The following is a 115,343-nucleotide window of genomic DNA, read 5'->3' as shown; positions in this document are numbered from 1 at the left end:
ACCGGTTTCACGCCTAACGGCGGAACAGACCCAATACCACTTCCTCTCCGGTTTCACCGCCAAGCTGGCCGGTACCGAACGCGGTATTACCACGCCTACCCCCACCTTCTCGGCCTGTTTCGGTGCCGCGTTCCTGGCGCTGCACCCAACGCAGTACGCTTCGGTGCTGGTAAAACGCATGGCAGCCGCCGGAGCGCAGGCTTATCTGGTAAATACCGGCTGGAACGGCAGCGGCAAGCGCATTTCGATCAAGGATACCCGCGGCATTATTGATGCCATCCTGAGTGGCGAGATCGAACAGGCAGAAACCTTTACGCTGCCGATCTTTGATCTTGCAGTACCGCTGGCCCTGCCGGGCGTGGATCCATCGATCCTCGACCCACGTAAAACCTATGCTGATGAAGCGCTGTGGCAAGAGAAAGCGCAGGATCTGGCACAGCGCTTTATCGATAACTTCAGCAAGTATACCGTGACTGAAGCTGGCAAAAAGCTGGTGAGTGCCGGGCCAAAACTGTAACCCCATCCGCAAGGGTGTTTAATCGAAGGTTCCGCGCGGGCTGAACCTTTTTTATCGCAATAAATTTGCCTGATCGATACTCCCCGGGATATCCCTCCTTAACAACCGCGGCGGCTTTATGCAGTGCTCGCCAGTGACTTTAATCACAAAACATAAATGTTAACGTTAACTTTTGTGATTAACATCGCAATCAGACAGGTTTTCGGGTTTATCTTGTTAAAAGTTAACGTTAACAATAAGGCTAACCTCATCCATCAGGGCTTTCACATGAACCGCGAAACCAAGAAGGATTATCTGCTCCTCAGTGGCCTGCTGTTCTTTTTCTTCTTCACCTGGTCCTCCAGTTTTTCGCTGATCTCCATTTGGCTGAACCAGAAGATCGGCTTGAAAGGCGCTGAAACTGGCCTGATCTTCTCGGCCATTTCGCTGATCGCCCTCTGCGCCCAGCCGCTATACGGTTTTATTCAGGACAAACTCGGGCTACGTAAACACCTGCTGCAATTTCTCGGCATGATGCTGCTGCTCACCGGGCCGTTCTTTATCTACGTTTACGCCCCGCTGCTAAAAACCAATCTGTTACTTGGCGCTTTAACCGGTGGGCTGTTTATCGGGGCGACCTTTTTCGCCGGTATTGGCGCGCTGGAGTCTTACACCGAACGCGTCAGCCGCATTATCGGCTTTGAATTTGGCCGTGCACGCATGTGGGGCTCGCTCGGTTGGGCCTCTGCCACCTTCTTTGCCGGTTTTATCTTTAATATCAACCCGAATATCAACTTTTGGCTGGCCTCCGCCTCTGCCGTGATTTTTTTGCTGTTGCTGAGCCAGATTCGTGAGTTGAAACCCAATGCCATGGCGGGTCTGGAATTCGATAAACTGGAGAACTTGCAGTTGCAAGATGCGCTAGCCTTGCTGCGCTTGCCTAACTTCTGGGCACTGGTGGTATTTGTGCTCGGTATCAGCGTTTACAACGTGTTTGACCAACAGTTTTCGGTCTACTTTGCTGCGCAATTTGCAACCCAGCAGCAGGGTAATGAGATGTACGGCTTCCTCAATTCCTTGCAGGTGTTTCTGGAGGCTGGAGGGATGTTTCTGGCTCCCTTGCTGGTCAACCGCATCGGGGCTAAACAAGGCTTATTGCTGGCTGGCAGCATCATGGCTTTGCGCATGCTCGGCTCCGGTCTGGCGAGCGGCGCGCTGATGATTTCCGCCATGAAACTGCTGCATGCGGTTGAATTGCCGATCCTGTTGATTGCCATTTTCAAATATATCGCTACCCGTTTCGACAGCCGTCTGTCCTCCACCTTGTATCTGGTGGGCTTCCAGTTTGTTACCCAGGTCATGGCCAGCCTCCTGTCACCCTTGGCGGGTTACGGCTATGACCATATCGGCTTTGCCTCAACCTACCTGCTGATGGGCGGTGCCGTCGCCAGCACCACCCTTCTGTCCTGCTTCCTGCTGCGCGGTGAGCAGGTAAACCAAACGCCCCCGTTTCAACCGACAATGACATCAAGCGAGTCGATGCAATGAGAAAAACTTTAGCTCAAGCCGAGCAAATGATTGAGGCTTTGCGCGCACAGCGCCAGGACGCGTATTACCCCCGTTTTCATCTGGCCGCACAGGCCGGTTGGATCAACGATCCTAACGGGCTGATCTGTATTAACGGCGTCTATCATGCGTTCTATCAGCATCACCCCTACGATGAAAACTGGGGCCCGATGCATTGGGCACATGCCACCAGCAACGATCTGGTGCATTGGCAACATCAGCCTATCGCGCTGGCTCCAGGCGAGGATTACGATCGGGACGGCTGTTTCTCCGGCTGCGCGGTGGATGATGAGGGTGTACTGACGCTGATTTATACCGGTCATGTCTGGCTCGGTAAGATCGGCGATGACGACCAGGTGCGTGAAGTGCAGTGCCTGGCCACCAGCCATGACGGTGTGAACTTTGTTAAACAAGGGCCAGTCTTGGCAGCACCGCCAGGTATTCAACACTTTCGCGATCCCAAAGTGTGGCGCGAAGCGGGCAGTTGGTGGATGGTGATCGGTGCCAAAGAGAACCAGCTCGGCCAGGTTCGGCTCTATCGCTCTTCTGATCTGCGCGACTGGCAGTTCGAGCGCATTATCGCTCAGGCGCAAGATGCAGCACAGGGCTACATGTGGGAATGCCCAGACTTCTTCCCGTTGGCTGAACAGCAGGTGTTATTGTTCTCGCCGCAGGGGCTGGCGGCACAGGGTTACCGCAACCGCAACCGTTTCCAAAGCGGCTACCTGCTGGGCCACTGGCAGCCGGGGCAGGATTTTACCGTCACACAGCCTTTCTGCGAATTGGATGCCGGGCATGATTTCTACGCACCGCAAACGTTCACCGCCGCCGATGGCCGCCGCCTGCTGTTTGCCTGGATGGATATGTGGGAATCCGCCATGCCAAGCAAGGCGCATGGTTGGGCGGGAGCCTTGACCGTGCCAAGAGAGCTGTCGCTGAGTGCCCAGGGCAAAGTATTGATGAACCCGGCCAGCGAACTGAGCGCATTACGCGGTGAACAGCGGCAATGGGGGGCGGTAAATTGCCATAATCAGCAACAGATTTTAGGCAGTAACCTGCATGAACTGCTGATGACCGTCAATCTGGCGGCGAGTGAAGCGGAGCGCTGTGGCATGGCCGTAGGCAAAGCAGCGCGTCTGTATGTTGATCATCAGGCCCGTCGCCTGGTTCTGGAGCGCTTCAGCCCTGAGCCGGGCCTGTGCGGCTGCCGCAGCATCGGCCTGCCAGGGGGCGATACGCTGCGATTGCGGATTTTTGTTGATCGTTCTTCAATAGAGGTGTTTGTTAATCAGGGGGAAGCCTGCCTGACCAGCCGGATTTACCCTGCGGATGGCGATCGCCATCTCAGCCTGTTCGCTGAAGCGGGCAGTGCGCAATTTACTGATGTTCAGGCGTGGGAGTTAGCCAGCATCTGGCGGTAAATGACACGGGCTCCAGCCTCGAGCGGCAGGAGCCCATTCTCACAGTGAATCACGCAACAACAACGGGCAGGCAACCCGCACCGTTTCTTTATGCGTAAGTTGATTGATCAGATGTAATGCCGCCTGGCGCCCCAGCTCATAATGCGGCAGCTGTACGGTAGTCAATGGCGGTTGGAACAGTTCGCCGATCCCCACCATATTGTCATAACCCACTACTGCCACCTGCTCAGGAATTTTCCAGCCCTGAGCCAGCAGGGTTTGATAGACCATAAACGCCACGCGATCGTTGCCGCACACCACCACATCGCAATCTTGCCACCCAGGGGAAAAATGCCGAGCTAAAAACGTGACGGTGTCACGGTACTGTTTATCACCACCGCTTAAATCCAAGTGATATTGGCGCAATTGCCCCAACTCCCCCCCCGCTTCGCGCCAGGCGCGCTCCAATCCGCGCCGCCGCAGCCCCGCAGCCAAGGCGTTTTCTGGTAGTTGAATACACAGTGGTGCACGGTAACCACGGGCGATCAGCGCACGCATAGCGTCGTATTGGCCTTGTTCATCATCGGGAATATAGCTGGCGACCGCGTTTTCTGGGCTGACACAGTTGGCCAGCACCAATTGCTGATCCAGCAGCTTGGCGGGAATAGTGACCTGGCGCAGCCCCATAGTGGTGAAGATCACCCCGTCTGGCCGATGTGCCAGCAGCAGGTCAACCGTCTGTTCAGCATCGTCGTCGGCAAACAGGTTAACCACAAAGCTGTTCCAGCCCTGTTCACGGGCGGTTTTTTCAATCGACAGGATCATGTCAACCGAGAATGGCGTTGTCGCCGTATCCAAGGCCAGCACGCCGAGAGTTTTCACCCGGCTGCTGTCGCCACGGATACGCCGTGCCGAAAGATCCGGCACGTAATCCAGTTGATCGATGGCCTGCTTTACCCGCTGGTAGGTATCTGGCCGCAGTTTACCGGGTTCGTTGATGGCGCGAGACACCGTCATCAACGATACGCCAGCGAGTTTAGCAACGTCTTTCAGCGAGGCCATGCGCCCTTCTCTGTCTGGGATAGAAAGCCTGATAATCCCATAACTTAAGCGCAGACTCTAGCGGGCAGTGATCTCTGCCCACAGCGCAACGGCCCCTTCGCGTGGCGAAAAACGCAGCGCACGCTGTTGCGGTTGCCACCAGCAGCCCTCGCGTTGCCCCAACCAACTGCCGTCCTCCAGTTGCCACTCGCCCTGCAACACGTACAGCACGCCCGCATGCCACGCCGGGGCGATCGTTTCCGCCGTGATACGCTGCACATCGGCGCTACAGCGTCCGCGCCGCGTCATAATATTGAAATCCTGGCTGTTGCCTCCGAGCAGAAACGCCTCCAGCGCCGCATCACCGGAAAAGGCGAACGGCTCCCCCACATGCTGCAAGCGGTGATCGATCAGGCCCGCGCTGCGCAGATGCACGCCATCGCCTTCCAGCAAAGTGATGGAGCGATCGATACCCTGGAAAGCTGAGAACGGGCCATCTTGCGCAATCGTCGCGATGCTGGCGCGCCAATCAAAATCGGCCTTGCCCGGCGGCTGGCTGGTGATTTCACGGGTTTCACCACCGCCGTTGCGCCACGGGCTAACCAACAGGCTGGCAAAATCGAAACGGTTCAGGTTCATCATGCCTCCTGCTGGAAGGTTTTCAGCACTTGCAGAAACTCGGCGCTGCTTTGCTGTTGTAGCGCATGGCGCCCCTGTTCGATCACCTGGCGGCCAGCGACAAAAACGTCGCGGATCTGTTCTTTGCCGCCGGCAAACAGCCAGCGGTTGAGGATGGAAGCCTCCGCTGCCGCCGCCAGATAAGGATCGTCGCCGTCCAGCACCAGCCAGTCGGCGCGATATCCCACCGCCAGTTGGCCGATCGCCGTACCACAGGCCTGTGCGCCACCCTGTAACGCCTGTTGATAGAGCACATCGCCCACCGCTGGCTGTTCCGGCGTGGTCAGCCGATTACGGCGCTGATCGCGCAGCCGTTGACCATATTCAAACCAGCGCAACTCTTCCACCACGCTCAATGAAACATGGCTGTCGGAACCAATGCCCCACCGCCCCTGGTGGTGCAGATAGCTATCGCCAGGGAAGATGCCGTCACCCAAGTTGGCTTCGGTGGTTAAGCACAGCCCGGCCACCGCTTTGCTACGCGCCAGTTGCTCCAACTCTTCACGATCCAGATGGGTGGCGTGCACCAGGCACCAGCGGCTTGTCACCGGCAAATGTTCATACAGCCAGGCAACTGGCCGTTGGCCGCTCCACGCCAGGCAGTCATTGACCTCTTTCTGCTGCTCCGCAATATGAATATGCACTGGCAAATGCTGATCGGACGCAGCTAACACCTGTTGCATCTGGCCAAGTTCGACCGCACGCAGCGAATGGAAACACACACCGTGGTTCTGCAACGGCTGCGCCGCGAGCTGGCGGGCGATGGTCTGCTGCTGTGCCAGATAACTCTCCACATCCTGGATAAAGCGTTTTTGCCCCGCTTGCGCGGGCTGAGCGCCAAAACCGGCATAGCTATAGAGCACCGGCAGCAGCGTCATGCCAATCCCCGCCTGTTGTGCCGCCCGGCTGAGGCGGCCGGTCATTTCACCGCGATCGACATAGGCTTTACCGTCTGGCGCATGGTGCAAATAATGAAACTCTGCCACCTGGGTATAGCCGCCCTTGAGCATTTCGATATACAGTTGACGGGCTATCACCTCAACCTGCTCTGGGGTTAAGCGCTGCACCAGGCGGTACATCAGATCGCGCCAGGTCCAGAAACTGTCTTGCGGATCGCCTGCCACCTCGGCCAACCCAGCCATCGCACGCTGGAAAGCATGCGAATGCAGGTTTGGCATACCCGGCACCACGTCACCGTGCAAACGCTGGCAGCCGGTAGGTTCGGCATTCGGAGTGATCTGGGTCAGTTGGCCGTGCGCATCAACATCGAGCCGCACGTTGTGAGCCCAACCGGATGGGAGCAGTGCGCGAGGAGCAAAGTAAGCAGGCATAGCAGTATTCCAAAGTAGGTGTAACAGCTAAGAAAGCGCGGCAGGCGCATACGTAAAAAATTTGTGAACCAATATCACTCATTGGGTGAACTGGCCCTACTTGTATATACATATACATATGCCGACATCAACAGTAAACTGATGTTATTATTTTTTTATTTGACGAGGTTAACGTCGTGGTAGATCAACAGACCGTGCTACAACTGGCTGCCGCAATGAGCGACACACCTGCCCCGATCTATCAACGGGTCAAACAAGCGATAGTGAGCCAAATTCGCGCGGGCCACTGGCAACCACACCAGCGCGTTCCCTCTGAAAGTGAACTGGTGGCCGAACTCGGCGTCAGCCGTATGACCATCAACCGCGCCTTGCGCGAACTGACCAGCGAAGGTTTTTTGATCCGCATGCAGGGGGTTGGCACCTTTGTCGCCGAAGCGAAAGCGCACACCGCCTTGCTGGAAGTGCACAATATTGCCGACGAAATTGCCGCACGCGGCCACCACCACAGCAGCAAAATCCTGGAGCTGAAAGCCCGCCCGGCAAGCGATGAAGAAGCCACTGCGTTGGGTATTCAGCCTGGCCAGCCGCTGTTTTACTCGCAGATTGTGCATTACGAGAATGGCGTCCCGGTGCAGATAGAAGATCGCTGCGTTAATCCACTGGTAGCACCGGATTACATGAAGCAGGATTTCGATCAGGTCACTCCCTATATTTATCTGACCCAGGCCGCCCCGCTGACCGCCGGTGAGCACATCGTAGAAGCCGTGATGCCCACGCGGCGCGAACGTGAACTGCTGCAGTTGGAAGACCATGAGCCGGGTCTGCTGATCCATCGCCGCACCTGGTCAGGCAAAACGGTGGTGACTTCCGCGCGTTTGCTGTACCCGGGCAGCCGCTACCAGCTGTTTGGCCGTTTTACTAATCAGGTCTGAACCTCGGCGGGGCAAGCTCGGCCCCGCTGCGTGCGTTATCACATTCTCATAACAAATTTTATCCCCTCTCTTGTCGCAGCCTGACGAATGCGCTAGCTTGGTTTTAATTGTATATACAACCATGTGGGAGCGGGAACACCATGACGTCTGAGATCCACTGCGACAGCCTGTGGCACGGCGCCGATATTGTCACCATGCGCGACGGCAAATATCACATCATTAGCAATGGCGCGATCGCCGTGCGCGACGGCAAGATTGTCTGGATGGGTGAAGAGGCCACCATGCCGGTGTTGGCGGCGGCTAAAACGGTGCATTTTGACGGCGGGATCATTACCCCTGGCCTGATCGATTGCCACACGCATCTGGTCTTTGGCGGCAACCGCAGCGGTGAATTCGAACAGCGTTTAAATGGCGTAAGCTATGCGGAAATCGCCGCACAAGGCGGTGGCATTATCTCCACGGTAAAAGCAACGCGTGACGCTGAAGAAACACAATTACTTGAGCAGGCGCTGTTTCGCCTGCGGCCGCTGCTGGCGGAAGGCGTAACCTGCGTAGAGATCAAATCCGGTTATGGCCTAACGCCGCACAGCGAGCTGAAGATGCTGCGCGTGGCACGTCAGCTAGGCGAACGGTTACCGGTTGAAGTGAAAACCACCTGCCTGGCGGCGCATGCCTTGCCGCCGGAATACGCCGGGCGGGCCGATGATTACATCGATCTGGTCTGCCAAACCATCATCCCAGAAGCGGCGGCAGCGGGCCTGGCGGACGCGGTAGACGCCTTCTGCGAGCATCTGGCGTTTTCCACAGCCCAGGTCGAACGCGTGTTTCAGGCTGCTGAACAGGCAGGTTTGCCGGTCAAATTACACGCCGAGCAGCTCTCCGCCCTCGGGGGGAGCTCGTTGGCCGCGCGCCATCACGCTCTTTCGGCCGATCATCTCGAATACGCCAGCGCAGAAGACGCTGCCGCCATGGCCGCCTCGGGCACAGTGGCGGTCCTGCTGCCGGGCGCTTATTACCTGCTGCGTGAAACCCAATGCCCGCCGGTCGATCTGTTCCGTAAACACGGCGTACCGATGGCGATCGCCAGCGATGCCAACCCCGGAACCTCGCCTGCGCTGTCATTACGCCTGATGATCAATATGGCCTGTACGCTGTTCCGCCTGACGCCGGAGGAAGCGCTGGCCGGTGTGACGCTGCATGCCGCCAAAGCGCTGGGCTTGCAGGCAAGCCATGGTTCGCTGGAGGTGGGTAAGGTGGCTGACTTTGTTCACTGGCCGCTTGCCCGCCCGGCAGAACTGGCCTACTGGTTGGGCGGCCAACTGCCCTGCACGGTGATTTTCCGAGGAGAAATACGTCAATGATTCGCGATCCCTTTGAGTTCCAGAGCGGTAACCTGCCGCTGTTGATCAGCATTCCCCATGCTGGTACCCGGCTGACGCCAGCCGTTGAGCGCGGTTTGACCGACGAAGCGCGCCCGTTGCCGGACACCGATTGGCATATTCCCCGGTTGTACGATTTCGCCCGCAAGATGGGGGCCAGTATGTTGATCGGAAACTATTCGCGCTTTGTGATCGATCTTAACCGTCCTGCAGACGACAAACCGCTCTACACCACCGCTACCACCGGCCTGTTCCCGGATGTGCTGTTCGATGGCCGCCCGAGTTTTCTGCCCGATCTTGCCCCCAGCGACGAAGAACGGGCGGGCTATCTGCAAGCCCTCTGGCAGCCTTATCACCAGCAGCTGCAACACGAACTGGCGCGCCTGAAAGCCCAACACGGCTATGCACTGCTGTTTGATGCCCACTCTATCGCTTCCGTCATACCGCGGCTGTTTGACGGCAAGCTGCCGGATCTCAACCTGGGGACCAACAGCGGTGCCAGTTGCGCCAGTGCCATGAGCGATCGCTTGATCGCCTGTTGTGAACAGCAACAGCGATTTACCCATGTGCTCAACGGGCGCTTCAAGGGCGGTTACATCACCCGTGCCTATGGCCAGCCGCAGGAAAAACAGCATGCGGTGCAGTTGGAGCTGGCACAGGTCAATTACATGTCAGAACAGTTTCCGTTTGCCTTCGACGCCACGCGCGCCGCGCCGCTACAGCGCCTGCTGCAGCAGATGGTTGAAAGCATGCTGGCCTGGGGTGAACAGCAGGCTTAGCCCTCTTTCAGCGTCGGTGCACCTGATGCGCCGACGCTGTTACGTATCATCCATTACCCAGCGCCCGACCGTTTTTCTGAATCTGTTGTTATCACTAGGATTTGTGTACTACCTTGCAATGTTGACGGAAAGATAACGCCCCCATCGACACAGCGCACAAAACAGTGGCCTACGCGTGTTGCCGTACGCGACAAAATCCGACGCGCTTCAGATCGGGTTCAGACCTGCGTATTCCGCTACCTGGAGCCAAACGGGAATCATCATCCGCTCTGGAGGCAACTATGTTTGACACCCCGCTCAACCGGCGCGCTGCGCAGACCGTGGCCACCCGGCTGCTGGCCGACTGGCAAAGAGCAGGCGAACCCGGTGGGGCTATTACCCTGTTTGACAGCAGCCCCACTCAAGCAGAGATCTGTGCGGGATTGGCCGGCCTGCATTTTCGTGGTTACAGCGTGGAGCTGATCGCCAACCGCAGCCCGGGTATTAACCTTTAAACGCGACATCAGCGTGCACCTTTAACCTGAGCGCCAGGTGCCCTGTTCTCACCCGCGGTACGGCACCTTATATTCACAGTGATTATTAATGCTCGAATGCTGAAAAAACACCCAGACCACATCACAGCTCATAAAAACCGAAGGAAAGCCGCAGGTTTCGCTTGCAGCAAAATAGGCCATCCAGTACCTTGTGGCGGTCACAAAAAGAGTTAGCGTGCTCTTTTTCGTTGCACCTCAAAATACCATTTTATGTTATCTAAAAATGATAATACGCATTATTTCCCGCCTTCCCGTGCGGGATTTCTTTTTATAGTCTATCGTTATTTTTCGTGCTTTTTATTGAGCTTTTATTAGTAATAACTTAAGTTTTACCTTCACAAACCTTAACCTCCCGCGGTGGCCAGGCTGGCAACGGGTGGGCGTTCAGGAGTTACAGCCATGCAAATGACCCTTATGGAATATATCACGCGATACTTCAATGGCGATCTCTATCGCTATGCACGATCTGAAGGGGTGAGCCGTGATCAAATACTCAAATGGATCAATAATGAGTGTTATGTCATCAAAGGGAAATTGGTCATGCCGGTTAAACATTTACCCGGCTGATTCGACATTGTAATGGACATAAAAAACCCCGTTTGAACGGGGTTTTTTACTGTTTGATACCACGGAAAATCAGAAGTTATAACCGACAACCGCGTAGTAACCCCAGCCGGTAGATTTGATTGGGCCCTGCGGTGTACCGATATCAACCCCGTCCTGCCATTGACCACCGTTATGGAAGTAACGGGCGACGAACGAGTAATGCCAGTGATCGTAATTCAGCGCCAGAACGTGGCTGGAAGCGATAGAATTGCTGGTACGCGCCTGGCGGCCATTGACGCTGAAGTCGTTTTTACCCAGATCGGAGCCAAAGTCGAAGTTGGTGAAACCGATATAGTTCAGGTTCCCTCCCCACATCTGGGTCAGGGGCACAAAGTATTTCACTTTGAAACGATAGCCATCCCAGCTGTCTTCATTCGCAGCACCGTAGTTCTGCCATTGGTATTTAGCATAAATGTTCATCGACAGGCTGATAGGCAAGCCCGTTTCGATATCCGTTCCCAGCCCCATATACCAGGTGCTCTGGCGTGATGCGCTGTTGCGGCCCATGTCATAGATATAGTTGTTGGCGAAATACCACTCTTTAAATGGTCCGAAGCTCAGATCGGCACCGGTCAGTTTGTCGATCGAAAAACGCGGTTCAATCTCCATAAACAGCGGTGAGCCGTTGTCCCAGATCCCCCGGTTAGGCGTATTGCCGGTACCAAAAAATTTTGGCACATCGACATAACCGTAAAAATCCAGCCAATCCTTCCTGGTGAAAGCTTCATACTCCAGATACACGTCATTGTTCAGTTGTGGTCCAAAACGAGTATGGTAGCTACCCACCACGTTGACACTCTGGTGCCACCAATCCGAAACGAACTGGCTATCATTGCTGGCCGCCATTGACGATGTGCTGTAAGAGACAGTGAGAAGCACACCTGCTGCGAGAGCGATTTTTTTCATTTTATTACCACATGCTTAAAGGGCGATTGCTGCCCGTTAGAAAGACGACAATGAGTCTGGTTTGACGAACGGCAGCTTACTGCCTGGACGACGCGCGCATTATAGAAACCACTGGGTGTAAGAATCTGTGATCCAGTGAACTATTCGCCATTAAGGTAATCGATTGCCCTCTCGTTTTTAAAATTATTTTTCATTGAAATTCACATTCAATGTGATGGACATCATATTAGGTGATTTTTAAAACATCATCAGCACGATTTGCGTACAGGCCTGAAAACTCACCCGGTGCCGGCTTAATGGCATAAAAAAGCCGACGGTTCTGGTCGGCTTTAAGTCGAGAGTAAACACGGTTCAAACGGGAAGTTAGCGGGCGCCGAGAACCGCCTTGGCAATATTTTCCTGCCGGAAGACCACCTCGTCCCCCTGAGCAATTTCCCAACGCCCTACCGGAATGTCGGTTTTGGGTGCTGCGACCACCACTGATCCATAAATCAGCTTATCGTCACGGCGCAGAATAACCACATCCAACTGGTATTCATGCAAAAGATTCGCGGTGGTCAGGCGCACCATATCGCCGGTACTGAAGCTGTGCCCATCAAGCGCAGGTTGCTGAATAAACTGAATATCATTCCTCATTTTCACGTTCCTTCAGGCAGAACACCTCATTTGAGATTAGCTGAAATCCCTTGCTTCGCGAATCATCGGGTTAACCTGCACGCGTGGCACGCCAGCAAATCAGCGACCCCGTCGTGACCATCGCGACTCCTTGCCAGAAACTGAGGGTCAACGAAGTGCTCAGAACCACGGCGGCAAATACCGCCGACAGCACCGGCGTGAAGTAAGACACCGTGGCCAGTAAGGTCATATTGCCGTGCAGGATGCCGACATTCCATGCCGCATAACCCGCCCCCATGGCGATCCCGGCAGACAGCAACGCCAGGGTGACTGGCAGGGTGAAATGCATACCGCTTTCGTTGCTGAACGGATATTGCAGCCACAGGGCCAACGCAGTCAGCGTAATAAACAGCACCACCGCATTCTTGCCTTGGGCAATTCTCTTGGTAACGTTGCAATAAACCGCCCAAATCACCGCGCCGCTAAATGCCAGCGCATAACTCAGCGGGTTACTGCGCACATTCGCCAGCATTTGTGCCGCTGACCAGCCCCCATCACCGCTCATGATCCAACCAATGCCCAACAGTGACAGCAATAATCCTGGGATCACCCACCACCTGGCCTTCTGCCCGTTAAACAAGATCGCCATCAGCACGGTAAAGCAGGGCCACAGATAGTTGATCATCCCCACTTCAATGGCCTGCATACGGTTACTGGCATAACCCAACGACAGCGAAAGACAAATCTCGTACGCCACAAACAGCAGGCTGCCAACGATCAAATAAGAGCGGGGAAATTCACGCAGTTTCGGGATCCCCATCACCACCAGCAAAAACAACGTTCCCACGCTGTAGATCATCGCCGCGCCGCCTACCGGCCCCAACCCTTCGCTGACGCTGCGGATCAGGCCGACGACGCTGCTCCACAGCACAATAGCCAGCAGGCCAAACAAGGTTGCTTTATGGGATACGGATAACGCAGGCATCAGGATAGGATCCAATCATCGGTTTTTTCGGGGTTTCACTCTACTGGCCTGAAAGGCAAAAAGAAAGGCGGGATCGCCCCGCCTTGGAAGATTACTGCTGCGGTTGCCGCTCAAACTGCGGCGGCGGCTGGCGGAAGCGACGGGTCAGGTACACCAGGTAAGCAAACCCCAGAGCCGCCCAGATCAGCCCCATGGTCAGCGAGCTTTTCTCCAGATTCAGCCACAGCACGCTGACGGTCAGCGCCCCAACCAGCGGCAGGATCAGGAAGTGAAAACGGTCCTTCCAGGTTTTGTTGCGCCCCTGACGGATAAAGAAATGGCTGATCACCGAAAGGTTAACGAAGGTAAACGCTACCAGCGCGCCAAAATTAATCAACGCGGTCGCGGTCACCAGATCAAAGGACATGGCCGAAAGCGCGACCAGCCCCACCATCAGCACATTAAGCGCTGGCGTGCGCCATTTAGGATGCACATAACCAAAGAATTTTTCCGGAAATACGTTATCGCGCCCCATCACATACAGCAACCGTGAGACGCTGGCATGAGAAGCTAGGCCGGAGGCCAAGGTATTAATAAAGGTGGTACAGAGGAAGATCGCCTGGAACAGTTTACCGCCCACATACAGCGCAATTTCTGGCAACGCCGCATCGGGCTCTTTGAAACGTTCAATATTGGGGAAAAACAGCTGAATAAAGAATGACACGCTGATGAAGATCACGCCGCCATATAAGGCGGTAAGAAAGATCGCTTTCGGGATCACCCTGGCGGCATCCGGCGTTTCCTCACTCAGCGTCGTGACGGCGTCAAAACCCAGAAACGAGAAACAGAGAATGGTCGCCCCGGTAATAATCGGCACCAGATGGGCGTTTTCACTGACAAAAGGCTTCAGGCTCCATACCGTCCCCACCCCTTCGCCATTGTGCAAACCATGCACCACCAGGAAGATAAACACCACGATAATCGCTACCTGGGCCAGCACAAACAAGGTGTTGAAGTTGGCGACCACGTTGACGCTTTTCAGGTTGATTGCCGTCATGATCGCCACAAAGCCCACCACCCACACCCAGGGAGGAACCTCGGGGAACAGTGCGGTGAGGTAGATCTTCGCCAACAGCGTATTGATCATCGGCAGGAACAAATAATCCAGCAACGACGACCAGCCGACCAGAAACCCAACGTGCGGGTTAATCGCCTTTTGCGCGTAGGTATAGGCAGAACCGGAGGTGGGAAACTGGCGCACCAGCTTGCCGTAACTGATGGCGGTAAACAGAACCCCAGCGAGTGCCAGCAGATAAGAGGCCGGAACGTGGCCATCCGTGACGCCGGAAACAATGCCGAAAGTGTCAAACACCGTCATCGGCGTCAGGTACGCCAGACCCATCATTACCACTTGCCACAGTTTTAATGTTTTACGCAGTTGCGGTTTGCCCGCGCCATTACAGTCGATGGCACTTATCGTCATGGGATTTTCCTCACCGGCGTCCTGTACGCCAAGTTGGAAGAAAGAAGTCACCGCTGCGCACGGCTTCGCCGGGTCACAGGTAACCCGCGGGAATGCGCCGGGCGCGCGATGGGATCAGGCTGAACGCCTCAGGCGTTTTTCAGCATCCACTCGATTTCGGTTTCGGTGATCAGCCGTTCAAACTGCACCAGCTCATCGGTCTTGCAGGCCAGATAAACGTGGCTGAATCTTTCCCCCAACAGCGCATGCAGCACCGGTTGGTGTTCGAATTCATACAAGGCGTCGCTCTGGCGAATGGGGAACGGTAAACCTTCCTGCTCTAGTCCGTTGCCGGTCACGGGTTCAGGCAGCGGTAATGAGATGTCGAGGCCGTAAACCATGCCCGCGAGGATCGCGGCCATCACCAGATAAGGGTTGGCATCGGCCCCCGCCACGCGGTATTCCACGCGGTGGTTATCGCGATCGCCACAGGGAATGCGCAGTGCGACGGTGCGGTTGTTATGGCCCCAGGATGCCTGCGTTGGCACATACATGCCGGGTTGAAAACGGCGATAGGCATTCACATTGGGTGCCAACAGCGCCATAGAAGCCGGCATCAGGGCAATCATCCCCGCCAGCACCTGCTTCAGCAGCGCCGAGTCTTCGCCGTCGTCGTCGGCAAACACGTTGTTACCTTGATGATCCAACATGCTGATATGCACATGCATGCCGCTACCTGCGTGCTCTTCATAAGGCTTCGCCATAAAGGTGGCCTGGATGTTGTGCTTCTCTGCCACCATGCGCACCAGGCGTTTCAACGCCAGCGCATGATCGCAGGCCTGCAGTACATCGCTGGTGTGATGCAGGTTAATCTCAAACTGGCCGGGTGAGGCTTCCGCCACCGCGCCGTCGGCCGGGATCCCTTGCAGGCGTGCCAGTTCATCTATCTCGCTCAGCACGTCGGCAAAATGATTGAGATTATCCACCGAATACACCTGGCTTTGGGTGTTACGCTCCTGGGTTCCGGGGGCACACGGCGGTTGCAGATAACCTTCGGCATCGCGCTGACGATCGATGAGATAGAACTCCAACTCTACCGCTACTACGGGGGATAACCCGCGCTGACGCAAACGCTGCCACACCTGGTTCAGCACATTACGCGGTTCAACGTCAAAGGGAGTACCATCTTCATCCAGCATGGTGAGCAGTACCTGGCCGATATATTCCGGATCGGCCGCCGACGGCGTCAGGGTTCCGGCGACCGGAACGCAGATATGATCTGGCTCACCCAATTCTTGCCCTAACCCGGCCTCTTCCACCACGTTGCCAAGAATATCCATCGCGAACACCGAGGCCGGGAAGTAACAGCCTTTCTCCAGCTTGCTTAAGCCACCAACCGGGATACGTTTGCCACGGAAACTGCCGTTGAGATCGGTGAGTAGAACATCGACATGCTGGGTTAATGGATAACGTTCCAGATACTTCTTCACTTCGCGCTGGAACGCGCTACTTCGCCTTTCTTCGTTGTGCTGCACAAAGTTTTCCACTTCTACGATGTTGGTTTGCATGATTCACCCGTCATTGTGTTTGGTCTGTGGTTCTCACACTTATTGCCTTCGATGTTTATTGACCATCTTGCTCAATATAATGTCCACCAATGAAACATAGATGCAACAAAATTGTTTTGCAAGTGTTACTTTTGGTTTGAATATTGTCCACCTCGCTGCTAGATTTAGGTAATATTGAGCAAGAAAAGGCGATATTTTGATATATCGGTCATAATTTCGAACACACCTAGAGGTCATTATGGGCAATATATTTAACAGACCAATCATCGGCGTGGTGATGTGCAGGTATAGGTTAAACCAACACCTCACACAGACCTTGCAAGAAAAGTACCTGAATGCTGTTTTATCCGCTGGTGGGTTACCCATCGCCCTGCCGCATGCGCTGGCAGAGCCGGAAATGCTGGAAGAGCTACTGCCACATCTCGACGGCATTTTGTTGCCGGGCAGCCCCAGCAACGTGCAGCCGCACCTTTATGGTGAAAACGGCGATGAGCCTGACGCCGATCCTGGGCGAGATGAATTGAGCCTGGCGCTGATCCGCCTGGCGCTCAACAGGCGCATTCCCCTTTTCGCCATTTGCCGCGGTATGCAGGAAATGGTGGTCGCCACCCAAGGCACTCTGCATCGCCGCCTGTATGAACAACCTGAGTTACTTGAACACCGCGAAGATCACGATCTGCCGCTGGAACAGCAATATGCTCCTGCCCATGAGGTGATCGTTCAGGATGGCGGCTTGCTGGCGCAACTGCTGCCAGATTGCAACCGCTTCTGGGTGAACTCCCTGCACGGCCAAGGGGCCAAAACCCTCGGCCCCAGCGCACGCATCGAAGCACATGCCGCCGACGGGTTGGTAGAGGCCATCAGCATCCGCGATCAGCCGTTTGCGCTGGGCGTGCAGTGGCACCCGGAATGGAACAGTGACGAATACGCGCTATCCCGCCTGCTGTTTGAGGGATTCATTACCGCTTGCCAGAATTATCAGAAGGAAAAACGCCTATGAGCGACGTCAGCTTGGCACCGGGGAAACGCTTATCACAGATCCGCCAGCAATTAGGGTTGTCGCAGCGCCGGGTAGCCGAACTGTCTGGATTAACGCACAGCGCTATCAGCACCATTGAACAGGATAAAGTCAGCCCGGCCATCAGTACGCTGCAAAAGTTACTGACGGTATATGGGCTGTCACTGTCGGCTTTCTTTGCCGAACCGGAAAAACCGGATGAACCGCAGATCGTCATTAACCATGAAGACCTGATTGAGATCGGCAGCCAAGGGGTTTCGATGAAACTGATCCACAACGGTGACCCAAACCGCACGTTGGCGATGATGATCGAAACCTATGAGCCGGGGACCACCACCGGCGAACGTCTTAAACATCAAGGGGAAGAGATCGGTACCCTGCTGGAAGGCGAAGTCATGCTGCAGGTGAACGGGCAGACCTATCACCTGCAGGCGGGCCAGAGCTACACCATCAATACCGGTATTCCCCACAGTTTCAGCAACACGTCGGCGCGGGTGTGCCGGATTATCAGCGCCCACACGCCGACCACCTTCTGATTAACGGAGCAAGGTATGGATTTCCACCACTTGCAGTACTGGCAACAACGGGCGCAGGCCCTGAAGATTGAAAACCGGCTGTTTATCAACGGCCGTTACCAACAGGCTGCCGCAGGGGAAACCTTTGCCGTAAACGATCCCGCTGCCCAGCGTGAGCTAGTGCAGATGGCACGCGGCAGCCAGGCAGATATCGATCTGGCGGTGCAGGCCGCCCGCGCAGTATTCGAGCGTGGCGACTGGTCACAGGCTGCACCCGCCCAGCGCAAAGCGACGCTGCTGAAGTTGGCGGCGCTGATGGAAGAACATCATGAACAGCTCGCCCTGTTAGAAACGCTGGACACCGGTAAACCCATCCGCCACAGCCTGCGTGATGACGTTCCCGGTGCCATTCGCTGCATGCGCTGGTACGCAGAAGCGATCGACAAAGTCTATGGTGAAATCGCCCCCACCGGTAACGATGCACTGGCGCTGATCCAACGCGAACCGATAGGCGTGGTGGGTGCAATTGTGCCCTGGAACTTCCCGCTGCTGCTGGCCTGCTGGAAACTAGGCCCGGCGCTGGCGGCCGGTAACAGCGTGGTGCTGAAGCCTTCGGAAAAATCACCGCTGACGGCGGTCTATCTGGCCGCCTTGGCGCAGCAGGCCGGGCTGCCGGACGGCGTGCTGAACGTGATCCCAGGCTATGGGCATGATGCCGGTAAAGCGCTGGCTCTGCACCCGAACGTGGATGCCCTCACCTTCACCGGTTCCACCCAGGTGGCGAAGCAACTGATGAAGTACGCCGGTGAATCCAACATGAAACGCGTCTGGCTCGAGGCGGGCGGCAAAAGTGCCAATATCATCTTCGCCGATTGCCCCGATCTGGATAAAGCCGCGCAGGGCGCTGCTGCCGGTATCTTCTACAACCAAGGCCAGGTGTGCATTGCCGGTACGCGTTTGCTGGTGGAAGAAAGCATCCAGCAGGAATTCCTCCAGGCACTGCGTAAGCATGCGGCGGCCTTCGAGCCCGGTAACCCGCTCGATCCACAAACCATCATGGGTACGCTCATCGACCAAGGGCATTGCGAAAAGGTGGTTGGCTATATTGAGCAGGGGCTGGAGCAAGGGGCCGCCCTATTACTTGATGGCCGCGAGCACAAGCAAGGCAGCCAGCCGGGCTATCTCGGCCCGACCATTCTTACCCAGGTAGACAACGCCATGAGCGTAGCGCGCGACGAAATCTTCGGCCCGGTGCTTGCGGTGACCACTTTCAACGGCGAACAGCAGGCGCTGGAACTGGCCAACGACAGCGAATATGGGCTAGGGGCCGCCGTTTGGACGCGCGATCTTTCCCGTGCCCACCGTATGGCTCGGCGGTTGAAAGCAGGCACCGTGTTCGTTAACAACTACAACGATGGCGATATGACCGTGCCTTTCGGCGGCTACAAACAAAGCGGCAACGGGCGCGACAAGTCGTTGCATGCGCTGGATAAATTTACTGAACTGAAAACCACCTGGATTTCTCTGGAATAAGGACTGCATCATGACTGAACACGTAAAAAGCTATTATGCGGCGACGGCCAATGCTCATCAGCCTTATCCGCAGTTGAATGAATCGATTGAATGCGACGTCTGTATCGTCGGTGGCGGCTATACCGGCCTGTCTTCAGCACTGTTTCTGGTGGAAGCCGGCTATAACGTGGTCGTGCTGGAGTCTGCACGTATCGGCTTCGGGGCCAGCGGCCGCAATGGCGGGCAGTTGGTCAACTCCTACAGCCGCGATATTGACGTGATTGAGGCGCGCTACGGTGCAGAAAGCGCCCGCATGCTGGGCAGCATGATGTTTGAAGGGGCCGATATTATCCGCAGCCGCATTAAACGTTACGCCATTGAATGCGACTATCGCCCAGGGGGCATTTTTGCCGCGCTCAACAATAAGCAATATCACGCCCTGATCGAGCAGAAACAGAACTGGGAACGGTACGGCAATACGCAACTTGAGCTGCTGGATGGCGAACGGATCCGCCAGGAAGTGGCCAGCGATCGTTACGTCGGCGCCCTGCTCGATCACAGCGGCGGCCACATTCACCCACTCAATCTGGCGCTGGGGGAAGCCGAAGCCATTCGCCTGCAAGGCGGGCGGATTTTCGAACAGTCGGCAGTCACTAATATCCGCCACGGCGAACCCGCGCTGGTCAGCACCGCCAACGGGCAAGTTACGGCGCGCTATGTCATCGTTGCCGGTAATGCCTATCTGGGTGACAAACTGGAACCCCGCTTGGCCAAGCGCAGTATGCCGTGCGGCACCCAAGTGGTAACCACCGAGCCGCTGGCACCAGAAGTCGCGGCCTCTTTAATCCCGCAAAACTACTGCGTGGAAGACTGTAACTACCTGCTGGATTATTACCGCATTACCGGCGATAACCGCCTGCTTTATGGCGGTGGCGTGGTGTATGGCGCGCGCGATCCCGACGATATCGACAATCTTATCCGCCCCAAACTGCTGAAAACCTTCCCGCAGTTAAAAGGTGTCCGTATTGACTATCGCTGGACAGGCAATTTTCTGCTGACGCTGTCGCGCATGCCACAGTTCGGCCGGTTAGAAAATAATGTCTACTATATGCAGGGTTACAGCGGCCACGGCGTGACTTGTACTCATCTGGCGGGCAAATTAATTGCCGAGTTGATGCGTGGCGATGCCGAGCGCTTCGACGCCTTTGCCAAGTTGCCGCACCTGCCATTTTTTGGTGGACGTAACTTGCAGATCCCGTTCACCGCCATCGGCGCCGCCTACTACACGTTACGCGATCGCATCGGTGTTTAAGCCTAGGAGCTCCTGACATTAGCCTGATTAAACAATCGACATCAAGATCAATAATTGATCTTGATGATGGCTTAGGGAGCTTTTATACAAAAAAACTCATCATTATGATGCAATATTGCATCGATATTTTGATGTACTATCGTCTCAAAAATCATATAGTAAGCACATATCAAGGATCACCGATTTCCCTGGTGTTGTTGTACTTGCCCCTCACTCTTTGCAGGGGCTTTTTTCTTCTTCCTGGCTGATTGCCATTCACTTCGATTTCAGCAGAATCAGGCAAGCTTCACGATTCCAATCCGTGCGTTGAACAATAGTGAGCTATCCCCTCTCGAACGGAGTACACTGCCTTCACCACACATCTACCCGGTGAAAGATATGTCTCTCCTCGATGCCCTCAAGATGTTCAGTGATACATCATCCGCCAATGTCACCTGCCCAAAATGCAATAAAGTTTCGTCGCAAAGCCGCCAGAAGCTGAACAAAAATATCACGATGATCTGCCCTCACTGCGGGCATTATTTCCGTAAGAACGAAGACTAAAACATTGTTGCACGTCTTTTGCGACAATAGCCCTTTATCCTCCGCAGTCTTACTTCCAAAATGCTGTTGCCCAGGCTGAAGGTTGAAATAAAGTGGCCAATGTGATGCCACTGACAGTCGTGCACGAACGGTAACTGTTGGCAGCATCTTAGGTGCTGATTGGTTAATGTGAACGAGCCATATCGCAATAAAGATTAACCGATCGCCATTGTGCACTTTAATAATACTGCCATTGATAGAGATAGGCGCACCTAACCCGCAAAGATGGATTATGATTTGAACAACTCCTATATAGGAAAGTAAATATTACGGCTGAGCACTCGGCACGAGATGATATTATAACCAGGGGCAAAGAGCTTAATGCCCCTGAAAAATAACATTGCACAATATGCTGTTATCACGGCGCATGTGAGCAGAGCGTAAGTTATTTTTTATCAAACAGTTAGACTCAATACACTACTATCAATTTTCGCACCTTGTTAAAACCCGCTGATTAGAATTAATAAATGAAACTATCTCACTTAATTATTGCCTCTGCACTCAGCGTTTGTAGCCTGCCTGTTCTAGCGACCACTACTGATTCTGTAGCTGTTTATGCGACTCAGCAACAGCAAGGCTCAACCTCTATTGGCAACCATAGTTTTCAACCAAGGATTTCACCGTTTCGCTAGCGAACCTGTCTGACAAAAATATTGACCTGAATAAGCTATGCCTATACCCAAAATAATTCGAGTTGCTTGTAGGCGGCAACGGAGTGACAAATCGGTCTTTGACCGATTTGAACAGCGCTTGCGCTGGCCCGTAGGATGAGCTTCGAAGAGGCTCATAATCCCCAGGAGCTTACTCAAGTAAGTGACTGGGGTGAACGAAGTCAGCCAACACCCAAGCAACTCTTTTGGGTTTATTCACGATATATCTATGAGGTATGGCAGAATCGATATGCATGACAACGAACTTCATCGGTTTCTTGAAAAGATCAATTTTCATACGGAACTATGAAAAATAATTTAATATTCACCTAACTAATTAGTATTAATCAGATGGAAACATTCACACTAAGAATACTTATTTAAACTCCCACTCGATGTTCGCTACACCTTACGAGTTAGGCATCCATACGCTGTCGAAAGACCGTTGTCTCTTTTTTTGAAGTGCATCAAATTATCATGCAATAAATATTGATTTACCAAGTAAACATTAGCTACTCTTCACTTTAGAGTAATTAAATATTCCATATAATGTTTAATTTAAAGAATATTTATTTCCCTGGTGTTGGTCAAATGACCCCCACCACTCGACGGAGAGTGGTGGTTTTTTTTGTGCGTAATTTGGTCCCTCCCTTCTCAAGCTCCGTGTTGAGCGCATTTCTCCTACTTTTTGTTGGTAACCTGGGGCTCTTGGATGTTAATTTACTTGCACACTGTCAAAAACGGTTAGATATTGAACTTTTATACACAAAAGATATTCCTCATGACTAAAGCATCATTCATCAGAGTTTGGTTCACGTTTGCGACCACTTATACCTGCTTAACCTTAAGCCACCAAATTGGTGATGACTACTTTAATGGTGCCAAGTGGCCTTGGTTAATCGGCACTGTGCTGTTAACTACCATCGTCTGGACTACCAGTTCAAAGTTAAAAGAACTGAAGTAACTATTACAGATAGCACTCGTTGTGCGCCATCTGTAATGCAATTCCCTGTAATCACTTGCACCATGCGGCAATTCTCACCGAACATATACAGCACAGCCAGAGTGATACTCATCCTCAAATGTAGATAGAAAGCTTTATCACGCCAGGCCGTTAACGCACGCCCGTCCCCTGCTTCATCGTGCACAAAGTAAGAGTTTTTATGCACAAAATATTCAGCACACTCTTTAACCTCATCTCACTCTTCGCTGACAGATATAGTCGCAAGCTGGATTAATTCAAATTGAAATATATTTCAAACTCATAATTTTAAATTTAATTACTATAAAACCAAGCAATTAAATTTTTAGAAAATTCTCATAGACGGATTGATTTTTATTTTAACTGGTGTAAGTTCTATATATACGTTGCGGGTTCAACGATGCTCTTGCATCGCTGCCGGTGGTTGCACCAAACCCGCATATTCATCCTCTCAGTTTCTCCCGTTGCCACTTAAACACCTCTTCAACCCTAGATGCCAACATCAAGCTAGACGTGTGCCGCCTCAACACAATATTCGTAGTGGTCTCGCCATTTTTCGAACACGTGAAAACACGATGCGAATGGCCCCTGTCGCTGGCTTTCGTGTGCTATCGCCGATTTTATACCGGCCAGCATGCACCATGTGCATAACGAAGTAATCTAGCGGGTTAGCAACTTTAACCCTTGCAATATCATCGGTTCGGATAGCAAGAACTTAATACCTTCATTGTTTTTAGCACGTTTGCTGTTAACGTAGAAAACCGGCTTAAATTCCTGCCAGTTTACCGCCGCGGAGTACCGTACACCTCGATCAATCCGATCGTGTTGCCGGGTTACAGTTTCTATACGTCATTACTGATTGCCACAGAACCTCCCCATGGCGCGAATGCCTGTTTAAATGTTGGACAGATACGGTTTGCTTGCGCGTAACGCAACAGCCTAACTTAGGAAGCTGTTCTGTGGCGCAGTAAATTACTGAATATTTACAGTATGTTACAAGCCCCCCTTAATTTTAAGGCTATTAACTATGCTCAATTTTTTCCCAAGGATGTATCCTGCGATACTGAATATCTTCAACTCTTTAGTGATCGCAATGACTACTATGTGTTGAACTTCCCCCCATTCATTACTAATGGATATATTTACAAGCCGTTTTAATTCCAATCTAAACACATTACAAAAATAATTATTTTAAATTTAATTAATTCAAAAACAAGCAATTAATATTTTTAGAAAATTCTCATAGAGAGCTTGATTTTTATTTTGGCTAGTATAAGTTTTATATATACGCTGCGGGTCCAGCGATGCCCTCAATTTACTGCGTCGCTGCAGGTGGTTGCACCAAACCCGCACTTTTATTTCATTATGTTCTCCATACCACTTAATCCTTACCCATGTTCGATTAGCCTGCTGTAACTTTGCACCAATCGCCTCACCGCCTGGGTATTGAGCAGTTTTCAAATAGCATCAACGCATACCTGGAAGCGTTTAGCGAGTAATGGCATACAAGTATTGACGCCGCCCAGGTGTAAAAATTTACCTTTTGAAGAGGTGGCGTTAAATGGGGCTCCGTAGAAGGGAGCCTTGTCCGTTTTAATCCTGCAACAACTCCATCTGCTGTTCGTATTCTCGGTCTTTCTTACCCTGATGCCTCACATAACGCCTGATAATTTCTTTGTTCACACCAACCGTGTCAGCAAAGTTGCCCCTTACCCAAAAGTCATTCCCCCAAAGCTTCTTCCGTGTATGTGGGAACTTATTGTAAAGGCGAATAGTTCAACCCAACACGTTAAATAGCAGTTTTAAAAAAATTCGCGATCTTTCCGGCCTGTCTTGGGGAAAAGCCCCCACATTTCATTAAATCCGATCTCTGACTGAACGCCTATGCAGAGAACAAAAGTGAACACCAAGGATTTATTAGGGCATAAATCGCAGCATCAAACTGACCGTTATAACGATGATCGGGGGAAGAATGGGAAGGTTGTAGGAGGGTAAAAATAGCTCACCTTTCATACCGTTTTGCAGAAGAATTTTGGCAGGGAGAAAAAGAGACGGGAGCCATAAGCTCCCGTAATCATTTAACGCCCAAACACCATTACATGTGTTTAACGATAGCGTCGCCAAACTCTGAGCATTTCAGCAGCTTAGCACCTTCCATCAGGCGTTCAAAGTCATAGGTCACGGTCTTGGCAGCGATGGCACCTTCCATGCCTTTAACAATCAGATCAGCCGCTTCGAACCAGCCCATATGACGCAGCATCATCTCGGCCGACAGGATCACAGAACCTGGGTTCACTTTATCCTGGCCGGCATACTTAGGCGCGGTACCGTGAGTGGCTTCAAACAGCGCGCAGTCGTCACCGATGTTGGCGCCTGGGGCGATACCGATACCACCAACCTGTGCGGCCAAGGCGTCAGAAATGTAGTCACCGTTCAGGTTCATACAGGCAATTACGTCATATTCCGCTGGGCGCAGCAGGATTTGCTGCAGGAATGCGTCGGCGATCACGTCTTTAACCACGATCTCTTTGCCCGTATTCGGGTTCTTGATCTTCAGCCATGGGCCACCGTCGATCAGCTCACCGCCAAACTCTTCACGCGCCAGTTCGTAGCCCCAATCTTTGAAGGCACCTTCGGTGAACTTCATGATGTTGCCTTTGTGAACCAGGGTCACTGAATCACGGTCGTTGGCGATCGCATATTCGATCGCCGCACGCACCAAGCGCTTGGTGCCCTCTTCAGAACATGGCTTCACGCCGATGCCGCACTGCTCTGGGAAGCGGATTTTCTTCACGCCCATTTCTTCGCGCAGGAACTTGATCACTTTGTCAGCTTCTGCTGAACCGGCTTTCCATTCAATACCTGCGTAGATGTCTTCAGCGTTTTCACGGAAAATCACCATATCGGTCAGTTCCGGCTGTTTTACCGGGCTTGGCGTACCTTGGTAGTAACGCACCGGGCGCAGACACACGTACAGATCGAGCTGCTGACGCAGGGCAACGTTCAGGGAGCGGATACCGCCACCCACCGGAGTGGTCAGCGGGCCTTTGATAGCAACGCGGTAATCACGAATAAGATCCAGTGTTTCATCCGGCAGCCACACGTCTTTCCCGTATACGTGGGTGGATTTTTCACCGGTATAGATTTCCATCCAGGAGATTTTACGTTCGCCGTGGTAGGCTTTTTTAACTGCTGCATCAACCACGTGAATCATAGCAGGGGTAACATCGACGCCAATGCCGTCACCTTCGATGAACGGGATGATCGGGTTAGGCGGAACAACCAGTTTACCCTGGGCATCAACCGTAATCTTTTTACCTTCTGCCGGAACAACTACTTTGCTTTCCATCAACCTCTCCTTCATTCTTCAAGCGCAATTTTTGTTAATGCTTTGTAAGATGCGTGTCAATACTACTTGAATATTCAGTCCGCGCCAATCCGAAACGGATTCGGTTATAATGCGCCTATCATCCGTAATATCAACGACTATGAATAAATTCCCTGTTAAAAATCACCAAGTTAAACGATTCAGCTCAGCCAGGCCCGCCGCGCGCACAGCGCCGCAGGGGCCGCGCCGGGTGGTGTTATTCAACAAACCCTTTGATGTATTGCCGCAGTTTACCGACGAAGCCGGGCGCACCACGCTGAAAGAATTTATTCCCTTTACCAACGTCTATGCCGCAGGGCGCCTCGATCGCGACAGTGAAGGATTGCTGGTGCTGACCAACGACGGCAAATTGCAGGCACAACTGACACAGCCCGGTAAACGTACCGGCAAGGTGTATTACGTACAGGTGGAGGGCGAACCGCAAGAAAGCGATCTGGCCCCATTGCGCCACGGCGTCACGCTAAAAGATGGCCCAACCTTGCCCGCTGGCGTGGAACGGGTGGAGGAACCTCAGTGGCTTTGGCCACGCAACCCGCCAATCCGCGAGCGCAAATCCATACCGACCAGTTGGTTGCGAATCACCTTGTATGAGGGCCGCAACCGCCAAGTGCGGCGCATGACGGCGCATATCGGCTTCCCTACTCTGCGCCTGATTCGCTACAGTATGGGAAACCTTTCCTTGGGCACGCTGCAGCCCGGCGAATGGCAAACGCTTGATTCGCTTTAACCGCCAGAGGAGCCACCATGTTCAAACCACACGTTACCGTTGCCTGCGTGGTTCATGCCGCCGGTAAGTTTTTGATCGTTGAAGAAACCATCAATCACAAAGCCTTGTGGAATCAGCCCGCGGGCCATTTGGAAGCGGATGAAACGCTGATCCAGGCCGCTGAGCGCGAACTGTGGGAAGAAACCGGTATTCGCGCCACACCGCAGGCGTTCTTGCGCATGCATCAGTGGCTGGCACCAGACGGCACGCCGTTTCTGCGTTTCAGCTTCGTGATTGAGCTGGAAACCCCGTTGCCCACCGAACCCCATGATCGTGATATCGATCGTTGTCTGTGGCTGAGCGCCGAGCAAATCTTTGCGGCCAACAACCTGCGCTCTCCGCTGGTTGCCGAGAGCATTCGCTGCTATCAGCAGCCGGAGCGTTATCCGCTGTCGCTGGTTGCCAGCTTCAACTGGCCATTTTGATGGCATATATACCCGCCTTACTTGGAATTGCAGCGGCCCCAAAGGCAACGGGCCGAGCCACTGCCCGCAACCAACAACGCTGCTGCTTCAAGTAATAAGGGTATAAGTGCCGTGCGCACCGGCGGCCAACGTGGTAAAGTACTGCGCTTGTTTTTATCGCAGTCTATGTTCAAGTTCGTGAGATCCCAATGTCAGACAACAGCCAGAAAAAAGTAATCGTCGGGATGTCCGGCGGTGTCGACTCTTCCGTTACTGCCTATCTGTTACAGCAACAGGGCTATCAGGTCGCTGGGCTGTTCATGAAGAACTGGGAAGAGGACGATGACGAAGAGTACTGCTCTGCCGCCACCGATTTGGCCGACGCGCAGGCGGTCTGCGACAAACTCGGCATTGAATTGCACACGGTGAATTTCGCGGCCGAATACTGGGATAACGTGTTCGAGCTGTTCCTCGAAGAGTATAAAGCCGGCCGCACGCCAAACCCGGATATCCTGTGTAATAAAGAAATCAAATTCAAAGCGTTCCTGGAGTTCGCCGCCGAAGATCTGGGGGCCGACTACATCGCCACCGGCCACTATGTGCGCCGCCAGGACGTTGACGGCAAAAGCCGCCTGCTGCGCGGTATCGACGGCAACAAAGACCAGAGCTATTTCCTCTACACCCTCAGCCACGAGCAGGTGGCACAAAGCCTGTTCCCGGTAGGCGAGCTTGAAAAACCACAGGTGCGCCACATTGCAGAGCAGTTGGAACTGGTTACCGCCAAGAAAAAAGACTCTACCGGCATCTGTTTTATCGGCGAGCGTAAATTCCGCGACTTCCTTGGCCGCTACCTGCCCGCACAGCCTGGCCCGATCGTCAGCGTTGACGGCCACACCATCGGTGAACACCAAGGGCTGATGTATCACACCCTCGGCCAACGCAAAGGGCTGGGCATTGGTGGGATGAAAGACAGCAGCGAAGATCCGTGGTACGTGGTGGATAAAGACGTTGCCAACAATATTCTGATCGTCGCCCAAGGCCACGATCATCCACGCCTGATGTCCACAGGCCTGATCGCTCAACAACTGCACTGGGTCGATCGCCAGCCTTTGACGGCAATCCTGCGCTGCACGGTGAAAACCCGTTATCGCCAACAGGATATTCCCTGCACCGTTACGCCGCTCGGCGCAGAACGCATTGAAGTGCGCTTCGACGAACCAGTGGCTGCCGTGACCCCAGGCCAGTCCGCCGTGTTCTATCTGGGCGATATCTGCCTGGGCGGCGGCATTATCGAACAACGCTTACAGGAGTAATCGTGGCGAAGAATTATTACGACATCACGCTGGCGATGGCCGGAATCAGCCAGTCAGCGCGCTTGGTACAGCAGTTGGCGCACGAAGGGCAAGCCGATCGCGAAGCGTTCCACACCTTGCTGAACAGCCTGTTGCAGATGGACCCACCTTCTACGCTGGCGGTATTTGGCGGTGAGGAACGTAACCTGAAAATGGGCCTGGAGACGCTGATGGGCGTGCTCAACGCCAACAATAAGGGCCTGGCCGCAGAACTGACTCGCTACACCATCAGCCTGATGGTGCTGGAGCGCAAACTGCACGCCAACAAGTCGGCGATGAATACGCTTGGCGAGCGCCTGAGCCAGCTAGAACGCCAACTGGCACATTTCGAGCTGGAGTCAGACACCATTATCAGCGCACTGGCCGGGATTTATGTCGATGTTGTGGCTCCGCTGGGGCCGCGTATTCAGGTTACAGGTTCACCGGCCATTCTGCAGAACCCACAGGTTCAGGCTAAAGTGCGCGCTACGCTGCTCGCGGGCATCCGTGCTGCCGTGCTGTGGCAACAGGTCGGCGGCAGCCGCCTGCAATTAATGTTTTCTCGTAATCGTCTGTTCAAGCAGGCGCAAAATATCGTTGCTCATTGTTAATCGATCCCAGGAGTTGCTACCGATGGAATTATCCTCACTGACCGCCGTTTCCCCCGTTGACGGACGCTACGGTGATAAAGTCAGCGCACTGCGCCCCATTTTCAGCGAATACGGTCTGCTGAAATTCCGCGTGCAGGTTGAAGTACGTTGGCTGCAAAAACTGGCCGCCTGCGCAGAAATCCGGGAAGTTCCGGCTTTTGACGCTGACGCAAACGCTTACCTTGATAAGATCGTCGCCGAATTCAGCGAACAAGACGCACAACGCATCAAAACCATTGAGCGCACCACCAACCACGATGTGAAAGCGGTTGAATACTTCCTGAAAGAAAAGGTGGAAGCTATCCCTACCCTGCATGCGGTGTCGGAGTTTATCCACTTCGCCTGTACCTCAGAAGATATCAACAACCTGTCGCACGCGCTGATGTTGCAAACGGCGCGCAAAGAGGTGGTGTTACCATTCTGGCGCCAAATCATAGATGCGATCAAAGGGTTGGCGCTGGAGTACCGCGACATTCCGCTGCTGTCGCGCACCCATGGTCAGCCTGCGACCCCGTCCACCGTCGGTAAAGAGTTCGCCAACGTGGCCTACCGTATGGAGCGCCAGTTCCGTCAGTTGGAACGCGTTGAAATCCTCGGCAAAATCAACGGCGCCGTGGGCAACTACAACGCCCATATCGTGGCTTATCCGGAAGTGGACTGGCACCGTTTCAGCGAAGAGTTTGTCACTTCGCTGGGCATTACCTGGAACCCGTACACCACCCAGATCGAGCCGCACGACTATATCGCCGAGCTGTTCGACTGCGTCGCGCGCTTCAACACCATTCTGATCGACTTTGACCGTGATATCTGGGGTTACATCGCCCTCAATCACTTCAAGCAAAAAACCATTGCCGGTGAAATCGGTTCTTCCACCATGCCACACAAGGTCAACCCGATCGATTTCGAGAACTCCGAAGGCAACCTGGGCCTGGCCAATGCCGTGATGGGCCACTTGGCAAGCAAATTGCCGGTTTCTCGCTGGCAGCGCGACTTGACCGATTCCACCGTACTGCGCAACCTGGGCGTCGGCCTGGGTTATGCCTTGATTGCCTATCAGGCCACGCTGAAGGGCATCAGCAAGCTGGAAGTGAATCAGGCTCACCTGCTGGACGAACTGGATCACAACTGGGAAGTGCTGGCTGAACCCATCCAGACGGTAATGCGCCGTTACGGCATTGAGAAACCTTACGAGAAGCTGAAAGAGCTGACCCGCGGCAAGCGCGTGGATGCGGCCGGTATGCAGGCGTTTATCGATAGCCTGGAACTGCCGGAAGCAGAGAAAACCCGCCTGAATGCCATGACCCCGGCTAACTACATTGGGCGCGCCACCACCATGGTTGATGAGCTGAAATAAGTTTGAAGCAAGACTAATGAGGCGATGTTCAGTCGCCTCACTTTTTACGGCATAAACGCCTGCAAGCGCTGTTTCTGTTGCCCGTCGGCGCTAAAATTCTCCTCATCAAGCCACTGCTCAAACGCAGTGCGCACAGCGGGCCAGCGATCTTCGGTCATCGCAAACCAGTCAGTGTCCCTGTTACGCCCTTTGGTCACCAGGGCTTTCATGAACCGCCCTTCGTAACTGAAACCGAAACGCCGCGCAGCCTGGCGGGAGGGTTCATTCAGGCTGTCACACTTCCATTCACAGCGGCGATAGCCTAGCTCATCAAAGGTGTAGCGCAGCAGCAGAAAGATCGCCTCGGTGGCGCAAGAGCGCTGTTTCATCAACGGCGACCAGTTAACATGGCCAATCTCCAGCACGCCGCTGGCCTCTTCAATACGCATCAAGGCGACCGTTCCCACCGGCGTTTGATGACGCGAGTCGAGCACCAGCAGATTCACCAGCCCCGTATTGGCCTGGAGCTTTTCCAGATGCGTTCGCATTGCTGCCAAGCTTTCTGGCCGTTCCCCCATAAGATAGGTCCAATCGCGGCCATCTGGCGCTTGCTGATAGGCATTAAACAGCGCAGCAAAATCTCGTTCGGCATCCAACGCGACAAGGCGGCAAAACTGACCGTTCAGCGTTGCCCCCGTCGGCCTTGGCCGCGGTTGCCATTCCGGTAATGCTTCCCCCACGGGTTGGCCATATTCATTGAACGCCATAAATTTATTCCATCTGATTGCAGCAAAATTGAATAACACAACAGAATACATCGCCACAACAAGCTAAACTATTCTTCCCCGTTTAGGTTTGGTTTAGCTTTGTTTACACACTGTTTATCCTGCGTTTATAGCCGACTGTCGATAATTACCGCATCCAACTATGTGATAACACTGATTTCACAGCGCCAGCTTGCGGCATCAACGAGTTATACCTACCATAACTTAGTGCGAGCAGGTTAGCCCTAATACGTGCTGAAAATGTGTTACCGAGCGAACGTGGGTGAACAGAACTTCACCCCCCGATCTACAGGAGTCTGCTCCATGCGAATACTGGTTGTTGAAGATAATGGTCTATTACGCCACCACCTGTCGGTACAGATGCGCGAAATGGGACATCAGGTCGATGCGGCGGAAGATGCCAAAGAGGCGGATTATTTCTTGCAGGAACATGCGCCAGATATCGCCATTGTCGATCTCGGCCTGCCGGGCGAAGACGGCCTGAGCCTGATTCGCCGCTGGCGCGCCCAGCAGATGAAATTGCCCATCCTAGTGCTGACCGCCCGCGAAAGCTGGCAGGATAAAGTGGCGGTGCTGGAGGCCGGTGCTGACGATTACGTCACTAAGCCCTTCCATCTGGAAGAAGTGATTGCCCGTATGCAGGCACTGATGCGCCGCAACAGCGGCCTGGCTTCACAAGTGATCGTCTTGCAGCCCTTTCAGATCGACCTTTCGCGCCGCGAGTTGAGCGTCAATGACCAGCAAATCAAGCTGACGGCGTTTGAGTACACCATCATTGAAACGCTGATCCGCAATGCCGGTAAAGTGGTCAGCAAGGACTCGTTGATGCTGCAGCTTTACCCGGATGCCGAACTGCGCGAAAGCCATACTATCGACGTACTGATGGGCCGCCTGCGTAAGAAATTACAGGCTGAATATCCGCAGGACGTAATCACTACCGTGCGTGGTCAGGGCTATCGTTTTGACGCTAAGTGAACATCATGTTCAAAAAAGATAAAAAGCCTTTCTCGCTTCGGGCCCGCTTTCTGATGGCAACCGCCGGAGTGATCCTGGCGCTGTCACTTTCCTATGGGCTGGTTGCGATCGTCGGGTATATCGTCAGCTTCGACAAAACCTCCTTCCGCCTGCTGCGCGGTGAAAGCAATCTGTTTTTCAGCCTGGCGCAATGGAAAGACCAAAAATTAACCATTGCCATTCCCCCGGATCTTGACCTCAACTCCCCTACATTGGTGTTCATCTACGACGATAAAGGCAATTTGCTGTGGAGCCAGCGCAAAGTCCCGGAATTAGAAAAACTGATAAAAAAAGAGTGGCTAAAAGAGTCCGGCTTTTATGAAATTGATACCGATACCCGTATCAGTAGCGAAGTGCTGGGGGATAACCCCAAAGCCCAGAATCAGCTGAAAGATTACGATGAAACCGATCAGAACGCCCTGACTCACTCGGTGGCCATCAATACCTATGCCGCCACCACGCGTTTACCGGCCTTGAGCATTGTGGTGGTTGACAGTATTCCACAGGAACTGCAACGTTCCGACGTGGTGTGGGAATGGTTCAGCTATGTTTTGCTGGCCAATCTGCTGTTAGTGGTGCCCCTGCTGTGGCTGGCGGCGTATTGGAGCCTGCGGCCGATCAAGGCGTTGGTGAACCAGGTCGGCGAATTGGAAAATGGCGAACGCGAGCAACTGGACGAAAATCCCCCCAGTGAGCTGCGTGGATTAGTGCGTAATCTCAACATTCTGTTGCGCAACGAACGCCAGCGTTACACCAAATACCGCACCACGCTGTCAGATCTGACCCACAGCCTGAAAACACCGCTGGCGGTGCTGCAAACCACCCTGCGCTCACTACGCTCCGGCAACCAAACCACTATCGAAGAAGCGGAGCCGATCATGCTTGAGCAGATCAGCCGTATTTCACAGCAGATTGGTTATTACCTGCACCGGGCCAGTATCAATTCCGGGCAGACCGTGCTAGCGCGCGAGGTCCATTCGGTCTCGGCCTTGCTCGATAGCCTGGTTCTGGCGCTGAACAAGGTCTACCAGCGCAAAGGGGTAGCGATCACGCTGGATATCTCACCAGAAGTGACTTTTATGGGCGAGAAAAACGACTTTATGGAAGTGATGGGCAACGTCTTGGAAAATGCCTGCAAATACTGCCTGGAGTTTGTGGAAATCACCTCGCTGCACTCGGACAAGTATCTCACCATTGTGATCGATGACGATGGCCCTGGCATCCCTGAAAGCAAGCGTGAACTGATCTTTCAGCGTGGCCAGCGTGTCGATACCCTGCGCCCGGGGCAAGGCCTGGGGCTGTCGGTGGCGGCCGAGATTATCGAGCAGTATGACGGGCACATTACCATCAGCGACAGCCCGCTGGGAGGAGCCCGGATGGAGGTCACCTTCGCCCGTCAGCATGATTCCCACCATCACGAGTAAATTCTGCCGTTCAGGCCCCAACCCACGGGGCCCAACTTCCGTTATAATCACCCTCAAGCTCACTCAATCCTGGAATAGAAGATGGATTATCAATTAGATCTGGACTGGAACGACTTTTTGCAACGTTATTGGCAAAAGCGCCCGGTAATTCTGAAGCGCGGTTTTAAAAATTTTATCGATCCAATCTCCCCGGATGAGCTAGCCGGACTCGCGATGGAAAATGAAGTGGACAGCCGTTTGGTCAGCCACCAGGACGGCCGTTGGCAGGTTGCACATGGCCCCTTCGAAAGTTACGATCACTTGGGTGAAACCAACTGGTCGCTGCTGGTGCAGGCCGTCGATCACTGGCACGAGCCCTCCAGTGCGCTGATGCAACCGTTCCGCAAACTGCCGGACTGGCGCATGGACGATCTGATGATTTCGTTCTCTGTGCCGGGCGGCGGCGTAGGCCCACATCTCGATCAGTACGATGTTTTTATTATTCAGGGAACCGGCCATCGCCGCTGGCGCGTGGGCGAAAAAGTACCGATGAAGCAGCACAGCCCGCATCCAGACCTGCTGCAAGTCGAACCTTTCGACGCCATTATTGATGAAGAGATGGAGCCAGGAGATATTCTGTATATTCCGCCGGGCTTCCCGCATGAGGGGTATTCGCTGGAGAACTCACTCAACTATTCCGTGGGTTTCCGCGCCCCGAATGGCCGCGAACTGGTCAGCGGCTTTGCCGATTATGTCTTGGCGCGCGATCTGGGCAGCCAGCGTTACAGCGATCCGGACATGGCCTTGCGCGATCGCCCGGCCAATGTGTTACCGCAGGAAGTGGATGCCCTGCGCCAGATGATTCTGGACCTGGTGCAGCAGCCGGAACATTTCCAAGGCTGGTTCGGTGAGTTTATTTCGCAATCGCGCCACGAACTGGACATTGCACCACCGGAACCCCCGTATCAAGCGGGTGAAATCTACGAACTGCTGCAACAGGGCGAAGCGCTACAGCGCCTGGGCGGCCTGCGTGTGCTGCGCATTGGCGAGCAGTGCTTTGTTAACGGTGAGTTGATTGATACCAACCACCTGCAGGCGGCTGATGCACTGTGCCAACATTTCAGCGTTGATGCAGCCCTGCTGGGTGAAGCGATGGACGATCCTTCCTTCCTGGCTTTGCTGACCACACTGGTCAACAGCGGCTACTGGTATTTTAACGACTAAACGGCGTTCAGCGGGCGCAGCACGCTGCGCCCGGCAATCACGGTTATCTACTCTTGGCGCGCGCCGCCGTCAAAGCCGCAATACGCATAATCACCCCCACGGCCTGCTCCATCCCCTCAAGGGTGATGAACTCGTGCTTGCCGTGAAAATTATAACCGCCGGTAAACAGGTTCGGGCAAGGCAACCCTTTGAATGACAGCTGTGCACCGTCTGTGCCGCCGCGAATCGGTTTCATCACCGGCTCTATATCGCAATCGCGCATTGCCTGTTGCGCCAGCGCAATCACGTGCGGATGGTGGGCAACCTGATCGCGCATGTTGTAATAGCTGTCCTCGATCGCCACTTCGATATAGCAGTCTCGCGGCAAACCGCGCCCCACGGTTTGCGCCACTTCGATCATTTTACGCTTGCGCGCCTCAAAACCTTCACGCTCAAAATCACGCAGGATGTAATGCATCTCGGCGCGCTCAACGTGCCCTTTGATGCTGCTCAGGTGATAAAATCCTTGATAACCTTCGGTATTTTCCGGCGTTTCATCCGCCGGCAGTGCATGATGGAAACGCGTCGCCAGCGACAATGCATTCACCATCACCCCTTTGGCGGTGCCGGGGTGCACATTGTTACCGACGATCTTCACCGTCACCGTCGCCGCATTGAAATTTTCACACTCCAGTTCACCCACGCCGCCGCCGTCAACGGTGTAGGCCCACTCGGCATTGAAAGCGGCAACATCAAACACCTGCGCCCCTTTGCCCACCTCTTCATCGGGAGTAAAGGCAACGCGGATATCGCCATGGGGGATTTTTTGCTGTTTCAAGCGCATCATCGCGGTAAGGATTTCGGCAATCCCCGCTTTGTCATCGGCACCCAGCAGCGTTTTACCGTCGGTAGTGATCAGCGTTTGCCCCAGCATCTGATGCAGGATCGGGAACATGACCGGTGAAAGCACCTCATCACCAATGCCCAAGGCAATATCGCCCCCGCGGTAATTTTCCACAATCTGCGGCGTCACGTTCTTACCGGAAAAATCCGGTGAAGTATCCAGGTGGGAAATAAATCCAATCGTGGGTACCGGCCAAGCGACATTGCCAGGCAACGTTCCCATCACACAGCCATGCTCGCTGAGCGAGACCTGTTCAAACCCCAGCTCAATCATTTCCTGTCGCAACGCACGCGCCAGCTTCAGTTGCCCATCGGTACTAGGCACATGTTTGACGTTCGCTTTAGCCTGTGTGTCGAAAGAGACGTAGTTAAAAAAGCGATCAAGTAGTTTATCCATGGTTCCGCCCTCAGAATTTCGCGTTTCATTATGCGGAACCGATTCGGATCAAATATTGAGACAGGTCATTAATAATCAGATTTACCTGAAATCATTAGAATCAATAACGATTTACACCGGGGTAGCTCGATGCCCCCGGCAACAGCATTAGCCTGCGCCGTTATAGGGGATATCCGCACGCTCGATCTTACCCATCAGCAGCTTGTGCACGAAACGTGGCACCACTTCACTGGCCGGGCCATAGTGCTTCTCATCAAACTGGCTTTCCACCTGGCTAGGTTCCAGGTTCAGCTCAATGGTATAGGCCCCCGCCGATCGCGCCTCATGAACAAAACCTGCCGCCGGATATACATGGCCGGAAGTACCGATTGCCACGAAGAAATCGGCTTTGGCCAGCGCTTCATAGATTTCAGTCATCCTTAACGGCATTTCACCAAACCACACCACGTGCGGGCGCAACGGTGCCGGAAACTGGCAGCAGTGGCAACGATCGTCCACGCTCAGATCGCCAGGCCAGTTGAATACCTGCCCGGAGTTGGTGCAACGCACTTTCAGCAACTCACCGTGCATATGCAGCACCCGCTTACTGCCGGCGCGCTCATGCAGATTATCAATATTTTGCGTTACCAGCAGGAAGTTATCCCCCAGCCACTCTTCAAGCTCCGCCAGCACGCGATGAGCGGCATTAGGGGCGATGCCCGGTTGCTGAAGCTGCTGGCGGCGCGCGTTATAAAACGCCTGCACCAGCGCCGGATCGCGCCTATAGCCTTCCGGGGTAGCGACATCTTCTACCTGATGTTCTTCCCATAGCCCGTCGTCCGCGCGGAAGGTGCGGATCCCCGACTCAGCAGAGATCCCGGCCCCCGTCAGCACCACAACAAAAGGCTTCTTCAACTCTGCCGCCGCCATAGTGTCTCGGTGGAAAATCCGTGAACGAAAACGCTGATGCAATACATGCTTATTCTTGCGAAACCGACACAACCGATGGCGAGTGTGCATGAACTCTCCTTATTTATTACGCACCAAATTGAGAAACGCAGCCCCACGAACCCCGCCAGCATCGCCATAACGCGCCTTCTCGATGCGTGGCAGCTTAGCCACACGCAGCAGATGTGCTGGCAGGCGCTGCGGCAACGCCTGGTAGATCGCGTCGAAATTCGATAGGCCACCGCCAATCACCACCAGATGCGGATCAACGATGGTCAGCAAATTACCGAGGCATATCGCCAACACGTCCAGAAAACGATCAACATGCGCCACGGCCTGTGGCTCACCCGCCAGATAATGCGCAATAATCTGCTGCGCAGGCAAGTGCTGCTGATAAAAGTGGTGGTACATCCACTCAAAACCGCGGCCCGATATGTAATTTTCAATGCAACCGTTATGGCCGCAACCGCAGGCTACGCGAGGTATATCACGCCCCAACACCTCCAGCGCATCCACCGGCAAGCGAAAATGGCCGAATTCGCCAGCGATATAATTGCGCCCAGACAGCACGTTGCCATCGACGATCAACCCGCCGCCCACGCCAGTACCAAGGATAATGCCCAACACGGTAGGATAGTGACGGAATTCATCATCCCAGGCTTCTGACAAAGCGAAGCAGTTGGCATCGTTATCGACCTTGACCTCACGGCCAATCAGCGTGCCCAGATCGCGCGGTAGCGGTTGCCCCATGGCGGCTGGTACGTTGGCAGTAAACAGGGTGCCATCTTCATTCGGCAGGCCGGGAATACCTATTCCCACCGAGCCTGGCGAACCACACAGCGCATCGGCCTCATGGGTGAGATCGCGCAGCACGGCCAGCAATTGCCGGTAATCGTCGCGCGGCGTTGGCACCCGTTTTTGCCAGATACGCTGCAGATTGGCATCGAATACCCCCAGTTCAATCTTGGTGCCACCCATATCGAAACCGTAGTACATAACTCAGCCTCCGGCTAAAAAAATGGGGCATATCAGCCCCTAATGCCAATCAGTTAAGCGCAAAGCGGCATAATCATGCATCAATGGCTCAAGACGTCGCCCCCTCTCCCTAACCCTCTCCCCAAGGGAGAGGGAACTGGTTAGCCTTAACTGACTGGCATTGCATATCAGCCCCAGGTTTTTATTATTGTCCGCTCAATACGCGCGCAGGATCGATCCGGCTGGCACGCCGGGCCGGATACCAACTGGCCAACAGGCTGAGCACAATTGCGGTTGCCAGCACGATCAACACATCCAGCCAGTGCAGCTCGGACGGCAGGAAGTCGATAAAATAGATATCGCCGGAAAGGAAAGAGTGTCCCATCAGCTTTTCGATGCCTTTGATCAGATTGGTCAGTTGCAGCGAGGCGATAACACCAACCACCACGCCGCTGAGGCTACCCACCAGCCCGGCCAGCAAGCCATACCAGATAAAGATCGCGCGGATAAACCCATCTTTGGCACCAAGAGTCCGCAGCACCGCGATATCACCGCTTTTGTCCTTCACGGCCATCACCAGCGTGGAAACGATGTTGAAGCAGGCCACTCCGATCACCAGCACCATCGCCAGATACATAATGGCGCGGATCATCTGAATATCGCGATACATATAGCCGTAGGTGCCGATCCAGCTTTTGATATAAACGTAGGCGTTAGTGACTTCCCCGGCATCGCGCACCAGCTTGTTCGCCGCGAACACGTCATTCACTTTGATCGCAAGACCGGTGACACTGTCACCCATATCCAGATACTGCTGCGCGTCGGCCAGCGGCACCAGCGCCAGGCTGTGATCAAGCTGGCCGCTGAGTTGCAGAATACCAGCCACCTGCAGACGGATCCGCTTCGGTTGCAGCAGTTTCATTTCCGGGTCGCTGTTTGGGATCATCACCGTGACATAGGAACCTGCTTTCACCCCCAGCGCTTCGGCAACGCCTTTGCCCAGAATCACCTGTTGTTCACCGCTTTTGAAATTGGCCCAAGCATCGCCCTGCACGTATTTTGGCAATGCGCTGAGCTGGTTTTCCTGGGCAGGATCAACCCCTTTGACCTGCACCGCACGCAGTTGAGTGCCATTCTCCATCAGGCCGGTAAAGTTGATATAAGGTGCCGCGGCCAAAATGCCCGGCACTTTTTCCACCCGCTGCTGGATCTCCGGCCAGCCTTCGAACGGTTGATTAACCGGTTCGATCTCACCGTGCGGCACTACCGCCAGAATGCGGTTCTGCAGTTCACGTTCGAAACCGTTCATTGCACTCAGGCCGACGATCAGCACCGCCACCCCTAGCGCAATGCCAATGGTGGAAATCACCGAAATCAGCGAAACCATACCACCGCGCCGCCGGCCACGGCTGAAGCGCAGCGCCATCAGCAAGGAGAGTGGCGAAGCGCTCATTACTCAGCCCCCATCAGGGTCAGGTGAGCCTGCAGATGGCCATCGGCCATTTCCAGCTGGCGGCTCAGGCGTTTGGCAAGTTGCAAATCGTGGGTCACTACCAGAAACGCGGTGCCCTGGCGCACATTCAGTTCGCCCAGCAAATCGAAAATGCTGTCGGCGGTGCGTTTATCTAGGTTACCTGTCGGTTCATCCGCCAACACCAGCGATGGGTTGTTCACCAGCGCTCGGGCGATTGCCACACGCTGGCGCTCGCCGCCAGAAAGCTCAGAGGGGCGATGTTTGCTGCGTTTTTCCAGCCCAACCGCCGCCAGCATCTCCAGCGCCTTTTCCTGCGCCAGCGCCGGTTTCACCCCGCCAATCAATAGCGGCATGGCGGCGTTTTCCAACGCGGTAAAGTCCGGCAGCAGGTGGTGAAACTGATAAATAAAGCCAAGCTGACGGTTACGCAACTCGGCCTTGGCGGCAGAAGACAGCGTGTTCAGTGACTGGCCCTTGAAGATCACTTCGCCAGAAGTGGGGGAGTCCAGCCCGCCCAGCAGGTGCAGCAAGGTACTTTTACCGGAACCCGAACTGCCGACGATCGCCATCATCTCGCCCGGTTGCATGGCAAAACTGACATTGCGCAGCACATCGGTATGCAGATTGCCTTCCTGATAGGTCTTGCACAGGTTGTCACACTGCAATAAAGGATGATTACTCATAACGTAAAGCCTCAGCGGGTTGTACGGCGGCAGCGCGCCATGAAGGGTAAAGCGTGGACAACAGGGAAACTGCCATCGCCGCCACGGCAATGATCGCGACCTGCAGCGGATCAACCGCCACCGGCAGCGAAGCGCCGTCAATCAAAGCGCCCAAGATCGGCATCAGGTTGTTCAGATTGCTGGCCAACAACACGCCCAACAACGTGCCAAACAGCGAACCGATAATACCCGCGCTGGCCCCCTGTACGATAAAGACCAACATAATCTGGCGCCGCGTCAGGCCCTGGGTTTGCAGGATTGCAACTTCTCCCTGCTTCTCCATCACCAGCAGGCCCAGAGAAGTAATGATGTTGAATGCCGCCACCGCGACGATCAGGCTGAGCAGCAGCCCCATCATGTTTTTCTCCATACGCACCGCCTGGAACAGCTCGCCCTTGCGCTCGCGCCAGTCTTTCCATACGGTGCCTTCTGGCAGCGTTTGCTGGCTGAGGGTATCCACCTGCAGCGGTTGTTGCAGGAACAGACGCCAGCCGGTGATATTCCCCGCCGGATAGCGCATCAGGCGCGAGGCATCCTGCTGATTGGCCAACAGTTGGTAGCCATCCACCTCACTGTTGGCATGGAAAGTGCCGATAATGGTAAACAAACGCTGGCTGGGAATGCGCCCCATTGGGGTGAACTGGCTGGCGCTCGGCACCATCAGGCGCAGTTGATCGCCACGTTTGACGCCCAACTGCCCAGCGAGCTGTTCACCGATGATCAGGTTGTACTCACCCGGCTGCAATTGCTGCAGTTTGACGTTGATGAGATAGGGTGACAGCGGATCGGCTTCGTTGGGATCCACCCCAAGAATCACCCCCACGGCGACGCTGCGCGCGCTTTGCAATACCACATCGCCGGTGGTCAGCGCAGCCACGCGGGTTACCCCTTGCAGCCCCTGCACCGCCGACGCCGGGAGTTGCTCAGGATAGATCGAGCCCTGCTTAGCGCTAATCAGCGCCTGCGGCATTAAACCCAGAATGTTGTTTTCGAGATCTTTTTCGAAACCGTTCATCACCGAAAGCACGGTGACCAATGCCATCACACCCAGCGTAATACCGATGGTGGACAGCCAGGAGACAAACCGCCCGAAGCGGTCTGAGGCTCGCCCGCGCATATAACGCAGGCCAATGAATAACGCGACAGGTTGATACATGAAATCCGTTTAGTTGCCGTAGCTTAAGCACAGTGAGCATGGATAATAATGGCTCCACCCGGTTTATGGAACCACCCGGCGGGTTTTATTCTCTTAACGGCGGTTAAATAACGCCCAACGGCAGCCTTGCCTACGCTTTACCTGTGTCAGTTTCTTAAACGCTGGGCTAGTATAACTGAGGTAGAGGCGCGCCGTTATTTGCGCCAGGCAAACAGGATTTTGTGGTATTCACGCGTCAAGCGCACGGTGAACACCACAAAAACTGTTATTCAATTCATTGATTAAAGATAACTGAATGAGCACTTCTGATAATAGCCGCCGTTCCGCATCATCATCTTCCCGTTACTCTCTCCCTGACCGCGCGGGTGATTTACGTCAACTGGGGCAACTGACCGGCTCTGCCTGCGCGGTGGAATGCGCCGAGATCGCCGAGCGTCATCACGGCCCGGTGATGCTCATCGCCCCGGATATGCAAAATGCGCTGCGGCTGCGTGACGAGATCCAGCAGTTTACCGACCAGAAGGTAACCACCCTTTCCGACTGGGAAACGCTGCCGTACGACAGCTTCTCACCGCATCAGGAGATCATTTCAGCGCGTCTGTCCAGTTTGTATCACCTGCCAAGCATGGCGCGCGGCATTATTATCCTGCCGGTCAATACCCTGATGCAGCGCGTTTGCCCGCATGAGTTCCTGCACGGCCATGCGCTGGTGATGAAAAAAGGCCAGCGGCTGTCACGGGATCGGCTGCGTGCTCAGTTGGAGCAGGCTGGCTACCGCAGCGTCGATCAGGTGATGGAGCACGGCGAGTTCGCCACCCGTGGCGCGCTGCTCGATCTGTATCCGATGGGCAGCGAAGAGCCTTATCGTATCGACTTCTTTGATGATGACATCGACAGCCTGCGCATTTTCGATGTGGATACGCAGCGTACGCTCAGCGAAGTGGATGCCATCAATCTGCTGCCCGCCCATGAATTCCCCACCGATAAAACCGCCATTGAACTGTTCCGCAGCCAATGGCGGGAACAGTTTGAAGTGCGCCGCGACGCCGAACATATTTATCAGCAGGTGAGCAAAGGCACCTGGCCTGCCGGTATCGAATACTGGCAACCGCTGTTCTTCAGCCAGCCATTGCCTTCTTTATTCAGCTATCTGCCCGCCAACACGCTGGTCGTGAACACCGGTAACCTGGAGAGCGCCGCCGAACGTTTCTGGCTGGATGTCAACCAGCGGTTTGAAAGCCGCCGGATCGATCCAATGCGCCCGTTGCTCGCCCCCGATACGCTGTGGCTGCGTGTGGATGCCCTGTTCGCCGAACTGAAAGCCTGGCCGCGCATGGCGCTGAAAACCGACGATCTACCCGCCAAGGCAGGCAGCACCAATCTGGGTTATCAGACCTTGCCTGATTTGTCCGTACAGGCGCAGCAGAAAGCTCCGCTGGATAATCTGCGCCGATTTATTGAAGGCTTCAGCGGCAGCGTTATCTTCTCGGTCGAGAGCGAGGGCCGCCGTGAAACATTGCAGGATTTGCTGGGCCGCATCAAGCTAAGTACCCACCTGATTCATCACCTTGATGAGGCTCAGGCGCCGGGCCGTTATATGATGATTGGTGCTTCCGAGCGCGGCTTTCTAGATAGCCTGCGCAACCGGGCGCTGATCTGCGAAAGCGATTTGCTGGGTGAACGCGTCAGCCGCCGTCGGCAGGACAACCGCCGCACCATCAATACCGATACCCTGATCCGCAACCTGGCGGAGCTGCATCCTGGCCAACCGGTGGTGCATCTGGAACACGGCGTAGGGCGCTATGTCGGCCTGACCACGCTGGAAGCCGGTGGTATCAAGGCGGAATACCTGATCCTCTCTTACGCGGGCGAGGACAAGCTGTACGTGCCAGTCTCCTCCCTGCACCTGATCAGCCGCTACGCCGGGGGCTCTGACGAGAATGCGCCGCTGCACAAACTGGGCGGCGATGCCTGGTCGCGAGCGCGGCAGAAAGCAGCCGAACGCGTGCGCGACGTGGCCGCAGAGCTGCTGGATATTTACGCGCAGCGCGCTGCCAAATCCGGCTTTGCCTTCAAGCACAACCGCGAGCAATATCAGTTGTTCTGCCAAACCTTCCCGTTTGAGACCACGCCCGATCAGGAACAGGCCATCAATGCCGTGTTGAGCGATATGTGCCAACCGCTGGCGATGGATCGCTTGGTTTGTGGCGATGTCGGCTTTGGTAAAACCGAAGTGGCGATGCGCGCCGCGTTCCTGGCGGTGGAGAACAATAAACAGGTGGCGGTATTGGTGCCGACCACCCTGCTGGCACAGCAGCACTTCGATAACTTCCGCGATCGTTTTGCCACCTGGCCGATCCGCATTGAGATGATGTCACGTTTCCGCAGCGCCAAAGAGCAACAACAGGTGCTGGAACAAACCGCCGAAGGTAAAGTTGATATCCTGATCGGCACCCATAAACTGTTGCAGAGCGATCTGCGCTGGAAGGATTTGGGGTTGCTGATTGTCGATGAAGAACACCGCTTCGGCGTGCGCCACAAAGAGCGCATTAAAGCGATGCGCGCGGACGTGGATATTCTGACGCTCACCGCCACGCCGATTCCACGCACCTTGAATATGGCAATGAGCGGCATGCGCGACTTGTCGATCATCGCCACCCCACCGGCACGCCGGCTGGCGGTAAAAACCTTCGTGCGCGAATACGACAGCCTGGTGGTGCGCGAAGCCATTCTGCGTGAGGTGCTGCGCGGTGGGCAGGTGTATTACCTGTACAACGATGTGGAAAACATCGACAAAGCAGCAGAAAGGCTGGCGGAACTGGTGCCTGAGGCGCGTATTGCTATCGGCCACGGCCAGATGCGCGAGCGCGATCTGGAGCGGGTGATGAACGATTTCCACCACCAGCGCTTCAACGTGCTGGTCTGTACCACCATTATCGAAACCGGTATCGACATTCCGAGTGCCAATACCATTGTTATCGAGCGTGCCGATCGCTTTGGCCTAGCGCAGTTGCATCAACTTCGTGGTCGCGTTGGGCGCTCTCACCACCAAGCCTACGCCTACCTGCTTACGCCACATCCAAAAACCATGAGCGCCGACGCGCATAAACGCCTGGAGGCGATCGCCGCGCTGGAAGATTTGGGCGCGGGTTTCGCACTGGCAACGCACGACTTGGAGATTCGCGGTGCAGGCGAACTGCTGGGTGAAGATCAGAGCGGGCAAATGACCACCGTCGGTTTCTCGTTGTACATGGAGCTGTTGGAAAGCGCGGTTGATGCCTTGAAGAACGGGCGCGAACCTTCGCTGGAAGATCTCACCAGCAATCAGACCGAAGTGGAACTGCGCATGCCAGCCCTGCTGCCGGATGATTTTATTCCTGATGTGAATACCCGCTTGTCCTTCTACAAGCGCATCGCCAGCGCCAAAAATGCGGGCGAACTGGAAGAACTGAAGGTGGAGTTGATTGACCGCTTCGGGCTGTTGCCGGACGCGGCCCGTCATCTGCTGCAAAGCGCCGCGATGCGTCAGCAGGCGCAGAAGCTAGGTATCAAACGTATTGAAGGCAACGAACGCGGTGGATTTATCGAATTTGGCGAGAAAAACCGTGTTGACCCTGGCTATCTGATCGGTCTGTTGCAAAGCAAACCGCAGGTTTATCGCCTCGACGGCCCGGCTAAGCTGAAATTTATGCTGGATCTCACCGATCGCCCAGCCAGGCTGAAGTTTATTGAAGAACTGTTGGCCGCCTTCAGGGAACATACGCTGGCAGCCTGATGGCCTAGCCAGCCAGGGCGAGGGGTTTATCGTACGATGATCTTCCCCTCACCCCGCGCGGCTTGAGACTCTCACCGCTTAACTCACGCCTTATTCAGCACCAGTTGCCCACGTTTATCCAGCGGGATCTGGGTACCTGGGTCGTGATCCATGCGGATTTTGCCCTGCTGGTTGCCGATCTGATAAGTGACGTCGTACCCCAGCGTTTTCTGCGATTTATCATAAACCGTTTTGCAGCGCTGCTGTGTGCTGGTGGTGGTATCGTTATTCTGCAGGCTTCCCTGAACCTGATTACCGGCATAGCCGCCCCCTAAGGCACCCACCACGGTCGCCACATCGCGGCCTCTGCCCCCGCCGAACTGATGGCCAATCACGCCGCCAGCAACGGCTCCGAGCACCGAACCGGCGATGCGGTTTTCATCCTGCACGGGCGCGCGATGGGTCACGGTGACGTTACGGCACTCCTGCCGTGGCGTTTTGATGGTCTCTTTAATGGGTGTTGCAGTGAGAACCTGCGCGTACTGCGGGCCGGCAGAAAACACGTCCATACTGGCCACGGCCGCAATCCCCAGAGCGGCGGCAATACCAATTCCAACACCGGCTAACATTGACTTGTTCACAGGAAATCCTCTTGAATGTATTACCACGCATTTTGTACCGGAAAATCCACCGCCGTTACCGACTGCGCAACGGTGGCTCGCGGTTCACGGCGTGCGCGACGCGCCGTCTGTAAACGCGATAAAGTCTGCGTAATACCCCTAAGCCCTGCAATAAGACGATTTCCCTAAAAAGGCCATAAATCTCGCCAAGGCTTATCTTTTAGGATGAGTCTTAACAGTTTCACTTTTATTTTAGCGTTTTCATCTAGCCAATAACTTTTATGCAGCCTATTTCACGCTATATCCGTGATACATCAGGAAGCTGAGCAATAAAAAACCCACACGGGCGAGCCTGCGTGGGTTTTTATTGCCGTAACGGCGAAACGGTATCAGTGCATTTTCAAGCGCGGACGGATCACTCGGTTAATCCCCCCCACCAGCATCATCAGCCCGGTTTTGGTGTAGCCGTGCAGCGCCACCTGGTGCATGCGGTACAGTGAAATATACACCACGCGCGCCACGCGCCCTTCGATCATCATCGAACCGCGCATCAGGTTGCCCATCAGGCTACCAACGGTACTAAAACGCGAAAGCGAGACCAGTGAGCCGTGATCTTTATACACATAAGGCTTCAAAGGCTGCCCATTCATCAATGCCAGAATATTGGTAAAACAGCGCGATGCCATCTGATGCGCAGACTGCGCTCGTGGTGGCACAAAACCGCCGCCCTCACGTGGGCAAGAGGCACAGTCACCGATGGCGAAGATATTGGGGTCACGCGTGGTTTGCAGCGTAGGTTCCACCACTAGCTGGTTGATACGGTTGGTTTCCAGCCCGGCAATGTCTTTCATAAAGTCCGGGGCCTTGATGCCTGCTGCCCACACCATCAGATCGGCATTGATAAACTCGCCGCCTTTGGTATTCAGGCCATTCTCATCAGCACTGGTCACCATGGTATTGGTTAGCACGCGCACCCCCAGGTTATTCAGTTCCTGGTGAGCAGCGGAAGAAATGCGCGGTGGTAAGGCAGGCAGAATGCGTTCACCGGCTTCAACCAAGGTAACTTTCAGCGCACTGTTGTCCAACCCTTCAAACCCATAGCTGTGCAACTGTTTTACCGCATTATGCAGCTCGGCAGACAGCTCCACACCGGTAGCCCCCCCACCCACGATGGCGATATTAACGCTTTCCTTCTCGCCCGGCTTGGCCGAAAACTTGAGGAACAGGTTCAGCATTTCATTGTGGAAACGGTGCGCCTGATGCGGGTTATCCAGGAAGATGCAGTTGTCTCTCACTCCTGGGGTACCAAAATCATTTGACGTACTGCCCAGCGCCATCACCAGAATGTCGTAACTCAGTTCGCGCGCAGGAACCAGCTCAATCCCCTGCTCATCACAAATCTGCGTCAGTTGCAGCGTCTGTTTTTCACGGTCTATATTGACCAGCGAGCCGAGTTGGAAATTGAAGTGATGATTACGGGCATGTGCCAAGTAACTCAGCGCATCAACGCCATCATCCAGCGAGCCGGTAGCCACTTCATGCAGTAACGGTTTCCACAGGTGACTGTGGTTGCGATCGACCAATGTGATCTCAGCTTTGTTCTTGCGACCCAATTTGTGCCCGAGGCTGGTTGCCAGCTCTAAGCCACCGGCACCACCGCCGACAATCACAATTTTTTTCTTTGGCGTTGTCAAAATAACCCCCTAAATGTGAACCTATTGTTATCTAAGGGTAAAGAATAATATCCTTAGAATACATGAGGTTCGCGTAAATTAAACCTGCTATCTAAGGCCAGAATAGCATGAGAGGTTATTTGGTCATACCAAAATTGATGTAGGTCAAACTTTTTTGGTTAAAGGCTGGACGAAGGGATTTTTTGGGGATTGTGATTCAAATAGTTAGCGCCCGATCACAGTTCCGTTTTTTATTGCTGGCCAAACATAAAAGACCACTAAGCCACCTTGAAGCCACCATCGCTGCCCTTTTGGAGCCGCCATGGTGGCCTGGAATAGCGTTATAAAATTGTTACGCGAGAGTCTTGAACGCCTTGATGCGTTGCAGATGTGGCGAGATATTTTTGAACTTGTGCGTCTGCTGTTCGTCCCAAACGATCTCATAGTACTTATGCAGCAGATCTGCGCTGCGCTGATTGTCTAACATCTCATCATGACGGGAAAGCACCACCAGACAGCGATCGCGGTTCTTCTCACGAAAATCCTCCACACACTTGGTGGCGATATCGCGATATTCTTCCGGCCGATCGATCTTGCCGAGCATGTTTTCTTCCGGGTACAGGTTCGGATTAAAGATCACCTGGCGGATACCGCACAAGAAGCCAATGCGCTCGGCCCAAAAGCCCCCCAGGCCCACACCGCAGATCAGCGGGCTGTTATCCCCTTCCTGCTGAACCGCTTTATCCACCTCTTTTAGCAAATGCTGCATGTCATGGCGTGGATGCAAAGTGCTGTAACTGACGAAACGCACGTCCGGATCGATGAACTGTAACTGCAAAACCTTTTCATGATTGCCGGGACTGTTAGAATCGAAGCCATGTAAATAGATAATCATGTGGATCCTCGCAACAAGCTGGGGATCGCCATGCAATCCCCATCATTAACGCCGCATTACGACGCCCTACTCATTCACCGTGCACAACGCTGTTTATGTTCTTCCCAGCGTTCGCTCAACGCACTCAACTGCTTGTGCGCCAACTGCCAGCGCTCGGAATCACGCAGTTCCTGACGGGTGAACTGACCGCGATGATATAACTGTCTCAGTTTTTCTACTTTGACCGGGAACAGGTTATCCAGCACGCTGACCGCGCCCGCACGGTTATTACACACCAGAATCATATCGCAACCGGCATCCAGCGCCGCCTGACCGCGCTCGGCGTAGCTGCCCATGATCGCTGCTCCTTCCATCGACAGATCGTCTGAGAAAATAATACCGTCAAAACCCAGCTCCTGGCGCAGAATCTGTTTCAGCCAGTAGGGCGAACCGCTGGCCGGGCGCGCATCTGCTTCAGTATAGATGACGTGGGCAGGCATCACGGCGTCGAGCAAGCTGCGGCCAATCAGCTCGCGGAAGATCGACATATCCTGCTCACGAATTTGCGCCAGCGGGCGTGAGTCGCGCGGGGTTTCTTTATGCGAATCCGCCGTGACCGCGCCATGCCCGGGGAAATGCTTGCCGGTGGTCTTCATGCCCACGCTGCGCATCCCCTGAATAAAGCGCTCGGCCATCGCCAATGCCTGCTGTGGATCGCTGTGGAATGAACGTTCGCCGATCGCTGCACTGGCATGCCCCAAATCCAACACCGGAGCAAAACTGATGTCAATATCCTGGGCGATCATTTCCGCGGCCATCAGCCACCCGGCTTCTTGGGCCAGCCGCCCGCCTTCCTGTGCATCGTTGAGCGCGGCGAACGACTGTGCGGCCGGTAAGCGGGTAAACCCTTCGCGGAAACGCTGCACGCGCCCCCCTTCTTGATCCACCGCTACCACCAGCCGATCGTGGGATGCTGCGCGAATCTGCCGCACCAGCTCACGCAGCTGTTCAGCATCGTGGAAATTACGGGTAAACAGGATCAAGCCACCCACCAAAGGATGCTTTAAAATCTCTCGTTCTTCTGCGTCCAGCTCGTAGCCGACGACATCTAGCATTACTGGGCCCACGGCCACCTCACTTCATTAATTCATTGAGAACAGCAGGATGATAAACAAAAGCGCTGGTATAGCGCTGCGCTCCAGCGCAAAAACTCACGATCCCCACTCTGCTGCCAGCGGACTTCAAACCACATCAGCATCAGGTAATCCACCCAAGGTAGCCAACGTTGTACCTGAGCAGCCAGTTGCCCGCAGTCTGAATAGCCGTGCTGCGCATAGTGGCGTAAAAAATTGTGCTGGGTAGCCGATGAGAACTGATTAAAACGGAACAGTGCGGCCAGTTCCAAGGCAATATCACCGTCGGCGGCATATTCCCAGTCAATCAGCCTTAGCCGCTCGCCCTGCAGCAACAGATTACCGCGGTGGATATCCATATGCAGCGGCGCTAACTTCAGCGGCTGCGGTGGCACGCTGCGCATAAATGTATGCTGCCAACTTAGCCAGGCAGGGGTCATGCGCCGCCGATCGATCCGTTGCCAGTAACGGGCAAGCTGTTGCTGCAGATTTAACCGATAGCCGCTCAGTGGCCGATGATGCAGTTCCGCTATCAACGCCGCCAATTCGCCATTTTCAATTAATGCGCGAAAAGCGGCTTCACTGATGTTGTCACCAGTAAGCCATTCGACAATCAGCCAAGCGGAAGTTTGCAGCAACACCTGCGGCCCGAGCCCCGCACCACAACGCTTCAGCACCCGCGCTTCACGGCGGCGGCTGACGCCGAGCACATACTTATCCGGCATCTGCTGGCGAGCCAACAGACGTATTCCCGCCCCCTCTATCAGCCAGCTCTCACCGGTTAACCCTTGCACGGGGCGGAAATGACAACCGGCGGTATTTACCGCCGGCAGCCTGTTACTGATTAATCGCCGAAGCTGGGCCTCACTGCTTAACGTTGCCATTACCCGACCAGACGATTTCGCCGCTTTGTACCAGCATCAGTTGCATATCCATCACCGGGGCCTTTACGTCGCCGCTGACGTCGCTATACAGCACATACTGAGCATTGACGATGCGTGCCAGACCGATGGCTTTGCTGCGTGAACCCAGGCTATCCTCGGCAGACAAGCCGAGCGTTTGCTTGGCGCTGGCCAGCTGCGCTTCCGGCACGATGCTGAAGGTTTGATTCGACGCCAACGCCTGGTGCAAGGCGGCGGTGGCCTGCGATATCTGCAGCGCGCCGTTGGTGTTATTTTTGACACTGTCCAGCAGCAGTACGCTGCCCGTGCTCACGCCATCCGTTTTCAACATGTCGTTGACTAACGGCTGCACGCTGCCCAGCCAATCAAGCTGCTGCAGTTTCGGTGGCTGTGGCACTGGCTCGGGAGCCGGTGGCTGCGGTTTCGGTTCTGGCTGCTGAACCGGTTCAACGATCACCGGTGGCTGCTGCGGCTCTGGTGGGCGCGACGGACAGCCGGTTAACACTAACGCGGCCAACGCCACAAATAGATACTTTTTCATTATCCCTCTCCAACGGAACCCAAGGCTTATAAGAATAGATACAGACGCGCACGTTTAGCATCAAAGTTACCATTCAATGAATAGACCTCAACGCCTGAATTCGCTGCAATAGTGACGGTACGGGGTTGTTCGACAGGCAGGATATCAAGCCCTTGCGGGTCGTACCAATAGAAGCGGTAATGGATCGTCACCGGGGTATTTTGGCTATTGCTTACTACCGAAGCCGCCCGCACGCCAGCTGAAGTTGTGGTTATCGACGGGTGATCGGTCACAATGCCCGCAGTCAGCACCGACGAATCCATCACCACCGTTTGCCTCTCATTCACCGCAATGCCTTGTGGGCTACTGCACCCCATCAGCATCACGGCAGGTAAAACAAGCGCCATCAGGCAACGCAAGGTTTGGGGATAGCGCATGGAGCTCCTCAATTAACGTGGCAGCAGCGGGCCCAAGACACGCCCACCGACCAAATGCATATGAATATGGTAAACCTCTTGCCCACCGTGGCGATTGCAATTGACGATCAGGCGATAGCCATCTTCCGCAATCCCTTCCTGCTCGGCAATTTTAGCCGCCACGGTGATCATACGCCCCAATGCCGCTTCATGGGCGGAGGTGACATCATTCACGGTGGGGATCAGCACATTCGGCACAATCAGGACATGGGTGGGTGCCTGCGGAGAGATATCACGAAATGCGGTGACCAACTCATCCTGATAAACCACATCAGCAGGGATTTCACGGCGGATAATTTTACTGAAAATAGTTTCTTCGGCCATCTCGAGCTCCTTGTGAACATAAAAGATTTACGCAGTATGAGTGACAAATTCTACCGCTTTCAACCGGATTGCGCATTTTCCGCATTGAGTGATGCAGAATTATTCAGCCATGACAAGATTAACACGCCTCCCCCCTCTCTAAATTCACCATTCGCCACCGCAGTGACAAACGCTTCACGATAAAGTACCTGTAATAGCAGCAGCTCAATGCGTTACCGAAAACCATAAAAAAAGGGAGGCTTTCGCCTCCCTTGCAAGCTCCCCAGCCTGAATCAGTTGTTACGGATGTACTCATCCATATCTGTTTTCAGGTTATCGGATTTGGTACCAAAGATGGCCTGAACACCAGAGCCTGCAACTACCACCCCCGCAGCACCCAGTTTCTTCAGCCCAGCCTGGTCAACCTTGGATACGTCGGCCACGCTGACGCGTAGACGTGTAATACAAGCATCCAGGTTAGTGATGTTTTCCTTACCACCAAATGCCTGAACCAAAGCTGCAGACATTTCAGAACCGCCCTGAGCAACCTGATCAGCACTCGTATCTTCACGACCAGGCGTTTTCAGATCCAGTTTCGCGATCAGCACACGGAAGATGGTGTAGTACACCAGACCGTAGATAACCCCAACGATTGGGAACAGCCAGATTTTGCTGCTGTTACCGCTCAGTACAATGAAGTCGATCAGACCGTGTGAGAAGCTGGTACCGTCACGCATGCCCAACAGAATACAGATTGGGAATGCCAGGCCCGCCAGGAGCGCATGAATCGCGTACAGGATCGGTGCAACGAACATGAATGAGAATTCAATTGGCTCGGTAATACCGGTCAGGAACGAGGTCAGCGCAGCGGAGATCATGATACCGCCAACTTTGGCGCGGTTTTCCGGCTTAGCCGAATGCCAGATGGCAATCGCAGCGGCGGGCAGACCATACATTTTGAACAGGAAACCACCAGACAGCATACCTGCAGTTGGGTCACCCGCCATATAGCGAGGAATGTCGCCATGGAACACTTGGCCCGCTGCGTTGGTGAATTCACCGATTTGCATTTGGAACGGTACGTTCCAGATATGGTGCAGACCAAACGGCACTAGAGCACGCTCAACGACGCCATAAATAAAGAATGCCAATACTGGGTTCTGGTACGCAGCCCACTGTGAGAAGGTCTGAATAGCGGTACCGATAGGTGGCCAGATAAAGGACAAGACCACGCCCATCATGATCGCGGCTAGGCCGGAGATGATCGGCACAAAACGCTTACCGGCAAAGAAGCCCAGATATTCTGGCAGTTGGATGCGGAAGAAGCGGTTGAACATATAGGCAGCGATGGAGCCGGAGATAATCCCCCCGAGCACACCGGTATCGGCCAAATGTTTCGCTGCAATCTCTTCGGGTGGCAGATGCAACACCAGCGGAGCAACCACAGCCATGGTTTTCACCATAATGCCGTAAGCCACTACAGCGGCCAATGCAGAAACACCGTCATTGTTAGTGAAGCCCAGGGCCACACCGATGGCGAAAATTAACGGCATATTGGCGAAGACTGACCCGCCAGCTTCTGCCATCACGTGGGAGACTACCATCGGTAGCCAGCTAAAGTTGGCGGAACCGACGCCCAGCAGAATACCTGCGATAGGCAATACGGATACCGGCAGCATCAGCGATTTACCTACTTTTTGCAGGTTTGCAAATGCGTTCTTGAACATAGTTGAGTGTGCTCCTGAGTAATGGTGCTTTGCTACTTCTCGCGAATTTTCGCGCTGCAAGGGGGGGAGAAAAACCCTTACAATTCGGGGTGTCTGAGCACCCCTTGAATTTTTACGCAGAGTAAAATAAATACCCTGGGTAATGTTTGATGGCAGTCACGTTTCAATGAATAAGAGCGCGGGTTTTTCTCTAAATCGTCTACTTTTTGTATTTTTCGATGAAAAAGAGACCCACTATCGCCATAAAACGGGTGCGAACAATACCCGTTTCAGCGATTAATTACGAGCTTAAAAAGAATTATACTCTTATCGACCGCCCCCTAAGCCTAGGCGAAAGATCAGAGTTTGAGATGAAATAAACGTGAAAAGTTGCTCGTGGTCGCCTCTGCCAACGTTTCCAGGCTTACACCTTTTAAGACGGCAAGATATTCAGCAACATCACGTACATAAGCAGGTTGGTTTTCTTTGCCCCTGTGTGGCACTGGTGCAAGGTAGGGAGAGTCGGTTTCCACCAGCATGCGATCCAGCGGCACATAGCGTGCCACCTCACGTAATGATTCTGCATTGCGGAAGGTGACAATTCCGGAGAACGAAATGTAGAAACCGAGATCCAGCAGCGCCTGAGCGGTAGCCAGATCTTCGGTGAAACAGTGCAGCACCCCGCCACACTCCTGCGCATTCTCTTCACGCAGAATAGCTAACGTATCTGCGCGGGCATCGCGGGTGTGCACAATCACCGGTTTGTTAAGCTCGCAGCCAATACGGATATGCTCGCGGAAAGAAGCCTGCTGCAGTGGGATATTGTCTTTCTGGTAGAAATAATCCAGCCCGGTTTCCCCTAATGCGACCACTTGTTCTGCCGCCGCCAGACGGCGCAGTTCCGCATAATCGTACCCCCCTTCCAGGTTCAGCGGGTGAACGCCGCAGGAGAAAGCCACATCGGCACGCGAGCCGATCAGTTGGGTCATGGCCTGATAGCCCGGCAGTGTGGTAGCCACCGCCAACACATAGCCCACATCGCGCGCTTTGGCTTTTGCCAAGGCATCATCAACGTTCTGATGCAGGGCATCAAAATCCAGGCTATCGAGGTGGCAATGCGAATCAACTAACAACATAGTAATAAACTCTTTTACAACGAGTGAGATTGTGAATAGCCAGTGGAACCTAACATCTGCTCCCAGCTAAGTAACTGTTCGGTGAGCAATAGCTCGCGGTTGACACCAGCAATATTGACCAACTGTTGGCGGCACTTCAGCCATTGTTGCACGATCTGCTGCAATGAAGTGCTGCTCAGGCGACTGGCCAGTTGCTGTATCAGCGGTTGCTGATCCTGATTCAAAACATAACCTGCCGCCCCCTGTTGCCATTTCATCGCATCGACCAGCAAAGCGCACAGCCAGTGCAGCCGCTCAGCGACGTCGTCATGATTAAGAACCGGGAGTAACGCCAGCATATCGCGCTGCGGTAAAGCGTTATTCAGCGCCGTACACAGCGCGCTACGCTGCTGCCAGAGCTGCGGTTGCAGTAACCGCTCGGCGGCAATTGGCGCGCCGTCATATAGGCGCAAGGCCGTAAGACGATCGACCGGGTTACCCGGTGCCTGGCGATTCAGCCATTGCAGGCTAAGCGCTTCGTCAGGGCTGGCTAAGTGCCAGTAGAAACAACGGCTGCGCAGCGTTGCCATCAGGCGCGAAGGTTCATTGCAAGCCAATAGAAAAAAGGTATTGGCAAGCGGCTCCTCCAAGGTTTTCAGCAACGCATTGGCAGCGGCCTCGGTCAGCAGTTCGGCCTGCGGCAGCCAAACCACCTTCGCTCCGCCCTGCTGGGCGTGTGAATAGAGGGTCTCTATCACCTGGCGAATAGGTTCAATGCCCAAACTGTTTTTGCCTTTTTCCGGCATCAGCACGTGATAATCCGGGTGGTTACCCGCCAGCATCAGCCGGCAGCTATGGCATTCCCCGCAGCTTTTCTCACCGTTGCGCTGTTGGCAAATCAGCCAGCGGCTTAATGCATAAAGTAACGCCTCGTCACCATTGCCCGGTGAAGCATGCACGAGCAAGGCATGATGGCCGCGACCAGCCGCATACTGCCCCACCAGTTGGCGATAAGGGACGTTGAGCCACGGATACCAGTTCATTACGCTTCTTCCTGCTGTTGCAACCACTGCGCAACCGCCTGGCGAATATCGGCGGTCACCTGCTCCAAAGGCTGTGCCGCATCAACGGTCACAATGGAATTGTCTTGCGCCACCAGTTGCAGATAACGCTCACGGGTGCGTTCGAAGAACGGTAACGCTTCCTGTTCAATACGATCCAGCTCACCACGTGCCCGCGCGCGCTGTAATCCAACCAGCGGTGGCAGATCGAGATACACGGTCAAGTCGGGACGAAAATCACCCAGGACGATATCGCGCAGCGACGCCATCAACTGCGGATCAACCCCTCTTCCACCGCCCTGATAGGCTTGTGACGAGAGATCGTGGCGATCGCCCACCACCCAGGCACCGCGTGCTAACGCCGGTTTAATCACGGTTTCAACTAACTGGACACGGGCGGCGTACAGCATCAGTACTTCTGCTTTGATGGTAGGCAGTTCACCATCAGTCCCGCGTTTAAACAGATCGCGGAGTTTTTCCGCCAGCGGCGTGCCACCAGGCTCGCGGGTGAAAACGATATCATTGATACCCCGCTCATTCAGTACGCTGACGATCGTATTACGTGCAGTGGTCTTGCCTGCGCCTTCCAGCCCTTCGATAACCACGAATTTACTTTTCATTCTTTTCCTTTAACGCCTGGCGGTAAGTGCGCACCGCCTCATTGTGGCTGGCCAGATTAGTGGTAAAGGTATGCCCACCCTTACCGTCGGCAACAAAATAAAGATAAGACGTTTTTTCTGGATTGGCCGCTGCCTCTAATGAAGCCCGGCTAGGCATCGCAATCGGCGTTGGCGGCAGGCCGCTGATCACATACGTGTTATAGGGCGTCGGGGTCTCCAGATCTTTACGGCTGATGTTGCCAGTATAGCTATCCTTCATGCCATAAATCACCGTGGGGTCAGTCTGTAATCGCATCCCCAAGCGCAGCCGGTTAACAAACACCGAAGCGACCTTGCCACGTTCTTCCGCTACGCCAGTCTCTTTCTCGACGATCGACGCCATGATCAGCAACTCATCCGGCGTTTTATATGGCAGAGTGGTATCTCGCGCATCCCAGATCTCTTGTAGCGTTTTGTTCATGCGCAGGTGTGAACGTTTCAACAGCGCCAGATCGCTGGTTCCGGCGGTATAAAGATAAGTATCAGGATACAAGCGCCCCTCAAGACTGCTACCAGCGGGTAGCCCCAGCGCCAGCGCAATCTCAGCTTCACTTTTCCCCGCCAGGGTGTGTTTGACATATTTGGCTTGCTGTAACGCCTGCAACCCATCACTCAGGCGCGCGCCTTCAATAAAACGTGCGCTGAACTGCGCTTCTTTACCGCTTGCCAGCAGTTTCAGCATTTCACGTACCGTCATCCCCGGTGTAAAACGGTAAGTACCTGCCTTGAACTCGGCCAATTCCGGTTCCAGCCGCAGCAACCAAGGGAACCATCTGCCGTTGTGGATCAGTTTATCGCGCACCAATAGCCCTTCCAGTGCCACCCGTCCGGTACCGGCGGGCAATTTGAACAGAGTTTCCTGCTGGATCGCCAATGGCGTATCGGCGAAGCGTTCAACGCGCTGGTGCCCCCAAAACGGCAGAGCGACAATCAGGGCTGCAACCAGCAAAATAATCTTGAGCTTTTTTCTCTTCATCAATCTGCCATCATTAACAATGTGGACGCAAAAAGTCATACATCTGACGCGAGTGATAGCGCCATGAGTGGGCCTCGTTCACCGGCAGCAATGGCATTAGCGCATTGCTCACCAGCACTTCATCGGCGTCAGCCAGCGTTGCCAGCGGTTCACTGACAGAATGCAGCTGATATTCGCTGCCTGCCAGTAACTCAATCACCCGTCGGCGCATCAGCCCTGCAACGCCCGCCTGATCCAGATTCGGCGTAAAGACCGCTTTCCCTTTACGCCAGAATAAATTGGCCGCACAGCATTCCACCAGCATACCGCTAGTGTCAAGCACCAGCGCCTCCTCGGCATTAGTCTGGTCAAGATGCGCACGGATCAGCACCTGCTCCAAACGGTTAAGGTGTTTTAACCCGGCCAATAGCGGATTGCGGGCTAACGCCACTGGGCTCACAGCCAGACGGATCCCTTGCTCACGCCACTGCAGGTAGTGCTGTGGGTAAGTACTGCGCGAAATAATTCGGGTAGGATGCTCACAACCGTGCGGGCTGTATCCGCGCCCACCGCTGCCGCGCGTGAGTATCGCTTTGACTACGCCCAGCGTGATAGATTCTGCCGCATGCACCATTTCACGTTCAAGCGCCAACCAGTCAGCGGCGGGCATGAGCAGACGTTGAGCCGCCTGCTGCATCCGCTCAATATGCCAGGGTAAAAGATCGATTTTCCCTTCCACGATCCTTGCCGTGGTGAAACAGCCATCACCAAACTGCAAACCGCGATCGCTCGGTGCCAAAGCATCATGCTGTTGCCCATTGATCCAGTACATAGTCTCCCCTCCCGCTGAGTTGCACCACAGCATAAAACGATAACAGCAGAGCGCACATGCCGAATGCGTCAGTACGATAAAAAAAGCCCGGTGATTAAACCGGGCTTCATCAGCTTTACAGTGAATTCACTACACGCGACGGAAAATCAGCGAGCCGTTAGTTCCACCAAAGCCGAAGGAGTTACACAGGGTGTACTCCATATTTTTTGTCTGGCGTGCTTCGTGCGGCACAAAATCCAGATCGCAACCTTCATCCGGATTATCCAGGTTGATGGTTGGTGGCACGGCCTGATCGCGCAATGCCAGTACGGTAAAGATCGACTCAATCGCCCCTGCAGCACCCAATAGGTGGCCGGTCATCGATTTGGTGGAACTGACCATCACGCTTTTGGCATCGCTGCCAAACACGGATTTCACCGCTTCGGCTTCGGCTTTATCACCGGCCGGCGTCGAAGTGCCATGCGCATTGATATAGCCAATTTGTGACGCCGTCACGCCTGCGTCAAGCAGCGCATTTTCCATCGCCAACGCAGCGCCCGCACCGTTTTCTGGTGGTGACGTCATATGGTAGGCATCGCTGCTCATACCAAAGCCAACGACTTCTGCGTAAATCTTCGCGCCGCGCTTTTTCGCGTGCTCGTACTCTTCCAGCACCATCATACCGGCACCATCACCCAGCACGAAACCATCGCGGTCTCGGTCCCAAGGGCGGCTTGCCGCCTGCGGGTTATCATTGCGGGTTGAGAGTGCACGAGCAGCACCAAAGCCGCCTACGCCCAGCGGGGTACTGGCTTTTTCTGCCCCACCGGCCAGCATCACCTCAGCATCATTGTAGGCAATGATACGCGCCGCATGGCCGATGTTATGCACGCCTGAGGTACAAGCGGTGGCAATAGAGATACTTGGGCCACGCATGCCGTACATGATGGTCAGATGACCAGCAATCATGTTCACAATGGTGGAAGGCACAAAGAACGGGCTGATTTTCCGTGGGCCACCGTTAACCAGTGAGCTGTGGTTCTCTTCGATCAAACCCAAGCCACCGATACCGGAGCCGATAGCGGCACCAATGCGGGTGGCATTGAGCTCGTTGATTTCCAGCCCCGCATCCTGCATGGCCTGCATGCCGGCGGCGATGCCGTATTGAATGAAGGCGTCCATCTTGCGCGCATCTTTGCGCGAGATGAAATCTTCAGAATTAAAATTCTTTACCAAGCCTGCAAAACGGGTTGCATAGGCAGTGGTATCGAAATGGTCGATCAGGCTGATGCCACTCTGACCGGCAAGAAGAGCGTTCCATGTGGACTCTACCGTATTGCCGACAGGAGACAACATGCCCAGTCCGGTCACAACTACTCGACGCTTAGACACGTTTGTCCTCCAAGGAGGGAAAATATGACACTAGGAATAGAAAAAACTTAGGCGGTCGAGTGACCGCCTAGATATGTTCGCTTACTGCTGGCTAGCGTTGATGAAATCAATAGCTGCCTGAACAGTAGTGATTTTCTCAGCTTCTTCGTCTGGAATTTCGGTGTCGAATTCTTCTTCCAGAGCCATTACCAGCTCAACGGTGTCAAGAGAATCAGCGCCCAAATCTTCAACGAAAGAAGCGTTATTTAAAACTTCTTCCTGTTTAACACCCAGTTGCTCAACAATGATTTTCTTAACGCGTTCTTCGATAGTGCTCATACTCTTAAATTTCCTATCAAAACTCGCTTTCGCGATGGTTTTCGTAGTGTATAAAATGTTGAAAAAGATGCAACTAAATCCCGGCTGGTCAAACCACGATTTTACGCTATTTTGCGGTTTTTACCGCAAATAACGCAAATGGTTTTCACATTTTTTAAATCATGTACATGCCGCCATTGACATGTAACGTTTCACCGGTGATGTAGCCAGCCTCATCAGAGGCTAAAAATGCAACAGCGCTGGCGATTTCTTTAGCATCCCCAAGCCGGCTAGCCGGAACCTGGGCCAAAATGCCTGCGCGTTGATCTTCTGTCAACGCCCGTGTCATGTCCGTCTCAATAAAGCCAGGTGCCACGACGTTGACCGTAATGCCACGTGAAGCAACTTCACGTGCCAAAGACTTACTAAAACCTATCAGACCGGCTTTAGCCGCCGCGTAGTTAGCCTGCCCTGCATTACCCATGGTACCTACAACAGAACCTATGGTGATGATACGGCCAAACCGCTTTTTCATCATAGCTCGCATTACCGCTTTTGACAGACGGAATACCGAGGTCAGATTGGTGTCCAGGATATCCTGCCACTCATCATCCTTCATTCGCATCAGCAGGTTATCACGCGTAATGCCGGCATTATTCACTAAAATGTCGATTTCACCAAATGCTTCACGAATCGATTTCAGTACGCTGTCGATAGATTGAGCATCAACAACGTTCAGCATGAACCCTTTGCCGTTCTCACCCAGGTACTGGCTAATGGCCTGCGCACCGCTTTCGCTGGTGGCAGTTCCGATTACCTTCGCACCACGTGCAACAAATGATTCTGCGATAGCCCGGCCAATGCCACGGCTGGCACCGGTCACCAGAACAACTTTTCCTTCGAAGCTCATTGTTTTCCTCTTTTATTGCTCAAGCGCCGCTGACAAGGTGGCGGTGTCATTGACAGCCGCAGCCGTCAGGGTATCAACAATGCGTTTAGCCAGACCGGTCAGGACTTTCCCTGGGCCAATCTCCAGCAGCGATGTCACGCCTTCTGCCGCCATAAATTCCACGCTTTCTGTCCAGCGCACCGGGCTGTACAGCTGGCGCACCAGCGCACTGCGAATGGCTTCAGGCGCTGTTTCTGCACGCACATCGACGTTATTGACCACCGGCACCTGCGGCGCACTGAACGTCACGCTCTGCAGCGCTACCGCCAGTTTATCGGCAGCAGGCTTCATCAGTGCACAATGCGAAGGAACGCTTACCGGTAATGGCAGCGCACGCTTGGCACCGGCTGCCTTACAGGCCGCCCCTGCGCGTTCAACAGCTTCTTTATTGCCAGCAATAACCACCTGCCCCGGCGAATTGAAGTTTACCGGCGAAACCACCTGCCCTTGGGCAGATTCTTCACAGGCTTTGGCAATAGATTCGTTATCCAAACCGATAATGGCATACATTGCACCGGTACCTTCAGGCACGGCTTCCTGCATCAGTTTGCCACGCAATTCCACTAAGCGGATTGCGGCAGCAAACTCCAGCACACCGGCACACACCAGCGCTGAATATTCACCCAGGCTATGGCCCGCCATCATTGCAGGCGCTTTACCGCCCTGCTGTTGCCAGACGCGAAAAATCGCCACCGACGCCGCCAACAGGGCTGGCTGGGTCTGCCAGGTCTTGTTCAGTTCTTCTACCGGCCCTTGCTGCACCAGTTGCCAGAGATCGTAACCCAAAGCCGAAGAAGCTTCGCTAAAAGTCTGTTCCACGATCGGAAACTGCGCGGCCAAATCGGCCAACATGCCAACGGTCTGCGATCCCTGACCTGGGAAAACAAAAGCAAATTGCGTCATTTTTATCTTCCTGTTAAATCAAAAACGAACCAGCGCCGAACCCCAGGTAAAGCCGCCGCCAAACGCTTCCAGCAACACCAGTTGACCACGTTGGATGCGCCCATCGCGCACGGCTTCATCAAGCGCCGACGGTACGGAGGCAGCAGAGGTGTTACCGTGACGATCGAGTGTCACCACCACTTTATCCATCCCCATACCCAATTTTTTTGCTGTTGCGCTGATGATCCGCAGATTGGCCTGGTGCGGTACCAGCCAATCCAGTTCGCTGCGATCCAACTCATTGGCTTTCAGTGTTTCATCAACGATATGTGCCAGTTCAGTTACTGCCACTTTAAAGACTTCATTACCCGCCATGGTGACGTAGGCCGGTTGCTCGGGATCCTGACGATCTTTATTCGGCAATGCCAACAGATTGCCATAACGACCATCGGCATGCAGATGCGTTGAGATAATCCCAGGCTCTTCGGATGCCCCCAGCACCACCGCACCGGCACCATCCCCAAACAGGATGATAGTGCTGCGATCTTCAGGATCCAGCGTGCGTGACAGCACGTCTGAGCCGATCACCAGCGCATGTTTTACCGCACCATTTTTCACATATTGATCGGCAACGCTGAGCGCGTAAGTAAAGCCAGCACAGGCCGCAGCAATATCGAAAGCAGCACAATCTGCAATACCTAACATTTGCTGCACCTGGCAGGCAGAACTTGGGAACGCATGGCTTGAGGTTGTGGTCGCCACAACAATCAGACCAATATCTTCTTTAGCCACACCGGCCATTTCCATGGCGCGAGCCGCGGCCTGGAAACTCATGGTTGCCACAGTTTCATCTGCGGCAGCAATACGACGCTCGCGGATACCGGTACGCGTGACGATCCACTCGTCAGAGGTATCCACCATTTTTTCTAAGTCAGCGTTGGTGCGCACTTGTACGGGTAAATAACTCCCCGTACCGAGAATCTTTGTATACATGAACGATTCAGTCACTCTTGGGTAATACAGCTTCAAGGCGCGCAGCAATTCTGTCGGGAACTTGCCGCTGCACCGCCTGCACAGCCTGTTCGATGGCAACCGCGAACGCACTTTGGTTCGCCGCGCCGTGGCTTTTGATTACGGTGCCCCGCAATCCTAACAGACATGCACCATTATACTGGTCGGGGTTCAGATGACCGAAACGCTTTGCCACCCTTTTTTGCAACCATCGGCCCAACAATTTCAACCACCATGCTTGCTTGCCCCCCTCAGAGGAAGACTTCAGCAGTGATAAGAACATCCTTATCACACCCTCCATGGTTTTCAGGGTGACGTTACCCACAAAGCCGTCGCAGACCATGACATCGGTTTTACCGGTGAGCAGATCGTTTCCTTCCAGATAACCAATATAGTTGATTGCCGGAGTATTTCTTAGTACGACCGCTGCTTCGCGGATATTATCCAGACCTTTGGTCTCTTCTTCACCAATGTTGAGCAGCGCCACACGGGGCTGCGCAATACCCAGCACCTCTTCCGCCATCACCGCGCCCATTACCGCAAACTGCACCAGCATTGTGCTGTCGCACTCCACGTTGGCCCCCAGATCCAGCACCACGGTCCTGCTGCGGCGCTGATTAGGCAGCACCGTCATCAGTGCCGGGCGCTCAATGCCGGCCAGCGGCTTGATCAGCAGCTTGGCCAGCCCCATCAAAGCCCCGGTGTTGCCTGCGCTGACACAAGCCTGCGCATCACCACTTTTAATCAGTTCCAGCGCAATGCGCATGGAAGTCCCACGGCTAGCGCGGATCGCTTGTGAAGGTTTAGCATCGCTGGCAATAACCGACTCAGCAGGCACAACCTGCAAACGTTCCAACAGCAGTGGATCGGCTTTGGCAAGTAAAGGAGAGATGATGTCGGGATCGCCGACGAGCAAGAGATGAAGCTGTAAATTAGAGGCCAGTGCCTGCAAAGAAGCAGGCACTGTGACGCAGGGACCGAAGTCCCCGCCCATAGCATCTAACGCCAGGGTTAGACGATTCAAGGTATCGCTAACTTAGCCAATAACCTTGCGACCGCGGTAGAAACCGTCGGCAGTGATGTGGTGACGACGATGAGTTTCACCAGAAGTCGCATCTACAGACAAAGTGGTGGTGGTCAACGCATCATGTGAACGACGCATGCCACGTTTGGAACGGGTTGGTTTATTCTGTTGTACGGCCATGGACCTTACTCCTCAATTACTTACGCTTTAAACTGGCTAATACGGCAAACGGGTTTGGTTTTTCCGCCTCGGGAGGCAGTTGACCAAAGACCATGTCCGCTTCGGACACTTCACAGTGTTCAGATTCATGTACCGGAACGACAGGCAGTGAGAGAATAATTTCATCTTCAATCATTGCCAACAGATCGACTTCGCCAAACTCGTCAACTTCGATCGGTTCGTACGCTTCCGGTAATGCCTCAGCCTGCTCATCATTGACGACCGGGCTAAAACAATACGTTGTATGAACGTGATGCGCGAACGGAACTCCACAGCGTTGGCACATCAGCGTTACCGCAACATCTGCCTGCCCTGTTATCACCGCGAGGCGCTGGTTATCGATATCAAACGACAACGAGACCTCAACATCACTGTCCACACTGACCACGGAGTCGGCAACACGTGTTACCTGCTCAGACGTATAGACACCAACATAGTCCAGGCGTTTCTGAGCGGTACGTACCGCATCAATGGTCAAGGGTAATTTTACCTTTTGCATAGGGCGCGCATATTAACTTTGTAACGACATAGAGTCAAAGAAAAAGGCCGTAAAACGGCACCTTTCACCAATATTCGCTTCCACAGCGGCCGACAGTTTAAAATGGTCGCCTTATTTACGCTACGGTTTACGAAAAAAATTATGCAAAGAATATTACTTGCTTCAACATCAACCTACCGAAAAATGCTGCTGGAGAAGTTACGGCTGCCTTTTATTTGCGCAGCGCCACAAGTGGATGAAACGCCATTACCCGGTGAAAATGCTGAAGCATTAGTATTACGGCTTGCGGTGGCAAAGGCCCAGGCTCTTGCCATGGCTTATCCCGATCGCCTGATTATCGGCTCCGATCAAGTCTGCGTCATCAACGGAAATATCACCGGCAAACCGCATAGCGAGGAAAACGCTCGCGAACAACTGCGCCAAGCCAGCGGCCAGAAAGTGACTTTTTATACCGGGTTGGCGCTTTATAATAGCCACAGCAACCATCTGCAGGCGCTGTGCGAGCCATTCCATGTCCATTTCCGTTCACTGAGCGAGAACGAGATCGCCACTTACGTGCGTCTGGAACAGCCGCTCAACTGTGCTGGCAGCTTTAAAAGTGAAGGCTTGGGTATTGCGCTGTTTGATCGCCTTGAAGGGCGCGATCCGAATGCACTGATTGGCTTACCGCTGATTGCACTGCTGGAAATGCTACGGGCTGAAGGGATCAACCCGCTGGTATAAGGCTATTTTGCGGTTTTTTTACGCAAAACCTGTAAACAATGCCGCAATTCATCGTCCATCGGCGCTTCGATACGCATCGTTTCGCCAGTGGCCGGGTGTTCGAAGCGCAATGCCGCCGCATGCAGGAACAGGCGTTTCAGACCCGTACCGGCCAATTGACGATCAAATTCACGGTCACCGTAACGATCGTCAAACGCGATCGGATGCCCGGCATGTAAAGTATGTACGCGGATCTGGTGAGTACGCCCGGTAATCGGGCTGGCTTTCACCAGCGTGGCATGCTCAAAGCGCTCTTCCACCTTAAAACGGGTTTCCGAGGGTTTGCCTTCGCTGCTGACGCGCACAATACGCTCCCCACTCTGCAGGATGTTTTTCAGTAGCGGTGCCTGAACCACCTTGCAGTGCGACTGCCACTGGCCACGCACCAAGGCCAGATAATCTTTCTGCATCCCTTTAAGGCGCAGTTGCTCATGCAGCGAACGCAGCGCGGAACGCTTCTTGGCGACCATCAGCACGCCAGAGGTATCACGGTCCAGACGGTGAACCAACTCCAGAAAACGTGCCTCTGGCCGCAGCGCACGCAACCCCTCGATCACGCCAAAACTCAGGCCGCTGCCGCCATGCACCGCAGTACCTGAGGGTTTGTTCAGCAGCAACAGATGGTCGTCTTCATAAAGGATGCAATCAGCCAGCGCCGCGACTTTATCCAGCTTGGCAGAAACCGGTGCATCTTCACGTTCGGCCACGCGTACCGGCGGCACACGCACCACATCACCGGCGGCCAGTTTATATTCGGCCTTGATACGGCCTTTGTTCACCCGCACCTCGCCCTTACGCACGATGCGATAGATCATGCTCTTTGGTACGCCTTTAAGACGGGCCAGCAAAAAGTTGTCGATTCTTTGACCGGCTTCATCGTCAGAAATCGTGATTAATTGTACTGCGGGATTGTTCGTTTTCATGAGGCGGGATTCTAAATAGAGCGAGTAAATAGCGCCACCTCTTTTTATGTGCTTAACTGTGATTCTGGCTGCAGGGTAAATCACAGCGAACAATAAGGCAGCAAGCCGGTTTGAACGTTTGCGATTTCTTCCGCAGTTAAGGAAAAGTCACCTTGCTATAACGGTGTCAGCAATGGAATAATGAAGTGACTTTCCGTGCTGATCCTCGTTAAAACAAGGAGAAGTGTGGAATTATACAGTTTGTCTGGTCGCACAAAAACGCAGCAATGGCGTAAGACGTAATGTGAAATCAAACAATTAGCGGGCTGCGGGTTGCAGCTTGGCCGGCAAATGGAATCAGATCTGTCGACGTAAATCAGAGGCTATTCCCTGAGTCAAAAAGCGCTGTTTTCACAAAGAAATACAGGCTTACCGAGATAATGCGCCCCTATGCAGGCGACAACCGTGAGGTTGACGACTTTGCGAGAAGACACGGGGTTTTCGGTTTTTAACCCGGCCATGAGGTTATTTTGCCCGCAGCTTTGTCGATAATGTAAAAATAACGAGTAAGTTAAGATGAAAAGAATGTTGATTAACGCAACTCAGCAAGAAGAGTTGCGTGTTGCCCTTGTAGATGGACAGCGGCTGTATGATCTGGATATTGAAAGCCCGGGTCACGAACAGAAAAAAGCGAATATTTACAAAGGCAAAATCACCCGAATTGAACCCAGTCTTGAAGCAGCGTTTGTGGACTACGGCGCAGAACGACATGGTTTCCTCCCTCTGAAAGAAATCGCTCGCGAATATTTCCCCAGCAATTACTCTTCTCATGGTCGCCCGAACATCAAAGATGTGCTGCGCGAAGGCCAGGAAGTCATCGTTCAGGTTGATAAAGAAGAACGTGGTAACAAAGGCGCAGCCTTGACCACCTTCATCAGCCTGGCCGGTAGTTATCTGGTGCTGATGCCAAACAACCCGCGCGCCGGGGGGATTTCCCGCCGTATTGAGGGGGATGATCGTACCGAACTGAAAGAAGCACTCTCTTCACTGCAGTTACCCGATGGCATGGGCCTGATTGTCCGCACCGCGGGCGTCGGCAAATCCGCTGACGCGCTGCAATGGGACCTCTCTTTCCGCCTGAAGCACTGGGAAGCGATTAAAAAAGCCGCTGAAGGCCGCCCTGCGCCATTCCTGATCCATCAGGAAAGTAACGTTATCGTACGTGCCTTCCGCGATTACCTGCGTCCGGACATCGGTGAAATCCTGATCGACAACCCAAAAGTTCTCGATCTGGCCAAAGAGCATATCGCTGCTTTGGGCCGCCCGGATTTCAGCAGCAAAATCAAGCTGTACAGCGGTGAGATCCCACTGTTCAGCCATTATCAAATCGAATCGCAGATCGAATCTGCCTTCCAGCGTGAAGTGCGTCTGCCTTCTGGTGGCTCCATCGTTATCGACACCACCGAAGCCCTGACCGCTATCGATATCAACTCCGCACGCGCAACCCGCGGCGGCGATATCGAAGAGACCGCATTTAATACCAACCTGGAAGCGGCAGACGAAATTGCCCGCCAGTTACGCTTGCGCGATCTGGGTGGCCTGATCGTGATCGACTTTATCGACATGACGCCAGTGCGCCATCAGCGCGAAGTGGAAAACCGCCTGCGTGATGCGGTCCGCCAGGATCGTGCCCGTATTCAGATTGGCCGCATCTCGCGTTTCGGCTTGCTGGAGATGTCGCGTCAACGTCTCAGCCCGTCACTGGGTGAATCCAGCCATCACGTCTGCCCACGCTGTAGCGGCACTGGGACCATTCGTGATAACGAGTCGCTGGCACTGTCTATTCTGCGCCTGATCGAAGAAGAAGCGCTGAAAGAGAACACCAAAGAAGTTCATGCCATCGTTCCTGTTCAAGTAGCGTCTTACCTGCTGAACGAAAAACGTGAATCTGTCAGTGCGATCGAAAAGCGTCAGGGTGGCGTGAAAGCGATCATCGTGCCTAACGATCAGATGCAAACTCCGCATTATTCGGTACTGCGCGTGCGTAAGGGTGAAGAAACCCCAACGCTGAGCTATCTGTTGCCGAAGCTGCACGAAGAAGAAATGGCACAACCGCAGGAAGATGCGCCGATGGAGCGCAAACGTCCTGAACAACCGGCTTTGGCTTCCTTCTCCTTGGGTGCAGATGCCCCACCGCCGGACGAAGAACCTGCTGTTGCCAAACCTGTAGCCGCCGTCAAACCGGCAGCACCAGTCGCAGTGGAAACCAAGCCTGGTCTGTTAAGCCGTCTGTTCGGTGGCCTGAAAACCTTCTTCGCCAGCGAAGAAGAGCCAAAAGTTGAGGCTAAACAAGCCGAGGTTGCTCAGACAGAAAGCAGCGACAACCGTCGTCAGGATCGCCGTGGCCAACGCCGCCAGGGTTCTGGCCGTAAAGAGCGTGGTGAACGAGGCGATCGTAAAGAACGTGGCGAAAGCCGTGATAACCGTGAGCCACGCGAAAATCGCGAGGGCCGCGAATCACGTGAAGGCCGTGACGATCAGCGTCGTAACAACCGCCGCAACGCGCAGCAAGCGGCACCTGTTGCTGATGAAGTGCAAACTGAAGAAGCTGCGAAAGCACAACGTGATGAGCAGCAGCAACGTCGCGATCAGCGCGCTGAACGTCAACGCCGCCGCCAGGAAGAGAAACGCCAAGCTCCGCAAGACGTTAAAGCACTGGAAAACGACAGTGATGTTGCTGGCAACGATGAAGAGCAGGAAGAGCGTCATCAGCAGCCAATGCAGCGCCGTCAGCGCCGCCCGTTAGCACAGAAAGTTCGCGTACTGTCTGCGGAAGAAGAACTGCATCGCGCAGCTGAAGAACTGTTGGCACCGAAAACACTCCCAGTGAAAGCTGAAGTGGTTCAGGTTGCCGCAGTGGCAGAAAGCGTGAAACTGCTGCCTGAAGCTGTTGCTGTGTCTTCTGAAGATAATGCACAGGCAGACCGTAATAACGGTGAAAACGGCATGCCACGCCGTTCACGCCGCTCACCGCGCCACCTCCGTGTTAGCGGCCAGCGCCGCCGCCGTTACCGTGACGAGCGTTACCCTAACCATTCGCCAATGCCGCTGGCCGGTGCTTTTGCCTCACCAGAAATGGCATCAGGTAAGGTTTGGGTAAGTTACCCTGTCACTCAGGCAACACAAGTGACTGAGCAAGCAGAAGTTCCGGTAGAGTCAGTTGAAATCGCAGCCTCTCCAGCAATCGTAACGGTAGCCAGTATTGCTGTACCCGTTATTGCTGAAGCAATGCAGGAAGCGCAGCCAGTAGTGACGGAGCAAGTGCCAGTAGTTGAGGCTCAAGCCGTTGCTGAGTATGTCGCCGAGCCACAAATCGCAGCCGTTCAGGCCGCTATCAGCAACCCTGTGGTTGAAGATGTTGCCCCAGCGGCAGAAGCGCCGGTTGAAGCGATTGCAGAAACGTGGGTTAGCGTTGTTGAAACTGCTCAAGCAGAAGTCGAATCACCGGCATTCGTTGAAGTTCCTGTAGAGGAACTGCCCGTGCAGCCAGCAGTAGACACCGAATCTGCTCACGTGATGCAAGAAGCGGTTGCAGCCGCTGAGCAGGAAAAGCCAGAGGTTGAACAGCCACTGCCAGCTCCTGTTCAACAGGCACCAGAAGTGCTCTATAAGCATATTGCTACCGCGCCGATGACCAAAGCTCCAGCCCCTAGCTACGAGCCGGAAGCACCGAAGCACAGTGATTGGCAGCGCCCTTCCTTCAACTTCGAAGGCAAAGGTTCCGCTGGTGGGCATGCAGCGGCGAATCAAGCCACAGCCCCGGCCACTAAGCCACAGCCAGTTAACGATTAAGTGGCTCTGCTCCGATAAATAAAACCCGCCTCTGGCGGGTTTTTTATTGCGCCTTCACAACTGATTTCAACTCACCATTAACAAACAGATGCATCCAGAACGCTTTCCGCTTATCCTTACACCCCGGCGTGAATAACCCTCAATTATTCGCTTTTATTACGATATTTTTCTGACCGCCGGAGCTTTGCAACATGACCGCACAACCTCAAGCCCTGAAAATCCGCCGCCCTGACGATTGGCACATCCATTTGCGTGACGATGACATGCTGAAAACGGTTCTGCCTTATACCAGTCAGGTATTTGGCCGGGCGATTGTGATGCCAAACCTGGCTCCGCCAATCACCACCATCGCCGCCGCTATCCATTATCGCGAGCGTATTCTGGCGGCAATTCCTGCGGATCATAAATTTACGCCACTGATGACCTGCTATTTGACCGACTCACTGGCAGCCACAGAGTTGGTTAATGGCTTTGAACAGGGGGTATTTACCGCCGCCAAACTGTATCCAGCCAATGCAACGACCAACTCCAGCCACGGCGTCAGCGATATCAAAGGAATTTATCCGCTGCTTGAGCAGATGCAAAAAATAGGCATGCCGCTGTTGATCCACGGTGAAGTGACGGATTCAGCTATTGATATTTTCGACCGTGAGGCGCGTTTTATCGATCAGGTCATGGAGCCTATCCGCCGTCATTTCCCTGAGCTAAAAATTGTTTTCGAACATATCACCACTCAAGAAGCGGCCCAATATGTGCAAGAAGGCAACCATTTCCTGGGAGCAACGATTACTCCGCAGCACCTGATGTTCAACCGCAACCATATGCTGGTTGGCGGCATCCGTCCGCATCTGTTCTGCTTGCCGATACTGAAACGTAACATACACCAAGAGGCTCTGCGCAAAGCGGTGGCCAGCGGTTCCGAACGCTTCTTCCTGGGCACTGACTCAGCGCCTCATGCCAAGCATCGCAAAGAATCCAGTTGCGGTTGTGCCGGAGTATTCAACGCACCGAGCGCCATGCCCGCTTATGCTACCGTGTTCGAGCAATTGGGCGCGCTGGAGCATCTCGAAGCCTTCTGCTCACTCAATGGCCCACGATTCTATGGTTTGCCGGTTAACGAAGATTTTATCGAATTGCAGCGTGTCGCGGTGACGCAGCCGGAAGAGATCGCGCTGGGCAATGAGTCACTCGTGCCGTTCCTGGCCGGTGAAAGCATTAACTGGTCTGTAACGGCCTGCTAATCTTTTTTACGCCAGTACTTGCCTCCGCCTGCGATTAACTGTATAAATAAACAGTAAACAGCTTCGGGGGCAATTATGCGTATTGAAGTCACTATCGATAAAACCAAACCACTGCCACCAGGGGCAATCGAAGCCCTGACCGGCGAATTTAGCAAGCGGGTAAACCGCCAGTTTCCAGATACCACCGTGCAGGTACGTTATGCCGGGGCCAATGGGCTGTCGGTATTGGGTGGCGCTAAAACGGATAAAGATCTGATCGAGGAAATACTCCAGGAAACCTGGGAAAGTGCCGACGATTGGTTCAGTGCAGAATAATATTGTAATGCTGTTATTGCCGGAGGTCGCTCTCCGGCTTTTTTGTTTCTGCCATGTTGTACTTTCGGGGGTGCTGAAACCCAGAAATACTTTGCTCATCTGACCACTGAACGGTAGAACCATACGCCTCATCAAGCGACGTCTCACGGTCTTAAATAAAAGCAGCACAGAATATTTTATCGTTCATTTACATTATTGCCTGATAATTGTTCAAACAAATAATTATTTTTTATAATTTGCAGGAAAACCCACACAGAGGAGCCAGGACGCGTATACTGTAAAAGCTCCTCATAATTAATGGGCCGCATTGATCCTCGTTAGTAACTCACGCCAGTCACTACTTGATAAGGGGTCTTTATGGACAGAAATGATGAAGTTATTCAGACACATCCGCTTGTTGGCTGGGATATCAGTACCGTCGATGTTTATAATGCCATGATGATTCGTCTTCATTACCTGTCTTCTCTAGACCAAACAGCCGAAGAAGCTCAAGTCGATCGAACGCTTTGGCTAACCACAGATGTCGCCCGCCAATTGATCAATATCTTAGAGGCGGGTATCGCAAAAATAGAATCAACGGACTACCACGATCTTGACCGAAGAAAACACTGATTTAGGTATTAACATCCTCTAAGGCGCCAGCAATATTCTGGCGCCTTTTTCTTTGGTTATCGCTTTCGTGCAGCAAGTGCATTACTGCCAGCAAACTCTTATCATAATGCCATAAGACACATAACAATGAGGGTAAAGCGCGTGGAATATGACTTAATCATCGTGGGGAGCGGTTCGGTGGGTGCAGCGGCAGGCTATTATGCCACCAGCAACGGGTTGAAAGTGCTCATGATTGACCAGGCTATACCGCCGCATCGCAACGGCAGTCATCATGGCACTACGCGCATCATCCGCCATGCTTACGGTGAAGGTGAACAATACGTGCCACTTATCCTGCGCGCCCAAGCGTTGTGGAACGGGCTGGAGCAACAAAGCGGTGAGAAGCTGTTCCACCCCTGTTGTGTACTCAATATGGGCCCACCGGGCTGCGAATTTATCGCTACTGCGCAACACAGTGCAAAAAGCCACAACCTCAATACGCAATTACTAGATGCAGAGCAAATAAAACAGCGTTGGCCCGAATTTAATGCCCCCGAGGGCTATATCGGCCTATTCGAGCCAGATGCCGGGGTTTTGCTTTCTGAACTGGCTATCGCCAGCTACATCAGATTGGCCAAAGAAGCAGGCTGCGCACAACTGTTCAACTGCCACGTCAGCGAGGTAGAACCTATTGAAGGAGGCGTTGCGGTGACTACGGCTGAAGGACGCTTTCAGGGGCGTAAGGCCGTTATCACCGCAGGCACCTGGGTGAAGAGCCTGTTACCTCAGTTGCCACTCACCCCGCTGCGCAAAGTTTTCTCCTGGTATCAGGCCGATGGCCGTTACAGCGAAAATAATCAGTTCCCCGCCTTTACCGTCGAAGCCTTGGATGGCGGCCGCTATTACGGTTTTCCAGCGGATAAAGACGGCTTGAAAGTGGGTAAACACGATGGTGGTCAGCCGATTGAAACCCCTGAACAGGGCAGGCCTTTTGGCAGCAACGCTGAAGATGGCGCAGAAGTGTTCGGTTTTTTACGCCAGTTTCTGCCTGGGATCGGCGTCTGTTTACAGGGTGAAACCTGCAGCTATGACATGAGCCCGGATGAAGACTTCATCATTGATACCCTTCCTGGCTGCCAACACCTGATGGTGATCACCGGTTTAAGCGGCCATGGTTTTAAGTTTGCCAGCGTCTTGGGTGAAATTGCCGCCCTGTTCGCCCAAAACAAAACCATACCATGGGATATCACCCCTTTTAGCTTGCAACGCTTCTGATCCCCTTCCTCCTGCAGTTTGCTTATTATTCATGTCGGCTGCAGGACGAAAATCCAGGGAGATGGCCTTATAAATCAGCGTTCATACCGTATACGTACACAAGGGGCACATCACAAAAAACGCAGGGCAATATGTACTTACTCGCGGGTGACCTCCTCGGTGCCCCGTCCGTCCCCCAGGATCACCGCCCATTTATACCCGCCGTCCATCGTTTCCAGCGTGATGCGGGCAATAATGGTCAAGGGAACCGAGAGCAGCATCCCCACAGGCCCCATCAGCCATCCCCAGAATATCAAGGAGAGGAAAACAACCAGCGTAGAAAGACCCAGCCCACGGCCCATAATCCGCGGCTCCAGCATATTGCCGATCACCAGGTTAATCAGAACATATCCACTCGCCACCACCATTGCATCACCAAAACCGTTGAACAGCAGGGCCTGAATCAATGGCGGGATCGCCGCGATAACCGAGCCAATGTTAGGGATGAAATTGAACAAAAACGCCATCATTCCCCAAATGAAGGCAAAACGAACCCCCACCCAAGTCAGGAAGCCCCAGACAATCAGCCCGGTGCCCAGGCTGATAACCGTTTTGATCACCAGATAGTGTGTCACACCTTTCAGCGCGCGGTGGATGGCGGCCATGCCTTCATTAGGCTTGTCCAACGCCCGCCGCAGTTTGTAAGGCAATATCTGTACTTCAAACAGCATAAATACCACCGTCATCAGTAGCAGAAAAATGCTGGTCATAGCACCGGAGAGATGGCTCAACAACCGAGTGACCAGATTCATGGTGGCTCCCGGATCGACAAACTTAACGACCTCTTCGGCAGAAAACGTAATATCGATATTGAAACGCTCGGCGTAGTATTGCAACTCGCGTAATTTCTCAAGCATCACACCGCGGTACTGTGGCAAAGTGCGGGCAAACTCATTTAACGAAGAGCCCAACATACCAACGAACATCATTAACAGAACAATGACGGTAATAACCAGCAACATCACGCTCAGGCCCCTAGGCACCCGGCAACGCTCCAGTAATACCACTAACGGATTGAGCACAATAGCGAGGAATACCGCCAGCAGAAAAGGTACCACAATCTCTGAAGCAGCCTTGATTCCGGCCAGAATAACCACCAACATCGCCAGCATCATGAGCAAGCGAAGCTTGCGGTCATTAAATTCAAAACTGCCCATCGGATTTCCTTACGTGAAACAGGCGCGCAAGCCATGGATAAGTACTATGTTAGCAAATTCTCCCGTGCTGGCGCAGGTAAATCATCATTTGAAACCGATGAAAAATAAGATTATCACTTTTTTCCTCGCACAATAAATAATCATCATTGCTGCCAGCGCATTAATTAGCCCCCTTATTAATTAATATTTACCTTACATGACAAAACCTGACAATAATAAATAAAATCGTATAAATTCAACCAGTAAAGTGCATTTTATTTTTGCTAAAAAAATATACAGTTCAACGATTCGTTTGACTAAGTTATCGCTAAGTCACGCAAATCTACTGATGAATATTATAAAGAAGTAACATAGTTAAATTTATTATTGATTTTATTTTTTTTAACGTTTAATTATTGCTGCCAGAAAATGAGTTATGTAAGGAAACCTAATGCTCTGGAAAAATACTGCGGACCGCTTTGGTCATGTTTCTGTTCTGATCCACTGGCTAGTTGCACTAACGGTATACGGGATGTTTGCTCTCGGGTTGTGGATGGTTACGCTGGGTTATTACGATGCCTGGTATCACCCAGCGCCTGAGATCCACAAAGCCGTCGGTGTTCTGCTGTTTATCGTCATGCTAGTGCGGGTTGTTTGGCGCTTTATTTCTCCGCCCCCCAAGCCACTGGCCAGCTATAGCCGTTTCACCCGCATAAGCGCGGTACTTGCTCATATCGCACTCTATACCGTGCTGTTTGCCATCCTGATCAGTGGTTATCTGATTTCCACCGCCGATGGCCAAGCGATCAGCGTTTTTGGCTGGTTTGATGTGCCAGCAACCCTGACCAGACTCCCCCAACAGGCTGATACTGCTGGAGCTATTCATCTTTACTTGGCTTGGGTCGTTGTCGTGCTTTCTGCACTACATGCCCTGGCTGCGCTTAAACATCACTTTATTGATGGTGATGTTACTTTGAAACGGATGCTGGGTCGCAGCGCCGATTAACCTCTTGGAATTATGGAGATTGCTATGTTGAAAAAGACCGTATTAGGCCTCACTGCTGGCGCACTACTGCTGAGTGCTGGCTCGGCGTTGGCCGCCAACTTCAAGATCGACAAACAAGGGCAGCATGCCTTTATTGAGTTTCGCATTCAGCACTTGGGTTACAGTTGGCTATATGGTTCTTTCAAGGATTTTGATGGGGCTTTCACCTTCGACGAAAAAGATCCGTCCAAAGATAAGGTAAACGTCACTATCAACACCGCCAGCGTGGACACCAACCATGCAGAGCGTGACAAGCACCTGCGCAGCGCCGAATTCCTGAACGTAGAGAAACACAAACAGGCTACCTTCGAATCCACTGAAGTGAAGAAAGATGGCGAAGGTTACGCCATCGTCGGCAACCTGACCCTGAACGGTGTCACCAAGCCAGTTACTCTCGATGCCAAACTGACTGGCCAAGGTAACGATCCATGGGGTGGCTACCGTGCGGGTTTCGAAGCCAACGGTAAAATCAAGCTGAAAGATTTTGGCATTACGACCGATCTCGGCCCAGCTTCGCAAGACGTTGAGCTGATTATCGCTGTGGAAGGTGTGCGCGAGAAGTAAGCGGCAAAGGCGCGGAGTTCGCGCCCTTGCCATAAGCGGGGCCCAGTTTACCGGGCCCTATTTCTTAGGCTCAGGAATCTGCATCGTAGTCTGCAACAACCCTTTGGATTTATTGAATATTTTGACACCATTCTCACGCCCGGCGCGGCGAGCACGTTGCTCTTCACGCGGCAACTTCAGCTCTTCGCGGCAACTCTCGCTGCAGCAACCTTCAAACTTCGCCGCACAGCTTGGGCACTGAATAAACAGCAGATGGCAGCCATCATTCAGGCAGTTAGTGTGAGTATCGCAGGGCTCGCCACATTGGTGACAATGGGCTATCACATCTTCTGAGATACGTTCCCCCATGCGTTCATCAAACACAAAGTTTTTGCCGATAAATTTCAGCGGTAAACCCTGCTCTTTTGCCTTACGGGCATACTCGATAATACCGCCTTCCACGTGATAGACATTTTTGAAGCCGTTATGCAGCATGTAAGCGCTGGCCTTTTCACAGCGGATGCCGCCGGTGCAGTACATGACAATGTTCTTGTCTTTCTGCTCCTGCAACATTGCTACCGCCATCGGCAACTGCTCACGGAAAGTATCAGAAGGCACTTCGATCGCGCGCTCAAAGTGCCCGACCTCATACTCATAATGGTTACGCATGTCCACAAAGACGGTATTCGGATCGTCGATCATCTGGTTGACGCGTTCAGCCTGCAAATACTCCCCCACCTGCGACGGATCGAAGGTGGCATCGTCAATACCGTCAGCCACAATGCGATCGCGGACTTTCAGACGCAGCACCCAGAAGGATTTACCGTCGTCTTCCAAGGCAATGTTAAGCCGTACCTGGTCCAGTGCGGGATGGGATGCAAATAGGGTGGCCTTGAAAGCGTCAAAGTGGCTCTGTGGCACGCTGATCTGCGCATTGATGCCCTCTTTCGCCACGTAAATACGGCCAAAGACCTTCAGCTTATCGAACTGGATATACAGGCTGTCGCGAAACGCCTTAGGGTCATCAAGAGTAAAATATTTATAAAAAGAAACTGTGGTGCGTGGCTCGGTTTCGGCCAACATACGCGCCTTCAGTTCCTCATTAGAAATTCGGTTATGTAACACTGGCATGGTGTACTTTCCTGTTTTTCGGGAGGTGACTGATTGAGTGCGTTCAGGCCGCAGGCCCGCGCGCGGCGCACATCATACCCGAAAGTAGGCAGCAGCACAGCATTAACCCGAAAGGTACGCTGCTCACACAGAACTTGACGTTACTCGTCAATCCCGATAAGCCTAATCATTACCCTACTCTCTGTTTTTGATGGACCAGACCTTATGAGCCAGCTTTTTACGCCAATCATGCTAGGGCAACTGCCGTTACCCAATCGCATCATTATCGCCCCCATGTGCCAGTATTCTGCCGATAACGGTAAAGCTACAGCATGGCATACCATGCACCTTGGCCACCTGTCGCTATCAGGAGCGGGCTTGCTGATCGTTGAGGCTACCGCCGTATCACCAGAAGGCCGTATTTCGCCGGGAGATTTAGGGCTCTGGGATGATGCCACAGAGCAGGCGTTGGCAGAGGTGGTGCAGGCCGTTAAAAAACACGCCACCATGCCGCTTGGCATCCAGTTGGGGCATGCGGGCCGTAAGGCCTCTTGCGCTATTCCCTGGGAAGGCGGGGGCCAGCTTTCCTACGAGGAAGGGGGTTGGCAAACCCTTTCGGCTTCAAGCTTGCCTTTTAACCCGCACGAGCAAGCCCCGCAGGCGATGAGCCTGGCGCAAATTGAGCAATTAAAAGCACAGTTTGTTGCCGCCGCACAACGTGCCGATCGTCTCGGGTTCGAGCTGATTGAACTGCACGGCGCACATGGTTATCTGCTGCATCAATTCCTCTCACCGCTTTCCAATCAGCGCGACGACCACTATGGCGGTTCGTTACCCAACCGCATGCGACTCCTGTTGGAAGTTTTTAACGCCGTGCGGGCGGCCTTCCCGGTGCAAAAAGCTGTAGGCGTGCGAATTTCCGCCAGCGACTGGGTTGCCGGTGGCTGGGATGAGCAGCAATCGGTTGAACTGGCAACGGCCTTGAAAGCCTTGGGCTGCGACTATATACATATTTCCAGCGGTGGTTTATCACCGCAACAGCAGATCCCGTTGGGCCCGAATTACCAGGTGCCTTTTGCAGAAACCATTAAACGGAAAGTGGGCATGCCAACTATCGCCGTGGGGCTGATTACCGAACCTGAACAGGCAGAAGCGATCGTCGCCACTGGCCAGGCCGACATGGTGGCCTTGGCACGCGGTATTCTTTATAACCCGCGCTGGCCATGGCATGCGGCGGCCAAGTTGGGTGCTAAAGTACAGGCACCACCACAATATTGGCGTTCGGAGCCGCACGGGCTAAAGGACCTGTTCAAGCATGATTAAAGGCTGTCTGGAGCGGGCCATTGCGCCCGCCCTTTTCTAGCATTCGCCAGAAGCCGTTTATGACGCCTGGCGTCTTTTAGTACTGGTTTTGCTAAAAAAACCATCATTCTTACCCGGTTCAAGGCAAAAAATGATGTTTTAATGCTGTGGGTTTTCCTGTTGCAATAGAAAAATGTCACAATAGAGGGTAATAAACGGCAGGAAAATCATCACATGAGGCAAAATCTTCGGATCGCTGCCCCGATAATTTCTCTGTTACTACTGTTAAATGACTGCTTCTAAGCTGAGAACACATGACTCAAGTTCCTTCTTTTAATCGATCTTTACTGCATCCCCGCTACTGGCTCACCTGGTTCGGCATCGGTTTACTGTATCTGCTGGTTCTGCTCCCTTACCCAGTTATTTACTCTCTCGGGACCGGGCTGGGGCGCTTCTCCATGCGTTTTCTGAAACGCCGGGTCGCGATTGCGCAGCGTAACATCGAGCTGTGCTTTCCAGAAATGCCAAAGGCGGAGCGTGATGCGTTGATCGTAAAGAACTTTGAGTCGGTGGGAATGGGGCTGTTCGAAACCGGTATGGCCTGGTTCTGGCCAGACTGGCGCATTGAACGCTGGTTTAAGATTAGCGGCTTGCAGCATCTTGAGCAGGCACGCCGCAACCAACAAGGGGTATTGCTGATCGGGCTGCATTTTCTGACGCTGGAGCTGGGAGCACGGATTTTTGGCATCCATAATCCGGGCATCGGGGTTTACCGCCCACATGACAACCCTCTGATGGATTGGCTGCAAACCCGGGGCCGTATGCGCTCCAACAAATCGATGCTGGATCGCAAAGACGTCAAAGGGATGATCCGCGCCCTGAAACAGGGTGAGATCATCTGGTACGCGCCGGATCACGATTACGGCCCGCGCAGCAGCGTGTTTGTGCCGCTGTTTGCGGTCGAAAAAGCCGCGACCACCACCGGCAGCTACATGCTGGTGCGGATGAGCAAACCGGCCATTATTCCTTTCACTCCTCGCCGTCTGCCGCAAGGTAAAGGATATGAATTGATCATACAGCCGATAGTAGAAAACTTCCCACTGGATAACGAGCTGGAAGCCGCGGCATTTATGAACAAAGTGATAGAAAAGGAGATCCTGATGGCACCGGATCAATACATGTGGCTGCATCGCCGCTTCAAAACCCGCCCGGAGGGTGAAGCTTCGCTTTATTGAACGTAAGCTTGAACAACAGACCTAACCCTGTGAGGCTAGGATTTTATTATTGGCAAAGGGAGCCATTATGTACGTCGTCAGCCTAACCTATCATCGTCCCATCGAAGAAGTCGACAATCACCTTGAAGGGCACGTCGCCTGGTTACAACAGCACTATCAGGACGGTACCTTTATCGCTTCCGGCCGTAAGAACCCACGTACCGGTGGGGTGATCCTGGTGAAGGGGATCGAGCGGGCACGCCTGGATGCCATCCTGGCGCAAGACCCGTTTAACGCCATCGCCCATTACGAAGTTACCGATGTGGCTCTCACCCTGACCTCTGCCGGATTTGAAGCACTGGCTGGCATATAAACCCTGGGATTCCCGCAGGCGCTGTGTGCGGGGCTCTCCTTTCGTTATTTTTTAAAACTTTATTTCATTTTCACGTAATTACCCCTCGGGTTAATTGATAACCCTTGTTATTAAGCGCATACTTCTCGGGCTATCCATTACAGCTTTTCGCACTTACTTTATGTAATTAAAAGGCTTTTCACTTTCAGCACGGAACCCTATGGCTTTGGCATCAGAACCCGTTAACTGGCGACGAAACCTGTTTATCACCTGGATTGGGTGCTTTTTGACAGGCTCTGCGTTCAGTCTGGTCATGCCATTCCTGCCGTTGTACGTTGAAGCCCTTGGCGTTAGCGGCCATCAAGAACTGAATATGTGGTCCGGCCTGGTTTTCAGCATCACCTTCCTGTTTTCAGCCGTTGCTTCCCCCTTCTGGGGTGGCCTCGCCGATCGGCACGGGCGTAGATTGATGCTGCTGCGCTCGGCCTTGGGTATGGCGATCGTGATGGTTCTGATGGGGATGGCGCAGAATATTTGGCAATTTCTGCTGCTGCGTGCGCTGCTGGGGTTATTGGGCGGTTTCATTCCCAATGCCAACGCCTTGATTGCCACTCAGGTTCCGCGCAACCGTAGCGGTTGGGCCTTGGGTACCCTCTCCACCGGCGGCGTCAGCGGTGCCTTGATCGGCCCATTGATCGGCGGCTTGCTGGCCGATCAATACGGCTTACGCCCGGTATTCTTCATCACCGCAACCGTGCTGTTTATCTGCTTCCTGCTGACATTATTCTGTGTGAAAGAGCAATTCACGCCGGTAAAGAAAAAAGACATGCTGCACGCGCGTCAGGTATTTGCTGCACTGAAAAACCCTAAACTGATCCTTAGCCTGTTTGTGACCTCAATGATCATCCAGATTGCCACCGGTTCGATTGCCCCGATTTTGACGCTGTACGTGCGCGACTTGGCTGGCGACACTCACAATCTGGCGTTTATTAGTGGCCTGATCGCCTCGGTGCCTGGGGTTGCGGCGCTGATCAGTGCGCCCAAATTGGGCAAGCTGGGGGATAGAATCGGCCCTGAACGCATTCTGGTGTTTATGCTGATTGTTTCAGTGCTCCTGTTGATCCCGATGGCTTTTGTTCAGGAACCCTGGCAGCTTGGCATACTGCGCTTCCTGCTTGGCGCTGCGGACGGTGCACTGTTGCCAGCTGTACAGTCATTGCTGATTTATAACTGTACCAATCAGGTTGCCGGGCGGATATTCAGCTACAATCAGTCATTCCGCGACGTCGGCAACGTCAGCGGCCCGTTGCTAGGTGCGGCAGTATCGGCAAGCTATGGATTCCGTGCCGTCTTCTGCGTCACCGCTCTGGTGGTGTTATTTAATGTTTTCTACTCTTGGTGGTGTCTGCAACGGCGGCCGACCAAGATCCCCGAAAACAAACCACAGGAAGAGCAATAACCGTTTTTATCGCCTCTCATACTACCTATTCTTAGTTAAGCCTTATTTCCCACACTTTTACTGCTAGAAAACGTCTTTTTTTGAGATAAGTTAATTCCTATAATATAAACATTAATATATTGTTTATAAAAAGGTTATAGGCAGATCAGATCAATAAATCATCAATTGCTGCAAATTTACTTTTAGACAAAACAAAAACTAGCAAAGTAGATGTTTGTCGACTTTTCGTCTAAAAAATGGGATATAAGTGTCAGACAAAATCATCGCCCATTAATCAGATGGTTAAATAATATCACACCGGGGCTAAAATTCTGGTCAAGTGAAGCAAAGGGCCAGCAAGGTTGACTCTCGTTACGCTGGGGTTTTGTCAGGCCACTCGCACAAAGTGCGTGCGCCTTGTTAAACGCACATACCAACCACAGTACAGCCGCTTGATGGTGGCGCATTTTATTGGGAAGATTTTATGCAATCCTCTGTTACACCAAAAGAAAACCGAACCTTCTTCGGCCATCCTTATCCGCTCGGCTCGCTGTTTTTCACCGAGATGTGGGAGCGTTTCTCGTTTTATGGCATCCGCCCGTTACTGATCCTGTTTATGGCCGCTACCGTTTACGATGGCGGCATGGGGTTAGCACGCGAAAATGCTTCGGCGATCGTGGGTATCTTTGCTGGCAGCATGTATTTGGCCGCACTGCCCGGAGGGTGGTTGGCCGATAACTGGCTGGGGCAGCAAAAAGCGGTTTGGTATGGTTCGATTCTGATCGCACTCGGCCACCTGTCCATCGCCCTGTCGGCGATCATGGGGAACGATCTGTTCTTTATCGGCCTGATGTTTATCGTTCTCGGTTCAGGCCTGTTCAAAACCTGTATTTCGGTGATGGTTGGTACCCTGTATAAGCAAGGCGATGCGCGCCGTGACGGCGGATTCTCGTTGTTCTATATGGGCATCAACATGGGTTCATTCCTCGCTCCGTTGGTTTCCGGTTGGCTGGTACGCTCGCACGGCTGGCACTGGGGCTTTGGTATCGGTGGGATCGGGATGCTGGTAGCACTGCTGATCTTCCGCATTTTTGTCGTGCCCTCAATGAAACGCTATGACAGCGAAGTTGGCCTGGACTCCACCTGGAATAGCCCAGTCAGCAAAAAAAATGGTGTTGGAGCCTGGTTGCTGGCGCTTGCCGTGGGTGTTGCAGCGATCGTGGGTCTGATTTCTCAAGGGATCATCGAAATCAACCCGGTCGCCGTAGCCAGCATGCTGGTTTATGTGATCGCCGCTGCCGTTACGCTGTACTTTATCTACCTGTTCTTTTTTGCTGGCCTGAACCGCAAAGAGCGCGCGCGCCTGCTGGTGTGTTTTATCCTGCTGGTATCTGCCGCCTTCTTCTGGTCTGCCTTCGAGCAGAAACCTACTTCATTCAACCTGTTCGCCAACGATTACACCAACCGTATGTTGGGTGATTTCGAGATCCCGGCGGTGTGGTTCCAATCGATCAACGCCCTGTTCATCATCCTGCTGGCGCCGATCTTTAGCTGGATGTGGCCTGCTCTGGTGCGCAATAAAGTGCGTCTGAGCAGCATCGCCAAGTTTGTTATTGGCATTCTGTTTGCTGCCGCAGGCTTTGGGTTGATGATGTTGGCGTCTGAGCAAGTGCTGAGCAATAACGGAGCGGGTGTATCACCACTTTGGCTGGTGGGCAGTATTCTGATGCTGACGCTGGGTGAACTGTGCCTGAGCCCGATTGGCCTGGCAACGATGACGCTGCTGGCACCGGACAGAATGCGCGGCCAGATGATGGGCCTGTGGTTCTGCGCCAGCGCCTTGGGTAACCTGGCGGCTGGCCTGATCGGTGGCCATGTGAAAGCAGACAAGCTGGAACTGCTGCCAACCCTGTTCGCTCGCTGCTCGATCGCGCTGGTGATCTGCGCTGCGGTGCTGATTCTGCTTATCGTACCGATTCGCCGCATGCTGGAGAATACACAGGGTAAAGCAAACGCTTAATCGTGTTCAGTGACTCTTTCAAGCCAGCGCCTATCGCTGGCTTCAGACTGCCCGTTATTAGGGAGAGCGTGCCGAAGGGGTCGTAGCGGCGTAAGCCGCCGGAGCGCCCCTCGGTGCGCTAGGCCCGAGTATCTCGGGTTCAAAAACTACTTTGTCATCAACCTCAAGCCAGCGTCTATCGCTGGCTTTTTTACATCGGCCATGCACGCTGCTGCAGCACCACACGATAACCATCCAAGTCCGCAAAAGTTTGCCCATTGATGTCCCAATAAGGGTTATAAGCCGGCACGCGCTGAAATCCTGCAGCCAACATCTGTTTACACCGCTCTTGCCACTGCGCCAAATCAGGCAGATAGAACACCAGCAGGTTGTCTTGCGTAGGGGCATGCCCAACCAGCACCCCACGATGATGGGTAAATTCCAGATGATAGGCATGCTGCGGATGGCCAAGAATGATGCCATCAAACCCCTGATGATCCTCAAACTCACCCAACCGCGCAAAACTCAGCCCGCGGCAGTACATTTGCGCAATTTCCTGCAACCTATCCGTTGGGCGGGCAATACGTAATACGGCATTCACCAGATCCATTTTTCCTCCTGTCGATGTGAGAAGCAGCATATATCTCTCAGCCTTAAACGGAGGTTCAGTTAATGCGTTTTCGCTTGCAGCAATCTGGCATCATTGCGTTGATAGTAGTGCTGCGCTTCTGACGAGCAGCGCTAAGCGAACTGACAGTTTGATGGTTCAACAACGTGATGCTTTACTTGTTCGCACAAAGAAATGACTAGGGTTGGCGCAGCTCTTAACAGATTTTTTATCCGGTTGGTTGAGAATAAGGCAACAGTGTTGGTCAAACGAGCGTTGCAATCCCTCGATCATTAGAACCCATTGAAAAACCTTTAAACTTCGATGGAGATTTAAGGATTTTCCAGTATCAGGCGCGTTTTGGCTGCTGGGTTTATTATAATAACCATCAATCAATTAGCTGATTAATAGCGATAAAAGGTAGAAATAGCGCTCTTTTACCTCACTTTTCTACAAACCTCATCCGAAATAGCAATAATAGCTTAATTCTTTTGGCAATCAGCCTTAGCGTTTTACCAGAAAAACAGGCTATTATTACGCAAAGCTTATGCTCTGATGCCCCCTTCCTTTCATTCTGCCTATAGGAGATCGCTATTTTGGATGCCAGCACGATCAACAGCTTGTTCATCATCGGTGCCGTGTTGGTGGGGGCAAGCATTTTCCTCAGTTCTTTCTCCTCACGATTAGGCATTCCAATTCTGGTGATATTTCTGGCAATCGGCATGCTGGCCGGCGTGGATGGCCCTGGCGGGATCGCTTTTGACAACTACCCAGCCGCCTATCTGGTCAGTAACCTGGCTCTCGCCGTGATCCTGCTTGATGGGGGTATGCGTACCCGCGTCAGTTCATTCCGCGTTGCATTATGGCCCGCATTATCATTGGCCACCGTTGGCGTTGTGATCACCGCCGGATTAACCGGCATGGCGGCTGCCTGGTTGTTTAAGCTCGATCTGATTCAGGGCTTGCTGATCGGCGCAATTATTGGCTCCACCGATGCAGCAGCCGTATTTTCTTTGCTGGGGGGGAAAGGGCTGAACGAGCGCGTCAGCGCCACGTTGGAAATTGAGTCCGGTAGCAACGATCCCATGGCCATGTTTTTAACCGTCACGTTAATCGCCATGATTGCCGCAGGGGAAACCTCCCTGAGCTGGATGTTCCTTGCCCACCTGCTGCAGCAGTTTGGTATGGGGATTATTCTTGGCCTGGGAGGCGGTTGGTTATTGCTGACACTGATCAACCATATCAAGCTGGCTGAAGGGCTGTATCCTCTGCTGGCCGTCAGCGGAGGTATTCTGATCTTCGCACTGACCACGGCGTTGGACGGCAGTGGCATTCTGGCGGTTTACCTGTGCGGGCTGCTGCTGGGCAACCGCCCAATCCGCAACCGGCACGGCATTGTGCAAACCTTTGACGGGCTGGCTTGGCTCAGCCAGATCGGTATGTTCCTGGTTCTGGGGTTATTACTTAATCCGCATGACCTGTTACCGATTGCGATCCCTGCCCTGCTGCTTTCACTGTGGATGATCCTGTTTGCACGGCCACTTTCGGTATTTGTCGGGCTGCTGCCCTTCCGCAACTTTACTTTGCGCGAGCGCGTATTTATCTCCTGGGTCGGGTTACGCGGCGCAGTGCCGGTGATCCTGGCCGTATTCCCCATGATGGCAGGATTGCCGAATGCGAATCTGTTTTTTAATGTCGCTTTCTTTGTGGTGTTGGTTTCTCTGCTGCTGCAAGGCACAACCCTTTCTTTCGCAGCCAGAAAAGCCAAAGTGGTCGTGCCACCGGCACCGACGCCGATTTCCCGCGTGGGGTTGGATATTCATCCTGAAAACCAGTGGGAGCAGTTCGTCTATCAACTGACATCAGAAAACTGGTGCGTTGGGGCCGCGCTGCGCGAACTCAAAATGCCGCCAGGTACCCATATTGCTGCCCTGTTCCGCGGCAAAGAGCTATTGCACCCCAGCGGCAGTACCCGTTTGCTTGAAGATGATATTCTGTGCGTTATCGGCCACGAGCACGATCTTCCCATGCTCGGCAAACTGTTCAGCACTGCACCGCCCATTACGCCCGATGAACGCTTTTTCGGCGATTTCATTCTGCAATCTGATGCACGCCTGAGTGATATCTCTCAGCTCTATGGCCTCAACCTGCAGGAAGGTATCGACAGTCAACAGACGCTCGGTCAGTTTGTTACCGAGTTGATCGGCGGTGAGGCTGTGTTAGGCGATCAGGTTGAGTGGGATGGCCTGACCTGGACTATCGCCGAGATGGAAGCCAATAAAATCATTAAGATAGGTGTAAAGATCGTTACCGATTGACCTCAAGTACCCGCCGCAACCACGCTAGTCACAACATTCCGGGAACTTATCCTTCCCGGAAAACTCTTAACGATAGTCATTATCAAAGACCAGGTATTCTGCCTGTCGCAATATCGGTGTGGGTTGCGCAGTATCGGGCTTTAGCCTGGCGTTATGCTCAATAATAATACATGTCATCGCGTGGCTGTGCTGGCTCTGAATATCGCCGATTGGGTTCATAACACATTGATTGGGTAAGGTAACGTGGCACAACAACAAGAAAAAGACATTCTGGGAAAGATTTTGCTCACGGTTTCGGCATTGTGCACCGTCATCGTTGTGGGGTTGTTAATCTGGGGATTCATGCTGGACTAGCCCGTGAACAACGGCAAGAGATTAAAATAACAATTTTGTTACAATGTGCCTACATCATCAGATGCCCATTCAGCGTATGCTTAACAGGATTGATAAAAACAATAAATTGCCCTCATACTCAAGTGTTATGCCCGTCTAAAGCACGGGCTTTTTTTTACCTTTTGATAGGCAAAAAAAAACCGCCGCAGCGGTCTTTTGATTGGAATCACGATCAGATTTTGCAACCCTCGCAGTCCGCCTCATCTTCAAGGACTTCCGGGACTTCTTTGGCTTTTTGCGCCGCTTTTTCTTCAGCTTTCGCTAATTCGGCATCAATATCAAAATCGAAAATATCATCACTCATCGCAACACCCTCAAAACCCACTTAGTTCAGGGAGCGATTATAATCGACATCCACACGGGCGCAAACCCTTCAGTTTAGCGCAGCTAGCGTTGCCACTGGGCTATCCAGCTTCTTTGAATAGGCCAGATCGTAAACATCGTAAAAATCGATCTCACCCTTGTGAGCGATAATTTCCTGTACCCGCACTTTTAGCGCCATGCTAACAGAGGGTTCATCAAGCAACGCTTGCACTGCCTGTGGTGATAACGCACGGGTAAAATACCATTCACCGTTATAGCAAACGCGTAAATCCAACACGCCGATATCTTCAAAGCGGTAAACCGGTTTAATCTCAAGCAACAGCATGGCAAACATAAACAGTACAAAAGCCGTAAAACCGAAGAAAGCCAGCAGCCCCATGTAAGGCACTGGATACATCACCGCAACCACGGCCAAATAGCCAACAAACATCGCCAGGCACAAATAACGGTGGTTACGTGCAAATTCACCGTTGAAGCGAGGCTTGCCATCACGCCCCTCTTGCTGGTTAATTTGCTCGATTTCTTTCATCAAGATATTTTTGATCACATCCATCGCAATGACCTTATGCATCAGCACATCATTACTTCCACCCACATCTGTTCACGCTAACACAGAGGCAGTCTGGCGAGGTAGATCAGTTACGATATTATCCACCGTAAACTGTTATATCTCGGGTTCAGCGCGATTGTGAGGCTTTCCCCTGGGCAACCATAAACATGCGTTGAGCAACGTCATCAGCCTGTTTGATTTTACGTTTCTTCGCTTCATCACAACGCTGTGCAGCACGCACGTAGGCGATTTCATGCGCCTGCTCGATCATCGTGATAATTTTGTCGCGCGTAGTTTTATCCAAATTACCCAAAATGGTCGTGATAATGGCTTGATAGGCATTTGAAGCCGCGGTCAGTGATTGTTCTCTGGCCTCCAGAGCGGCAATACGTTGCAACAACGCCTGAAGAAGTTCGGACTCAGACATATAACCCCCTGTTGCCGAGCAGCACATCTACCTGTTTACAGTTTAGCAAAGGATAGCGCGCTGCAACCGGAGGGGAAATCGCGGGCCTTGGTCTCGCTGATTTATGACTCGCCGCGATGGCCAATGGATTGATTTAACGCATCAATAACCGTATTGATATACTTTTCATTCTGACTCTCGCCCGACGCGCTATTAAGCACAACGCTGCATTCAGGCTTGATCGCCTTATAAGCAATCAGCAATGCAGAGGCAAGGGTTCTAAACGTGATGATGGGCGTAGAAAAGGAGGATCCCTGCCAGAACAAAGAGTATCGGTATTATTTTAGGCCTTATCCTTTCACCTTTTCTAACCGAGGTGACCCCGTTCATGGCATAAGTTTTGTAGCCAACCATAAATCGTGCATTGGTGACAGAGATGTTCTCGCCTAAAAAGCTCAATCTCTTCTATTGCATTCTCCTGATTTAACGCTCAGCCTGAATCATAGTGCCGCTAAGGTAAAAGACAAATTTGATATTAAAATCTTACGCTTTTATGCCACTTGCTTTATTCTTTACTATGACAATTCACCCAAGGTGCCCGCTTGCCGCTAGCGTAGTCTGCTTAACAACATGGTCAATAAAAAACAAACGTTAGTCGTTATCAATCTTTGCAGTTTCCTGGTTCTGCTTTATAGCCTCTCTATGCTGCCGCCGATGATAATAGCTCTTATTTACAAAGAAAAGAGCCTGTTTTCGTTTTTCTACACCCTGATTATCGCTAGCTTGCTGGGGGGGATCTGTTGGCAAAGTTCGCGTCAAAAGAAAGTACAACTGCGTACTCAAGATGGTTTTTTAATCATCGTACTATTTTGGATATTCTTTTCTCTCATCAGCGCCCTGCCACTATGGATAGACGATACCCTGAATATCAGCCTGACAGATGCTGTCTTTGAAGGTGTCTCCGGTATCACCACCACGGGAGCCTCGGTACTGAATGATATCAGCGGTGTCCCAAAGTCTATTCTTTATTACCGTGCCCAGCTTAATTTTATTGGTGGTTTGGGTGTCATCGTGCTGGCTGTTGCAATATTACCGCTACTGGGCATCGGCGGCACCAAACTGTATCAATCTGAAATGCCCGGACCATTTAAAGAAGAACGTCTGACACCACGATTGGCCGATACGGCTAAAAGCCTGTGGTCAACCTATATGCTACTGGGATTGCTTTGTATTCTTGCGTTCCGTTTGGCGGGCATGCCGTGGTTCGATGCTCTGTGTCATGGCCTTTCGACGGTTTCGTTAGGAGGATTTTCCACCCGCAATGAGAGTTTGGGCTTTTATGACAGCGCCGCCGTCGAAATGGTGGGAGGGATTTTCTCCATACTCGCAGCGGTCAACTTTACGCTTTATTTTGTCGCCGCTCAGCACCGCAGCCTGAAACCTTTATATAAAAACCCAGAATTACGTTTCTTCCTGTTGGCACTTTCCATTGTTATGGCCTTGGTATGCATTCAACTCTTCAGCTCAAAGATGTACGATGCTAAAGATGCTTTTGTTCATGGATTCCTGCTCACCAGTTCCATGATGACAGACAACGGTTTAGCAACCGCAGATTACGCCAACCTCCCCTCCCATACGGTGATAATCCTGCTCGCCTCCAGTTTCTTTGGCGGCTGTGTCGGCTCAACCTGCGGCGGGATCAAGGCATTACGTTTCCTGATCATGTACAAACAAAGTCGACGTGAACTGCACCAGATGCTGCACCCTAATGCGGTGTATACCATCAAGGTGGGGAGTGCTCCTATTCAGGATCGGGTATTGCGCTCCGTCTGGAGTTTCTTCTTTCTCTATATCTTTTTCAGTTGTTTCTTCATCTGGGCGCTGAACCTGATGGGTTACGATCTCATGACCTCTTTCGGCACTGTCGCCGCCTGTATTAATAATATGGGCTTAGGTTTTGGCGAAACCGCAGCAGGCTTTGGAACCTTAAGTTCACCGGCTAAGTGGCTGATGTGCGCCACAATGTTGTTCGGCCGATTGGAGATCTATCCTATCCTCATCCTGTGTTCACGCACCTTCTGGCGCTCCTGATAATGCGTTTTCACTCTTGGCGGCTAACCAGAAATAGTTCGGTAAAATAGCCGCCAAGATACTGAATTGATTAGATTATACTCAGATAAGGTAAGTTTTGAGCAAACGAGCAGAGCGCCAGTTGGATTACGCAATTTTTTGTTGCCAACCTTTTTTAATTAGTCCATAATCCTGCACATCGAAAGCACACATCGTTAAGAAAGTTTAGTGTTTTCATAGAGATAAGTCATAATTATGAATGCTTATCCTAGTAAAGTTTGATAAGGCTGGTGTATCACGAGTCTTGGCCTGAAAAGGCAAACAGAATTAAGGCGCGTTAACAAAGCGGTTATGTAGCGGATTGCAAATCCGTCTAGTCCGGTTCGACTCCGGAACGCGCCTCCAATTTTCCCGAGCCCGGGTGGTGAAATCGGTAGACACAAGGGATTTAAAATCCCTCGGCTTATGGCTGTGCGGGTTCAAGTCCCGCCCCGGGTACCACATTGATTTGTAAAGATATTCAGACCGCCTTCAGGGCGGTTTTTTTGTGCCTTAAATCACACTTCAGAAGATGTTCAGAAGATGTTCAGAAGATAAAATCCATGGCATGCATAATTATGCATTATCTACACGCCTCATTAGCCGCCAATAACTCCCGCTCGTAACCGATCCGCTGATGCCGCTCCGCCCGTAGCGCACGCATCTGTACATCGATGGGCGCACCGATCGGTATACGCGTGTTCGCGGAGACGCCTCAGCAATAGGCGCCGCCATGCTGCCGCTGAAAATGGAGTTTTATTGAACTTACGGCTTGAAGTTGCAGGCAGGCTCTATGACTCACCTCATAACCGCCGCTTTCCTGCAACCTGAATAGCTCAAGAGGTTTAAGGCCTCTCGCCTTTATTTAAACGCTGATTGATATCAGCGATCACTGGCAGAATATCGGCTAGTGTATCAATCACATAATGTGCTCCTGCCTGATGCAGTTTCTTCTGGGCTGGCGCTCGCCGAGCAGCAATTTCCGCTTCACTCATCGCCTGATACTCATCCCTGGTGGCACCAAACTCGTTGCCGGAAACTGCCAACCCTACAGTCCACATGCCTGCGTTAAGCCCTTCGGTAATACCCGGTACCGCATCATCCACCTTGATACAGCGATGTACTCCATCAATGCCCAACTCAATGACGTTGGCGAGCGCCATCCAGGGTCCCGGGCGCCCACCGGCTTTCAGGTCGTCGGTCGCTACCCAGTGATCGGGTTGATAACCCAGTTTTGCAGCAGCAGGCACTAGTGCCTCCATCACCTGATGGGGATAACCAGAGCAAGAGCCTACGCGCATTCCCTGCTGGCGGAGCATTGTCAACACAGGCAAAACGCCCTCAATAGGGGTGGCAAAGCGGGTGACAGCCTCAATTTGCAAAGGCATGAAGGTGCGATAGATGTGATCGACCTCTTCTTTACTCATTGAGTGACCAAAACGTGCTTGCCAACGGCTATCCACCGATGGCAAACGCCCCAACGCGACAATATGCTCCCTTTTTCCCAACCCCATCGGCTGACGAGCTTCATCCAGGCTAACCGGGAAATCATAGGCTCGTGCGAAGGCTTCTACAAAGATGGACGTGGGCGCAAACGAACCGAAATCGACCACGGTGCCTGCCCAATCAAGGATCAGCGCTTGTACACTAGACATAGGAATACTCCTGTTAAACAGTAGGTTCAATCTGGCTCAATGCCAGATCAAGAATAGAAATGGCGCGCGCGAGGTCAGCGCGGCTGATAGTCAGTGGCGGAGAAAGTTGGATCACATTGCCCTGCGACACCTTGAAACTGAGCCCCAGCGTCAGACAGCGATAGAGCAATTGTTCCGCTTCCCCGGTTGCCCGCTCACGGCTCAGGTGATCACGCACTAGGTCAAGAGCCCACAATAGGCCAGTACCTCGCACCTGGCCGATCAACGGATAGCGTCGAGCCAATTTGGCCAACTCATCCGCCATAAAGCGGCCATCATGCTGTACCTTGGCTAAAAGCCGCTCATCACGGATCACCTCAATAGTCGCCAACGCCGCTGCGCAACCGATAGGGCTTTTCTCATGGGTGTAATGACCAAGCGAGATAGCCGCCGCCTGATTGAAGCGATCCCGGGTAATCAGAGCAGCAAAAGGAACAATACCGCCACCTAACCCTTTGCCAAGGCAGATGATGTCTGGCTCGATACCAAACTGTTCGAAACTGAACCAGTGGCCGGTACGCCCTAGTGCATTAGGGATCTCATCAGCGATCAACAACACACCGTGTCGGTCGCAGATTTCGCGGATACGCTGCCAATAGGCTTTGGATGGCACCTGTACATCAGTATTACGGATTGGTTCAGCAATAAAGGCACCGATCCCCCCCTCTTTTTCGATCACATACTCAAGGTAATCGGCATAGTGCAGATCTTCACCCTCACCGCGATACCAAACCCCGCGATAACGGGTCGGTGGTGGGATGCGTTCAACTCCCGCTAACAAGGGCCCCATACCAGCGCGAAAACAAGCCTCACCGCCAACAGAGATGGCGTCAAGAGAAGCCCCATGAAAAGAATCCCATAAAGAAACCACCTTGCTGTTACCCGTAATAAAACGGGCCAACTTAAGGGCTATGCCGACCACTTCGCTGCCACCGGGCGCAAATAACACCCGGTTAAGATCGCCAGGTGCCAAGTTGGCCAAGGTACGGGCACACTTGATGGCAACAGAATGGGTATAACGTCTCGGTGCAAACGGCAGCGACGTCAACTGCTGCTGCACCCGTGCCACAACCTTCGGGTGACCGTGCCCAAGTTGATGTACGCTATTACCATGAAAATCAAGGTACTGCTTGCCAGACTGGCTGGTGAGATAAGTCCCTTCGGCCCTGGCCAACACATCCAGGCACGGGGTCGACAGCGCCTGATGAAGAAAATATCGGCTATCTTCCGCCAGATCCTCTCGAATAGCCTCACTCTGCTCGGCCCACCAATGCTCCCTTGTCACGCTTCGGTTGATGTCCCCTTCAGTGTCTGCCAGCCCACCACCGGGTAGCGCTGTATGCTGTCTCATCGGCTACCTTCCAACCAGTAGCAAGCCTGCTTCATTGCAACCAGCAACTGCTGAATTTGTTGCAGCGTGACATTGCCGATATTACCGATACGAAAACACTCAGTCTGCGAAACCTTGCCGGGATAGATCACAAATCCCCGCGCCTTAAGGCATTGATAAAAATTGGCAAAACGATATTCTGGATTAGCCGGGGAGTAAAAGGCGGTGATGATAGGCGATTGCCATTGCGCGGGTAATAACGGCGTAAAACCAAGAGATTGCATCCCTTCCACCAGCGCACGCTGATTTTCCTGGTAACGTTGGTGGCGAGCAGTGATTCCCCCCTCGTCATCCAATTCGCGCAACGCCTGAGCAAAGGCCAGCACGGTGTGAGTTGGGGAGGTAAAACGCCATTTCCCTTCCTGCTGCTCCATGGTCTGCCATTGGGCGTGAAGATCAAGCGATACCGAACGTGCTTGACCCGCACAGGCCGCTAAAGCCGTGCGGCGGGCAATAACGAAACCAAATCCCGGTACCCCCTGAATACACTTGTTGGCAGAGCTGATAAGAAATTCAATACCAAGGCGCCCGATATCAAAAGGAATACCACCGAAGCTGCTCATCGCATCCACAATCAGACGAATGCCTCGCTGTTGACAGAAGGCAGCCACGTCTTCCAGTGGATTGAGCATGCCGGTGGTGGTTTCACAATGAACCATTGCCAGATGGCTGATTTCAGGGTGCTTAATCAGCAGTTCTTCCAGATCCTGTATTTCCGGGCGAGCCGTTTCTTCACAATCCAGCACATGATGGTTCAGACCCAGGCAGTGTGCCATCTCAACCATGCGTGCACCGTAGGCACCATTATTGACAATCAGCAGGCAATCAGCAGGCCGCAGTGCCGAACCCAGTACGCTTTCCACTACATAGCTGCCACTCCCCTGCAGCAAAACAGCGCTGTAATCGGCGGCAAACTCCTCAGTTGTCGCAAGGCGCACCAATTCGCGGCGAATGGGCTCCACGACGCCCAGATTATAGTCGGTGTCCCAGGTGCAACTGTCTTGCAACATGGCAGAACGCACGGAAACCGTGGTCGACAGAGGCCCGGGAGTCAATAACAGATAATCAACACAGGCAGATACAGCAGGAATATGGGTCATAATGACTCTCTTTTGGTATATACCAGAACAGTGTCATTGTGAGTAAATTGCCACGTAACGTCAAAGGATGTCCCTATCGTGCAACAAAAAATTCATATTCATCCTCAATTATGGGGTAATCTGTTTCCCTCATCGTGCCGACAGAGACTGGTCTGTACCAAAATAAAGGATCATTATGACAAAACCACAATACCTGCAAATCAAGGATGCTCTGATCACCCAGATCAAGGCAGGGGGTTTGACCGCACATGACAAACTTCCCTCCGAACGGTTGTTGGGGGAGCTGTATGGCACTACCCGGGTCACCATCCGTGAAGCATTGGTCCAGTTAGAGGCCAACGGGCTTATTTATCGGCAAGATCGCCGTGGCTGGTTTGTGACGCCCCCGCGTTTTCGTCTTAATCCGCGACGTACTTCCAATTTTCACCAGATAGTCTCTGAACAAGGGGGCAAACCACGCACCGAGCTATTGGAAAAAAGCCGGATCGCCGTCCCTCCTGCTTTACTGTCACGGTTATCGCTCAAGACATTTGACAGCGTATTTCTGCTCAAGCGACTGCGCTTTGCTAACGATCGGGCGATCTGTTACTGCGAAAACTACTGCCTTCCCAAACGCGTTCCCGGTCTGCTCGATCTTGACCTCAATGGCAGCCTGACCGAACTTTACCAAAGCCATTACGGGCTCCATTACGCTCGCATGCAGGTCACCTTTTATCCCACTGCACTGCCGGACGAGGTTGCCAGTCAATTGCGCGCCACTGCCGGGTTACCTGCACTACGCCTGGAACGTCTCAACTTCGATCAGCATGGTCAGGTACTCGATTTCGATCTCGAATACTGGCGTCACGATAGCCTTGAAATTGACGTGGACACTCAGGATTAGGGCCGATTGGGGTAGGTGCTAAACTCATCAAGTTGTTATGTTTTCATCACAAAAATGTCACAATAATCTCCTAGCCTTTCTCCAGCACAATCTGGTTTATACCAACCTCACTGGAGAAAAAATGAAACAGGGAACCTCCTTGCTTATCACCGCCCTGCTGGCCACCATCGCCGTACCCGCACTGGCCAACACCGATCTGACCGTTTACACCGCTTTCGAACCCGAACAACTTGCCGAGTTGAAAAATGCCTTCGAGCGCCAACACCGCGATATCAACATCAAGTGGGTGAGGGATTCCACTGGTGTGATCACGGCACGGCTGCTGGCTGAAAAAAACCAGCCCAAAGCCGACGTGGTGTGGGGGCTGGCTGCGACCAGTCTGATGCAACTGGATCAGCAACAGATGCTGGCAGGCTACGCCCCTAAAGGGCTGGATAAACTGGACAGCCGTTTTCGCGACGACAAGGCCCAACCCCACTGGATTGGGCTGGACGCTTTTTTCAGTGCTATTTGCTTTAACACAGTAGAAGCTGAAAAACAGGGTATCCCGGCTCCAACCCATTGGTCCGACCTCACCAAGCCTATCTACAAGGGTAAAGTGATCATGCCAAACCCCACCTCTTCTGGCACCGGGTTCCTCAGCGTGGCTGGCTGGTTGCAAACCATGGGGGAACAGCAAGGCTGGCAGTTTATGAACAAACTGCACCAGAATATCGATCGTTACACCCATTCGGGTTCTGCACCTTGCAAACTGGCTGCCAGCGGCGAAACGGTGATCGGTATTTCATTTGATTTCCCTGCTGCGAGCCTTAAGGCCAAAGGGGCTCCTATCGAAGTGATATTCCCCAGCGAAGGTTCGGGTTGGGATATGGAAGCGGCGGCTATCATCAAGGGCACCAAAAAGCTCGACGCCGCTCGGCAATTGCTTGATTTTGCAGCAACTGAACAGGCAAACACCCTGTATAACAAGTCGTTTGCTGTCGTCGCCATCCCACAAGTGGCAAAAACCCGGGCCGGTTATCCAACTGATATCAACAGTCAGATGATCAAGAATGATTTTGCCTGGGCTGCCCGCGAGCGCAACAATATCTTGACCCAGTGGGCCAGCAGCTTCAATGGAAAATCAGAAGCTAAACAATAAGTTGCTTATTTGCTGCAGAGGCTGAGCGCCATCAGCCTTTGCTTTTTGTCTCTGGCAGTACTCGTCACCAAACCGTCATGTTCTATTCATCTGTTCGTCACCCCTTAACGCTATTTTGGTATAGACCAACAAGCAGCGAGTTTGACTATGAGCCAGCCCTATCTGGATATCAAACATCTTAATAAACACTTTGGGGCCTTTCAGGCTCTCAAAGATATCTCTCTGAGCATCGAACAAGGCGAGTTTATCTGTTTTCTTGGCCCTTCAGGGTGCGGCAAGACCACCCTGTTACGGGCTATTGCCGGGCTTGATCTGCCAGACAGCGGCCAGATCTGGCAAGGAGGACACGATATTTCACAACTCCCTCCGCAGAGACGGGATTTTGGTATCGTATTTCAATCCTATGCCCTGTTCCCCAATCTGACGGTTGCAGAGAATATTGCTTTCGGTCTGCAAAACCAGGGGATCAATAATAAGGCACTCAAAGAGCGGGTTGAGCATTGGCTGAATTTGATCGGCCTTAGTGCGCAATCTCACCAGTATCCGAGCCAGATCTCCGGTGGCCAACAGCAGCGAGTTGCCTTGGCCAGAGCATTGGCCCTGTCCCCTGGATTACTGCTGCTCGACGAACCGCTAAGCGCTCTTGATGCGCTGGTGCGTACCCATCTGCGCAGCGAGATCCGCGCCCTGCAACAGCGCTTGGGCATTACTACGATTATGGTTACCCACGATCAGGAAGAAGCACTCACCATAGCTGACCGCATCGCGGTCATGGAACACGGCACCATCGTGCAAATTGGCACACCACAGGAGATCTACCACCATCCTGCCAGCCGCTTTGTCGCCAGTTTTGTTGGTAATATGAATTTTCTCGATACTCTGGTGCTGAATGCACACCAGGTGCGGCTTGACCAACACCCACTGCAGCTGGCCAATCAGGCAGCCACAGGCAGTACACTGCAAGTGGCTATCCGCCCCGAAGCGATCAGCCTTGCCTCGCCGGAACAGCCAGGATTACCGGCAAGGATCGAACAGGTGGAGTTTCTCGGCTCCGCCCAACGCCTGATTTGCATTGCAGAAACAGTGATGGGCCCCCAGCGATTGCTGGTACAACTCTCCAACGACGCAGGCCAAGACTGGCGCAGCGGCATGGCCTGTTCCCTGCTGTGGCCCAACAACGCCATGCAACTGTTTTATGGGGAAGCCGCATGACACATTTGCCCCAAACAATGACAGCACGTTATTCAATCTGGCAGCGGTTGGGTGGCAACTGGAGCCTGGATAAGCGTATCCAGTTAGCACTTCTGTTGCTTGGGATCGCGCTGTTCGTCGGTGGATTATTGCTCCCGGTACTCAGCATGTTGCAAAAAAGCCTTCAGGACAGTGAGGGGGCCTGGGTCGGTTTCGCTAACTTCCGCGATTATCTTTCCGCCCCCTCGCTGGGACGCACCATCGGTAATACGCTTTGGCTTGGTTTTCTTGTCACACTGTTGGTGATCACCATTGCTTTTGGTTATGCCTACGCCCTCACTCGCACCCAGATGCGCGGTAAATCGCTGTTTCGATTAATTGCTCTGCTTCCCTTGCTGATGCCGTCGCTGCTGCCTGCCATCAGCCTGGTTTACTGGTTTGGTAACCAAGGGATCGCCAAAGGATTATTGGGCAATCAGACGGTCTATGGCCCAATCGGTATCGCGCTCGGCCTCGGCTTCTGGTGTTTTCCCCACGCCCTGATGATCCTGATCACGTCCCTAAGCCACAGTGATGCTCGTCACTATGAAGCCGCCAGGGTGCTCGGCAGCCCCGCCTGGCGTACCTTTTTCATCGTCACATTGCCAGGTGCCCGCTATGGCCTGCTCAGCGCCGCCATTGCCGTCTTCACGCTCACGATTTGTGACTTTGGCGTAGCCAAGGTGATCGGGGGGCAGTACAGCGTGCTGGCAACGGATATTTATATCCAGGTGGTAGGGATGCAAAACTTCTCTCTGGGAGCGGTGACCAGCGTGGTTTTGCTGCTGCCCGCTCTGCTCAGTTTTGCCCTGGAACAACGGGTACGCAGTAAAATGCAGGAACAGAACAACAGCCGGGCGATCCCCTACCAACCGGCTCCCCATCGGTTACGGGATCTGCTGGCTCTGTTGTGGTGTAGTCTGTGGGCCCTGCTGTTTCTGGCGCTGGTTGGGATGGCCATCTACGGTTCACTGGTGCAATTCTGGCCTTATAAGCTCACCCTGACGCTGGATCACTATGCTTTCAGCAGTAACAGCGTTTACGGTTGGCTACCCTTTATCAATACGCTAAAACTGGGTGCGCTAACTGCCACCGGCGGTACGGCCATCATCGTGATCATCGCGTGGGTGCAAGAAAAAGGGCATCACTTTGCTCTGTTGCGCCAGTTGATACACCTGCTTGCCATGCTCTCGTTAGCAGTCCCCGGCATTGTGTTGGGCCTGGGTTACATTTTCTTTTTCAACCGCCCCGACAGCCTGCTTGGCAGCCTTTACGGCACCTTACCGCTGATGGCACTTTCTTGCGTAATCCACTACTACACGGTGGGCCATATGACGGCGCTGACCAGCCTGAAACAGTTACCCAAAGAGCTGGAACTGGTTGCTATCTCCCTGCGGATTTCACAGTTCAAGACGTTCTGGCGCATCACGCTGCCAGCCTCGCTGCCCGCGTTGTTGGAGATTTTTATCTATCTGTTCGTCAACGCGATGACCACAACATCGGCGGTGATTTTCCTCTACTCAAGCGACAGTGTACTGGCCTCAATTGCGGTGCTTAACATGGAGGATTCTGGAGACACCGCTGCTGCTGCTGCCATGGCTACGTTGATCCTGCTGACCGCCGCCAACGTCAAACTGATTCAGCTTGGTCTCAGCCGCACTCTATTGAGAAAAACCCAGCGTTGGCGCCACGGATAATCATTTGCGGGAGACGTTATTCTTTGACTGTCTCCCGCTGACATCTCGCCTTCATAAATGTTCGTCACATTAGCAGAGTCATTATTGGACTAGGCCACTATATATTCGCCTTTTTATCCGGAGTATTCAGTGTTGAAACCGTTATTCGCTTCTATATTAACCAGCGCCATTCTGCTCAATTTCCCGGCCGCTTTCGCAGCAGAAACATCCGTAGCGGCCCTTGAGAGAGCAACAAAAGTGGAAGGCCAGATCAACAGCGTGGGTATGCCTGACACTTGGGCTAACTGGAAAGACACCTGGTCGGATTTGAGTACTCAGTATGGTATTAAGCACGGTGATATCGTGTACTGGCACAAAATATAGAGCTGTATGTCGATGTATTAAACGGTTCAACTGAAACATTCTATCTAGATGGCACCGCTATTGGGCTACGGTTGGACCTGTTAACATTACGTGAGGTTGCATGAATCTGGCGCTATTTGATCTCGATGAAACGTTAATAAACGGGGACTGCTCCAGTCTATGGTCGTCGTTTATGGTAGAGCATGGCTGGGTGCACGACCCACAGGCATTTCTTCAGCGGGAAGCCGAACTGATGAGTGACTATGCGCAAGGCAAAATGAATATGCAGGACTATATGCATTTGACGTTGGCACCACTTAAAGGTCGTTCGCAGGACAATGTCAGCAAAATGGTTAAACGCTATATCGAGGAGATTATCAGCCCGCGTATTTATGCTGATGCCAGAGCATGTATTGCCAGACATCGTGCTCGTGGCGACAGAACCATGATCGTCTCCGCATCAGGAGAGCACTTGGTATCACCCATTGCTCGTTATTTGGAAGTAGACGATGCACTGGCCATTGGCGTCGAATTAGATAATGAAATCTACACCGGCTTGACTCAGGGCGTAATGACTTACCGTGAAGGTAAAGTGACTCGCCTGTTGATGCAACTGGGCAACGATGCCTCAATATTACAACGCGCCAGCTTTTACTCCGATTCTTACAACGATCTGCCGCTTTTGTCGCAGGTAGGCACCCCTTGTGTGGTGAATCCTGATGCTGCTTTACTGCAACATGCCAGGGCAGCAGGATGGCCTATTTATCGCTGGGGCTGCGGAAAGTGTGATTAAGAGCCTATCTGAATAGGTGTTTATTCCACACAATAAGCCCATATTCACAGTAGTATCCGCGTATCGCCGGGCTTTCTCATCTCAGTGTCGAAGTGAAGCAGACCCGGTAGTCGTCGGTTTTATTCAGCGTAACAATACGGGAGCGTTGAAAATCCAGGCCACCGCCACGATATCATGTAGGCTACCTACCGGTCTCCACCTCGGGATAGATAGCCCCACATGGTTACTCTACAAAACCTGTTTTATCACTCAGGTTGCTCACCTCATGCTGTTCAAGATTAATCATAAAGTGATCGCTGGGTGGTAATGAGGTACCCAACTTGCGCAGGATGGTAAACAGAGCACCAAAACGGTTCTGAAATACCTGGCTGACGCTATTTTCATCCAGCACTTTCTTATCAGCAAAATGAATGGTGACCTGGGTATTGGCCAAGGCATCCGCCAGTACGCTGTATTGACCGATACGCTCAGGCGTGATGTCGTCCAATGCCAGATCCCCGGCGTTAGCCAAGCGATAAAAATCGGTGGCCAGATCAAATCCGCTCCATGAAGCAAAATCATCCAGCTTGAGGTGGTTTGCTTTCGCTAACGACGCAGCCTTGGTCTGCGCACGTTCCCAGTCTGCGGTAATCGTTTCGGCCGTTGCGCTGAGAGGCGCTTGAGGCGAAGCAGTCGTGCACTTGGCAAGTGTTGTCACCGGTGACAATGCCGGGTTAGCTTGCAATTGGGCCAAGGTCACTTCTGTATCCAGTTGAGAGAGGATCAGCATATCGCGGCCACTCATACTGAACAGCATTTCGCGCATTTCACAGGGCCATTCGCTAGGTAAAAACCGCAGGCGGGTCAGTTCAGAGAGATAGATATTGTTAAATTCATGGTAATCCTTGGCGGCAAGGATGTCTGCATTCCATAACTTCGCCGAACCTTGAGCGGCCAAGTGCTGATGCTCCATCTGATAATGCTCAAACAGCTCATCGAAACGCGGAACCTGACTCAAGCGCACGGTTTCCACCTCTATGGCACTTTCGCTGGTAAGCGTCAGCAGTTTATAGGCAGGAACATAAGCCGCCATCGACGGTGCCTGAATATTCACCAGAAAACCATCGTCGTACTTTCGCACACCGGTATCATTAAAATGCATGTGCCCCCCGACGTGGACCTTAATCCCCGCCTGTGCCAATGCATGCGCGGTGTCCTCTGCGGGCCGACGCGCCATCTGGAAGCTGCCGGTGCCAAACAGTGCCTCAATATCGTCAGATGCCCCGTTGTAAAATTCGGTCATCGGGAAATGGCTGAAGGTGATCAACTGTTTATTCTGCTCTTTTGCACGCTGTGTCACAGTTTTGATCCACTCAATCACGTGAGTTTTGTGCGTCAACATGCGGTTATACCCCGCATTGCCTGAGCCACTAAAGTTTTTGGGATTGGCGGGGTCTGCGTCACTGGCTGAGGACGTGGGAATATAAACATTGGCATCAATCGCCAACAGCCACACACCGGGGATAGGTTCTACCAGATAGCTGGCATCCGGGACCTGTAAACAGTGGGTGTAACCACTTTTCTTATAGCTGCCGCCGGTACCCTCGGCACAAATTTCATATTGCCGATACTGCCAATCGGCCTGCTGGCGTGCGGTATCAAGTTGGTAGGCCGCGGTCGAATAGTTGCTGTAAGGGGTTTCCCAATAAAGATAGGAAGCTTTGGGCATAAACCCGTGGTCGGCCAGCGCGGCGGTCACCCCTTTATACCCCAACTCGCGGATATCCTCCGTACAGACGGTAGGTAGTTCATATCCTGCATCAATAATCGCCCAGGCCTCGCTGTAACCTTGGCATTCAGCAGCGCCCTTGCTGTAGATGCGTTGTTCTTTACCCTCTTCACCGAGAAAATCGCTTTTCCCTCCGGGGCGCTCAAACGGCACATTCGGATCGTGATTGCCCGGAGCGGCGAAAAATTCGATGCCATAGCGCTGTGAATACTCGTCCAGCACTTTTTTCAGCCCACGCATATGGATCGGCTGACCATCATCACTGAAATCACCTGGAAGCGCGATCAACTTGATGCCACGCTGTGCCGCGTCGTCCAACGCCGCCAAAAAGGCAAAATAGTTCTCATTAAATAATCGGGTTGATGTCAGTTGCGCATACATGGTGCGGATCATCGCTGGCTGCCCGCTTTTACCGTTCATCAGGCCAGCAAAGGCGTTACCTTCGAAAGTGCCGTAAACATCATGGAAATGCACATCAGGCATAAACGCCACGGTTACCGGACTCTTATCTGATGGGAGATCAGTGATGGGTTTTTCTGTTACCTGATTCTCTGTTGGGGAGGACGGCAGCACCCGCTCGCTGTTGCTGTCGGTATCACCACACCCCACCAGAAGTAAGGCTGAGATAAAGATCGCGCCAGTTGACAACACTTTTTTCACAAGAAACTCCATGTAAATGAAACAAAATTTCGAGCGATCGTAAGCTTTCAACATGTCAGAAAAATGATCGACACAAACATGTCGTTAAAATAAACAAGGTGGGCAATGCCGTGGCTCAATCAGTGGAGTCAACGGCTATTCGGTCACAAGCCGAATAGCGTTATTGAAGCCTTTTACTTCTCTCTCTGATAAAGAGGGTTCCCTTCTCCCAGGATGTATTTGTTGCGCAAAATCGAAGATATCTTATCCATGATCATCACTACTACTAACAACATCAGGGTGATAAACATCACACCCCACAGTTCCACAAGCGCATATTTTCGGCATACACCAGGCCGATCCCTCCAGCACCGCAGCTGAGCGGGTATTGGATTCTATCTGATACAAACTCAGCGTCAGAAAGGTTGGAGTATCCTGTGCATTCGCGCCTTCCGAATACATGGCGAACTTACTGCATTATTGTCGGTAGTTTTTCTGCACAAGTAATAAAAGGGAGAGGAAAATCATTACCGGGAATGACGATTCTGTCGTTCCTGAAATGTGAAAGTAGGCAGATAGATGCGCACGCATCGCACAAAAAATGATCTTTTTCAGGCGGATACTGAAATCAGAAAAGCATATAACTTTGAACAGTAAACATAATGACTAGAGGGATATGTTAATGAAACGACAAGATAAAGACACACTGAAGAATTTTGATTTTCTGGCGCGTAGTTTTGCCCGCATGCACGCATTGGGCCAGCCAGTTGATATCGATTCCGTGACCGGCAATATGAATGATGAACAGCAAGCATGGTTCCGGGGGCGATACGAACACTACCGAAAGCAGGCTGAGCGGGCGAGGGTAATAGAATAGCGGTAATGTTGACGGACAACGGACATTAACGACTTGTTGCGTTGTTCAGGCTCTGAGGTATTAGGGCCAATTATCTACCACGAGCTTGCCTCTGACACGACAGAACCGCTTCGGTAATCCTAGAGACTACACTATGACTTAAAAAGGAGATCCTTATGTCATCAAATCGCTACCCGCCTAAGTTACGCGAACGCACAGTAAGAATGCTTCTGGAGCAGCGCAGTGAATACAAATCAGAACACGCCGCTTTCAAGTCCATCGCCCCTAAAATTGGCTGTAATACCGACACGCTCAGAGCCTGGGTCCGCCAGCATGAAAGCAATTTTGGAACCAGTGCCAGTGATAGCAACCTTACCATCAGTGAGCGCCAGCGTTTAAACGAATTGGAGCGTGAAGTTTGTGAGCTTCGGCACAGCAACGATATTCTGCGCCAAACATCAGCTTATTTTGCGCAGGCGGAATTCGACCGCTACTGGAAAAGATAATGCCGTTAATACACAACCTTAGCGCTAAGTATGGGGTCGAATCGGTATCATCGACGATGGAAACCCCACTGGTTTTGGATACACTAGAGCAGGCCTTGTAGGCCAGAAGACCTGGCAGTGGCGTTATCCAACATAATGATTGCGGCTCCCAATACGTCTCTCTGGCGTACACACAGCGGTTGAAAGAGGCGGAAGTAATGGCGTCAGTGCGTAGCGCGGGTGACTCATACGATAATGTACTGGCCAAAAGTATCAATAGGTTATACAAAGCAGAAGTGACCCACCGACAAAGCTGGAAAAACAGGCAGGACGTTGAGTTGGCCACATTGGACAGGGTTTACGGGTTTAATAACCGTCGGCTGCTGGCATGTGCCACCGGTTGAGGCAAAAAAAGCGTATTATGCATCGGTGAACATAAGGTGCTGCAACCTGAATTCACGGATTAAACACTCACCAAGAAAGCCGGGACGGTTCAAGGAAAAAATTCTGACATACTTGGAGAGCAGGCATAGATATGACCTCTTGGAATTGCTTGCACAAATCAGTTGATCGAAAAACTCTATGCCTATCTTTTTTAGCTGCACATGACTGAGGAATTATTCAGCAGCCTAGCTGGGTTTTCTGTAGACCGCAAGCCACAATGCGTTACGTGGTAGTATCCTCAAAAGCTTAACTGACAAGCATGTATTGGGAGTGCAGGATGTCCGAGTCATCTTGGTGTATTAGAACTGATAAACTAAACCAATAGCCACTACGTTGTCAGTATTAATACCCGTTGCCATAGTGAAATCATTATCATCTAGCAGGTTTATTTTGTAATCAACATAGGTCGACATATTTTTGTTGAAGTGGTAGGTGGCACCTATATCAACATATTTCATCAAGTCTTGATTACTGTAACCGCGTTCAATGTCCTTACCTTTAGACTGCAAGTAAGCCAAGGAAGGACGAAGGCCAAAGTCGAACTGATACTGTGCTACTACTTCAAAATTCTGTGCCTTATTAGCATAGCCATAGGCAGTGCTTTTACTGCTGCCGAAACGAGTCGCATTATAAGACTGGGTATACATCGCTGCCAAGTATACGTTGTTAGCATCATATTTCAGGCCACCACTGTATGCCTCAGCTCTGTCGCCACGGCCCAAAATTGAAGAGTTACCATTCTGGTCGTTGGTGCGGTCAGAGATAAAAAATGCGCTAGCCGCACTTATGCCATAGCCCAGACCGTATGAAATAGACATGCCGTAACCATTACCGTTCTGACCTAGAACATCACGGCTATTGTTGGTTTCTTCGGCATTGCCATTTTTACCTTGAAATTGCATGGCAAAATCCAGGCTATCAACCAGACCAAAGAAGTTACTGTTACGATAGGTCAAAACACCGTTCGTACGTTGGAACAAAAAGTTGTCTGCCCCATAGGTGTCACCTCCGAATTCAGGCAGTACGTCGGTCCATGAACCAATATCGTACATAACGCCGTAGTTACGACCGTAATCCAGTGAACCGTAGTCACCGAATTTCAGACCAGCGAAACCAACACGCGTGAAAGCATCATTTTCATTTTCTGTCCTATTCAACTGAACTTGATATTCCCATTCGCCATAACCAATCAATTGCTCGTTAATTTGCGTCTCACCACGCAAACCAAAACGCATGTAAGACTGATCGCCATCTTGGCTACTATTGTCGGAGAAATAATGGAGACCATCGATTTTTCCAAACAAATGTAATTTATTACCGTCTTTGTTGTAGATTTCTGCTGCACCAGCAGTGCCAATCGTCATGACAATAGGAACAATCTTGCAAAACACACGTAATTTCATCACAAAAATCCTCTTGGTTTATATAAAGCAACAACTAACCCTTGGAAATTATTAACCCAAGCATAGGTTCATTACCATACTGGCAACGACAATCACGTTACACCACCAAATGGAAATGACAAATAGCATAAAGATATATTACTTAAGTTATTAAATTTTTATAATCATAAATGCTAGTAAGGTCACATAAATTAATGCCCACATAAAAATATAGCATTAAATAACAAATTTATTATTTAATTCATGCAATTCAATTACATATGATTATTTCAATCACAAATAAGCACGTTAAGTTAAAAATGAGATTGAGAATGGAGATATACTTCCCTGGCTATCATTTATTACCTCCATTGTTTTACTTATCGACCTATATGGTCGATTTTTTTAGCTATAAACCACCTCTTTAGATGGCCTGTGCATCATTACCGTCATTTTTTGTCCGCGGACGAAGGGTTTTACATACTGAGGACTGATGATCTTTACTTTATGCCCTAGATTCTCAAACTCACGCTGCCAGTGAAATTCCCCAGTGGATGCTTCGCTCCCAATCAGACAGGCCGAAATATTAGCTACTGTCTGGCGTAATTCTTTTCGGCCAGTGCGTTTCGTATAAATCTGTTTGCCAGCCTGGTTTAATTCGCAGAGCTGAAAAACGTTGCAAGTGGGTGAAGCAATGGCGATAGTCAAAGCGCTAAACCGGATGACGTTGTTGGGTATGCCGCAAGCCGCCAACTTGCATAACAGGAGTGCCAGCGAAAGCCATCCTGTCAGTTAACTCTGATTTATTCAACAAAGCCCCGCCTGACTGCTCGATGTTGCGTGAATCAAACTCGACGTTAGTTCCGACAACAATATTTACTAGAGATCCTTATGTTGATATACCTTATTTATCCGAATTAGTTAGATGATAGCTTTGAGGTTATATGTTAAAATGCTCAGTAAAATGAGATAGATTGGTGATGGAAATTAAGTAACAATGGGAAATAAACTAAACTCTTGGTTAGATGTTTGTCGGGCCTGCGCCATACTGTTAGTTCTTCTGTCTCATGGAAGAATTTTTTTAACACCAGCTTTCCCAGAAGCTCAACTTTTAAAGTTTGGTGGTTTCTTAGGAGTCGAGTTGTTTTTTGTTTTATCCGGTTTCTTGATTGGCAGAATACTTTTTGAAAAAATGAACAATGCCAATTCTGCAACCTCTTGGGTTATGGGCTTTTGGGGTAGACGCTGGATGCGGACTTACCCAAGTTATGTGCTCTTTGTAATATTGAATATTTTAATTATCACGACTATTAGACCGGATATTTTTCCAAACCTGTTTAGTTTCTTGACGTTCACTCAGAGCTTATTGACACCGCATCCTTCATTTTTCGGCGAAGCATGGAGCCTGGCGGTAGAGGAAGTTTTCTATTTCGTGACTCCAGTATTGCTATCGCTATTATATATCATAACTAAAAATAAGAAATTTTCTATTGCAGTTACTATTTTACTCCTTATATCTATCCCTTTAGCATTACGCATTCACGCATCAATATTCACATCGATGACATTCAATGAAATAAGATCAACCGCATTGTATAGGGTTGATTCCATAATGATCGGGGTAATATCCGTCATTCTATTTAATAAGTATGGCACTAATACACTAACAAAAATCGGTGTATTACTTATTCCTCTATGCGTATATATTGCATCAATGCCTGACTCGTTTATGGACAAAAGCATGACACTGAAAATATTTCTATTCCCGATGGCTAACTTAGGATTCGCCTGCTTAATTTGTTCATGGTATTACGTAAACATAAACTCATCGATTATGCGTTATTTATCGAAAGTTGCCAGATGGTCTTATGCTGCATATCTAACAAACCTCCCGGTATTATGCTCCATAGGTTATTTTTTAAAACGCCCGGAATCATTGACAGAATGTTTATTTCAATGGACTTTATTCATCTCTATCACTTTATTTAGCGCATGGTTTGTATACTCAGTATTTGAAAGAAAAGTTCTCTCATTGCGAGATAAATTTATTCCAAGATAAAAGGAACTATTGTCCCCGCATCCAATTAATTAAAAAATCGCAGAAGGCTACTTCGTGAAAATAATAAGCACTTAGAACTACCAGTATAATGGCCTATTGCTACTGTAGCATATAGATTACTTTCAACATCACTCTGACCGCCTATGGTGCTGATGGAGTCAGCGATATCAGTTCTGACTCTTCAAGCGTGATACTTACTGTATCATGGGCTAGAGCAATCTTTACCTTGACATATTCGGCTTTTACCTTTTCTGCTACCCGTCCATGTCTTATTTCTCGGAAATAGTTAGGTGATAGGTTTGTGGCGTTATGTTAGAATACTTCACAAGATGAAAAAGGCTGGTATGGAAATTAATAATGACGTATAAAACAGCGAGTCAAATAATAAGTAGAGACGGAAACAACCTGGATCTAATCAGGCTACTAGCCTCTATTTCAGTCATTATATATCACTCTTTTGCCTTGAATCCTCAATGGGGGCTTATTGACCCAATAAAAAATACATTTGGTTATGTAACTACTGGGGGGTTGGCAGTAAAGATATTCTTTTTTATTAGCGGTATTTTGGTTGCAAATAGTTTAATAACTAGAAAATCAATTTATCATTTTATTGTATCTCGCTTCTTGAGAATATTTCCAGGCCTTCTGTTTGTTCTTTTTATTAGTTCGTTTTTAATCGGCCCCGTTCTTAGCACACTCCCCTTTCGAGATTATATTTCATCAGGCGAGGTTTATAGCTATTTCTTCAACAATATAATTCTTGACACCAGGTACTTTTTACCTGGAGTGTTAGAGAGCAACAAATATGGAGTTAATGGTTCACTATGGACTATACGATATGAAGTCATTGCTTATATCGTATTACTGGCGTTATTTTTAACCGGAGTCAATAAAAACAAAATAATATCATCACTGGTTTGCGCAATAATTATTGTGGAACCGATAAGCCCGTTGAAAGGATACTTATTTGCCTCATCTGATAACAATGCAATTTATTTACTCGCACCTTGCTTTGCCTTAGGCGTTTTAATTGCCATAAATAAAGACTCTTACAAGGCAACAATGTTATTGCCAGTTATACTATTTGCATCTCAGTTCTTATTTTCAGACAACAGCATCAGATCCCTGTTAATCTGTTTTTCTGCCTGTCTTTTTTCTTTTAGCCTTTCCTCTCTGTCTATTGTAAAGAAAATAAAAATTAATAACGATATTTCATACGGTGTTTATTTATGGGGTTTTCCTATACAGCAGATTTATTCACAATATCTTGAACTGAGTTTCATCGCCAACGTTATCCTATCCATCGTTACCGCCATGATTATCGCATTAATCTCATGGCTGCGCATTGAAAAGCCATCGATAATTTTAGGTAAGAAAATAACAAAAGGCTTTATCCCACCCTATATGACGGATAGTTTCCATAAAAAACGCACAGAAAATCAAGAAAAATGACAAAAAATAACAACATCATGATATTAAAGTACTAAGAACGCTAGCTAGCGTTCTCGTTCATACTCCATTAATCTTACCCACGCCGTCATGATAAATGTTATAAAAATATTTTCTTCAATGAGAAGATGAACTTTGGCTTTATAACGCAGATCTTTTACGCTTCTTTATTCTTAATCCTAACAATGGTATTCAGTGAGGCTAATTACAAATTTGTTGAGGTGCCAGAATGTTGTCGCAATCCTCTTCGCTCCGTAGTACTGCGTGCCAACAGAGCAAAAGAAGACAGCGTGCAGGGAAGGTTTCTGGCAGGGTATTTTTTACTTTCCGGTGTTGCGCCAGCCAGGGGCGATGCCGCTGACGGGCAGATCGTGGGCCTGCAAGGTGTCAAACCTCAGCAACGAATCCATCCGCTGGAAACGTTGCTGATACAGACACGTCAACGCCGTTAATAATGCCCCTCCAAAATCGGAGATTCTACGATGTCATCAATATATGAAACGCTCGCCTTGCAACTCGTTTCACTTGGATAACAACCGGTTAAAACGAATATTTCACCCCCAACATCACCGCCTTATTGTCATATCCCTTCTGGCCAATCTGGTCTGTCAGGTTTCCCCAAACTGTTAAATTTTTATTTAACTTACCTTCAGCACCAACCTGCACTTCGACCAAATGGCGATTACCCGTCTGTTGTAACGTAGTTCCATTCAGAGTGACCCCTGACATGTGGCTATTGGCGATGTAATTAAGAGCAGCATAGGTGGTGAAGAGGTTGCTACCGGTTTTATCACCCGCTACCTGTGTATCATTGGAGAATTTCACCCCGACACGGGATTGTAGATTGTAACTGCGACTTTGTTGTACCCGGGTACCGTTGGCCTCGGTAAAATCGTTCATTTTCACACCGTTGAGGGTTAACTGAGCTTGTGGCGTGATATACCCCGTGTTATCAGCGAGTTGATAAACCTGCACCGGATACCCCCCCTCCACAGAGGCGCTAATACCACGCAACCGTTGATCCTCTCCCTCCTCTGCCTGCCCCTTGATGGAACTGTTGAACCAGGAGTATTGCAGCCAATCATGTAGGTAAGGGCTATTGCGCTTATTCGCATACTGATACCAAGTGCTATATACCCCAAGAGAATAACCATTTAAACGGTTGTCAGAACGATACTGGCTTTCCCGCGAGTCTGAGCTGCCATTGCTCTGGCCGTATCCCGCCATAACCCCCACAGAAAAATCATCCTCTCCCGTCAGTTGGCCTTTAAACACCTCCCCTCCCAGTTGTACAACATAGTTATTACTGCTGTTGGAAAGCTGGCCGGAGGCATCGTTAAACTTAGTGCGCGATCCCAACTGACGTAGCCATAGGCTGCTTTCACCATCATTAAGAGTGGGTTTTATGTCATCTAGGCGAGTATTGAACAAATTATTGGCGGCAGAAATGTTGGCTATATAACTGCCCGCTTCTGGACGATAGGTATCTTTGGCCGGATCTTCATAGTTAGAGCGCAAATACCAGTTACCATCGCTAGGATCGGCTGGAGTTCCTTTGTAAAGGAAGTAATCCAGCGCCCCCGCCACTGCACGGCCATTTAATGTAAAATTACCCGCAGAAGCGCCTCCCACCTGAATGATTTCAATACCTTTGATATTTTCCGCCCCTTGACCGCCGATGTTATTCACCGTCACCAGACTATTGCCAGAGGTGCTACCGGTGATTACCAGTCTATCCGTATTAGAGGCATCATCCCCTAACACCGTATCAAAAGTGATATTGCCGTTATTGCCAACATAGTTGCCATTAATAGTTAAATCCGCATAATCTGCCGCCGTGGCATTACGCCCGACATTGATATTGCCCGCATTGGTCACATTCCCCATCACTTGGCCGTCACCGGCCAAGGTACCATTCTCCTCAACCTCTACGTCACTGTTCAAAACAGCTTGGGATATCCCACTGGCAGCAAAGGTACTGACCTGCAGATTAGCGGGTATAACAGGAATAGTGCTCAGCAATAACCGGCCTGCTCTGACGATTGTGCTGTTGGCACTCACCAAATTATTGGCTATTTGCAGCGTGCCGCTGCCTTCCTTAATCACCGAGCCATTGCCGCTGACTGGAGTTTCAAACTGCCAGAAGGTGTCGGGATCCAGAACCAAACTCCCCTCATTGACCACGGTGGCAGAACCCAAATTCTCGCTGGCCCCGGCTTGTAGTGTTGTACCCACTTGCGTGATAAAAGTGCCGGTGTACAGGCTGTTATTCCCCGTCAGCCGAACATCGGCTGCATTGGTCAGGTAAGTTTGCCCTGCACCATCTAGCCCATTGGCAAGATCCCCCACCGCATTTACCATCGTCAGGTTGCCATCCAGGGCGATCGCTCCCTGCCCCAAGGCTGCAGTTTGAGCCAGCTCCGCATTGGCCGCAGCGTGGATGTGCGTCGTGCCAAGGTAGTCTGGGCTGTTGCTGGTCAACTTAAGAGTGCCCGCGTCCAGTATCAAATCACCCGTGCCGCTCATCACGCCGTCAACTTGCCCGCCATTTTTCACCGTCAGGCTGCCATTGTTGAGTTTCAAAGTACTACTACTGTCTGTATTTAATGCCCCAACCGTTTGGGTATGGGAATTTAAATCCACGCTGGCACCGGCGTTAATGGCAAGATTTGCCGTGTCACCCAAGGCTGAATCCACCGCAAGTTGCAGAATACCGGAACGAACCAGCGTATCCCCGGTGTAATCATTGTTGCCGTTAGACAAGGTAATGATGGTGCCATCATTGGGAGAAGCAATCGCCAAGTCACCACTACCAGTGACTTTGGCATTGAGGTTATTATGCAGCGTACCGTTATTGGCCAGCGTGCCCTGCAATACCAACGCTTCGGTGCCGCTGGTCAGCAATTCAAGCTGTTTCAAGCCGTAGTTAACATATAAGCCATCCTGGTCAACCCCAGTGCTGAGCCCATATTTAAAGGTTCCCATTGCTGCCACAGTCGTGTCATTAGGATTGGTTATGCCTTGCTGATAAGTCTTCACAATCGGGACATCGTTACCATCAGTCAGCGTAAGTTCATCGCCGCTTCCTTTGGCTACACCTTGTGCCAATTCCACAATAATCACTCCGGTGTCCAAATCCAGGGTATTCAATCCCTTGATACTTGGCGACAAATTTTGCGGCAGATTCACACTCACCGAACCGCCAGAGCGGGTATCGATGGTTGACGCTACAATAGTGCCCTCGCTGGTGACCACACCGTTGCTTTCCGTGAGATTGGCGTAGGTTAATAACCCTCCATTCATCACCAAGCCGCCTATGGATTGGTTCCCATCACCGACCATGGTGTTACTGCCATCTCCCAAATTCAGTGTCGCCCGTGTTAACGCACTGGTATTGAGGTCAGAAAGATCAAACAGGGTATTTTGCAGCTTCACATTGCCAGCAAAAGCCCCACCCACCGCAGCCCCAAAGTGAAATGCTGTGTTGCTGGTATCGATATTCACATCACCTAAACCAATCAGCGCATGGTTGAAGGTGAAAGGAGCACTGGTGTTAATATTGAGATCGCTGCCATCATCCGCCACATTCAGGGTGACGGCACTGTTTAGGAGAGTATTACTGCCGATAATCAAGGTGGATCCATTAGCAATATTCACCATGCCGCTGAAATTAAGGGCATTGCTATTATTGCTCAGGTCGATATGGCTCTCTTCCAGGCTCCAGTCCCCGGCACCACTCAGCGCATTATTCAATGAACTTAATGCGCCGTTGGCATAATTACTGAGCAGCAAGTTGCTGCCTCCGGCAATCGCCACCGAGCCATTTCCCAGATTCAGGCCCTGCGTCACCGTCAGGAGACTGCTGCCCACCAGATCATACTGCCCAAAGAAGTTGCTGTTATCCCCAATCAGCGACATCTCTGCACCATTACTGACCGCGACTATGGAACCCACTACTCCGGTTAACGCGTTGGCTACCAACCCGTGAACCCCATTGAATACCAGTTCTGAGCTACCCGTGGTCAAATTCACCATCGCAGCTTGCGCCCCCAAATTATTGGCACTGGTAACCGTTAAACGGCTATCCGCCGCAATCCTATGGGAACCCGTGAAGGTGTTAACCCCACCTAATTGCACATCTGCCAGGGTGTTGACAGTGCCGCTACCGCTTAGCGGGTTGGCAAAACTGCCATCACGAGCAAGATTCAGGCTCCCTTCCACATTCACTTCACTGCTGCCCAGCGTACCGGCACCGTTCAGTTCCAGTACTGCCCCGTTATCAATCTCAGTATTGCCAGCCAAATCACCGTTGGCACCGCTGACGGTGAAGGTGCCTTGCTGAAGATGTAGCAAACCGTTACCGATCAACCCCCCAGTACTGGTGGACGTACCGCCTGAGGTCAGCGCCAGCGTCCCCGTTCCCAGATCCATGATGCCCATATTCGTTAACACACCACTTGTCAGTGTGCTGCCACCTAACAGTATCGCCCCGTTATTAATCAAGCTTTGCACACTCTGGTTGTAGCCGTTGAGATTGAAGCGACTGCCACCGTTAACCGCCAGCAAAGACGTGTTGCCTAAGGCACTATTGCCCCCGAGCAGGACGTCCCCCCCCCTAATCGTGGTCGTACCGGTGTAGCTGTTGCCGCTGTTGGAGATAGTCAATGCAGCCTTAGTGCCGTCCAGCGCCAGACCACCACTGCCGAAGACGTTGACCGACAGGTTGGTGTTCGAGCCCGCCACCCCGTCGGTGGCTATCACCAGCGCATTTGGGCCATCCTCAATCAGTTGCAGGGCCGTGAGGGCATAACTCATGTACAGGCCCGCACCATTGCGCCCAATATTGCTCAAACCATAATCATAAATACCGTCTGCTACATGCACACCACTTTGGTCAATCTGGTAGGCAGTATCCTGCCCGACCGCATTACCATTAATCTGCAAGGCTAAACGGCTGGCCCCCGTAGCCGTATTGGCGCTCACCAGTTGAATACCATTATTGGCAGAGATCTGATTCAACAATGAACCATTAGGAGGCGTATTATCAATGGTGATATTCCCCAAGACATTCACAATGCCGCTGCTGGCCGTAAAATGATCCGTGGTAATCATACCGTCCGACTGCTGACCTGGGATCGCGGCATAAAACTTCAACGTACCGCCATTCACAGCAACATTACCCACCGCTTCGCTGCTGCTTACCCCGCTGTTGCCTACGGTGGTACTACTTCCCGCATTGAGCGCCAGCGTTGCTTGCGTTAACGCCGCGGTGTTGGTGCCGGACAGGTCAAACAGAGTGTCCTGTAAATTCACGTTACCGGCAAAGCTGTTGCCTACCGCCGCGCCAAAGTTGAACGCCGCATTATTGGTGCTGACGTTCACGTCCCCGGTCCCCAGCAGCGCATTGTTGAAGGTCAATGCCCCGCTGCTGCTCAGGTTCAGCGCACTGCTGCCATCCGCCACGTTCATCACCGTGGCATTGTTAAGCACCGTGCCACTGTCGAGGGTCAGGCTGCTGCCACCGGTGAGATTCACCGTGCCGCTGAAACCCTGGGCATGATTGCTGTTGCTCAGGTCAAGATGGCTCGCGCTCAGCGTCCAGTCTCCACTCCCGCTCAGCCTGTTGTTCAACGTGCTCAACAGGCCACCGGCGTAGGTGGTAAACAGCAGCGTGC

98 protein-coding genes, 2 tRNA genes, 7 pseudogenes and 1 other annotated feature (1 of these 108 running past the window's edge) are annotated in these 115,343 nt (G+C 52.3%); of the genes and pseudogenes, 53 read left to right on the top strand and 54 right to left on the bottom strand.

Annotated features, from left to right (window positions below; all coding sequences use genetic code 11):
* The 3 genes from pckA to BMI79_RS00505 all read left to right on the top strand — a co-directional run.
* Positions 1–517, top strand: partial view of a phosphoenolpyruvate carboxykinase (ATP) gene (gene pckA / locus BMI79_RS00515; RefSeq protein WP_076939889.1) — the 3' portion only. It extends 1,100 nt beyond the left edge of the window; 517 of the gene's 1,617 nt are visible here — the last part of the coding sequence; its start codon lies off the left edge, out of view; its stop codon occupies positions 515–517.
* A 267-nt stretch (positions 518–784) separates the two neighbouring features.
* Positions 785–2,044 (top strand): MFS transporter, encoded by a 1,260-nt coding sequence (locus BMI79_RS00510; RefSeq protein ID WP_076940367.1) that lies wholly within the window; start codon positions 785–787, stop codon positions 2,042–2,044.
* Positions 2,041–3,483, top strand: a complete 1,443-nt coding sequence (locus tag BMI79_RS00505) for a glycoside hydrolase family 32 protein (protein ID WP_076939888.1) — start codon at positions 2,041–2,043, stop codon at positions 3,481–3,483. The genes BMI79_RS00510 and BMI79_RS00505 overlap by 4 nt, the downstream gene beginning before the upstream one ends.
* Before the next feature lie 39 nt (positions 3,484–3,522).
* Here the strand turns inward: BMI79_RS00505 and BMI79_RS00500 are convergent, their stop codons facing one another.
* The 3 genes from BMI79_RS00500 to BMI79_RS00490 are packed head-to-tail and all read right to left on the bottom strand — an operon-like array spanning position 3,523 to position 6,512.
* Entirely contained in the window at positions 3,523–4,524 is a 1,002-nt protein-coding gene (locus tag BMI79_RS00500; RefSeq protein WP_076939887.1) for a LacI family DNA-binding transcriptional regulator, read from the bottom strand.
* A 57-nt stretch (positions 4,525–4,581) separates the two neighbouring features.
* The gene (locus BMI79_RS00495) at positions 4,582–5,142 is read right to left on the bottom strand and encodes a HutD/Ves family protein (RefSeq protein ID WP_076939886.1); all 561 of its coding nucleotides are present in this window, start codon (positions 5,140–5,142) and stop codon (positions 4,582–4,584) included.
* On the bottom strand, positions 5,142–6,512 hold the full coding sequence (locus BMI79_RS00490) for a formimidoylglutamate deiminase (RefSeq protein WP_076939885.1): 1,371 nt from the start codon (positions 6,510–6,512) through the stop codon (positions 5,142–5,144). The genes BMI79_RS00495 and BMI79_RS00490 overlap by 1 nt, the downstream gene beginning before the upstream one ends.
* Positions 6,513–6,688: 176 nt before the next feature.
* Between BMI79_RS00490 and hutC the strand changes: the two genes are divergently transcribed.
* From hutC to BMI79_RS23955, 5 genes are all read left to right on the top strand, one after another.
* Positions 6,689–7,444: a histidine utilization repressor gene (gene hutC / locus BMI79_RS00485; RefSeq protein WP_076939884.1), complete on the top strand. Its 756-nt coding sequence runs from the start codon at positions 6,689–6,691 to the stop codon at positions 7,442–7,444.
* Between the two features lie 140 nt (positions 7,445–7,584).
* Complete coding sequence (gene hutI, locus BMI79_RS00480; protein WP_076939883.1) at positions 7,585–8,805, top strand: imidazolonepropionase; 1,221 nt, start codon at positions 7,585–7,587, stop codon at positions 8,803–8,805.
* Positions 8,802–9,602: an N-formylglutamate deformylase gene (hutG, locus tag BMI79_RS00475; RefSeq protein WP_076939882.1), complete on the top strand. Its 801-nt coding sequence runs from the start codon at positions 8,802–8,804 to the stop codon at positions 9,600–9,602. The genes hutI and hutG overlap by 4 nt, the downstream gene beginning before the upstream one ends.
* A gap of 281 nt (positions 9,603–9,883) precedes the next feature.
* The gene (locus tag BMI79_RS00470; protein ID WP_076939881.1) at positions 9,884–10,096 is read left to right on the top strand and encodes a hypothetical protein; all 213 of its coding nucleotides are present in this window, start codon (positions 9,884–9,886) and stop codon (positions 10,094–10,096) included.
* Between the two features lie 438 nt (positions 10,097–10,534).
* Positions 10,535–10,702 (top strand): hypothetical protein, encoded by a 168-nt coding sequence (locus BMI79_RS23955; protein WP_167370507.1) that lies wholly within the window; start codon positions 10,535–10,537, stop codon positions 10,700–10,702.
* A 69-nt stretch (positions 10,703–10,771) separates the two neighbouring features.
* Here the strand turns inward: BMI79_RS23955 and BMI79_RS00465 are convergent, their stop codons facing one another.
* From BMI79_RS00465 to BMI79_RS00445, 5 genes are all read right to left on the bottom strand, one after another.
* Entirely contained in the window at positions 10,772–11,647 is an 876-nt protein-coding gene (locus BMI79_RS00465; protein ID WP_076939880.1) for a nucleoside-specific channel-forming protein Tsx, read from the bottom strand.
* 363 nt (positions 11,648–12,010) lie between these two features.
* Positions 12,011–12,283, bottom strand: coding sequence for a hypothetical protein (locus BMI79_RS00460; protein WP_076939879.1), 273 nt, complete (start codon positions 12,281–12,283; stop codon positions 12,011–12,013).
* Between the two features lie 70 nt (positions 12,284–12,353).
* Entirely contained in the window at positions 12,354–13,247 is an 894-nt protein-coding gene (yddG, locus tag BMI79_RS00455; protein WP_076939878.1) for an aromatic amino acid DMT transporter YddG, read from the bottom strand.
* 91 nt (positions 13,248–13,338) lie between these two features.
* A complete protein-coding gene (locus tag BMI79_RS00450; RefSeq protein ID WP_076939877.1) occupies positions 13,339–14,709 on the bottom strand; it encodes an APC family permease in 1,371 nt (456 codons plus the stop codon).
* 128 nt (positions 14,710–14,837) lie between these two features.
* Complete coding sequence (locus BMI79_RS00445) at positions 14,838–16,256, bottom strand: glutamine synthetase family protein (protein ID WP_076939876.1); 1,419 nt, start codon at positions 16,254–16,256, stop codon at positions 14,838–14,840.
* A 238-nt stretch (positions 16,257–16,494) separates the two neighbouring features.
* Here BMI79_RS00445 and puuD point away from each other — a divergent pair, with 238 nt between their 5' ends.
* The 6 genes and pseudogenes from puuD to BMI79_RS24515 all read left to right on the top strand — a co-directional run.
* Positions 16,495–17,256 carry a gamma-glutamyl-gamma-aminobutyrate hydrolase gene (gene puuD, locus BMI79_RS00440; protein WP_076939875.1) on the top strand — a complete coding sequence of 254 codons (762 nt, stop codon included), beginning with the start codon at positions 16,495–16,497 and terminating at the stop codon, positions 17,254–17,256.
* Positions 17,253–17,810: an HTH-type transcriptional regulator PuuR gene (gene puuR, locus BMI79_RS00435; protein WP_076939874.1), complete on the top strand. Its 558-nt coding sequence runs from the start codon at positions 17,253–17,255 to the stop codon at positions 17,808–17,810. Before puuD ends, puuR begins: the two co-directional genes overlap by 4 nt.
* Before the next feature lie 15 nt (positions 17,811–17,825).
* Entirely contained in the window at positions 17,826–19,322 is a 1,497-nt protein-coding gene (puuC, locus tag BMI79_RS00430; RefSeq protein WP_076939873.1) for an aldehyde dehydrogenase PuuC, read from the top strand.
* A 10-nt stretch (positions 19,323–19,332) separates the two neighbouring features.
* Positions 19,333–20,613: an NAD(P)/FAD-dependent oxidoreductase gene (locus BMI79_RS00425; protein WP_076939872.1), complete on the top strand. Its 1,281-nt coding sequence runs from the start codon at positions 19,333–19,335 to the stop codon at positions 20,611–20,613.
* Positions 20,614–20,991: 378 nt separating this feature from the next.
* Positions 20,992–21,156 (top strand): YnfU family zinc-binding protein, encoded by a 165-nt coding sequence (locus BMI79_RS24155; RefSeq protein ID WP_125828506.1) that lies wholly within the window; start codon positions 20,992–20,994, stop codon positions 21,154–21,156.
* 652 nt (positions 21,157–21,808) lie between these two features.
* A pseudogene (locus BMI79_RS24515) lies at positions 21,809–21,883 on the top strand (hypothetical protein); the annotation flags it as partial.
* Between the two features lie 2,537 nt (positions 21,884–24,420).
* Here BMI79_RS24515 and BMI79_RS00415 read toward each other — a convergent pair.
* Positions 24,421–24,600 (bottom strand): annotated as a pseudogene (locus BMI79_RS00415) (transposase); the annotation flags it as partial.
* 1 nt (position 24,601) lies between these two features.
* Here BMI79_RS00415 and BMI79_RS24150 point away from each other — a divergent pair.
* A pseudogene (locus BMI79_RS24150) lies at positions 24,602–24,822 on the top strand (site-specific integrase); the annotation flags it as partial.
* A 100-nt stretch (positions 24,823–24,922) separates the two neighbouring features.
* On the opposite strand, the gene icd reads toward BMI79_RS24150, so the two are convergent.
* Positions 24,923–26,176: an NADP-dependent isocitrate dehydrogenase gene (gene icd / locus BMI79_RS00410; RefSeq protein WP_076939870.1), complete on the bottom strand. Its 1,254-nt coding sequence runs from the start codon at positions 26,174–26,176 to the stop codon at positions 24,923–24,925.
* A 139-nt stretch (positions 26,177–26,315) separates the two neighbouring features.
* On the opposite strand from icd, the gene rluE reads away from it, so the two are divergent.
* The 5 genes from rluE (at position 26,316) to purB (ending at position 30,720) form a co-directional block, all read left to right on the top strand.
* Entirely contained in the window at positions 26,316–26,942 is a 627-nt protein-coding gene (gene rluE, locus BMI79_RS00405) for a 23S rRNA pseudouridine(2457) synthase RluE (protein ID WP_076939869.1), read from the top strand.
* A 17-nt stretch (positions 26,943–26,959) separates the two neighbouring features.
* Positions 26,960–27,406, top strand: coding sequence for an NUDIX hydrolase (locus tag BMI79_RS00400; protein WP_076939868.1), 447 nt, complete (start codon positions 26,960–26,962; stop codon positions 27,404–27,406).
* A gap of 188 nt (positions 27,407–27,594) precedes the next feature.
* Entirely contained in the window at positions 27,595–28,698 is a 1,104-nt protein-coding gene (gene mnmA / locus BMI79_RS00395; RefSeq protein ID WP_076939867.1) for a tRNA 2-thiouridine(34) synthase MnmA, read from the top strand.
* Positions 28,699–28,700: 2 nt separating this feature from the next.
* Complete coding sequence (gene hflD, locus BMI79_RS00390; RefSeq protein WP_076939866.1) at positions 28,701–29,327, top strand: high frequency lysogenization protein HflD; 627 nt, start codon at positions 28,701–28,703, stop codon at positions 29,325–29,327.
* A 22-nt stretch (positions 29,328–29,349) separates the two neighbouring features.
* Entirely contained in the window at positions 29,350–30,720 is a 1,371-nt protein-coding gene (purB, locus tag BMI79_RS00385; protein ID WP_076939865.1) for an adenylosuccinate lyase, read from the top strand.
* A gap of 44 nt (positions 30,721–30,764) precedes the next feature.
* Here the strand turns inward: purB and BMI79_RS00380 are convergent, their stop codons facing one another.
* Positions 30,765–31,466, bottom strand: coding sequence for a GNAT family N-acetyltransferase (locus tag BMI79_RS00380; protein WP_076939864.1), 702 nt, complete (start codon positions 31,464–31,466; stop codon positions 30,765–30,767).
* A 321-nt stretch (positions 31,467–31,787) separates the two neighbouring features.
* Here BMI79_RS00380 and phoP point away from each other — a divergent pair, with 321 nt between their 5' ends.
* The 3 genes from phoP to BMI79_RS00365 all read left to right on the top strand — a co-directional run bounded on the left by phoP (position 31,788) and on the right by BMI79_RS00365 (position 35,125).
* Entirely contained in the window at positions 31,788–32,459 is a 672-nt protein-coding gene (gene phoP, locus BMI79_RS00375) for a two-component system response regulator PhoP (protein ID WP_076939863.1), read from the top strand.
* A gap of 5 nt (positions 32,460–32,464) precedes the next feature.
* A complete protein-coding gene (gene phoQ, locus BMI79_RS00370) occupies positions 32,465–33,922 on the top strand; it encodes a two-component system sensor histidine kinase PhoQ (protein ID WP_076939862.1) in 1,458 nt (485 codons plus the stop codon).
* A gap of 81 nt (positions 33,923–34,003) precedes the next feature.
* Complete coding sequence (locus tag BMI79_RS00365) at positions 34,004–35,125, top strand: ribosomal protein uL16 3-hydroxylase (RefSeq protein ID WP_076939861.1); 1,122 nt, start codon at positions 34,004–34,006, stop codon at positions 35,123–35,125.
* Between the two features lie 43 nt (positions 35,126–35,168).
* On the opposite strand, the gene pepT is transcribed toward BMI79_RS00365, so the two are convergent.
* The 6 genes from pepT to lolC all read right to left on the bottom strand — a co-directional run bounded on the left by pepT (position 35,169) and on the right by lolC (position 41,658).
* Positions 35,169–36,404 carry a peptidase T gene (pepT, locus tag BMI79_RS00360; RefSeq protein ID WP_076939860.1) on the bottom strand — a complete coding sequence of 412 codons (1,236 nt, stop codon included), beginning with the start codon at positions 36,402–36,404 and terminating at the stop codon, positions 35,169–35,171.
* Positions 36,405–36,551: 147 nt separating this feature from the next.
* Entirely contained in the window at positions 36,552–37,403 is an 852-nt protein-coding gene (gene cobB, locus BMI79_RS00355) for a Sir2 family NAD+-dependent deacetylase (protein WP_076939859.1), read from the bottom strand.
* Positions 37,404–37,412: 9 nt separating this feature from the next.
* On the bottom strand, positions 37,413–38,327 hold the full coding sequence (gene nagK / locus BMI79_RS00350; RefSeq protein ID WP_076939858.1) for an N-acetylglucosamine kinase: 915 nt from the start codon (positions 38,325–38,327) through the stop codon (positions 37,413–37,415).
* Positions 38,328–38,511: 184 nt separating this feature from the next.
* Positions 38,512–39,759 (bottom strand): lipoprotein-releasing ABC transporter permease subunit LolE, encoded by a 1,248-nt coding sequence (gene lolE, locus BMI79_RS00345; protein ID WP_076939857.1) that lies wholly within the window; start codon positions 39,757–39,759, stop codon positions 38,512–38,514.
* Positions 39,759–40,463, bottom strand: coding sequence for a lipoprotein-releasing ABC transporter ATP-binding protein LolD (gene lolD, locus BMI79_RS00340; RefSeq protein WP_076939856.1), 705 nt, complete (start codon positions 40,461–40,463; stop codon positions 39,759–39,761). Before lolD ends, lolE begins: the two co-directional genes overlap by 1 nt.
* Complete coding sequence (gene lolC, locus BMI79_RS00335; protein WP_076939855.1) at positions 40,456–41,658, bottom strand: lipoprotein-releasing ABC transporter permease subunit LolC; 1,203 nt, start codon at positions 41,656–41,658, stop codon at positions 40,456–40,458. Before lolC ends, lolD begins: the two co-directional genes overlap by 8 nt.
* Positions 41,659–41,953: 295 nt before the next feature.
* On the opposite strand from lolC, the gene mfd reads away from it, so the two are divergent.
* Complete coding sequence (mfd, locus tag BMI79_RS00330; protein WP_076939854.1) at positions 41,954–45,433, top strand: transcription-repair coupling factor; 3,480 nt, start codon at positions 41,954–41,956, stop codon at positions 45,431–45,433.
* Between the two features lie 83 nt (positions 45,434–45,516).
* On the opposite strand, the gene BMI79_RS00325 is transcribed toward mfd, so the two are convergent.
* The 22 genes from BMI79_RS00325 to yceD form a co-directional block, all read right to left on the bottom strand.
* Positions 45,517–46,053: a glycine zipper 2TM domain-containing protein gene (locus BMI79_RS00325; protein ID WP_167370506.1), complete on the bottom strand. Its 537-nt coding sequence runs from the start codon at positions 46,051–46,053 to the stop codon at positions 45,517–45,519.
* Positions 46,054–46,421: 368 nt separating this feature from the next.
* A complete protein-coding gene (locus BMI79_RS00320) occupies positions 46,422–47,726 on the bottom strand; it encodes an NAD(P)/FAD-dependent oxidoreductase (protein WP_076939852.1) in 1,305 nt (434 codons plus the stop codon).
* A 331-nt stretch (positions 47,727–48,057) separates the two neighbouring features.
* Positions 48,058–48,600: an alpha/beta hydrolase YcfP gene (ycfP, locus tag BMI79_RS00315; RefSeq protein WP_076939851.1), complete on the bottom strand. Its 543-nt coding sequence runs from the start codon at positions 48,598–48,600 to the stop codon at positions 48,058–48,060.
* Positions 48,601–48,674: 74 nt separating this feature from the next.
* Complete coding sequence (nagZ, locus tag BMI79_RS00310; RefSeq protein ID WP_076939850.1) at positions 48,675–49,694, bottom strand: beta-N-acetylhexosaminidase; 1,020 nt, start codon at positions 49,692–49,694, stop codon at positions 48,675–48,677.
* A 32-nt stretch (positions 49,695–49,726) separates the two neighbouring features.
* Positions 49,727–50,596: a thiamine kinase gene (gene thiK, locus BMI79_RS00305; protein ID WP_076939849.1), complete on the bottom strand. Its 870-nt coding sequence runs from the start codon at positions 50,594–50,596 to the stop codon at positions 49,727–49,729.
* The gene (lpoB, locus tag BMI79_RS00300; protein WP_076939848.1) at positions 50,577–51,155 is read right to left on the bottom strand and encodes a penicillin-binding protein activator LpoB; all 579 of its coding nucleotides are present in this window, start codon (positions 51,153–51,155) and stop codon (positions 50,577–50,579) included. The genes thiK and lpoB overlap by 20 nt, the downstream gene beginning before the upstream one ends.
* Before the next feature lie 26 nt (positions 51,156–51,181).
* Complete coding sequence (locus tag BMI79_RS00295; RefSeq protein WP_076939847.1) at positions 51,182–51,571, bottom strand: YcfL family putative periplasmic lipoprotein; 390 nt, start codon at positions 51,569–51,571, stop codon at positions 51,182–51,184.
* Positions 51,572–51,583: 12 nt separating this feature from the next.
* Positions 51,584–51,934: a purine nucleoside phosphoramidase gene (hinT, locus tag BMI79_RS00290; RefSeq protein WP_076939846.1), complete on the bottom strand. Its 351-nt coding sequence runs from the start codon at positions 51,932–51,934 to the stop codon at positions 51,584–51,586.
* Between the two features lie 272 nt (positions 51,935–52,206).
* Positions 52,207–53,640, bottom strand: coding sequence for a PTS glucose transporter subunit IIBC (gene ptsG / locus BMI79_RS00285; RefSeq protein ID WP_076939845.1), 1,434 nt, complete (start codon positions 53,638–53,640; stop codon positions 52,207–52,209).
* A gap of 338 nt (positions 53,641–53,978) precedes the next feature.
* The gene (locus BMI79_RS00280; protein ID WP_076939844.1) at positions 53,979–54,755 is read right to left on the bottom strand and encodes a metal-dependent hydrolase; all 777 of its coding nucleotides are present in this window, start codon (positions 54,753–54,755) and stop codon (positions 53,979–53,981) included.
* 14 nt (positions 54,756–54,769) lie between these two features.
* Positions 54,770–55,777 (bottom strand): DNA polymerase III subunit delta', encoded by a 1,008-nt coding sequence (holB, locus tag BMI79_RS00275; RefSeq protein ID WP_076939843.1) that lies wholly within the window; start codon positions 55,775–55,777, stop codon positions 54,770–54,772.
* Entirely contained in the window at positions 55,777–56,415 is a 639-nt protein-coding gene (tmk, locus tag BMI79_RS00270) for a dTMP kinase (protein WP_076939842.1), read from the bottom strand. The genes holB and tmk overlap by 1 nt, the downstream gene beginning before the upstream one ends.
* Positions 56,405–57,430: an endolytic transglycosylase MltG gene (mltG, locus tag BMI79_RS00265; protein WP_076939841.1), complete on the bottom strand. Its 1,026-nt coding sequence runs from the start codon at positions 57,428–57,430 to the stop codon at positions 56,405–56,407. Before mltG ends, tmk begins: the two co-directional genes overlap by 11 nt.
* Positions 57,431–57,443: 13 nt before the next feature.
* Positions 57,444–58,241 (bottom strand): aminodeoxychorismate lyase, encoded by a 798-nt coding sequence (pabC, locus tag BMI79_RS00260; RefSeq protein ID WP_076939840.1) that lies wholly within the window; start codon positions 58,239–58,241, stop codon positions 57,444–57,446.
* 129 nt (positions 58,242–58,370) lie between these two features.
* Positions 58,371–59,612: a beta-ketoacyl-ACP synthase II gene (gene fabF, locus BMI79_RS00255; RefSeq protein WP_076939839.1), complete on the bottom strand. Its 1,242-nt coding sequence runs from the start codon at positions 59,610–59,612 to the stop codon at positions 58,371–58,373.
* Between the two features lie 81 nt (positions 59,613–59,693).
* The gene (gene acpP, locus BMI79_RS00250) at positions 59,694–59,930 is read right to left on the bottom strand and encodes an acyl carrier protein (protein WP_004719003.1); all 237 of its coding nucleotides are present in this window, start codon (positions 59,928–59,930) and stop codon (positions 59,694–59,696) included.
* Between the two features lie 154 nt (positions 59,931–60,084).
* Complete coding sequence (gene fabG, locus BMI79_RS00245) at positions 60,085–60,819, bottom strand: 3-oxoacyl-ACP reductase FabG (protein WP_076939838.1); 735 nt, start codon at positions 60,817–60,819, stop codon at positions 60,085–60,087.
* A 12-nt stretch (positions 60,820–60,831) separates the two neighbouring features.
* The gene (gene fabD, locus BMI79_RS00240; protein ID WP_076939837.1) at positions 60,832–61,761 is read right to left on the bottom strand and encodes an ACP S-malonyltransferase; all 930 of its coding nucleotides are present in this window, start codon (positions 61,759–61,761) and stop codon (positions 60,832–60,834) included.
* Between the two features lie 18 nt (positions 61,762–61,779).
* Entirely contained in the window at positions 61,780–62,733 is a 954-nt protein-coding gene (locus BMI79_RS00235; protein WP_076939836.1) for a beta-ketoacyl-ACP synthase III, read from the bottom strand.
* Positions 62,734–62,740: 7 nt separating this feature from the next.
* Complete coding sequence (gene plsX, locus BMI79_RS00230) at positions 62,741–63,775, bottom strand: phosphate acyltransferase PlsX (protein WP_076939835.1); 1,035 nt, start codon at positions 63,773–63,775, stop codon at positions 62,741–62,743.
* Between the two features lie 12 nt (positions 63,776–63,787).
* Positions 63,788–63,955: a 50S ribosomal protein L32 gene (gene rpmF / locus BMI79_RS00225; protein WP_004943042.1), complete on the bottom strand. Its 168-nt coding sequence runs from the start codon at positions 63,953–63,955 to the stop codon at positions 63,788–63,790.
* 16 nt (positions 63,956–63,971) lie between these two features.
* On the bottom strand, positions 63,972–64,493 hold the full coding sequence (gene yceD, locus BMI79_RS00220; protein ID WP_076939834.1) for a 23S rRNA accumulation protein YceD: 522 nt from the start codon (positions 64,491–64,493) through the stop codon (positions 63,972–63,974).
* 141 nt (positions 64,494–64,634) lie between these two features.
* Between yceD and BMI79_RS00215 the strand changes: the two genes are divergently transcribed.
* Positions 64,635–65,216 (top strand): Maf family protein, encoded by a 582-nt coding sequence (locus tag BMI79_RS00215; protein ID WP_076939833.1) that lies wholly within the window; start codon positions 64,635–64,637, stop codon positions 65,214–65,216.
* 2 nt (positions 65,217–65,218) lie between these two features.
* Here BMI79_RS00215 and rluC read toward each other — a convergent pair whose 3' ends face one another.
* On the bottom strand, positions 65,219–66,178 hold the full coding sequence (gene rluC, locus BMI79_RS00210; protein WP_076939832.1) for a 23S rRNA pseudouridine(955/2504/2580) synthase RluC: 960 nt from the start codon (positions 66,176–66,178) through the stop codon (positions 65,219–65,221).
* Between the two features lie 555 nt (positions 66,179–66,733).
* On the opposite strand from rluC, the gene rne reads away from it, so the two are divergent.
* From rne to solA, 5 genes are all read left to right on the top strand, one after another.
* Complete coding sequence (gene rne / locus BMI79_RS00205) at positions 66,734–70,009, top strand: ribonuclease E (protein WP_076939831.1); 3,276 nt, start codon at positions 66,734–66,736, stop codon at positions 70,007–70,009.
* Between the two features lie 191 nt (positions 70,010–70,200).
* The gene (gene pyrC, locus BMI79_RS00200; RefSeq protein WP_076939830.1) at positions 70,201–71,250 is read left to right on the top strand and encodes a dihydroorotase; all 1,050 of its coding nucleotides are present in this window, start codon (positions 70,201–70,203) and stop codon (positions 71,248–71,250) included.
* A gap of 75 nt (positions 71,251–71,325) precedes the next feature.
* The gene (dinI, locus tag BMI79_RS00195; protein ID WP_076939829.1) at positions 71,326–71,565 is read left to right on the top strand and encodes a DNA damage-inducible protein I; all 240 of its coding nucleotides are present in this window, start codon (positions 71,326–71,328) and stop codon (positions 71,563–71,565) included.
* 357 nt (positions 71,566–71,922) lie between these two features.
* Positions 71,923–72,177: a biofilm formation regulator BssS gene (gene bssS / locus BMI79_RS00190; RefSeq protein WP_024913228.1), complete on the top strand. Its 255-nt coding sequence runs from the start codon at positions 71,923–71,925 to the stop codon at positions 72,175–72,177.
* A gap of 141 nt (positions 72,178–72,318) precedes the next feature.
* On the top strand, positions 72,319–73,431 hold the full coding sequence (gene solA / locus BMI79_RS00185; RefSeq protein ID WP_076939828.1) for an N-methyl-L-tryptophan oxidase: 1,113 nt from the start codon (positions 72,319–72,321) through the stop codon (positions 73,429–73,431).
* A 137-nt stretch (positions 73,432–73,568) separates the two neighbouring features.
* Here the strand turns inward: solA and BMI79_RS00180 are convergent, their stop codons facing one another.
* Positions 73,569–74,627, bottom strand: a complete 1,059-nt coding sequence (locus tag BMI79_RS00180; protein ID WP_076939827.1) for an AI-2E family transporter — start codon at positions 74,625–74,627, stop codon at positions 73,569–73,571.
* Between the two features lie 430 nt (positions 74,628–75,057).
* Between BMI79_RS00180 and BMI79_RS00175 the strand changes: the two genes are divergently transcribed.
* Both BMI79_RS00175 and BMI79_RS00170 read left to right on the top strand, forming a co-directional pair.
* Positions 75,058–75,612, top strand: a complete 555-nt coding sequence (locus BMI79_RS00175) for a cytochrome b (RefSeq protein ID WP_076939826.1) — start codon at positions 75,058–75,060, stop codon at positions 75,610–75,612.
* 24 nt (positions 75,613–75,636) lie between these two features.
* Positions 75,637–76,215, top strand: a complete 579-nt coding sequence (locus tag BMI79_RS00170; RefSeq protein ID WP_076939825.1) for a YceI family protein — start codon at positions 75,637–75,639, stop codon at positions 76,213–76,215.
* Positions 76,216–76,272: 57 nt separating this feature from the next.
* Here BMI79_RS00170 and trhO read toward each other — a convergent pair whose 3' ends face one another.
* Complete coding sequence (gene trhO, locus BMI79_RS00165) at positions 76,273–77,325, bottom strand: oxygen-dependent tRNA uridine(34) hydroxylase TrhO (protein ID WP_076939824.1); 1,053 nt, start codon at positions 77,323–77,325, stop codon at positions 76,273–76,275.
* 204 nt (positions 77,326–77,529) lie between these two features.
* Here trhO and BMI79_RS00160 point away from each other — a divergent pair, with 204 nt between their 5' ends.
* From BMI79_RS00160 to BMI79_RS00140, 5 genes are all read left to right on the top strand, one after another.
* Positions 77,530–78,627, top strand: coding sequence for an NADH:flavin oxidoreductase/NADH oxidase (locus BMI79_RS00160; protein ID WP_076939823.1), 1,098 nt, complete (start codon positions 77,530–77,532; stop codon positions 78,625–78,627).
* 293 nt (positions 78,628–78,920) lie between these two features.
* Positions 78,921–79,841, top strand: coding sequence for a Kdo(2)-lipid IV(A) acyltransferase (locus BMI79_RS00155; RefSeq protein WP_076939822.1), 921 nt, complete (start codon positions 78,921–78,923; stop codon positions 79,839–79,841).
* Between the two features lie 67 nt (positions 79,842–79,908).
* Positions 79,909–80,193 (top strand): YciI family protein, encoded by a 285-nt coding sequence (locus BMI79_RS00150; protein ID WP_076939821.1) that lies wholly within the window; start codon positions 79,909–79,911, stop codon positions 80,191–80,193.
* Between the two features lie 199 nt (positions 80,194–80,392).
* The gene (mdtG, locus tag BMI79_RS00145; RefSeq protein WP_076939820.1) at positions 80,393–81,631 is read left to right on the top strand and encodes a multidrug efflux MFS transporter MdtG; all 1,239 of its coding nucleotides are present in this window, start codon (positions 80,393–80,395) and stop codon (positions 81,629–81,631) included.
* A 463-nt stretch (positions 81,632–82,094) separates the two neighbouring features.
* Positions 82,095–83,630: a peptide MFS transporter gene (locus BMI79_RS00140; RefSeq protein ID WP_076939819.1), complete on the top strand. Its 1,536-nt coding sequence runs from the start codon at positions 82,095–82,097 to the stop codon at positions 83,628–83,630.
* 190 nt (positions 83,631–83,820) lie between these two features.
* On the opposite strand, the gene BMI79_RS00135 is transcribed toward BMI79_RS00140, so the two are convergent.
* Complete coding sequence (locus BMI79_RS00135; RefSeq protein ID WP_076939818.1) at positions 83,821–84,219, bottom strand: VOC family protein; 399 nt, start codon at positions 84,217–84,219, stop codon at positions 83,821–83,823.
* 593 nt (positions 84,220–84,812) lie between these two features.
* On the opposite strand from BMI79_RS00135, the gene BMI79_RS00130 reads away from it, so the two are divergent.
* Positions 84,813–86,534, top strand: a complete 1,722-nt coding sequence (locus BMI79_RS00130; RefSeq protein ID WP_076939817.1) for a potassium/proton antiporter — start codon at positions 84,813–84,815, stop codon at positions 86,532–86,534.
* Between the two features lie 565 nt (positions 86,535–87,099).
* Here the strand turns inward: BMI79_RS00130 and BMI79_RS24365 are convergent.
* From BMI79_RS24365 to BMI79_RS00120, 3 genes are all read right to left on the bottom strand, one after another.
* The gene (locus tag BMI79_RS24365; protein ID WP_277755854.1) at positions 87,100–87,231 is read right to left on the bottom strand and encodes a hypothetical protein; all 132 of its coding nucleotides are present in this window, start codon (positions 87,229–87,231) and stop codon (positions 87,100–87,102) included.
* Positions 87,232–87,300: 69 nt separating this feature from the next.
* Complete coding sequence (locus tag BMI79_RS00125; protein ID WP_076940366.1) at positions 87,301–87,804, bottom strand: YlaC family protein; 504 nt, start codon at positions 87,802–87,804, stop codon at positions 87,301–87,303.
* Between the two features lie 124 nt (positions 87,805–87,928).
* Positions 87,929–88,228 (bottom strand): sigma-S stabilization anti-adapter protein IraP, encoded by a 300-nt coding sequence (locus BMI79_RS00120; RefSeq protein ID WP_076939816.1) that lies wholly within the window; start codon positions 88,226–88,228, stop codon positions 87,929–87,931.
* A gap of 609 nt (positions 88,229–88,837) precedes the next feature.
* Between BMI79_RS00120 and BMI79_RS00115 the strand changes: the two genes are divergently transcribed.
* The 3 genes from BMI79_RS00115 to BMI79_RS00105 all read left to right on the top strand — a co-directional run bounded on the left by BMI79_RS00115 (position 88,838) and on the right by BMI79_RS00105 (position 90,778).
* Positions 88,838–90,298 carry a TrkH family potassium uptake protein gene (locus BMI79_RS00115; RefSeq protein WP_076939815.1) on the top strand — a complete coding sequence of 487 codons (1,461 nt, stop codon included), beginning with the start codon at positions 88,838–88,840 and terminating at the stop codon, positions 90,296–90,298.
* A 310-nt stretch (positions 90,299–90,608) separates the two neighbouring features.
* Positions 90,609–90,682, top strand: a tRNA-Cys gene (locus BMI79_RS00110).
* Between the two features lie 10 nt (positions 90,683–90,692).
* A tRNA-Leu gene (locus tag BMI79_RS00105) sits at positions 90,693–90,778 on the top strand.
* 383 nt (positions 90,779–91,161) lie between these two features.
* On the opposite strand, the gene phnX is transcribed toward BMI79_RS00105, so the two are convergent.
* From phnX to phnW, 3 genes are read right to left on the bottom strand one after another with little or no spacing between them, the layout of a single operon-like run.
* Positions 91,162–91,971 (bottom strand): phosphonoacetaldehyde hydrolase, encoded by an 810-nt coding sequence (phnX, locus tag BMI79_RS00100; protein WP_076939814.1) that lies wholly within the window; start codon positions 91,969–91,971, stop codon positions 91,162–91,164.
* Between the two features lie 13 nt (positions 91,972–91,984).
* Positions 91,985–93,361, bottom strand: a complete 1,377-nt coding sequence (locus BMI79_RS00095) for an aspartate aminotransferase family protein (RefSeq protein ID WP_076939813.1) — start codon at positions 93,359–93,361, stop codon at positions 91,985–91,987.
* Positions 93,358–94,500, bottom strand: a complete 1,143-nt coding sequence (phnW, locus tag BMI79_RS00090; RefSeq protein ID WP_076939812.1) for a 2-aminoethylphosphonate--pyruvate transaminase — start codon at positions 94,498–94,500, stop codon at positions 93,358–93,360. The genes BMI79_RS00095 and phnW overlap by 4 nt, the downstream gene beginning before the upstream one ends.
* Before the next feature lie 175 nt (positions 94,501–94,675).
* Here phnW and phnR point away from each other — a divergent pair, with 175 nt between their 5' ends.
* The 6 genes and pseudogenes from phnR to BMI79_RS00060 all read left to right on the top strand — a co-directional run bounded on the left by phnR (position 94,676) and on the right by BMI79_RS00060 (position 100,586).
* Positions 94,676–95,383, top strand: coding sequence for a phosphonate utilization transcriptional regulator PhnR (gene phnR / locus BMI79_RS00085; RefSeq protein ID WP_076939811.1), 708 nt, complete (start codon positions 94,676–94,678; stop codon positions 95,381–95,383).
* A 121-nt stretch (positions 95,384–95,504) separates the two neighbouring features.
* Complete coding sequence (locus BMI79_RS00080; RefSeq protein WP_076939810.1) at positions 95,505–96,524, top strand: putative 2-aminoethylphosphonate ABC transporter substrate-binding protein; 1,020 nt, start codon at positions 95,505–95,507, stop codon at positions 96,522–96,524.
* Between the two features lie 147 nt (positions 96,525–96,671).
* On the top strand, positions 96,672–97,736 hold the full coding sequence (locus tag BMI79_RS00075) for a putative 2-aminoethylphosphonate ABC transporter ATP-binding protein (protein WP_076939809.1): 1,065 nt from the start codon (positions 96,672–96,674) through the stop codon (positions 97,734–97,736).
* Positions 97,733–99,451 (top strand): putative 2-aminoethylphosphonate ABC transporter permease subunit, encoded by a 1,719-nt coding sequence (locus BMI79_RS00070; protein ID WP_076939808.1) that lies wholly within the window; start codon positions 97,733–97,735, stop codon positions 99,449–99,451. Before BMI79_RS00075 ends, BMI79_RS00070 begins: the two co-directional genes overlap by 4 nt.
* Before the next feature lie 132 nt (positions 99,452–99,583).
* Positions 99,584–99,790, top strand: a pseudogene (locus BMI79_RS00065) (ABC transporter substrate-binding protein); the annotation flags it as partial.
* 124 nt (positions 99,791–99,914) lie between these two features.
* Positions 99,915–100,586, top strand: coding sequence for an HAD family hydrolase (locus BMI79_RS00060; RefSeq protein ID WP_076939807.1), 672 nt, complete (start codon positions 99,915–99,917; stop codon positions 100,584–100,586).
* A gap of 223 nt (positions 100,587–100,809) precedes the next feature.
* On the opposite strand, the gene BMI79_RS00055 is transcribed toward BMI79_RS00060, so the two are convergent.
* Together BMI79_RS00055 and BMI79_RS00050 are read right to left on the bottom strand one after the other, a co-directional pair.
* On the bottom strand, positions 100,810–103,014 hold the full coding sequence (locus tag BMI79_RS00055; protein ID WP_076939806.1) for a metallophosphoesterase family protein: 2,205 nt from the start codon (positions 103,012–103,014) through the stop codon (positions 100,810–100,812).
* Positions 103,015–103,187: 173 nt separating this feature from the next.
* Positions 103,188–103,431: pseudogene (locus BMI79_RS00050) on the bottom strand (PhnE/PtxC family ABC transporter permease); the annotation flags it as partial.
* A gap of 244 nt (positions 103,432–103,675) precedes the next feature.
* Here BMI79_RS00050 and BMI79_RS00045 point away from each other — a divergent pair.
* The 3 genes and pseudogenes from BMI79_RS00045 to BMI79_RS24505 all read left to right on the top strand — a co-directional run.
* Positions 103,676–103,870 (top strand): glycogen synthesis protein GlgS, encoded by a 195-nt coding sequence (locus BMI79_RS00045; RefSeq protein ID WP_076939805.1) that lies wholly within the window; start codon positions 103,676–103,678, stop codon positions 103,868–103,870.
* Between the two features lie 155 nt (positions 103,871–104,025).
* Positions 104,026–104,355, top strand: a complete 330-nt coding sequence (locus BMI79_RS24510; RefSeq protein WP_076939804.1) for a transposase — start codon at positions 104,026–104,028, stop codon at positions 104,353–104,355.
* Positions 104,310–104,423, top strand: a sequence feature (AL1L pseudoknot). (Overlaps the previous gene by 46 nt.)
* Positions 104,409–104,717 (top strand): annotated as a pseudogene (locus BMI79_RS24505) (hypothetical protein); the annotation flags it as partial. Its footprint overlaps the feature before it by 15 nt.
* Positions 104,718–105,077: 360 nt before the next feature.
* On the opposite strand, the gene ompC reads toward BMI79_RS24505, so the two are convergent.
* Positions 105,078–106,181, bottom strand: coding sequence for a porin OmpC (gene ompC / locus BMI79_RS00030; RefSeq protein ID WP_076939803.1), 1,104 nt, complete (start codon positions 106,179–106,181; stop codon positions 105,078–105,080).
* Between the two features lie 406 nt (positions 106,182–106,587).
* Positions 106,588–106,868 (bottom strand): annotated as a pseudogene (locus tag BMI79_RS00025) (hypothetical protein); the annotation flags it as partial.
* A 289-nt stretch (positions 106,869–107,157) separates the two neighbouring features.
* Between BMI79_RS00025 and BMI79_RS00020 the strand changes: the two are divergent.
* The 3 genes from BMI79_RS00020 (at position 107,158) to BMI79_RS00010 (ending at position 110,120) form a co-directional block, all read left to right on the top strand.
* Positions 107,158–108,219, top strand: coding sequence for an acyltransferase family protein (locus BMI79_RS00020; protein ID WP_076939801.1), 1,062 nt, complete (start codon positions 107,158–107,160; stop codon positions 108,217–108,219).
* Positions 108,220–108,576: 357 nt separating this feature from the next.
* Complete coding sequence (locus BMI79_RS00015) at positions 108,577–109,671, top strand: acyltransferase family protein (RefSeq protein WP_076939800.1); 1,095 nt, start codon at positions 108,577–108,579, stop codon at positions 109,669–109,671.
* A gap of 125 nt (positions 109,672–109,796) precedes the next feature.
* Positions 109,797–110,120, top strand: coding sequence for a hypothetical protein (locus BMI79_RS00010; protein WP_076939799.1), 324 nt, complete (start codon positions 109,797–109,799; stop codon positions 110,118–110,120).
* An 88-nt stretch (positions 110,121–110,208) separates the two neighbouring features.
* Here the strand turns inward: BMI79_RS00010 and BMI79_RS00005 are convergent.
* Positions 110,209–115,343, bottom strand: a 5,135-nt coding sequence (locus BMI79_RS00005) for an autotransporter outer membrane beta-barrel domain-containing protein (RefSeq protein WP_076939798.1), incomplete at its 5' end; no start/stop codon positions are given.

The organism is Serratia oryzae, assembly GCF_001976145.1.
Classification (GTDB): Bacteria; Pseudomonadota; Gammaproteobacteria; order Enterobacterales; family Enterobacteriaceae; genus Chania; species Chania oryzae.
Note: the sequence above shows the minus strand (reverse complement) of the source record. Positions and strands in the feature narration are given on the sequence as shown.

Coding starts and splice junctions, on each gene's coding strand:
- BMI79_RS00510 (WP_076940367.1), top strand. CDS start 785: ATGAACCGCGAAACCAAGAAGGATTATCTGCTCCTCAGTGGCCTGCTG.
- BMI79_RS00505 (WP_076939888.1), top strand. CDS start 2,041: ATGAGAAAAACTTTAGCTCAAGCCGAGCAAATGATTGAGGCTTTGCGC.
- BMI79_RS00500 (WP_076939887.1), bottom strand. CDS start 4,524: ATGGCCTCGCTGAAAGACGTTGCTAAACTCGCTGGCGTATCGTTGATG.
- BMI79_RS00495 (WP_076939886.1), bottom strand. CDS start 5,142: ATGAACCTGAACCGTTTCGATTTTGCCAGCCTGTTGGTTAGCCCGTGG.
- BMI79_RS00490 (WP_076939885.1), bottom strand. CDS start 6,512: ATGCCTGCTTACTTTGCTCCTCGCGCACTGCTCCCATCCGGTTGGGCT.
- hutI (WP_076939883.1), top strand. CDS start 7,585: ATGACGTCTGAGATCCACTGCGACAGCCTGTGGCACGGCGCCGATATT.
- hutG (WP_076939882.1), top strand. CDS start 8,802: ATGATTCGCGATCCCTTTGAGTTCCAGAGCGGTAACCTGCCGCTGTTG.
- BMI79_RS00470 (WP_076939881.1), top strand. CDS start 9,884: ATGTTTGACACCCCGCTCAACCGGCGCGCTGCGCAGACCGTGGCCACC.
- BMI79_RS23955 (WP_167370507.1), top strand. CDS start 10,535: ATGCAAATGACCCTTATGGAATATATCACGCGATACTTCAATGGCGAT.
- BMI79_RS00465 (WP_076939880.1), bottom strand. CDS start 11,647: ATGAAAAAAATCGCTCTCGCAGCAGGTGTGCTTCTCACTGTCTCTTAC.
- BMI79_RS00460 (WP_076939879.1), bottom strand. CDS start 12,283: ATGAGGAATGATATTCAGTTTATTCAGCAACCTGCGCTTGATGGGCAC.
- yddG (WP_076939878.1), bottom strand. CDS start 13,247: ATGCCTGCGTTATCCGTATCCCATAAAGCAACCTTGTTTGGCCTGCTG.
- BMI79_RS00450 (WP_076939877.1), bottom strand. CDS start 14,709: ATGACGATAAGTGCCATCGACTGTAATGGCGCGGGCAAACCGCAACTG.
- BMI79_RS00445 (WP_076939876.1), bottom strand. CDS start 16,256: ATGCAAACCAACATCGTAGAAGTGGAAAACTTTGTGCAGCACAACGAA.
- puuD (WP_076939875.1), top strand. CDS start 16,495: ATGGGCAATATATTTAACAGACCAATCATCGGCGTGGTGATGTGCAGG.
- puuR (WP_076939874.1), top strand. CDS start 17,253: ATGAGCGACGTCAGCTTGGCACCGGGGAAACGCTTATCACAGATCCGC.
- puuC (WP_076939873.1), top strand. CDS start 17,826: ATGGATTTCCACCACTTGCAGTACTGGCAACAACGGGCGCAGGCCCTG.
- BMI79_RS00425 (WP_076939872.1), top strand. CDS start 19,333: ATGACTGAACACGTAAAAAGCTATTATGCGGCGACGGCCAATGCTCAT.
- BMI79_RS24155 (WP_125828506.1), top strand. CDS start 20,992: ATGTCTCTCCTCGATGCCCTCAAGATGTTCAGTGATACATCATCCGCC.
- icd (WP_076939870.1), bottom strand. CDS start 26,176: ATGGAAAGCAAAGTAGTTGTTCCGGCAGAAGGTAAAAAGATTACGGTT.
- rluE (WP_076939869.1), top strand. CDS start 26,316: ATGAATAAATTCCCTGTTAAAAATCACCAAGTTAAACGATTCAGCTCA.
- BMI79_RS00400 (WP_076939868.1), top strand. CDS start 26,960: ATGTTCAAACCACACGTTACCGTTGCCTGCGTGGTTCATGCCGCCGGT.
- mnmA (WP_076939867.1), top strand. CDS start 27,595: ATGTCAGACAACAGCCAGAAAAAAGTAATCGTCGGGATGTCCGGCGGT.
- purB (WP_076939865.1), top strand. CDS start 29,350: ATGGAATTATCCTCACTGACCGCCGTTTCCCCCGTTGACGGACGCTAC.
- BMI79_RS00380 (WP_076939864.1), bottom strand. CDS start 31,466: ATGGCGTTCAATGAATATGGCCAACCCGTGGGGGAAGCATTACCGGAA.
- phoP (WP_076939863.1), top strand. CDS start 31,788: ATGCGAATACTGGTTGTTGAAGATAATGGTCTATTACGCCACCACCTG.
- phoQ (WP_076939862.1), top strand. CDS start 32,465: ATGTTCAAAAAAGATAAAAAGCCTTTCTCGCTTCGGGCCCGCTTTCTG.
- BMI79_RS00365 (WP_076939861.1), top strand. CDS start 34,004: ATGGATTATCAATTAGATCTGGACTGGAACGACTTTTTGCAACGTTAT.
- pepT (WP_076939860.1), bottom strand. CDS start 36,404: ATGGATAAACTACTTGATCGCTTTTTTAACTACGTCTCTTTCGACACA.
- cobB (WP_076939859.1), bottom strand. CDS start 37,403: ATGCACACTCGCCATCGGTTGTGTCGGTTTCGCAAGAATAAGCATGTA.
- nagK (WP_076939858.1), bottom strand. CDS start 38,327: ATGTACTACGGTTTCGATATGGGTGGCACCAAGATTGAACTGGGGGTA.
- lolE (WP_076939857.1), bottom strand. CDS start 39,759: ATGAGCGCTTCGCCACTCTCCTTGCTGATGGCGCTGCGCTTCAGCCGT.
- lolD (WP_076939856.1), bottom strand. CDS start 40,463: ATGAGTAATCATCCTTTATTGCAGTGTGACAACCTGTGCAAGACCTAT.
- lolC (WP_076939855.1), bottom strand. CDS start 41,658: ATGTATCAACCTGTCGCGTTATTCATTGGCCTGCGTTATATGCGCGGG.
- mfd (WP_076939854.1), top strand. CDS start 41,954: ATGAGCACTTCTGATAATAGCCGCCGTTCCGCATCATCATCTTCCCGT.
- ycfP (WP_076939851.1), bottom strand. CDS start 48,600: ATGATTATCTATTTACATGGCTTCGATTCTAACAGTCCCGGCAATCAT.
- nagZ (WP_076939850.1), bottom strand. CDS start 49,694: ATGCTAGATGTCGTCGGCTACGAGCTGGACGCAGAAGAACGAGAGATT.
- thiK (WP_076939849.1), bottom strand. CDS start 50,596: ATGGCAACGTTAAGCAGTGAGGCCCAGCTTCGGCGATTAATCAGTAAC.
- lpoB (WP_076939848.1), bottom strand. CDS start 51,155: ATGAAAAAGTATCTATTTGTGGCGTTGGCCGCGTTAGTGTTAACCGGC.
- BMI79_RS00295 (WP_076939847.1), bottom strand. CDS start 51,571: ATGCGCTATCCCCAAACCTTGCGTTGCCTGATGGCGCTTGTTTTACCT.
- hinT (WP_076939846.1), bottom strand. CDS start 51,934: ATGGCCGAAGAAACTATTTTCAGTAAAATTATCCGCCGTGAAATCCCT.
- ptsG (WP_076939845.1), bottom strand. CDS start 53,640: ATGTTCAAGAACGCATTTGCAAACCTGCAAAAAGTAGGTAAATCGCTG.
- BMI79_RS00280 (WP_076939844.1), bottom strand. CDS start 54,755: ATGTTGTTAGTTGATTCGCATTGCCACCTCGATAGCCTGGATTTTGAT.
- holB (WP_076939843.1), bottom strand. CDS start 55,777: ATGAACTGGTATCCGTGGCTCAACGTCCCTTATCGCCAACTGGTGGGG.
- tmk (WP_076939842.1), bottom strand. CDS start 56,415: ATGAAAAGTAAATTCGTGGTTATCGAAGGGCTGGAAGGCGCAGGCAAG.
- mltG (WP_076939841.1), bottom strand. CDS start 57,430: ATGAAGAGAAAAAAGCTCAAGATTATTTTGCTGGTTGCAGCCCTGATT.
- pabC (WP_076939840.1), bottom strand. CDS start 58,241: ATGTACTGGATCAATGGGCAACAGCATGATGCTTTGGCACCGAGCGAT.
- acpP (WP_004719003.1), bottom strand. CDS start 59,930: ATGAGCACTATCGAAGAACGCGTTAAGAAAATCATTGTTGAGCAACTG.
- fabG (WP_076939838.1), bottom strand. CDS start 60,819: ATGAGCTTCGAAGGAAAAGTTGTTCTGGTGACCGGTGCCAGCCGTGGC.
- fabD (WP_076939837.1), bottom strand. CDS start 61,761: ATGACGCAATTTGCTTTTGTTTTCCCAGGTCAGGGATCGCAGACCGTT.
- BMI79_RS00235 (WP_076939836.1), bottom strand. CDS start 62,733: ATGTATACAAAGATTCTCGGTACGGGGAGTTATTTACCCGTACAAGTG.
- rpmF (WP_004943042.1), bottom strand. CDS start 63,955: ATGGCCGTACAACAGAATAAACCAACCCGTTCCAAACGTGGCATGCGT.
- yceD (WP_076939834.1), bottom strand. CDS start 64,493: ATGCAAAAGGTAAAATTACCCTTGACCATTGATGCGGTACGTACCGCT.
- BMI79_RS00215 (WP_076939833.1), top strand. CDS start 64,635: ATGCAAAGAATATTACTTGCTTCAACATCAACCTACCGAAAAATGCTG.
- rluC (WP_076939832.1), bottom strand. CDS start 66,178: ATGAAAACGAACAATCCCGCAGTACAATTAATCACGATTTCTGACGAT.
- rne (WP_076939831.1), top strand. CDS start 66,734: ATGAAAAGAATGTTGATTAACGCAACTCAGCAAGAAGAGTTGCGTGTT.
- pyrC (WP_076939830.1), top strand. CDS start 70,201: ATGACCGCACAACCTCAAGCCCTGAAAATCCGCCGCCCTGACGATTGG.
- dinI (WP_076939829.1), top strand. CDS start 71,326: ATGCGTATTGAAGTCACTATCGATAAAACCAAACCACTGCCACCAGGG.
- bssS (WP_024913228.1), top strand. CDS start 71,923: ATGGACAGAAATGATGAAGTTATTCAGACACATCCGCTTGTTGGCTGG.
- BMI79_RS00180 (WP_076939827.1), bottom strand. CDS start 74,627: ATGGGCAGTTTTGAATTTAATGACCGCAAGCTTCGCTTGCTCATGATG.
- BMI79_RS00175 (WP_076939826.1), top strand. CDS start 75,058: ATGCTCTGGAAAAATACTGCGGACCGCTTTGGTCATGTTTCTGTTCTG.
- BMI79_RS00170 (WP_076939825.1), top strand. CDS start 75,637: ATGTTGAAAAAGACCGTATTAGGCCTCACTGCTGGCGCACTACTGCTG.
- trhO (WP_076939824.1), bottom strand. CDS start 77,325: ATGCCAGTGTTACATAACCGAATTTCTAATGAGGAACTGAAGGCGCGT.
- BMI79_RS00160 (WP_076939823.1), top strand. CDS start 77,530: ATGAGCCAGCTTTTTACGCCAATCATGCTAGGGCAACTGCCGTTACCC.
- BMI79_RS00155 (WP_076939822.1), top strand. CDS start 78,921: ATGACTCAAGTTCCTTCTTTTAATCGATCTTTACTGCATCCCCGCTAC.
- BMI79_RS00150 (WP_076939821.1), top strand. CDS start 79,909: ATGTACGTCGTCAGCCTAACCTATCATCGTCCCATCGAAGAAGTCGAC.
- mdtG (WP_076939820.1), top strand. CDS start 80,393: ATGGCTTTGGCATCAGAACCCGTTAACTGGCGACGAAACCTGTTTATC.
- BMI79_RS00140 (WP_076939819.1), top strand. CDS start 82,095: ATGCAATCCTCTGTTACACCAAAAGAAAACCGAACCTTCTTCGGCCAT.
- BMI79_RS00135 (WP_076939818.1), bottom strand. CDS start 84,219: ATGGATCTGGTGAATGCCGTATTACGTATTGCCCGCCCAACGGATAGG.
- BMI79_RS24365 (WP_277755854.1), bottom strand. CDS start 87,231: ATGAGTGATGATATTTTCGATTTTGATATTGATGCCGAATTAGCGAAA.
- BMI79_RS00125 (WP_076940366.1), bottom strand. CDS start 87,804: ATGGATGTGATCAAAAATATCTTGATGAAAGAAATCGAGCAAATTAAC.
- BMI79_RS00120 (WP_076939816.1), bottom strand. CDS start 88,228: ATGTCTGAGTCCGAACTTCTTCAGGCGTTGTTGCAACGTATTGCCGCT.
- BMI79_RS00115 (WP_076939815.1), top strand. CDS start 88,838: ATGGTCAATAAAAAACAAACGTTAGTCGTTATCAATCTTTGCAGTTTC.
- phnX (WP_076939814.1), bottom strand. CDS start 91,971: ATGTCTAGTGTACAAGCGCTGATCCTTGATTGGGCAGGCACCGTGGTC.
- BMI79_RS00095 (WP_076939813.1), bottom strand. CDS start 93,361: ATGAGACAGCATACAGCGCTACCCGGTGGTGGGCTGGCAGACACTGAA.
- phnW (WP_076939812.1), bottom strand. CDS start 94,500: ATGACCCATATTCCTGCTGTATCTGCCTGTGTTGATTATCTGTTATTG.
- phnR (WP_076939811.1), top strand. CDS start 94,676: ATGACAAAACCACAATACCTGCAAATCAAGGATGCTCTGATCACCCAG.
- BMI79_RS00080 (WP_076939810.1), top strand. CDS start 95,505: ATGAAACAGGGAACCTCCTTGCTTATCACCGCCCTGCTGGCCACCATC.
- BMI79_RS00075 (WP_076939809.1), top strand. CDS start 96,672: ATGAGCCAGCCCTATCTGGATATCAAACATCTTAATAAACACTTTGGG.
- BMI79_RS00070 (WP_076939808.1), top strand. CDS start 97,733: ATGACACATTTGCCCCAAACAATGACAGCACGTTATTCAATCTGGCAG.
- BMI79_RS00060 (WP_076939807.1), top strand. CDS start 99,915: ATGAATCTGGCGCTATTTGATCTCGATGAAACGTTAATAAACGGGGAC.
- BMI79_RS00045 (WP_076939805.1), top strand. CDS start 103,676: ATGAAACGACAAGATAAAGACACACTGAAGAATTTTGATTTTCTGGCG.
- BMI79_RS24510 (WP_076939804.1), top strand. CDS start 104,026: ATGTCATCAAATCGCTACCCGCCTAAGTTACGCGAACGCACAGTAAGA.
- ompC (WP_076939803.1), bottom strand. CDS start 106,181: ATGAAATTACGTGTGTTTTGCAAGATTGTTCCTATTGTCATGACGATT.
- BMI79_RS00020 (WP_076939801.1), top strand. CDS start 107,158: ATGGGAAATAAACTAAACTCTTGGTTAGATGTTTGTCGGGCCTGCGCC.
- BMI79_RS00015 (WP_076939800.1), top strand. CDS start 108,577: ATGACGTATAAAACAGCGAGTCAAATAATAAGTAGAGACGGAAACAAC.
- BMI79_RS00010 (WP_076939799.1), top strand. CDS start 109,797: ATGAACTTTGGCTTTATAACGCAGATCTTTTACGCTTCTTTATTCTTA.